Source organism: Pseudomonas sp. 1D4 (assembly GCF_001728925.1).
Taxonomy (GTDB): domain Bacteria; phylum Pseudomonadota; class Gammaproteobacteria; order Pseudomonadales; family Pseudomonadaceae; genus Metapseudomonas; species Metapseudomonas otitidis.
The window spans coordinates 1-112,242 of sequence record NZ_LXJQ01000010.1 but is presented as its reverse complement, the minus strand read 5'-3'; the positions used below and the strand labels follow the sequence as shown (position 1 = coordinate 112,242).

Here is a 112,242-nt window from a genome sequence, read left to right as displayed (position 1 = left end):
CCTGATGATGGCGCGCGAGCGCCATCCGGGGCAGCGCAACAACCTCGACGCCCTGTGCAAGCGCTACGACGTCGACAACTCCGGCCGTGACCTCCACGGCGCACTGCTCGACGCCGAGATCCTCGCTGACGTCTACCTGGCGATGACCGGTGGTCAGACCAACCTGTCCCTGGCGGGCGAGGGCGGTGACGAGGGCGGTCGGCCCCAGGCCTCGCCCATCCGCCGCATTCAGGGCCGTGCGCCCGGCCGCGTTCTGCGGGCCAGCGAAGCGGAGCTGGCAGCTCACCTGGAGCGGCTGGCGGTGATCGAGAAGGCCTCCGGCGGCCCGGCCCTGTGGGCCAAGCTGGAGGCACCGACTACGCCCGAGGCGTGAGCAGCGCCGATTTCACCGGCGCGACCTTTTCTTACAGGTGCTAGCGCCGGGGGTTACGCGACTCCCGGCGAGCTTCTACCCTGGCGTCCTGGGCGGGATGGACCCGCCGTACCGGGACGTCCTCATGTACAAAGACCTGAAGTTCCCCATCCTCATCGTCCACCGCGATATCAAGGCCGATACCGTCGCGGGGGAGCGCGTGCGCGGCATCGCCCACGAACTGGAGCGGGACGGTTTCGTTATCCTCTCCACCGCCAGTTCCGCCGAGGGGCGTATCGTCGCCTCCACCCATCATGGGCTGGCCTGCATCCTGGTGGCCGCGGAGGGCGCCGGGGAGAACCAGCGCCTGCTGCATGACGTGGTCGAGCTGATCCGCGTCGCCCGGGTGCGAGCGCCGCAATTGCCGATCTTCGCCCTGGGTGAACAGGTCACCATCGAGAACGCCCCCGCCGAAGCGATGGCCGACCTCAACCAGCTGCGCGGCTTGCTGTACCTGTTCGAAGACACCGTGCCGTTCCTCGCGCGCCAGGTGGCGCGGGCTGCGCGCACCTACCTGGAGGGGTTGCTGCCGCCGTTCTTCCGCGCGCTGGTGGAGCACACCGCGCAGTCCAACTATTCCTGGCACACGCCCGGCCACGGCGGTGGCGTTGCTTACCGCAAGAGCCCGGTGGGGCAGGCCTTCCACCAGTTCTTCGGCGAAAACACCCTGCGTTCCGACCTCTCGGTGTCGGTGCCCGAGCTGGGTTCGCTGCTGGACCACACCGGACCGCTTGCCGAGGCAGAGGCGCGGGCGGCGCGGAACTTCGGCGCGGACCACACCTTCTTTGTCATCAACGGCACCTCCACCGCCAACAAGATCGTCTGGCACTCCATGGTCGGTCGCGATGACCTGGTGCTGGTAGACCGCAACTGCCACAAGTCGATCCTCCATTCGATCATCATGACCGGCGCGATCCCGCTGTACCTGATGCCGGAGCGCAACGAGCTGGGCATCATCGGACCAATACCCCTGAGCGAATTCAGTCGCGAATCGATCCAGGCGAAGATCGACGCCAGCCCGCTGGCCCGCGGACGGGAGCCGAGGGTGCGCCTGGCGGTGGTGACCAACTCCACCTACGACGGGCTCTGCTATAACGCCGAGCTGATCAAGCAGACCCTGCGCGACAGCGTCGAGGTGCTGCACTTCGACGAGGCCTGGTACGCCTACGCGGCCTTCCACGAGTTCTACGCCGGCCGCTACGGCATGGGCACCGCGCGAGGGGCGGGCGGCCCGCTGGTGTTCACCACCCACTCCACCCATAAACTGCTGGCGGCCTTCAGCCAGGCCTCGATGATCCATGTGCAGGACGGCGAGACCCGCCAGTTGGACCGTGATCGCTTCAACGAAGCGTTCATGATGCACATCTCCACCTCACCCCAGTACGGGATCATCGCTTCGCTGGACGTTGCCTCCGCCATGATGGAGGGCCCCGCCGGGCGCTCGCTGATCCAGGAAACCTTCGACGAGGCCCTGAGTTTCCGACGTGCCCTGGCCAACGTCGGGCAGAACCTGGCCGAGGACGACTGGTGGTTCAGCATCTGGCAGCCGCCGAAGGTGGAAGGGCGCGACCAGGTCAGCACCCCCGATTGGCTGTTGCAGCCCCAGGCTGACTGGCACGGCTTCGGCGAGGTGGCCGACGACTACGTGCTGCTCGACCCGATCAAGGTCACCCTGGTGATGCCGGGCCTGACTGCCGACGGACGTTTGGGCGAACGCGGCATTCCGGCGGCGGTGGTCGGCAAGTTTCTCTGGGAGCGCGGGCTGGTGGTGGAGAAGACCGGCCTGTATTCCTTCCTGGTGCTGTTCTCCATGGGCATCACCAAGGGCAAGTGGAGCACCTTGCTCACCGAACTGCTGGAGTTCAAGCGGCTCTACGACGCCAATGCGCCGCTGATCACCGCCTTGCCGTCCATCGCCCGTGCCGGTGGTGCCCGCTACCAGGGGCTCGGCCTGCGTGACCTGTGCGACGAACTCCACGGCTGTTACCGCGACAACGGCACCGCGCGGGCGATGCGGCGCATGTACACCACCCTGCCGGTCGCCGCCATGAAACCGGCGGACGCCTACGACAAGCTGGTGCGCGGCGACGTAGAGGCGGTGCCGCTGGATGCGCTGCAAGGGCGCATCGCGGCGGTGATGCTGGTGCCCTACCCGCCGGGTATCCCGCTGATCATGCCGGGGGAGCGCTTCACTGAAGAGACCCGTTCGATCATCGACTACCTGGCCTTCGCTCGGACGTTCGACGAGTCCTTCCCCGGTTTCGACTCCGATGTGCACGGCCTGCAGCAGCAGGACACCCCGCAGGGCCACTGCTATACCGTTGATTGCATCAAGGAGTGACTCGGCCTGGGGGCGCGATGAGCGACGAGCGAACGGCGGTGAGGCGGGGCGGTGGCATGGGGTTCTGGACCTGCACTGCCCTGGTGGTGGGGAACATGATCGGGTCGGGCGTTTTCCTGCTGCCCTCCAGCCTGGCGGCCTATGGCGGGCTCAGCCTGTTCGGCTGGCTGATCTCCAGCACCGGTGCGGTCATCCTCGCGCTCATCTTCGCCCGGCTGGCGCGGCTCGCGCCCGGGGCGGGTGGCCCCTACGCCTACACCCGTGATGGCTTTGGTCCGTTCGCCGGCTACCTTTGCGCCTGGACCTATTGGAAGGCGGCCTGGATCGGCAACGCGGCCATCGCCGTGACCCTGGTGGGCTACCTGCAGGTGTTCTTCCCGGCCTTGCGCGACCCGGTGCTCACTGTGTTGGTGGCCATCGGTGCCATCTGGCTGTGCACCCTGATCAACCTGCGGGGCATCGGCGCCTTCGGTGTGGCACAGAACATCCTCACCGCGCTTAAGCTGATCCCGCTGCTGCTGGTGGGCATTCTCGGCTGGTTCTCGTTTCATCCCGAGTACCTGCGCATCCCCACACCGGAGGAGCTGCCGCCGGGAACCGGGGGCTACGCCAAGGCGATCGCCACCACGGCGGCGCTGACGCTGTGGTCCTTTATCGGCCTGGAGTCCGCCACCGTACCGGCGGACGATGTCCGCGATCCGCGCCGCACCATTCCCCGTGCCACGGTGTTCGGCACCCTGGTGGCGGCGGCCGTCTACATCCTCTCCATCACTGCCGTGCAGGGCACGTTGCCGCCTGAAGAGTTGGCTCGCTCCAGCGCACCGTTTGCCGATGCGGCGCGGGTGCTGGTGGGGGAGTGGGGCTACCACCTGGTCGCGGCCGGGGCGGTGATCGCCTGCCTGGGGGCGCTCAATGGCTGGGTGCTGCTGCAGGGGCAGATCCCCATGGCCACCGCCCGCGACGGGCTGCTGCCCCATTCGCTCGGCCAGACCAACCGCTGGGGGGCGCCGGCCAACGGGCTGCTGGTCTCGGCAGTGCTAGTGACCGCCTTGGTGTTCGTCGATGGTCAGGGCGAGCTGGTGGACGTGTTCAACGTCATCATCCTGCTCGGCACCATGACCGGCGTCGTGCCCTACGCCTTCTGCACCGCCGCGCTGCTGCAGTGGCTGGCAGTCAAGCCCGAGGCATTCAGCGAGTGTGAGCGCGGTTGGGCCCTGCTGTTGGGGTCACTGGGCTTCGTGTACGCCATCTGGGCGCTCTACGGCACCGGCGAGCAGGCGATCTTCTGGGGCTTCCTGGTACTGATGGCCGGTATCCCGCTATACAGCTGGCGGCAGTGGCGAAACCGTGTGGAAGGCGCAAGGACAAGTGGTTGAAGGTCGATGGCGTGGCCTGCTTCACAGAGGCCACCTTCGACTTTCGGTGTCCGCTTGTTATAGTTGCCGGGTTTGGAATTCCGCACTTTTCATAGGCCAGCAGCAGAACTGGCGAGGATAACTTTCGTGCCCGACTACAAAGCCTTTCGCGTAGAGCTGACGGACAAGATCGCCCACGTGGAGATCAACCGCCCCGAGAAGATCAACGCGATGAACGCCGATTTCTGGGCCGAGATCGTCGAGATCTTCCGCTGGATCGATGAAACGGACGAGGTCCGGGTCGCTGTCCTCAGTGGTGCCGGCAAGCACTTCTCCTCCGGTATCGACTTGATGCTGCTGGCCTCCGTCGGTGCGCAGCTGGGCAAGGACGTGGGCCGCAATGCCCTGGTGCTGCGGCGCAAGATCCTCGAGCTGCAAGCCTCGTTCAATGCTGTCGACCTGTGCAGCAAACCGGTGATCGCTGCGATCCAGGGCTACTGCCTGGGAGGCGCGATCGACCTGGTGTCCGCCTGCGACATGCGCTATTCCACTGTCGATGCTCAGTTCTCCATCAAGGAGATCGACATCGGCATGGCCGCTGACGTGGGTACCCTGCAGCGGCTGCCGCGCATCATCGGCGACGGCATGATGCGCGAGCTGGCCTACACCGGCCGCACCGTTGATGGTGAAGAGGCGCGCAGCATCGGGCTGGTCAATCGCACCTACGCTGACCGCGATGCACTGATGGAAGGCGTATTCGCCCTGGCGCGGGACATCGCAGCCAAGTCGCCGGTGGCGATCCGTGGCACCAAGGAAATGATCCGCTACATGCGCGACCACCGCGTAGACGATGGCCTTGAGTACATCGCCACCTGGAACGCCGCCATGCTCCAGTCCAACGACCTGCGTGTGGCCATGGCCGCCCACATGAACAAACAGAAACCGGAATTCGCCGACTGATGCCGTACCAGTATTTCGCGCGGGAGGCGCGCTAGACCCATGGTCACCGGAGCCACTTCCCTCAGCCTGGTGCGCGACGAGCTGTTCGCCACGATCGAGCAGGCCGAACAGAGCCTCGAACAGTTCATCGTCGACCGCCACAACGGCAGCCTGCTGCAACAGGCGGTCGAAAGCCTGCAGCAGGTGCGCGGCACCCTCAACCTCATCGAACTGACCGGCGCCGAGCTGCTGGCGCAGGAGATCCTCCAGCAGGCCACCGACATCCCGGCCGGCGTGGGGGAGGAGCGTGACAACCAGTTGGCTGCCCTGAGCAACGCGCTCTACGTGCTGCGCCGCTACTTGGAAAACGTCGACGCTCACCGGCAGGAAATGCCCGAGCTGTTGCTGCCGGCGATCAACGAGTTGCGTCAGTCCGCCGGGCAACAGCCGCTGCCGGAGAGCTTCTTCTTCAGCGTGCGTCTGGACCAGGCTCGCGTGCCGTCTGCCTCCAGCCTGCCTGAGGTCAGCGCCCAGTACCTGATGGCGCGCCGCCTGCGGCAGATGTACCAGGTGGGCCTGCTGGGCTTCATCCGCGAGCAGAGCCCCCAGCCCAGCCTGAAGCTCATGGGCCGTGCGTTGGCACGCCTGGACAGCCTCTACGCCATCGACCCGCGTGCGCGCTTGTGCTGGATCGGCGCTGCGGCGCTGGAGGCGATGGTGGATGGGCAGTTGATCGCGCGTAAGTCGCGCAAACAGCTGTTCGCCCGCATCGACCGCGAACTCAAGCAGCTGCTGGCCAACGAGCACTACGAAGCGCCGCGCAGCCTGCAGAAGGAGCTGCTCTATCTGGTAGCCCTGGCGGACAGCCAGGGCCCGCGTGCCACCGAGGTCCGCAGCGTGTTCGGGATGACGGCGATGCCGTTCACCGATCACCTGCTGGAAGAGGAATACCAGCGCCTGGCCGGCCCCGGCCAGGCCGTCATGCGCTCGCTGTCCTCGGCGATCCGCGAGGAGCTGGCCAGCGTGAAGGACGTGCTCGACCTGATCGAGCGCGGCACCGCTCAGCCCGAAAGCCTCGGCAGCCTGCACGCCCTGCTGGGCAAGCTGGCCAAGACCCTTGGCATGGTGGGCCTGACCTCCGCCGCCAATGCGCTGCAGGCACAACTGCCCGCCGTCGGCAGCTGGGCCGAAGGCGAAGCGGTATCGCCGGAGTCGCTCAACCGGCTCGCCGACGCCGTGCTGTATGTCGAGAGCATGGTGGCGGACCTGGAGCGCGGCGAGCGCCGTGATACCCGCCAGGCGGCCACCCCGGTGATGACCGAGGCTGAGTCCTTCGCCCAGCACCAACTGACCGAGGCGCGCATCGTGGTCATCGACGAGGCCCAGGGCGGCCTGGCGATGGCCAAGCGCGCCATCACCGCCTACCTCGAGTCCAACGGCGACAAGCTGCACCTGGCCAACGTGCCCAGCACCCTGCAGGCCGTGCGCGGTGGCCTGTGGTTCCTTGGGCAGGAGCGTGCCGGCAACCTGGTGGGCGCCTGTGGCGAGTTCATCCAGAAGCAGATGCTGGAGGCCGTGCAGATGCCCTCCGAGCAGATGTTGGAGACCCTGGCCGATGCCCTGACCAGCCTCGAGTACTACCTTGAGGGCGGCGCGGTGCTGCGCCCTGAGGCCCATCCTGATGTGCTCGATCTCGCGGCCGACAGCGTGCGGGCACTGGGTTTGCAGGTGGCGGCCTGAGATGGCCGACCCGCGCTGGCGTTCGAGCTTTCTGGATGCGGCTCGGCCTGGCGGCTGGGCGCTGGCGCACTGCCGCCAGACTTTCCTGGCGGACAGCAATGGTGTGCTGTTCCCCCGTGACTGGCTGAAGCGCCAGGACCTGCCCATCCTTGCCGAGCATGGCATCGGCCACTTCGGTGACGATGAAGTCTTCCTCCTCGAACTGGCGCGCCCCGCCGACGTGCCAGGCGCGGCCTGGGTCGGCCTGCGCCAGTTGATGATGCAGGGTGACGCCGAGACCTTCCGCATGCTGGGTTTTGCCACCCAGATCGGGACCTGGGCCGATCACCACCGCTTCTGCGGCAGCTGCGGTGCACGCATGGTCCAGGTAGCCAGCGAGCGGGCGATGCATTGCGAGAGCTGCGGCGTTCATCACTATCCGCGGCTGTCGCCCAGCATGATCGTGCTGGTGACCCGTGGTGATGAGCTGCTGCTGGCGCGCTCGCCGCGCTTTGTCAGCGGCGTCTACAGCACGCTGGCGGGCTTCGTCGAGCCCGGCGAGACGGTGGAGGAGTGTGTAGCCCGGGAAGTGTGCGAGGAAGTGGGGGTCGAGATCGCTGAGCCTCGCTACATTGCCAGCCAGAACTGGCCGTTCCCGCACTCGTTGATGCTGGGCTACCACGCCGAATACCGCTCCGGTGAGATCGTCCCTCAACCGGGCGAAATCGAGGACGCGCGCTGGTTCTCCATCCATGCGCTGCCGCCACTGCCGGCCAGCAAGTCCATTGCCCGCTATCTCATCGAGCTCTACGTGGCGCGCCGCCTGGGGTTGTCAGAACCAGTGCTGCCAGGCTAGTCGCGCAGTCAGCGCCAGCACCACGCAGATGAACACCGGGCGGATCAGCTTCGCCCCACCGCTGATGGCAGTGCGGGCGCCGAAGAAGGCGCCGGCCATCAGCGCCAACCCCATGCTGATGCCCAGTACCCAGGCCACCTGGCCGCCGATGATGAACACCGCCAGTGCCACGCCGTTGCTGACGAAGTTCATGGTGCGCGCCACGCCGCTGGCCCGCACCAGGTCGAGTGGGTAGAGCAGCAGGCTGCTCACCGTCCAGAAGGCCCCTGTGCCGGGACCGGCAACGCCGTCGTAGAAGCCCAGTCCCAGTCCCTGGGGCCATTGCCGGCCACGGGGGATGGCTGCGTCAGCGGCGTGCTGCACGTCGGGGGTGCGGCCGAACAAGAGGTACAGGCCACAGCCGAATACCACGGCCGGCAGCATCTGGTTGAGCCAATGTGCCGGCATCCAATGGGCGATGATCGCGCCAAGGGCAGCGCCCACAGCAGTGCCCAGCAGGGCGTTCTTCCAGCGGCGCGGCTCGAACAGCTTGCGTCTGTAGAAGGTGTAGCTGGCGGTGGCAGAGCCGAAGGTGGCGCAAAGCTTGTTGGTACCCAGTACCAGGTGGGGCGGCAGCCCGGCCGTGAGCAGCGCCGGGATGGTCAGCAGGCCGCCGCCGCCCGCGATGGCGTCGATGAAGCCGGCCAGGAACGCGACGCCGGCGAGCACCAGCAGGGTGACCGGATCAACTGCGAGTTCGATGGGGAAAGGCATAAATGCTCGATCTGTGGCGGACTGCGCAGCGTGGCAACTGGTCGCTGCGTCGGGAGGTGCGCATAATGCCGGCTCTTTTGTGGAGAAGGAAAGGGTTCCATGCAGTATGACGGCCTGGCCTGGGGCATCGCCCTGCTGGCCCTGCTCGCGGTCGTGGTGGCCGCACGCATCCTGTTCGACCGTAGCTGGTTCCTCGGCTGGTTGCGCGGCACCGTGGGTCTTGCATTCGTGGCCCTGGCTACTCTGGTCGGGACAGTTGCCTGGGACCTGACCCGCTACGACCACCTGGACACCGGCAAGCCTATCGTGACACTCAGCTTCAAGGCGCTCGGGTCCCAGCGCTACGAGGTGATGCTGTTGGAAGGCGGTCGTGAACGTAGCGTGCTGCTGGATGGCGATCTTTGGCAACTGGATGCTCGGCTGCTTCACCTGAAGGGGTTGGCACGGCTGATCGGCCTGCAGTCCGGCTACCGCCTGGAGAAACTGTCGGGCCGCTTCCTCGCCATCGAGGACCAGGAACTGGCGCAGCACCCCGAGGCGACGCTGGCCAGTAGCCCCTATGGCATCGATCTGTGGCGCTGGCTGAGGGTGGGGCAGCATGACCTGTTCCTGTTCGATGCCCAGGCTCAGCGCGTCACCTTCCTGCCGATGGCGGATGGGGCGGTCTACGCGGTCAACCTTTCACCCACTGGGCTTCTGGCGCAGCCCATGAATCAGGCGGCCACCCAGGCGCTCAAGGACTGGCGCTGACCTCCCTTAAGCTAACCGCGCATCACCGAGCCCCCGCATCTGCGGGGGTTTTCATATGTGCTTGAAATATTGAACAGGTGATGAGTATTTTGGGCGCGCCGCCATTCGCAGCGGTCCATGTCTGACAAGGAAAACAACATGAACACGGCAATCCCGGCCGAGCTGGCAGAGCACTTGGCTGGAGTCGATGAGATCGAGTGCGTGACGCCTGACCTGAATGGTGTGATGCGGGGCAAGGTGATGACCGGCGAGGGTTTCCTCTCCGGACGGCGCTTGCAGTTGGCGCGTGGCGTGCTGCTGCAGTGCATCATGGGCGGCTATCCGCCGGCGCGCTTTTACGGCAGTGATGACGGTGACCTGGCGTTGGTGGCAGACCCCGGGCAGGTCCATCGCCTGCCGTGGAGTGACACGCCGCGTGCCCTGGCGATCTGCGATGCCCATGAGCTGGATGGCCGCGCGTCGGGTCTGTCCACCCGTGGCTTGCTGCGCCGTGTTCTGGATCGCTATGCCGAGCGCGGCTGGTCGCCGGTGGTGGCCACCGAGCTGGAGTTTTTCGTGTTCGCGCCCAATCCCGATCCCCATCAGCCGTTCCAGCCACCGGTTGGGCTGGATGGTCGCCGCGAGGACGGTTGTTCGGCGTTCAGCGTGAGCTCCAACAGCGGCCTGCGCCCCTTCTTCGAAGAGGTTTACCGTTGCATGGCGCTGCTGGGGATGCCGCGTGACACCTTCATGCACGAGATGGGTGTCAGCCAGTTCGAGATCAATCTCCTGCATGGCGATGCGATGCTGCTGGCCGACCAGACCTTCCTGTTTAAGCACCTGCTCAAGGAGGTCGCCCTCAAGCACGGGCTGACCGTGGTGTGCATGGCCAAGCCGCTAGCGCATACGCCGGGTAGCTCGATGCACATCCATCAGAGTGTGGTGTGCTGCGCGGATGGGCGGAACATCTTTTCCGAGGCAAATGGCGAACCGTCGCAGGCGTTCTACCACTTCATCGGAGGGCAGCAGGCGGCGATGGCGGAGTTGACCGCCCTGTTCGCACCCAACGTGAACTCCTACCAGCGCTTGTGCCACCCCTACGCGTCGCCGAACAATGCGTGCTGGTCCCACGACAACCGTGCCGCCGGGCTGCGTATCCCGGCCAGTGCGCCCATTGCGCGACGGGTGGAGAATCGCTTGCCGGGGGCGGACACCAACCCCTACCTGGCGATTGCCGCCAGCCTGGCGGCGGGGCTTCATGGCCTGGAACAGGGGATCGAGCCGAGCCCGCTGATCCAGGGGGAGTTCGAGGTGCCGGATTCTCTGTCGTTGCCCTGTACCTTGCATGCGGCCCTGGAGCGTCTGAAGCGCAGCGACCTGGCACGGGAACTGTTCGGGGAGGAGTTCATCGAAGGCTACATCGCCACCAAGACGATGGAGCTGGCGAGCTTTTTCGATCAGATCACGCCCTGGGAGCGTCGTGTTCTGGCAGCCCTGGCTTGATCCGGCAATGTAGAGTTCCAGCGTTCGACGGCCTTTCTGCCAGGCCCTAGCATTACCCCTCATCGCGGGCCGCACTCAAGCGGCCCGCCCTTGCTCAAGGAGCGCATGGAAAGCCGATGGGTCGAGTCCTGAAGTCCTTCCGGGCCCTGTATTTCGCAACGTTGCTCATGCTGATCGGCTCCGGCCTGCTCAGTACCTACCTCGGCCTGCGCCTGGCGGCGGACAAGGTCGACGGCCTGTGGGTCGGTGCGCTGATGGCGGCCAACTACCTGGGCCTCATCATCGGGGGCAAGCTGGGGCACCGGCTGATCGCACGAGTCGGGCACATCCGTGCGTATGTCGCCTGTGCGGGGCTGGTCACCGCCGCCGTACTGGGACACGGCCTGTTGAGCTGGGTACCTGGTTGGCTGTTCCTGCGGTTGCTGGTTGGCCTGGGGATGATGTGCCAGTACATGGTGATCGAGAGCTGGTTGACGGAGCAGGCTGAGCCTGGCCAGCGCGGCAAGGTGTTCGCCGGCTACATGTTGGCCTCTTACCTCGGCCTGGTGCTGGGTCAACTGGTGCTGGTGTTGCACCCCGGCCTTGGCCCGGAACTGCTGATGCTGGTGGCGATGTGCTTCGCGTTGTGTCTGGTGCCGGTGGCGGTGACTCGCAAGATCCACCCGGCGCCTTTGCACCCGGCGCCGCTGGAGCCGCGCTTCTTCATCCGGCGGGTGCCGCAGTCGATGACGACGGTGCTGGTGTCGGGCCTGATGCTGGGGTCGTTCTACGGTCTGGCGCCCCTCTACGCCACGCGGCAGGGGCTGACTACCGAGCAGGTCGGCCTGTTCATGGGCTGCTGCATCCTTGCAGGTTTGCTGGTGCAGTGGCCGCTGGGCTGGCTGTCGGACCGTAACGACCGCGCCATGCTGATCCGCAGTGCATCGGTGCTGCTGGTGCTGGCGGCCCTGCCGTTGGCGCTGATGCCCAGTGTGCCGATGGAGATGCTGTTCCCCATGGGGTTTCTGGTTTGCATGCTGCAGTTCACGCTCTACCCGCTGGCGGTGGCCTTTTCCAATGACCACATCGAGGCGGAGCGTCGGGTGTCGCTGACGGCGATGTTGCTGATCACCTTCGGTGTGGGCGCGAGTATTGGCCCGCTGCTGACGGGGGCGCTGATGAAGCTGCTGGGGCCGAACATGTTCTATGCCTTCGTCAGCGTTTGTGCGCTGATTCTGGTGGTGCGGGTGCGTCCCGATAAGGTCACGGGTCTGCACCGGGTGGACGAGGCTCCGCTGCAGCACGTTGCGACACCAGAGGTGAGTTCGCCTTTGGTGGCGGCGCTCGACCCGCGCGTGGATGAGCAGATGGTGCAGGAGCAGATGGCAGGGGAGGCTTTCACGCAGCCTCCAGCTCCCGAGGAGCCGGAGGCGCCTCACCCGAGCTGAAGGCTCGGGTGAGGAGGGCGCTAGAAGAGATCGTCTTTGTCGAAGCGGCGGGCTTCGCGTTGGAGTTGGTAGACGAAACGCTCCACGAGGCGTTGCTCGGGGCCGTTCATGCGGTGGAAGCGCACGCCCGCCAGGGTGATGTTCAGCTTGTCGTTGTAGCTGAGGTGGCGTAGTTCAATGGGGGTGAGCAAGGTGCCGAATGGCAGGCGAGCGCTGAAGCGCTCGTAGACCTGGCCTGTCTGCAGCTGTTGGGTGGCGTCACCAGCGAAGCGCAACTTGCAGCCGGTGGCGGAGATATCCAGCATCTCGCCGCTGATCCCCATGGGTAGCCGGTCTCCGGCCAGTTCGATGGGGACGGGCTGCCCCTTCAGCAAGGGTGCGCGGAAGGCGTTGCGGCGTTGGTGGTAAGTGACTTCTTCGGGTAGGGGGCACCAGTAGCAGGGAGCTCCCTGATGTTCGCCTACCTGGACGGGCTGGCGGCATTCCCAGGCGATTCTGACGCCATCATGGAAGCCTTCCACACGAAAGCACTCCCCCGCGCGAATGAACCGCTCGCCGTCGTTGGGAACTATCTCATCAAGCGCGACGCGTTGACGGTCCTTGTCGACCTCCACCAGGAAGCTCTGGAAGCGCTGGCTGCGCTCATGGAAGGTAACGACTAGAGGGTCATGGCTTTGCAGCAAGAGGCGAAGATTGGCCTGGATTTCCACGGGTGCCTTCAACACCTTGGGGGGTTGTGGGCCATCATCTTCGTTGAATGCGTTGGACACGGTCCAGGTCTCTCCAAACACATGGGGCTCGGTGCGCCAGCATACTGGCAATGTGCCCCGATGTCCTGGCGCTTCTTATTGTTTCAGGCCTGGCTGAGCGGGCGCTGTCGAGGGATTTTAGCGGCGCTTCCCCGGCTGTCATAGAGGCTGGGAGTCTCCTGGCCGCGCAGGATGGCCAGAGTGTTGTCCACGCTGGTCTGGCTGGCGCGGATCAGTCGCCCATTGCGCAGGTTGCCCGCCTGGCACTGCTCCAGCACGTCGTTCAGTGCTGCGCTGCGCGCCTGCAAATCGGCGCCGATTGGGGAGCGCTCGACCAGGGCGGTCAGTCCGGCGCGGTCTGCGCTTAGCCCGAGCGCTTGCAGTGCCTCGGCGCGAAGACGGCCATGCTGGTCAAGGAGGGCGAGCAAGGGCTGCTTGTCCGAGAGAATCTGCTCGAGTTGCGGCAGGTCGCGTTCGGTCAGTGCCTTGAATTCGTTATCGATCAGCTCAAGCAGTTGCTGGGCGTGGTCGATATCGTGGTTGAGCAGGTCGAGCAGTTCGGTGTCTTGCATTTCGGGCTCTGGGGATCGGGCGTCCAATATCCCCAGCGCTGCCCTTGGACTAGCGCTGGGATTCGAAGTCGAGCAACTTGCTTGCCACGCGCTGGCTGTCTACCTGGTAGGTGCCGTTGGCGATGGCTTGCTTGATCTTGTCGACCCGCTCCCGGTCGACGGTGGGCAGGTCGCGTAGCTTGTCGGTGACCTTCTGCAGTTGCTGGGCATCGCTGCTCAGTTGCACGCTCTCACCACTGCGCGGGGAAGTGGCAGCCGGCTCGTTGGTGGTCTGGCTGGCGCTGGTCGGGGTGGCGGTAACGCCTTCGTTCTTTCCGGCGTTGCCGGTACGTCCCGCGTTGGCGGGCGTGTTGGCATTGTTGAGCCGGTTGAAGTCGATGACCATGATGCAGAACCTCTGGGTGTTTTGGACGCTTACCGACCTTATCGACCAGGCCCGAACTAACTTTAGGGCAACTTCCGAAAAAAATCCCGGACGTGGTGTGGCGCTGGAAAACCGGCACTCTACACGAAATGACATCAAGCCATACAAGAGTCGTGCCTACATGGCGACCTCCACTTGCCCTGGTCCGGTTACCCGGGCTTTGACGACGCGTTTGGAGTTGAGATTGCGGACGCGTATCTGCTCCCCTACTGCGCCTGCGGAAAGCGCTTCGCCCGGCATCTTTACCTGGATGGTGGAGTTCCCGGCACTGATCACCACCTGGTCACCCTTGCGAACCACCTCAGCCATTTCCACATGCGTTGGCGTCAGGATCTGGTCGGCCAGAACAGGGCGCGTGAGCTTGTGACCTTCTGCTTGAGAAGGTGCTGTGAGATAGCCTTGAGAGAGCAGTCCTACGTCACGCTCGACCAGGTTGTAGTCACGGGAGGACAGTTCTTCCCCTTTGCGCATCGGGCGTGCGGCGACTATTACATTGCGGAAGAGACGAACCTGAGCAGGCACGAAGACAGACCACGGGGCGCCCCCTTCGCAGCGAATCTTCACCGTGACACGGCCAACCGGTTGTGCGGGACTTTCCAGGCTCACTGTCAAATCCCTGTCGCAGGTAGCGAGACGTAGCCGCGGGTCGAGTCGATTCACCTGGATTTCGTAGCGTCCTTCGATGCCGCTATTCTGGAGATATTCCTCTACCTTGAACTCAAGAAACCCTTCGGTGGAGCCGATAAGGACTTCGGGCGGCGTGAGTCCTTCTGCCGAAGCGCCGTTATGGCTCAGGCAGAATAAAACGGGTAAAAAGGCCCATGACCGGTGACGGCGATGTGCTATCAGGTGTCGGAAAAGCGTCGTTGTCGGGTTCATGCAATTCAAAAAAGCAAGGCTCGTGCCGCCTGCTAATCTATGGCGAAGCGTCCTGAAGCTCAAAAGGGGAGAGTCCTGGCATGGCCGGTGTATTGGATTCGGTTAACCAGCGTACGCAACTGGTAGGGCAGAACCGCCTGGAGTTGCTGTTGTTCCGGCTGGATGGACCCCAGCTCTACGGGATCAACGTGTTCAAGGTGAAGGAGGTGCTTCAATGCCCCAAGCTCACCATCATGCCCAAGTCCAGCCCGGTGGTTCGAGGGGTGGCGAATATCCGCGGAGGGACCATCCCCATCCTCGACCTGTCCATGGCGACAGGGCGCAGGCCGTTGAGTGATCTCAAGAACAGCTTCGTGATCATTACGGAGTACAACAGCAAGGTTCAGGGATTTCTGGTGCGCTCCGTGGAGCGCATCATCAACATGAACTGGGAAGAGATCCATCCGCCACCCAAGGGAACCGGGCGTGAGCATTACCTGACCGCGGTCACGCGTGTCGACAAGAACCTGGTCGAGATCATTGACGTGGAGAAGATCCTCGCCGAAGTCGCGCCGACCTCGGAGGCCATCTCCGAGGGCGTTATCGATCACGAGACCCAGGCCAGCGCCGTTACCAAACGCGTGCTGATCGTCGACGACTCTTCCGTGGCGCGCAAGCAGCTGATCCGCTGCCTGGAGACGGTCGGGGTGGAGGTGGTCTCGCTGAACGATGGCCGCCAGGCGTACAACTACCTGCATGACCTGGTCGAGCAGGGCAAGGCGCCGGATAAAGAACTCCTGATGATCATTTCCGACATCGAGATGCCGGAGATGGATGGCTACACCCTGACTGCGGAAATACGTGGTGATCCGAGAATGCAGAAGCTGCACATCCTCCTGCATACTTCGCTCTCCGGCGTTTTCAACCAGGCGATGGTGAAGAAAGTTGGCGCGGATGACTTCCTCGCCAAGTTCCGACCCGACGAGCTTGCCGCGAGGGTGATCGAGCGGATCAGGATTGCGGACGGGGCGTGAAGGGGATTCGTTCCCCAGGTACAGATGATGAATGAGGCGGCCCTAGTGTCTTCAGGTAACTTGGATTTCGAGCAGTTCCGGACTTTCCTGGAAAAAACCTGCGGCATATTGCTGGGAAGCAATAAGCAGTACCTGGTTTCCAGCCGTCTGAACAAATTGATGGAGCAGAACGGCATCAAGACGTTGAGCGAGCTGGTGCAGAAGATCCAGAACGCACCCCGTAGCGGCCTGCGAGAGCAGGTGGTGGATGCCATGACCACCAACGAAACGCTCTGGTTTCGGGATACCTACCCCTTTGAAGTGCTCAAGAGTCGCATCCTGCCCGAGCTGATCAAGGCCAATCCGAACCAGCCCTTGCGGATCTGGTCGGCGGCCAGCTCCTCCGGGCAGGAGCCGTTCTCCATCTCCATGGCCATCGACGAGTTCGAGCGGACCAATCTGGGGCAACTCAAGGCCGGTGTTCGGATCGTCGCCACCGACCTGTCCACGGCCATGCTTGCGGCCTGCCGTGCTGGCGAATACGACAGCCTCGCCATGGGGCGTGGTCTGTCCCAGGAGCGGCTCACCCGATTCTTTGATCCGAAAGGGCCGGGGCGCTGGGTGGTCAAGCCAGCCATTCGCAATCGCGTGGAGTTTCGCGCCTTGAACCTGCTGGACAGCTACGCCTCTCTCGGCAAGTTCGACATCGTGTTCTGCCGCAACGTGCTGATCTACTTCTCCGCCGATGTGAAGAAGGACATCCTTACTCGTATCCACGCAACCCTGAAGCCTGGTGGCTACCTGTTTCTCGGGGCCTCCGAGGCTCTGAACGGCTTGCCGGATCTCTATCAGATGGTCCAGTGCAACCCGGGCATCATCTACAAGGTGAAGTAATCGGTGGTGATCCTGAAAGGAGGCGCAAGCCTCCTTTTTTGTGCCTGTCATTCGGCCGTGCCGCCCTTTGCCGTTCGGCGGCAATGCCCGTTGCCGCCTTGCCGCCCAGTCTGCGGCAAAGCGGCAAAGCCTTACCGTTCAGCCCTTGATTGTCGTCTGAAAATTCCTCAACTATTTGTTTTAAAAGGATATTTAAAATTGGCACAGCCTTTGCTGAATGTCCGGCAGACAAACCGTCATTGCCGCCTGGCAAAGGTTGGAAGACATGAGCATCAGTTTCGAAAGCGCCCTTGGCATCCACGAGTCCGCCCTGCGGTTCCGCACTCAGCGTGCCGAGGTCCTGGCCAATAACATCGCCAACGCCGATACCCCCCACTTCAAGGCGCGTGACCTGGATTTCTCCTCCGTGCTCGCCGAGCAGGCGGAGAAGGCCTCCAAGGGCACTTTCCAGGCAACGCTGACCAACGCGCGGCACATCGCAGCCGAGGGCACCGGCATGCTGGATGAGTCCCTCAAGTACCGCATCCCGTTCCAGCCCTCCATCGACCAGAACACTGTCGACCTGCAGCAGGAACAGGCCAGCTACACCGAGAACTCCGTGCAATTCCAGGCCAGCTTCACCCTGCTCAACAGCAAGTTCAAAGGGCTCGTCAACGCACTGCGTGGCGAGTAAGGAGAACGACCATGTCCCTGACCAGCGTCTTCAACATTGCCGGCACCGGCATGAGTGCTCAGAGCACCCGACTGAACACCGTCTCCAGCAACATCGCCAACGCCGAGACCGTGTCCTCCAGCATCGACAAGACCTACCGCGCCCGCCATCCGGTGTTCGCCACCATGTACCAGAGCCAGCTCAACGGCCAGGGCAGCGACCAGGGTTCCCTGTTCGCGCCTGAAGACGAGTCCGGTCGTGGCGTCCAGGTGCTGGGTGTGGTCGAGGACCAGAGCGCGCTGGTGCCGCGCTATGAACCGAACCATCCCGCCGCCAATGCGGACGGCTACGTGTACTACCCCAACGTCAACGTGGTCGAGGAAATGGCGGACATGATCTCCGCCAGCCGAGCCTTCCAGACCAACGTCGAAATGATGAACACCGCCAAGCAGATGATGCAGCGCGTGCTGACCCTGGGTCAGTGAGTGCGTGAGGGAGTGACAAGATGAGCGTTGACGTAGGCGCCACCACCAGTTCTTCGGTACTGGACCAATACAAGCTCAAGGAAACCACCAAGCCGAAGGAACTGGGCAAAGACCAGTTCCTCCAGTTGCTGGTGGCGCAGATGAACAACCAGAACCCGCTGGACCCGCAGACCAACAGCGAGTTCGTGGCGCAGCTTGCCCAGTTCAGTACCGTCGAAGGCCTGGACAACCTGAACAAGAGCGTCAACACCATCCTCTCCAGCACCCAGTCCTCTCAGGCACTGCAGGCATCATCCCTGGTGGGGCGCAAGGTCATGGTCCCCTCCAGCAAGGCCATGGTCGATCCCGCCGAAGGGCTCACCGGCACCGTCAGCCTCACCAGCTCCACGTCCAACCTCTACGTCAACGTACTGGACGACAAGGGCAACACGGTCAGTCGCGTCAACCTGGGTGCGCAGAAGGCCGGTGCGGTCAGTTTCACCTGGGACGGCAAGGACTCCAGTGGCAATGCTGTCGCCAAGGGGGTCTACACCTTCAAGGCCGAGGCTGGCGTCGATGGCAAGACCGTTGCCATGGGCACCGTCCTCCCGGCCAACGTCGACAGCGTCACCCTGGGCCAGAACGGAAGAGAGATGACGCTCAACCTCGCAGGGCTCGGCAGCATCGCGCTTTCCAAGGTCCAGGTCATCGGTAAGTAATCGTCGACGCTGTCGGCGCAACAGGAGCATCCCATGTCGTTCAACATCGGCCTCAGCGGCATCCGCGCCGCCTCCAGTGACCTCAACATCACTGGCAACAACATCGCCAACGCAGGGACCGTGGGCTTCAAACAGTCCCGTGGCGAGTTCCAGGACCTGTACTCGGCGTCCGTACTGGGCTCCGGCAGCAAGACCATCGGCAGCGGCGTGCTGCTGGCCAACGTCGCCCAGCTCTACAACCAGGGCACCATCGACTACACCGAAAACGCCCTCGACCTGGCCATCAACGGCAACGGCTTCTTCGTCACCAGCAACAACGGCGCTGTCAGCTACACCCGTGCCGGTTACTTCGGCACCGACAAGGACGGCTTCATCGTCGACAACAACGGCTACCGCCTCCAGGGTTACACGGTGGATGCCAGTGGTGCGCTGCAAAGCGGTGTGGTCGGTGACCTCACCATCAAGACCAACAACCAGCAGCCCAAGGCCACCACCACCATCACCCAGCCGTTCAACCTGAACTCCAGCAACACCCCTCCGACGGTGTCGCCGTTCAACCCGGCCGACCCGAAGAGCTACAACTCCTCCACGTCGGTCAACATCTATGACGCCCAGGGCAACCCCCATGTCATGACCCAGTACTTCGTCAAATCGGCCACGCCGGCGAACACCTGGACCATGAACGTGCTGATCGACGGTCGTAACCCTACCAATCCGGCCTCCACCACCCCCATGAGTACCCCGGTGGGCTTCACCGCCTCCGGCCAGTTGGACACCTCCACCTTCGCCAACACCGGTGGCTTTGCCGTTAACGCCGACGGCACCCTGGGCATCAATGGCTGGGTGCCGGCCGTATCCGACGGCGCCACCCCGCCGGTATGGAGCGCCAACGGTGCCGCAGCCGCCCCGAGCATCACCTTCGATATCCGTGGCTCCACCCAGTTCTCCAGCGCCTTCGCTGTTGCCAGCGTCGCCCAGGATGGCTACACCACCGGGCAACTGGCCGGCCTGCAGATCGATGACAAGGGCATGATCTTCGCCCGCTATACCAACGGTCAGACCCAGCTCCAGGGTCAGGTCGTCCTGGCGAACTTCGCCAACGTCCAGGGCTTGACTCCGGTGGGCAAGACCTCCTGGGTCGAATCCTCCGAATCCGGTGAGCCGGTGATCGGCACTCCGCGTGCCGGCACCCTGGGGGCTCTGCAGTCCGGCGCTCTGGAGTCCTCCAACGTGGATATTTCAACCGAGCTGGTCGACCTGATCGTTGCGCAGCGCAACTACCAGGCCAACGCCAAGACCATCGAGACCGAGAATGCGGTGACCCAGACCATCATCAACCTGCGTTGAGTGAGTGGCCGTCGCCCGTCAAAAGGGTGGCGGCGACCTTGCCGCTGGCGGCATCCCCTCGCCGCCACGGCATTCCAGGGCCTCCATGTGAGGCCTTTTTCTTTTCAGTTTCTCCTTGTTTATCAATGGCGTGTCTCTATTTGAAGAGCTTGGCACAGCAATTGCTGTAGACCCTGCAAAGCAATGCGGGCGTCAAAAGCCCACCTTGGAGACCTCCATGGACAAGATGCTCTACATCTCCATGACCGGTGCCAGCCAGAACACCCTGGCCCAGCGCGCTCATGCCAACAACCTGGCGAACGTATCCACCACCGGGTTCCGTCGCGACTTCGAGCAGGCGCGTTCCATGCCCGTGTTCGGCGACACCTTCCCGGCGCGCGTGTTCGCCATGAGCGAACGCCCCGGGACCGACTTCACCCCAGGTGCCCTGCAGGAAACCGGGCGCGACATGGACATCGCCATCGGTGGTGAGGGCTGGATCGCCGTGCAGGCGCCGGACGGCAGCGAAGGCTACGTGCGCACCGCCAGCCTCCAGGTGGACGCCAACGGCCAGTTGCGTGCCGGCAATGGCTTGCCGGTAATCGGCAACGCCGGGCCGATCGCCATCCCGCCGGAGCAGAAGGTGGAGATCGGCTCCGACGGCACCATCAGCATCCGCGCCCTGGGCGAGGCCCCCAACGTGATGGCCGAGGTGGACCGCATCAAGCTCGTCAACCCCGATCCCAAGCAACTGGAGAAGGGCCTCGATGGCCTGATCCATACCAAGAACAAACAGCCAGCGGACGTGGATGGCACGGTCAAGCTCACCTCGGGTTTCCTTGAAGCGAGCAACGTCAACGCCGTCGAGGAGATGACCGCGATCCTCTCCCTGTCCCGTCAATTCGAACTGCACGTGAAGATGATGCGCACCGCCGAGGACGACGCCGCGGCGATGGCACGGGTCATGCAGCTCAGCTAACAACCAGTACGCGGCGCCATGACTTCGGCGCCCGAGGAGAATGACGATGATTCCGGCACTTTGGGTCAGCAAGACGGGTTTGGCGGCACAGGACATGAACCTGACCACCATCTCCAACAACCTGGCCAACGTCTCCACCACCGGCTTCAAGCGCGACCGCGCCGAATTCCAGGACCTGCTCTACCAGATCCGCCGCCAGCCCGGCGCCCAGAGCACTCAGGACAGCCAACTGCCCAGCGGCCTGCAGCTGGGTACCGGTGTGCGCATCGCCGGCACCCAGAAGATCTTCACCCAGGGCAGCCTGCAGACCACCGAGCAGCCGCTCGACCTCGCCATCAACGGGCGCGGCTTCTTCCAGATACTCCTGCCGGACGGCACTGTCTCCTACACCCGCGACGGCAGCTTCCACCTGAACTCCGACGGGCAGATCGTCACCAGCCAGGGCTACCCCCTGGAGCCGGCCATCGTCCTGCCCGCCCAGGTCCAGACCTTCACCGTTGGCGAGGATGGCACCGCCTCGGTGACCACCTTCGGCAACCCCGCGCCCCAGGTGATCGGCAACATCCAGACCGCCGACTTCGTCAACTACGGCGGCCTGCAGGCCATCGGCAACAACCTGTTCCTGGAGACCGCCGCCAGTGGTGCGCCGCAGGTTGGCACCCCGGGCCTCACCGGACTCGGCAACGTCCTGCAGAACACCCTGGAGAACTCCAACGTTAGCGTGGTGGAGGAACTGGTGGACATGATCACCACCCAGCGTGCCTACGAGATGAACTCCAAGGTCATCTCCACCGCCGACTCCATGCTCGGCTACATCTCGCAGAACCTGTAACGCCCCCGAGGTAAGTTGTCATGAACCGGCTGCTCATCATCGCCCCGTTGCTCGCCACCCAGCTTCTCGCCGGGTGCGTCGCGCCGCCGCCCAAGCCGAACGACCCGTACTACGCACCGGTGTTGCCCCGCACCCCGCTGCCGGCCGCGCAGAACAACGGCGCCATCTACCAGCCCGGGTTCGAGACCAACCTCTACAACGACCGCAAGGCCTACCGTGTGGGTGACATCATCACCATCACCCTCAACGAGCGGACCCAGGCCAGCAAGAACGCCAACTCGCAGATCCAGAAGAACAGCACTGCCAACCTTGGCTTGACTTCCCTGTTCGGCGGTGGCGTCTCGATCAGCAACCCCAGCTCCAAGCTGAACCCCCTGGAGGCCGAGGACCTCACGCTGTCCGCCGGTTACTCGGGTAGTCGTGATGCCAACGGCACCTCGAAGGTGGGGCAGAGCAACAGCCTGACCGGTTCAATCACCGTTACCGTCTCCGAAGTGATGCCCAATGGCATCCTTGCCGTGCGTGGCGAGAAATGGCTGACCCTGAACACCGGCGACGAGCTGGTGCGCATTGCCGGCCTGGTGCGTGCGGACGACATCGGCACCGACAACACCGTGTCCTCCACTCGCGTGGCGGACGCCCGCATCACCTACTCGGGCACCGGCGCCTTCGCCGACGCCAGCCAGCCGGGCTGGTTCGACCGCTTCTTCATGAGCCCGCTGTGGCCGTTCTGAGCAGGTAGCGCGACATGAAACGATTCATCGCAGCCCTTTGCCTGTTGCTCGCCGGTACTTTCGCTCATGCCGAGCGCCTGAAGGACCTGGCCAGCATTCAGGGCGTGCGTAACAACCAGTTGATCGGCTACGGCCTGGTGGTGGGGCTCAACGGCACCGGCGACCAGACCACCCAGACGCCCTTCACCCTGCAGACCTTCAACAACATGCTGGCGCAGTTCGGCATCAAGGTCCCGGAGGGCTCGGGCAACGTGCAGTTGAAGAACGTCGCCGCCGTCTCCATCCACGCCGACCTGCCGCCCTTCGCCAAGCCCGGCCAGACCCTGGACGTGACCATCTCCTCCATCGGCAACGCCAAGAGCCTGCGCGGCGGCAGCCTGCTGATGACCCCGCTGAAGGGCATCGACGGCAACGTCTACGCCATCGCCCAGGGCAACCTGGTGGTGGGCGGCTTCGACGCCCAGGGCAGCGACGGCTCCAAGATCACCGTCAATGTCCCGTCCTCCGGCCGGATTCCCGCAGGTGCCACCGTCGAGCGCCCGGTGCCGAGCGGCTTCGACCAGGGCAATACCCTGACCCTGAACCTCAACCGCCCGGACTTCACCACCGCCAAGAACATCGTCGACAAGCTCAATGAGATGCTCGGCCCAGGTGTCGCCCAGGCCATCGACGGTGGTTCGGTGCGGGTCAGTGCCCCGCTGGACCCGAACCAGCGCGTCGACTACCTCTCGGTGATCGAGAACCTGGAGATCGAGTCCGGCAAGGCCGTGGCCAAGGTCATCATCAATTCACGCACCGGCACCATCGTCATCGGCCAGGACGTGCGCGTGCAGCCGGCCGCCGTCACCCACGGCAGCCTCACCGTCACCATCACCGAAGACCCCATCGTCAGTCAGCCGGGCGCACTGTCCGGCGGGCAGACGGCTGTCGTACCGCGTTCCAAGGTCAAGGCCGACCAGGAGGCGAAGCCGATGTTCAAGTTCGCTCCCGGTACCTCGCTGGACGAGATCGTCCGCGCGGTCAACCAGGTGGGGGCGTCTCCTTCCGACCTGATGGCCATCCTCGAGGCGCTCAAGCAAGCCGGCGCCCTCCAGGCTGACCTGATCGTGATCTGAGGTAGCGATCATGGACTCCAGGCTCACTACAGGCCTCGCCACGCGCGGGGCCATCGACTCCGGTGCCTTCACCGACCTGAACCGCATGGCCCAGTTCAAGGTGGGCAAGGGGCGTGACGGCGAGGAAAACGTCAAGAAGGTCGCCCAGGAGTTCGAGTCGCTGTTCGTCAACGAGATGCTCAAGTCCATGCGTGCCGCCGGCGACGTCTTCGCCGAAGGCAACTTCCTCAACAGCAACGAGAGCAAGACCTACCGCGACATGTACGACCAGCAGCTCGCGGTCACCATCTCCAAGGGCCACGGCATCGGCCTGGCCGATGTGCTGACCCGCCAGTTGAGCAAGACCAAGTCCACCGGCAAGGCCAACCCCTTCGCCCAGGTGGCCGAGACCGCCGGAGCCCAGTGGCCGCAGAAGGGCAGCAGCCCCGCGGCCGCGCCGGAAGGGGGGCGTGACGATTCCAAACTGCTGGCCCAGCGCCGCATCAGCCTGCCCAGTCGCTTCACCGACCGCCTGCTGGCCGGCATCGTGCCGCCTGCCGGAGTCGCAGACGGCAAGCAGGCCTTGGCTGGTTCCGATTGGCTGCCAGCCAAGTCCTATGGCGCACCCGAGCGGGGCGTGGCCTCGGTGGATGGCGACAGCGCCGTGATCGGCCGGCGCATCGCCCAGCCGCCGCTGGCACCGGGCAAGCCCGCTTTCAGTTCACCCCAGGAATTCATCGACACCATGATGCCCATGGCCCAGGAAGCGGCGAAGAGCATCGGCGTCGACCCACGCTACCTGGTGGCCCAGGCAGCACTGGAGACCGGTTGGGGCAAATCCATCATTCGCCAGCAGGACGGCAGCAGCAGCCACAACCTGTTCGGCATCAAATCCCACGGCTGGGGCGGTCAGTCCGCCCGCGCCGTGACCACCGAATACAAGGGCGGCGAAGCCGTCAAGGAAGCGGCCTCGTTCCGCGCCTACGACTCGTACCGGCAGAGCTTCCGTGACTACGTGAGCTTCCTGCAGGGGAATGACCGATACCAGGACGCACTGGCAGTGACCGACAAACCCGAGCGCTTCGTCCGCGAACTGCAACAGGCCGGCTACGCCACCGACCCGCAGTACGCGCGCAAGGTCACGCAGATCGCGCGCCAGATGCAGACCTACCAGGCCGTCGCATCGGTCGGTTCGGTGCCCAACTCATGAGGATGAGCAATGGCTGACCTTCTCTACATCGGCCTGTCCGGCCTGCGCAGCACGCAGACCTCGCTGACCACCACCGGGCACAACATCAGCAACGTCAACACGCCCGGTTTTTCGCGTCAGCAGACCGTTCAGCAGACCAACCTCCCGCAGTTCACCGGCGGCGGCTACATCGGCTCCGGCAGCCAGGTGACGGATGTGCGCCGCCTGGCCAGCGAGTTCCTCACCTCGCAGTTGCGCACGGCCACCAGCCAGAACAGCGAACTGCAGGCATTCAAGAGCCAGATCGAACAGCTCGACTCGCTGCTGTCCAGCACCACCACCGGCATCAGCCCGGCGCTGAAGAGCTTCTTCACCTCGCTGCAGACCGCTTCCCAGGACCCGGCGTCCCTGGCCGGGCGCGAGGCCGTGCTGTCCCAGGCCAAGAGCCTCTCGGACACCTTCAACACGCTCTACGGCCAGTTCGACAAGCAGAACGAGCAGATCAACAGTCAGCTCGATGCGCTGACCACCCAGATCAACTCCCTGGCTGCCAACGTCGCCTCCTACAACGACGCCATCGCCAAAGCGCGTGCCAACGGCGCCGAGCCCAACGACCTGCTGGACGCCCGCGAAGAGGCGATCCGGCAGATATCCGAGATGGTCGGCGTGAAGACCCTGGAGCAGAAGGACGGCACCCTCAGCCTGTTCATCGGTACCGGTCAGCCGCTGGTGGTGGGCAGCTCCGCCTCCACCCTGAAAGCCTCGCCGGGCGTCAACGATCCGTCGCGCTACCAGATCGAGCTCATCACCGGCGGCGTCTCGCAGATCGTCACCGATCAGGTGACCGGTGGCGAGATGGGCGGCCTGATCGCCTACCGAGACACCGCGCTGGACCAGTCCTACAACGCCCTGGGCCAGCTCGCCATCACCATCAGCGACACGGTCAACAAGCAACTGGGCCAGGGCCTGGATTTGGTCGGTCGGGCCGGCAGCCCGCTCTTCGCCGACATCAACTCGGCCCAGGCTGCATCCCTGCGCGTACTCGCGGCCACCACCAACACCGGTACGGCCAGCGGTGTCCTCAACATCACCAACACCAGCCAGATGACCTCCAGCGACTACCGGCTGGACTTCGACGGCACCAACTTCACCGCGCTGCGCCTGTCCGACAACGCCAGCATGACCGTCACGGTCACCGGCACCGGCCCCTACACCCTGAGCTTCGCCGACGCCTCGGGCGTCAACCAGGGCTTCCAGGTGCAGTTGAACGCACTGCCGGCCGCCGGTGACCGTTTCACCCTGCAACCGACCCGTCGCGGCGCTGCCGACTTCGGCGCGACCTTGCAGTCCGCCGACCAGTTGGCGTTCGCCGGTTCGGCCCGTGCCGAAGCCACCACCAACAACCGGGGTACCGGCGCCATCGGGCAGCCGGCGCTGGTCAACGGCCCATCGCCCATCGACCTCACCGACCTGCAGGACCTGTTCGGCACCACCGGTCGCACGCTGACGTTCGACTCGACCACCAACACCCTGACCGGCGCCCTGCCGCCTGGCGCGACCCTGAGCTATGTCTCACCCTCGACCACGGCGCTGACCCCGGGGCAGACCAACACTCTGAGGTTGAACTACACCGACCCCTCCACCAACAACAGCTATACCTACGAGTTCACCGTCTCGGGCATTCCCCAGGGCGGCGACAGCTTCACCCTGGCCTTCAACACCAAGGGCACGGCGGACAACCGCAACGGCCTCGCCCTGGTCGGGCTGCAGACCAAGCAGACGGTCAACATCGGTGCCACCAGTGCCACCTACAACGACTCCTACAGCGCCCTGGTGGAGAAGGTCGGTGCGCTGACCTCCCAGGTGCGGATCAACGCGGCCGCTGCCGAGGCGGTGCAGGCCCAGGCCCAGGACAGCCGTGACTCCCTGTCGGCTGTGAGCCTGGACGAGGAGGCCGCCAGCCTCATCCGGTTCCAGCAGTACTACAATGCCAATGCCCAGGTCATTCAAGTTGCGCGGGCGCTGTTCGATACCCTGATCGGCGCCTTCAACTGAGGCTGATGCGATATGAGAATCTCCACCATCCAGGCCTTCAACAACCAGGTTGCCGGCCTGCAGCGAAACTACTCCAACGTCACCCGCACCCAGGAACAGATCAGCACCGGCAAGCGCCTCCTCACGCCGGCTGACGACCCGGTGGCCTCCGTGCGCCTCCTGCAACTCAGCCAGGAGGAGTCGCTGAACGGCCAGTACAAGTCGAACATCACCGCCGCCAAGAACAGCCTCAACGCCGAGGAAGCGGTGCTGAACTCGGTGGGCAACGTGCTGCAGCGCATCCGCGAGATTGCCGTACAGGCAGGTGACGGTGGCCAGGACTCCACTGACAAGGCAGCCCTGGGCACCGAGCTGCAGCAGCGCGAGGACGAGTTGCTCAGCCTGCTCAACAGTCGTGACTCCAGCGGCAAGTACCTGTTCGGCGGCTCCCAGGCCGATACCGCGCCGTTCGTCCGTAATGCCGACGGCACCTACAGCTACCTGGGCGACGAGGGCCGGCGCGAGGTGCAGGTGGCCAGCAGCACCTTCCTCGCCCTGGGTGACAACGGCAAGGCGCTGTTCGAGGACGTGTTCAACGCCAACCGCGTGACCACCTCCCAGGGGAGCGTCGGTACCGGCAGTACCGCGCGCATCGCCCAGGGCCTGGTGATAGACAAGGTCGATTACGACACCATCTTCCCCGCCAGCAACCCGCCAGTGGCCACCGATGCCATCGGCATCCATTTCCTCGACTCCCAGAACTATGTGGTCTACAACCCGGCCACCCTGCCGCCGGCTTACGACTGGACCACCTACAACCCCGCGACGCCGCCGACTGGGCAGTTGGCTACCGGAGCGTTCGATACCAACACGGCCACCCCTAACTTCGTCACCTATGGCGGCGTCAAGGTGCAGATCGACGGCAATCCCGCCACTGGCGACGACTTCAGCATCAACCGCAACCCATCCCAGGAGAAGCGCGGGCTGTTGAACGTGGTCTCCGACCTGCGCAAAGCCCTTCAGTCCTCCTCCGACGGCCCGGTGGGGAATCTGCAGACTCGCGACTCGGTGGCGGTGGCGCTGTCCAACCTTGAAGCGGTGAACACCAAGGTGCTTGCCGTGCAGGGCTCCATCGGCGCGCGCCTCAACACCCTGGAGACCACCGAAGGGTTCGTCGACGACGTCAGCCTGGTGAACAAGGCCGTGCAATCCGAGCTGGAGGACCTGGACTACGCCGAGGCCATCTCGCGTCTCACCCTGCAGTCCACCATCCTGCAGGCGGCCCAGCAGAGCTTCGTCAAGATCAACGGCCTGAGCCTGTTCAACTTCCTCAACTGATCGGCCTTCTGCGCACTGCTGGCGACGCCCTGTCCCTGGGACACGGCGTCGCCTTGCATTCCGGTGGGTTGGCACCATGCTTGCTTCGTGACCTGAAAACCGAATAGAACGCCATAATTCCGTCAGCACGACAGGCGCAGGGCCGTCGGCGAAGCCGGTGGCGGCAGGGCAGGGGAGAACACGCATGTTCGATGGCAAGTCCGTATTCGTATCCGGAGGTACCGGCTCGTTCGGTCGCTCCTTCATCCGCAGCCTGCTCCAGCGCTACCAGCCCAAGCGCGTGGTGGTGTTCTCGCGGGACGAACTCAAACAGTACGAAATGCAGCAGGAGTTCAACGCCCCCTGCATGCGCTACTTCCTCGGCGACGTGCGCGACGCCGACCGCGTCCAGCAGGCCCTGCGTGGCATCGACCTGGTGGTGCACGCCGCAGCCCTCAAGCAGGTACCGGCTGCCGAATACAACCCCACCGAATGCATCCGCACCAACGTCGGCGGCGCCGAGAACATCATCAACGGCGCCATCGCCAACGGCGTGCAGAAAGTGGTGGCGCTCTCCACCGACAAGGCCTCCAGCCCCATCAACCTCTACGGCGCCACCAAGCTGCTGAGCGACAAGCTGTTCGTTGCCGCCAACAACATCACCGGCGACCACCAGACCCGCTTCGCCGTCGTCCGCTACGGCAATGTGGTCGGCTCGCGGGGCTCGGTGCTGCCGTTCTTCCGCAAGCTGCTGGCCGACGGTGCCCGCGAGCTGCCGATCACCGATGCGCGCATGACCCGCTTCTGGATCACCCTCGACCAGGGCGTCGACTTCGTCATGCGCAGCTTCGAGCGCATGCAGGGCGGCGAGCTGTTCGTGCCGAAGATCCCCTCCGCACGCATCACCGATCTGGCCGAGGCCCTGGCGCCGGGCCTGCCCCATCGTCTGGTGGGCATCCGCCCCGGCGAGAAGCTGCACGAAATGATGATTTCCCGCGATGACAGCTCCCACACCTGGGAATTCGACAGCCACTTCGTCATCGCCCCTTCCATCAACTTCAACATGCAGTACGACTACGCCCGCGACGGCCTGGGGGGGATCGGCCGCGCGGTGGAGGAGGGCTTCGAGTACGTCTCCGACAGCAATCCCCACTACCTAAGCGTCGCCGAACTGCGCGAGCTGGCCGAGGCCTGGTCCTGAGCATGATTCCCTACGGACGTCAGAGCATTTCCCAGGCCGACATCGACGCCGTCGTCGAGACCCTCAACTCCGACTGGCTGACCCAGGGGCCGGCCATCGAGCGTTTCGAGGTCGCCTTCGCTGCCCGCTGCGAAGCTGCCCACGGCATCGCCGTCAGCAACGCCACGGCAGCCCTGCACATCGCCTGCCTGGCCCTCGACCTGGGCCCGGGGGACTGGCTCTGGACCAGCCCCAACACCTTCGTCGCCAGCGCCAATTGCGCGCTCTACTGCGGCGCCCAGGTGGACTTCGTCGACATCGACCCACGCACCTTCAACCTCGACGTGGACCTGCTGGAGGTTCGTCTCGCCCAGGCCGAGCAGCGCGGCCGGTTGCCCAAGGTGCTGGTGCCGGTGGCCTTCGCCGGGCAGAGCTGCGACATGGCGCGCATCGCCGCACTGGCCCGGCGCTACGGCTTCCGCGTGATCGAGGACGCCTCCCACGCCGTCGGCGCCGCCTACCTCGGGCGCCCGGTGGGCTGCGGCGCCCATGCCGACATCAGCGTGTTCAGCTTCCACCCGGTGAAGATCATCACCACCGGCGAAGGCGGCATGCTCACCACCCAGGACCCGCACCTGGCGGAGCGCCTGCGGCGCCTGCGCAGCCACGGCATCACCCGTGACCCGGCCGCCATGACCGAAGCCAGCCACGGCCCCTGGTACTACCAGCAGCTGGAACTGGGCTTCAACTACCGCATGACCGATCTGCAGGCCGCCCTCGGCTTTTCCCAGTTGCAGCGTTTGGAGGCCTTCGTCACCCGTCGCCGGGCCCTGGCCGACCGCTACGACGAGCTGCTCGCCGATCTGCCGCTGCGCCTGCCGGGGCGCCAGGAGGGGGCCGACTCGGCCTGGCACCTCTACCCGGTGCGCCTGCGCCTGAACGCCATCCGCCGCAGCCACCGCGAGGTGTTCGAGGGGCTGCGGGCCGCCGGCATCGGCGTCAACCTGCACTACATCCCGGTGCACCTGCAGCCTCACTACCAGCGGCTGGGCTTTGCCCCGGGCGACTTCCCCGAGGCCGAGCGCTACTACGCCGAGGCCCTGAGCCTGCCGCTCTTCCACGGCATGACCGATGACCAGCAGGAGCGGGTGGTGCAGGCACTGACCGCCCTCCTGCGCTGACAGGAGACGCGCCATGCGCGAACTGACCGAGCAGGAACGTTTCTGGCAGGGCGAGTTCGGTGACGACTACGTCGACCGCAACGACGGCGAGCGCCACGTAGCCAGCGCCACCGCCTTCTTCGCCCAGGCCCTGCGCCGTGCCGGGCGCCTCGACAGCCTGCTGGAGCTGGGCACCAACCGCGGGCTCAACCTCCAGGCGCTGCATCGGCTGCTGCCGGACGCCGCCCTGCATGGCGTCGAGCTGAATGCCAAGGCCCACGCCATCGCCCAGTCACTGGGGATCGCCGAGGTCTGGCACGGCTCGCTGTTCGACTACCCGGTGCACGAGCCGGTGGATCTGGCGTTCACCCGTGGCGTGCTCATCCACCTGCCGCCCGAGCTGCTGCCTAATGCCTACGCCAAGCTGTACGAAGCCAGCCGGCGCTATGTGCTCGTCGCCGAGTACTACAACCCCTCGCCGGTGGAAGTCAGCTACCGGGGGCACACGGGCAAGCTGTTCAAGCGCGACTTCGCCGGCGAGCTGCTCGATCGCTACGAGGGCCTGCGCCTGGTGGACTACGGCTTTATCTATCGGCGTGATGTGAACTTCCCGGCCGATGATATGAACTGGTTCCTGTTGGAGAAGCGCCCATGAGCCGCGTCGCCATCATCCCCGCCAGAGGCGGCAGCAAGCGCATCCCGCGCAAGAACCTCAAGCTCTTCCAGGGCCAGCCGATGATCGCCTACCCGATCCGCGCGGCCTTGCTGTCCGGGCTGTTCGACCGCGTCATCGTCAGCACCGACGACGAGGAGATCGCCAGCGTGGCCCGCGAACTGGGGGCCGAGGTGCCCTTCATGCGTCCGGCGGCCCTGGCCGATGATCATGCCGGCACGGTCGAGGTCATCCAGCATGCGCTCCGTGAGTTGGCTGCCGTTGGCGACCACCCCGACTACACCTGCTGCCTCTACGCCACCGCCCCTCTGGTATTGCCGGAGAAGCTCAGTGAGGGCTTCGAACTGTTGGCGGCACATCCGGAGAAGGATTTCGCCTTCACCGTCACCGATTTCGCCTCGCCGGTGCAGCGTGCCCTGCGGGTTGCCGCCGATGGCGGCGTCGAGTCGCTCTATCCCGAGTTCTACGAAACCCGTTCCCAGGACTTGGAGCGCGCCTACCATGACGCCGGTCAGTTCTACTGGGGGCGTACAAGTGCCTGGCTCGCAGGCAAGGCGGTACACGCGCCGCATTCTCTGCCGCTGATCCTGCCGCGCTACCTGGTGCAGGACATCGACGGTCCCGACGACTGGCACCGTGCCGAGCTGATGTACGCCGCCCTGCTGCTGGAGGGGGATATCTGAGATGCAGGTGCTGTTTCGTGTGGATGCATCGCCCGTCATGGGTAGCGGCCACCTGATGCGCTGCCTGACGCTCGCCCGTGAATTGTACGAGCAGGGTGCCGGATTGACCTTTGCCTGCCGTGACCTGCCCGCTGCGCCCCTTGCGCTGGTGCCGAGCGACTACGCGCTGCTGAGGCTGCCCGCGAGCGCTGCTGACGAGACGGCGGCCTGTACCGCCGAAGCGCGGATCGATAACCGCGCCGATGCCGAGGCGTTGCATGGATTGCTGGGCGAACGCCATTTCGACTGGTGCGTCGTCGACCACTACGGGCTGGACGCCGAGTGGCATGGCCTTGCACGTCGTCATGCGTCGCGCGTCATGGTGCTGGACGACCTGGCCAACCGCCCCTTGGACTGCGACCTGCTGCTGGACCCGGGCCTGCATGCCGAACCGCATGCACGCTACGCCAGCCATCTGACCTGCTCTGCAACGACGCTGTTCGGTCCGTCCTACGCCCTGCTGCGCGAGGAGTTCCTGCGTGCCCGTGAAGGAATCGCACCGCGCGCCGGTGAGCTGAAGCGTCTGCTGGTGTTCTTCACTGGTGGCGACGACCAGGGCGAGACCCTCAAGGCCCTGCAGGCGCTGGCAGATTGGCGGCCGCAACTGCAGGTGGATGTGGTCATCGGCCTTGGGCACGGTGATCACAAGGTGCTGGAGCGCCTCTGTACCGCCCAGGGCTGGCACCTGCACTGCCAGATCGATTACATGGCCCGGCTGATGGCCGTGGCGGACCTGGCCATCGGCGCCGCTGGCTCGTCTTCCTGGGAGCGCTGTGCTCTTGGGCTGCCGGCTCTGGTGGTGGTGCTGGCGGAAAACCAGCGTGAGCTGGCCCGGGGGCTGGACGGGCTCGGCCTTGCCATCGACCTGGGTGAGCACGCCGACGTGTCATCCGCCGACTACCGGCGCGTGCTGGAGGGCCTCGACGCCGAGCGACTGCGCGGCATGTCCCGGCGGGCCTGGGACCAGGTCGATGGCCTCGGCGTCGCCCGTGTCGGGCGCGCACTCATGGACGCAATGGCCGGCTCCTGAGCCGGTCGTGGAGGATGCAAGCATGTCGACACGTCATTTCCAGATCGCCGGGCGCCCCATCGGCCCCGAGCAGAAGCCCTATTGCATCGCCGAGGTGGGGATCAACCACAACGGCGAGCTCGACCTGGCCCTGAGGATGATCGAGGTCGCCCGCGAGGCAGGGGCCGATGCGGTCAAGTTCCAGACCTTCAAGGCCGAGGAGTTCTGCGGCGACCCGCAGCAGATGTTCACCTACCAGTCCCAGGGGCGCAGCGTCACCGAGTCCATGCTGGCGATGTTCCAGCGCTACGAGTTCAGTGAGGTGCAGTGGCGTGCGGTCAAGGCGCATTGCGCCAAGGTCGGCATCACCTTCTTCTCCTCGCCGCAGAATCGCAGCGACCTCGACTTGCTGCAGCGGATCGGCGTGCCGGCGATCAAGGTCGGCTCCGATGACTTCAGCAACCTGCCGCTGCTGCGTCATTACGCCGGTGCGGGCCTGCCGCTGATCCTGTCCTGTGGCATGAGCGACCTGGCCGAGGTGCACCAGGCGTTGGAGACCGTGGGCTGGTTCGAGGGAGCCCAGGTGGCGCTGTTGCTGTGCACTTCGCAGTACCCGACGCCTGACGAGGACGTGAACCTGGCCAAGTTGGGCACCTTGCAACAAGCCTTCCCGGGACTGCTGACCGGCTTCTCCGACCACACCCAGGGGCCGCTGGCTGCTTCCCTGGCCGTGGCACGTGGGGCGCGCCTGTTCGAGAAACACTTCACCCTCGATCACGACCTGCCCGGGCCGGACCACTGGTTCTCCGAGAACCCCGAGGGCTTGGCCGAGTGGATCGGCAGCATTCACCGCGCTGACGTCATCATCGGTTCGCCCTACCTGCGCCCGACCCGCGCCGAAGAGGACATGCGAATGCTCGCTCGACGCAGCCTCGTAGCCTTGCGCCCCATCGCGGCTGGCGAGTTGCTAGGGGAGGGCAACATCGGCTTGCGCAGGCCCGGCACCGGGCTGTCTCCGGCCTATTTCGACCTGGCTCTGGGCTGTCGTGCGAGCAGGGACATCGGGGCGGGCGAATGGCTTGCTCTCGGGGACTTCCAGAAGGGGGATGCATCATGAGGGGTCTTGGTTTCAGTCGGAAGGACTTCAGTCTGCGCCCACTTACCGAGGGTGACTCGGCGGCCATCCTGCGCTGGCGCAATGAGGAATCAATCCGCTCTTGCATGTACAACAACCGTGTCATCGCTTGGGAAGAGCACCAGGAGTGGCTGCATTACGAGTTGCAGAACCCAGACGCCCGTCACTTGATCTTTCTGTATCGCGGGAAGCCAGCCGGCTACGTAGCCGTCTCTCTGATCGAGCGCCGACACCAGCGTTGCTGTTGGGCCTTCAACCTCTCCGACGAGCGCGATGGCTTGCCCAAGGGTATTGGTGCCGTCATGGAGTATCTGGCGCTGGAATACATCTTCGACGAACTGGGTATCCGTAAGCTCTGCTGCGAGGTGCTGTCCTTCAATGAGCGGGTGACCAAGCTGCACAAGCGCTTCGGCTTCTCAGAGGAGGGCCTGTTACGCCAGCATGTGCAGCGTGATGATGGCCTCTTCGATGTTGTGGTGTTGGCGTTATTCGCGGACCACTGGCACGCCTGTCGCGACCAGATTGCAGAGGGGCTCTTCGGTGGAGACTAACCCTTTGCGGATCGCCATCCACCAGCCAGCCTACCTGCCGTGGCTGGGCTATTTCGACCGCATCGCCCGGGTCGATCGCTTCGTCTTCCTCGACACGGTGCAGTTCGAGAAGAACAGCTTCATCAACCGCAACCGCATCAAAACCCCCCAGGGCGCGCAGTGGCTGACCATACCGGTGCTCAGCCGTGGCCACCTGGCCAGCACTCTGCGCGAGACACGCATCGATGAAAGCCGTGATTGGCGCCGTGACCACCTCAAGGCGGTGGCCATGAACTACCGCCGGGCGCCACGCTTCGCCGAGCGCTACGCGCAGTTGGAGCAGCTCTATGGCGAGCGGCAGGACAACCTCGCCGAACTCTGCTGGCGTCAGTTGGGCTTCTGGCTGGACCAGTTGGGTATCGACACGCCCGTGGTGCGGGCCAGCGAGCTGGACGTCGACAGCCGCAAGTCGCAGTTGGTTCTGGACATCTGCCTGGACCTCGGGGCCGACGCCTACCTCTCAGGCGCCCTCGGTCGCGACTACCTCGACGAGGCCGCCTTTGCCGAGCAGGGCATTGCCGTGCAGTACCAGGCCTTCACGCCGCCCACCTATCCCCAGCTCTGGGGCACGTTCGTGCCCGGTCTTGGTGTGCTGGACTGGTGGATGAATTGCGGCGACAGCCGCGCTGGATTCAGGGAGCTGACATGAGTTTTTCCATCGAGTGGGAACAGCGCTACGCCGCCAGCACTCACCTTTCCATCTGGCCCTGGTCTGATGTGGTCAGTCTGACCAAGCGCCACTGCCGCGATCTGGGCCCTGGGAAGCGAGTGCTGGAGCTGGGTTGCGGCGCGGGCGCCAATATTCCGTTCTTCCAGTCCCTGGGGGTGGATTACCACGCGGTGGAGGGCAGCCCGACCATCGTTGGTCAGCTGCATCAGCGCTTCACAGGGCTGAATGGGTGCATCGTTAACGGGGATTTCACTCAGGCGTTGCCATTCCCGGTCGGCTTCGACCTGGTGCTGGATCGCGCCTCGCTCACCTGCAACGGCGAGTCGGCGATTCGTCGCTGCCTGTCCCTGGTGTTGGAATCGTTGCGTCCGGGCGGGCTGTTCATCGGCATCGACTGGTACTCCTCGCAGCACTCTGATGCGCAACTGGGGGACATGGCCGAGGACGGCCGCACCCGTACCAACATCACCCAAGGCTCCTTCGCCGGTACGGGGCGTGTGCATTTCTCCGACGAGGCCCACCTGCGGGAACTTTTCGCCGGCTTCGAGCTGGTGTTCCTGGAGGAGAAGCAGGCGCTTCGACATGAGCCGGCTGATTGCCATCGCTTCGCCTCGTGGAATCTGGTGGCACGCAAGCCGGGAGAGCAGCCATGACCGCACAGCGTCCGGTCGTCGTGGTGGGGGGCGGTATCGCCGGTTTGCTGGCGGCGGCCTGGGCTCAGGCCTGCGGCTTGCCCGTGACGTTGCTGGAGCGCGCGCCTGCTTGCGGTGGCCTGTTGCGCTCGTTTCGTGATGCCAGCGGGCAGGTCTTCGACATCGGCACGCACATCCCGGCAATGACGGGCGATGCGGTCGTCGATGGCCTGCTGTTCGAGGTGCCTGGGCTTGCCTGGCATGAGGTGCCGGTGCTGCAGGTGGGCAATGCGTTTGCCGGTGTGCTCGACACCCGCAGCCAGTTCATCGATATCACCCGGCTGCCCGAGGCCGCCTACCAGGCGTGCCTGGCGGGGCTGCTCAATACCCTGTCCAGCGACCAGGGGGCGCCTGACCTCGAAGCAGCCCTGCGCCGGCATTTCGGGGATGCACTGGCGGAAACGGTGTTCTTTCCGCTGCTGCGGCGCCTCTATCAGGCGCCGTTCAACGAGCTGAGCGCCAACAGTCACCGTTTCCTCGGGTATGGCCGTGTGATCGTTGGCTCGGCCGAGGTGTGCCGTGAGCTGAAGCGCTCGCCGCTCTACGACCGCAAGGTGGCGTTCCGCGACTACCTGGAAGGGCGCAGTGCGGTGCGGCACCGCTATCCAGCCGAAGGGGGCATGGGGGCATGGATCGACGCGCTGTGCCGCCGTTTCGAGGCCCGAGGCGGACGCCTGCTGACCGGCGCCCAGGTGGAGCGTATGGAGGTGGATGCTCGTTCGTTGCGCCTGGCCGACGGGCAGGACATTCCCTTCGAGCACCTGATCTGGAGCGCGCCGCTGGCTCACCTGGCTCGCGCGATGGGGGAGCGGGTGGACGGAGCACCGCCGCGCTTCCTGCCGTTGCGACTGTTCCACTTCGTGCTGGACCAGCCGCCGGCCTGCGACTGCCACTACCTCTACTTGAACGATGCCGATGTCAAGACGTTCCGCATCACGCTTTACGAGAACTTCTTGCCTGCACAGGGCAGCAGCCGGCGCATGACGGTGGAGGCCGTGGATACCGTAGGCGTGGAACCCGAGCAGCAGGCTCGCGCCATCCTCGATGAGCTGCGTCGCTGCGGGGTGCTGGGGGCGGGCTGTCAGGCCCGGTTGGTCCTTGAGCAACCGGTGGCCAACGGTTTTCCGGAGATCACCGTGGCGCAGGAGGCCGCCAGCCGCGAGCTGCGCGAGCGTCTGCTACGCCGCTTCCCGGCCTTGTTGCTGTGCGGACGCAATGCGGCGGAGACCTTTTTCACCACTGATACGTTGCTGGATACCGCGGTGCAGTTGGCGTCGCGTTTCGGCCGGCCGGACCTTGAGCAGGGAGGCATCCATGGGAACTGAGCGGGTTCTGGTGATAGCGGCCCACCCGGATGACGAGGTGCTGGGCTGCGGCGGCAGCATCGCGCGGCATGTGGCGCGGGGCGATGAGGTGCATGTGGCGATCATGGCTCAGGGACTTTTCAGCCGCGGTACGCCGGAAGAGGCGGAGCAGCAGGCCCTGCGCGATGCCTGTGCCCAGGCCAACCGTCACCTTGGCGTAGTCGGGCTGGAGTGCTTCGACCTGCCGGACAACCGCCTGGACGGGCTCGATCGGCTGGACGTCATCAAGCCCGTCGAAGCACTGGTCGACCGTATCCAGCCCGGCATCGTCTACACCCACTGGAGCGGCGATGTGAACATCGATCACCGACGCCTGCACGAGGCGGTGGTGACAGCATGCCGTCCGCAACCCGGTCACCCGGTCCATACCCTGCTGTTCTTCGAAATCCCTTCATCCACCGAGTGGCAGGTGAGCCAGAGTGCTCCGCAGTTCTGGCCGACCTGGTTCAACGACATCGAGGACACCCTGGAGGCAAAACTCCAGGCGCTGGACATCTATGCCATGGAGATGCGTGCCTGGCCGCATCCTCGTTCGCTGCGTGCGGTGGAGCACCTGGCACGCTGGCGTGGCGCCAGTGTCGGCATGCAGGCGGCCGAGGCATTCGTCCTCGGCCGTCGACTCAATTCCTTCTGAGGGCGCCTGGCGCCGAGACGATTCCATGAGCGATCAAACCCATCACATGCAGGACTGGACAAGTACCGACCTGCGTCGGTCCAGCGGCGGGCAGCTTTTTGATAACGCGGGTGTACGTCGCTTGCGCGCGGCCGTGGAAGAGGACTTCGCCGCCCGGCAGCTCGCGTCTGGCGGGCTGCGTTTGTTCGGTGCGTTTTCCGAAGCGGAGGGGCTGGATGACCTGCTGGCGAAGCACGCCAGCGCGCTGGCTGAGGGCCAGCGCCTGGTGCTGGGCATGCGTTCCGTCGCCCATTGGCAAGCCGCATCGGGCGACGGCGCCAGGCTGGCGGACGTGCCGGCGGAACGGGGCACTGCAGCCTGTGAACCGGCCGATCTGGCTGCACTTGCGTCGCGCCATGGTCTTTCCCTGGTTGCGCTCGAACCCTATGGAGGCCTCTGGGACAACGCATTCCTCCTTGCCAGCCTGCCGCACCCGTTCAAGTGGCTGCGCCTGCTTTCCTGGCTGGAGACGGACGGTTCGTTGCTGCGCCTGGCGCTGTTGCTGGAGCAGCAGGTCGTGTCCCGGCTGGATTGCCAGGCGACGGGGCGCTACCTGGTGGCCTTGGAGAAGAGTGCGCCGGTAGAGGCGTCACCGGAGTGGAGCTTGCGCCAGCAGCAGGCGCGGCAGATGCGGGCGAGTGACGGCCTGGATGGCTTGCAGGATGTGCTGCAGACCTCCCCCGAAGTGTTCGCCGCCGCCCTGGAGAGCGACTCCACACGCCTCAGGGCGCGCCACCTGCTGTTCATCCTGGTGCGTGCGCTGCGCCTTGCCCGGCCGGCTTTCCAGGTCGGACCGTGGCTCCCGGATGCCGTTGCTGCGCAGCTGGATGCCTGGTTCCGTGCCGAGGCCATCGACACCCGCAACATGGCCCTGGTCCATGGCTGGGTCGCGCCCGGCGCGCCGGAGCGCATGCGCCAGGGCGTGGATATGGTCTCCGGGCTGGAATACCACCTGTCCGCCGCGCTGCTGCGCGATTACTTCAAGACCCACAGCGGAGTCAGTTCGTGAAGTCACCTGCGATCGTCAGCTTTCTCTGGGAGTCGCAGCTGGGTGTGCTGCGTGCCTTCTTCAACCGCCATGGGCCAATGACGGTGGTGACTCTGTCGCCCTACGTCACCGACACCCTGACTACGATAATCGAGCAATCGGGCAGCCGGCTCTTTGTGGTGGACCATGAGCTGGGCGACACTGGCGCCTTGGCGGTGCAGGCCGAATACGAGCCGCTGCGTGAGCGCCTCGACGGCCTGCTGCGTGCGCTTCCGGAGGCACTGGCGGGGGAGCGTGTGGAGGAAGTGGCGCCGGTCATCCGTGCGCGACTGGATGCTGAGCTGCCCTTGCTGACCACGCTGTTGCATGGACTGGAGCTCGCTCAGCGCGAGTTCCAGCTAAGCCTGATGATCGGCAGCGAGGATGTCCTGCCCGCCGCCAAGGTGGCGATGCACTGGGCACGGACCCAGGGCATTCCGTCATTGCACCTGTCCCACGCCCTGGCGTTGAACGATCCGCATACGGTGCATGCGCAACTGGTGGCGGACATCCATGCGGTCTACGGCCAGCGGGGCCTGGAGGGCTACCTGGATTACGGCATCCCCGCTGAGCGCATGCGGGTCACCGGCAACCCGGCCTGGGACCGCCTGGTGCCGCTGCGCGGCGAGCGAGCGCGGCATGAGCAGAGCCTTCGCCAGCGTCATCACCTACGCGAGGGCGGGCCGATCGTGGTGTTCGGCACCACCTGGACCAGCAGCCTCACCGCCCATGGCGATGAGGGCATCTTCGGACAGACCCTGGGCGCCTTCATTGCCGCTTGTGAGGCGGTGCGGCGCAGCGGCCTGGCGATCAACCCGGTGATCAAGGACCGGCCTCCGAACTATCACTTTGGTGAGCGACGGTTCCGCGAGCTGTTGCTCGAGCACGGTGCTGATCCGGCGAGCTATCTCTACACGGTGGAAGACGCGCAGCTCTGGGCTGCCGCGTCGGATGTACTGATTGCGGTGGACTCCAACTATTGCGTCGAGGCCCTGCTGTGCGGGACCCCGGCGATCAACCTGCAGCATCCGGCCAACACCCTGTTCGGCCCTTGCTACGGTGCAGATGCCGGCGTGCTGGATGTGGAGATGGATGAGCTGGCCGAGGCACTGCTGCGCCTGCTGAGCGATGCTGACTTCCGCGAGTCCCTGCACGCGAAGGCGGAGCAGGGCTTGCCCTACCTGAACCTGGGGGTTGATGGCCTGGCCACCGAGCGGGTGGTCGAGCTGATGGGCGAGATGGCCAGGGGCCTGGTGCCGAAGCTGGTGGCGTGGCTGGAAGCCCGCCTGCCCAGCGAGGCTGAGCGCTCGCTGATCGAGGCGAAGATACGGGCCGTGGGAGTGGCTGGCCCTCTGCTGGACATCCATGTACTGGGCTCGGAGCAACCTGATGCGTTGGCCGCGACCCTGGCCAGCCTGGAACAGGCATTGTCGGCGCCGTTCCGGGTACGGGTCTATGACACCGAGCCCGTTGCCGGGGTCGAAACGTTCTGCGTTGAGGGGCCGCAGCGTCTGGACGTGCTGAACGAGCAGTTGTTGAGTGCACCGGATGCCAGTCCCTGGCAACTGGTGGTGGAGGCCGGTGTTGAGTTCACCCGGGCCGGCCCCTTGCTGCTGTGCCTGGAGTTGGCCGAGGCCCTTCGCGCGGAAGCGGAGGAGGGGGTGATGGCACACGCCTGCTACGCGGATGAGTTGCAGCGAGCACCTTCCGGCGCCCTGGGGCCGTTGTTCAAGCCGGATTTCAATCTGGACCTGCTGCTTGGCTTCCCGGCGCTCGTCGGTCGGCATTGGGTGTTTCGTCAGCGCAGTGTCGTGGAATTGGGGGGGCTGGATACGGTATTCGGCTCTTCGTCCCTGCTGGATCTGGCATTGCGCCTGGTCCATGGCAGCGGAGGCAATGGCGTGCTGCATATGCCGGAAGTTCTGCTGGCGGCGGATGCTCCGGTCATGGAGGTCGCACCTGCGGAGCAGGTTGCCATCGAGCGTCATCTTGCGGCGCGGGGCTACGATGCCGCGCGGGTCCAGGCTTTCCTGCCAAGGCGTTACTACATCGACTACGGTCATCCGGAGGCGCCCCAGGTCGCCATCGTGGTGGCGGTGCAGGACAACCTGGGTCTGGTGCAGCGGTGCGTCGAGAGTCTGCTGGAATACACCACCTACTCCAACTACCAATTGCTGCTGGTGGACTGCGGCAGCGTCGAGTCCGCCACCCAGGACTGGCTGCAGGGCGTCGATGCGCTGCAGAGCGAGCAGGTGAAGGTCTGGAACTTCGACGGGCCGTTCAATCAGGCCGCGATGGTGAATGCCGTCGCGATGACGGTGGAGGCGGAGTACCTCCTTCTGCTGAGTCATGACGTGCGCATCATTCAGCCGGAATGGCTGGAGCAGCTGCTCAACCATGCCCAGCGGCCGGAGGTCGGTGCGGTGGGGGCCAAGGTACTGGACGCTGAGGGCGGCATCGAGCAGGCCGGCATGGTGCTGGGGCTGCATGAATGTGCAGGACGCACCTTTGTTGGGGAACCTGGCGATGCTCCGGGGTACATGAGCCGCTTGCAGGTCGCGCAGAATTACACGGCGTTGGGGCTCGCCTGCATGATGGTGCGTCGCGCGTCCTTCATCGAGGTGGGCGGCTTCGACGCCGACAGTATCAATGCCTTCTATGCCGATACCGACCTCTGCCTGCGCTTGCGGGCTGCCGGCCTGCTGAATGTGTGGACGCCGCATTGTGTCGTGCAGCGCGAGGGCCTGGATTTGTCGGTACTGGCCATCCCTGGGGCGCTGGAGCGGCAGGCGGCGTTCCGTGGGGAGCGCCAGGAGATGCTGCGGCGATGGCTGCCGGTGCTGGCTCGGGACCCTGCCTACAATCCGAATCTGTCGTTGAAGGGAAGCGGTTTCAGCTTCGAGTACCCGACTCGTCGCGTGCACCACCCGCTGCTGCCCCAGGTGGTCTGTTACCCCGCCGATATCACCGGTTGCGGTCACTACCGCGTCCGACAGCCTTTCGCGGCCTTGCGGCAGGTTGGCATGGTCGATGGGCTGATCAGCGGTGTGCATCTGCCCGTGGTGGAACTGGAGCGGGCGGGGGCCACGAGCCTCATCCTGCAGCGGCAGATCATGGAGCCGCAGATCGAGGGCATCCGTGAAGTGAAGGCGTTGTCCGGTGTGTTCAAGGTCTACGAGCTGGACGACTACCTGCCCAATCTGCCGCTGAAGAGCGTACACCGCGACACCATGCCGAAGGACATCCTGCGCTCGCTGCGCCAGGCGGTGGCACTGACCGATCGCTTCGTTGTCTCCACCGAGCCGCTGGCCGAGGCCTTGCGCGACCTGCACGGGGACATTCGGGTGGTGCCCAACTTCCTCCCCGAACACTGGTGGGGCAATCTGCGCAGCCAACGCCGTCGAGGCCGCAAACCGCGTGTCGGCTGGGCCGGAGGGAGCAGCCATCTGGGCGACCTGGAGCTGATCACCGACCTGGTCAAGGCGCTGAAGGACGAGGTGGAGTGGGTCTTCTTCGGCATGTGCCCGGAGCGTATCCGTCCCTACATCCATGAGTTCCACGGCGGCGTACCCATCGAGCAGTACCCGGCGCTGCTGGCGAGCCTGGACCTGGACCTGGCGCTGGCGCCACTGGAGCCGAACCTGTTCAACGAGTGCAAGAGCAACCTGCGCCTGCTGGAATATGGCGCGTGCGGTTTCCCGGTGATCTGTACCGATGCGGTCTGCTACCGAGGCGACCTGCCGGTGACCCGGGTGAAGAACCGCTTCAAGGACTGGCTGGACGCAGTGCGCATGCACCTGGATGACCTGGACGCCACTGCTCGGCAGGGCGATGCGCTGCGCGAGCGTGTACTCGGCGAGTGGATGCTGAAGGGCGAGAATCTGCAGCGCTGGCGTTCGGCGTGGCTGCCGGACTGAGTTTCTCAGGAGCCGACGAACGGTATGGCGAAATCCTAAAGCTTCGTCATACCCGCCGATAACCCCGGTACGGACACAGTTCGTGCTTGTTGAGCAAGCCCCGGGAGAAAAAATTTCAAATCTCCCCTAAAGGTCCAACGACAAGCGCCGATAAACAGTTCGAATGCGAATTCTAGGGGCACCTGAGCAGCAGGTCCTGAAGGTCGCAGGCTCAGGCAAATACTAGGTACTTCGGGAGACGCCACCATGGCACTTACAGTCAACACAAACATCGCTTCGCTCAACACTCAGCGTAACCTGAACGCATCGTCCAACTCGCTGAACACCTCGCTGCAGCGTCTCTCCACTGGTGCCCGCATCAACAGCGCCAAGGACGATGCCGCCGGCCTGCAGATCTCCAACCGTCTGACCAACCAGATCAGCGGCCTGAACCAGGCAACCCGTAACGCCAACGACGGCATCTCCCTGGCGCAAACCGCTGAAGGTGCCCTGCAGCAGTCCACCGCGATCCTGCAACGTATCCGTGACCTGTCCATCCAGGCCGCCACTGGCTCCAACAGTGCTGACGACCGTGCCGCCCTGCAGAAAGAAGTGACTGCCCAGCAGGCCGAACTGTCCCGTATCGCCGAAACCACCACCTTCGGTGGTCGCAAGTTGCTGGACGGCTCCTTCGGCACCACCAGCTTCCAGGTGGGTTCCAAGGCCTACGAGACCATCGACGTGACCCTGCGCGATGCCTCCTCCAGCAAACTGGGTTCCTACCAGGTCGGCGGCGGCGCCTCTACCAATACCGCTGGTGCTTCCGCGGCCGCCACCACCAAGACCGGTACCCTGATCACCGGTAGCGGCGGCGCCTTCGGCTCCGGCACCGTAACCGTGGTGGGTAATGGCCAGACCAAGGACATCGCCATCACCGCGACTGACAGCGCGAAGAGCATCGCCCAGAAGTTCGACGGCTCCATCTCTGGTCTGTCCGCCACTGCCCGTACCGTGGTTCAGGCCGACGTGAACTTCACCTCCGGTGCCGCTACCTTCAACATCACCGTGGGCAGCAATACCGTGCAGATGGTAGGTGTGACCTCCAACGAGGACCTGACCAACCAGATCAACTCCAACGCCGGCAAGTTGGGTCTGACTGCCAACTACGACAAGCAGAGCGACAAGATCACCATCACCTCGTCTACCGGTGAGACCATCCAGTTCGGCACTGCGACTGGTTCTTCGGCAGGCACTATTGATGTGGCTGTACAAGGTAACGATGGGACCTTCGGGGCTGCAGCAGATGTCAAGGCTGCCGGCGGCAAGGCCTTCGGTTACGTGCAGCTGGACTCCCCGACCTCCTTCGCGGTGACCGGCGCTACCACCGAGGTGTTCTCGCAGAGCTCTTCGACCCTGAACACCGTGGCCAACGTCGACATCTCCACGGCTGATGGTGCCCAGCGCGCAATTGCGGTAATCGATAGCGCCCTGGCGGCGATCGACTCCCAGCGTGCCGACCTCGGTGCTGTGCAGAACCGCTTCGACAACACCATCTCCAACCTGCAGAACATCTCCGAGAACGCTTCCGCCGCTCGGAGCCGGATCAAGGACACTGACTTCGCGGCCGAAACCGCTACGCTGTCCAAGAACCAAGTTCTGCAACAGGCTGGCACGGCGATCCTGGCCCAGGCCAACCAGCTGCCGCAGTCGGTCCTCAGCTTGCTGAGGTAAGTGAGGCAGAGCGCCTAGTCACTGATGGGAGGAAGGGACTTACCCTTCCTCCCATTTGGCCATTGTGAGGTATGTAAAAAATGGATATCTCAAGCATTTCGTCGGTCAGCGCCATCCCTCGGTTGGTGAAGGACTCCAACGGAGCGACGCCTGCCCAGGGCGTTGTCACCCCGAATACGCCCACCACGGTCCCGGTGGCCAGCGGCGCGGCTACACAAGACGACAAGGATGCACGGAAAGGTCAGGGCGCCGACCTGGAGTCGGCTGTGTCTGATATCCAGTCGTTCGTTCAGGCCGTCAAGCGCGGGCTGGAGTTCAGCGTTGATGACTCGACTGGCGATGTGGTGGTGAAGGTCATCGATACCGACTCGGGCAAGCTGATACGCCAGATTCCGTCGGAGGAGCTGCTCAAGCTTGCCGAACGTCTCGACGACATCCGCAGTCTGATGTTCGAAGCCAAGGCCTGAGTTGGCGCGATTCTTGTTTGCTTAGCTGCCAATCCTTCCAGGAAGGGGATTCGGGACGTTTTTTTGACGGAGGTGTGAAATGGCCACAACGATCGGCACAGTCGGTTCGGGACTGATCGACATCGATACGACAGTCAAGACGCTGGTGAACAACGCCAGGGCGCCTAAGCAGAACCAACTGGACGCGCTTGAGTCCAAGACCACCACCAAGCTCACTGCCTTGGGCAGCCTCAAGAGTGCCGTCAGCGATTTCCAGACTGCAATGGCCCTGCTCAACAGCCCGAGCAGCTTCCTGTCGCGTAGCGTGGTCTCCTCCAATACCGCCGCACTGAACGCAACCGGTACCGCAAGTGCCATAGCGGGCACCTACAGCATCAACGTCACCCAGCTTGCCCAGGGCAGCAAGATTGCGTCTGCGGCTTTCGCCGATGGTTCGACGACTGCATTCAATTCAGGAACCCTGGATATCAAGATCGGCGGTGAGGATGCTCTCAACCTCTCCATCGACAGCACCAACAACACACTCACCGGCATCCGTGACGCCATCAACAAACAGGGTGCGGCCAAGGGGCTGAGTGCCACCATCGTCACCGATAGCCAGGGCTCCCGCCTCGTCCTGAGCAGCAGCAAGATGGGCGATGGCAAGGACATCACCATGACCGGTACCAGCACCTCGGGTAGCGCCACCGACCTGAGCAAGCTGACTTTCCCTGGCGCAGCCCTGAATGCGTCTGACTTTGCTACACCTGCCGAGTACGACGCTGCTGTGGCCGCTGCCGGAAAGACCTTGAATACGGCGCAAAGCGCCAAGCTGACCGTTGACGGATTGAATGTGGTCAGCGATTCCAACAGCGTGTCCACGGCTATCGAAGGGCTTACCCTGAATCTCACCGCCGCGACCGAGGCCGGCAAGCCGCTGACGCTCACGGTGTCCCAAAACAACAGTGCTGTGAAAACCAACGTCCAGAACTTCGTCACGGCCTATAACAAGATGGTGTCCACCATCAACAGCCTGACCAAGGTCACAGCAGTGGAGGGCAGCAAGCCCGTTGTAGCGGCCCTTGCTGGTGACTCCTCCGCTCGCAGTCTGCTGGCAAACTTGCGCACCGAACTGGTTACCCAGAGCGGCGATGGTGGGACCGTCAAGGCCCTGGCTACCTTGGGCATTGCGACCAAGACCGATGGCACCCTCGAACTGGACAACGCCAAGCTCGACAAGGCAATAGCGTCGGATGTCCAGGGTATTTCCGACTTCTTCACCGGCGACAACGGCTTGGCCAATCGTCTGACCAACCGCGCCAAGCCCTTCACCTCGTCGGGCGGTGTGATCGAGCAGCGCAGTTCGGTCCTGCGCGACACCATCAAAAGTGTCGACAAGCAGCAGGAAGCGTTGGATGCGCGGATGACGGTGCTCCAGGCTCGCCTCTTCAAGCAGTTCACCACCCTGGACAGCCTGCTGAGCCAGATGCAGAGCACCAGCTCCAATCTGACTTCCCAACTCAAGAATCTCCCGGGTGTTGCCAGCAGCAGTTGATCTGGAGTTTGAAGCGCAAGCCTCCTGATAGCGAAAAAAGATGGACGGAGGCTTAAGCTCTTGCAGGACCGGCCGATAAGATGAACATCGACGAAACACCGGTTCACAAGGAGTTGCGCAAATGAACGCGATGATGGCCATGCAGCAGTATCAGCGGGTCAATGTCCAGGCCCAGGTTGCCGAAGCCAGTCCCCACCGCCTTATCCAGATGCTCATGGAAGGTGGTCTGGAGCGCATGGCGCAGGCCCAGGGCGCGATGATGCGCGACCAGGCGTCGCTCAAGGGCGAGCTGATCAGCAAGTCCATCGCCATCATCGGCGGGCTGCGCGAAGCGCTTGACCCTGCTCAGGGCGGTGAGATTGCCAGCAACCTTGATCGCCTCTACGAATACATGATTGCTCGCCTGATCGAGGCCAATAAGGCCAACGACCCTGCGCTCGTCAACGAAGTGGCAGGGCTGCTGCGCGAAGTGAAATCCGGCTGGGACGCCATCGCGCCCGTTTGAGGAGTGCATCATGAGCCAGACCATGCTCAAGCAGATCGAAGAGACCCGTGAGGCACTCGTCTCGGCGTTCGAAAGCCAGGACTGGGAGGCTGTCGGGCGTCTGGACCTCCAGTGCCGGGAGCAGGTGAACGTGGCGATGCTGGACTGCAGCGACATCGAGGAGGGGCTACGTGCCCAGCTCGAAGCGCTGATCGAGGTCTATCGTCAGTTGACCGAATCCTGTGCGCGCCAACGCGACGAGGTGGCGGCGGAGCTCAGCCAGATTGTCCGTGCCAGCCAGGGTGCCAAGGTGTACCAACTCTTCGGTTGAGTGAACCAGGGCTGCATCGATGCCCCTCGGTGCAGCTTTCGTGGCCTTTCGCGAGGCTATCGGGGCTCCCGAAAAATACACGCCATAAATTTGACTCGGTCGGCGTTTTTGACTTTACTACTGGCCAATTGCCGGCGGAACCCCTTGAGGTACGTCGGTTTTTCTTGCCGCGTTCCAGTGGCGCCCGCTTTCGAGTAAGAACAGACCGATGTGGCGTGAAACCAAGATTCTGCTGATCGACGACAACGCTGATCGGCGTCGAGACCTGACAGTCATTCTGAACTTCCTCGGCGAAGACCACCTGGCCTGCGGCAGCGCCGACTGGCGTGCCCTGGCGGATGCCAGCAGTGCCAGCCGCGACGTGCTCTGTGTGCTGCTTGGCGAGGTTCAGTCCAAGGGTGGAGTGCTGGAGCTGCTCAAGCAGATCGGCAGCTGGGACGAGTTTCTGCCTGTGTTGCTGATCGACCAGGTGGCCCCGGTCGAGTGGTCGGAAGATATCCGCCGCCGCGTGCTGGCCTCCCTGGAGATGCCGCCCAGCTACAACAAGCTCCTCGATTCGCTGCACCGCGCCCAGGTTTACCGCGAGATGTACGACCAGGCCCGCGAGCGTGGCCGCCAGCGCGAGCCGAACCTGTTCCGCAGCCTGGTAGGCACGAGTCGTGCGATTCAGCAGGTGCGGCAGATGATGCAGCAGGTCGCCGATACCGATGCCAGCGTTCTCATCCTCGGCGAGTCCGGCACCGGCAAGGAAGTGGTGGCGCGCAACCTTCACTACCATTCCAAGCGCCGCGAAGCGCCCTTCGTGCCGGTCAACTGCGGTGCGATTCCTGCCGAGTTGCTCGAGAGCGAGCTCTTCGGTCACGAGAAGGGTGCCTTCACCGGTGCCATCACCAGCCGTGCTGGTCGTTTCGAACTGGCCAACGGCGGCACGTTGTTCCTCGACGAGATCGGCGACATGCCGCTGCCCATGCAGGTCAAGTTGCTGCGTGTGCTACAGGAACGTACTTTCGAGCGGGTTGGCAGCAACAAGACCCAGAATGTCGATGTGCGCATCATTGCTGCGACTCACAAGAACCTCGAGCAGATGATCGAGACCGGCAGCTTCCGCGAGGACCTTTACTACCGCCTCAACGTCTTCCCCATCGAGATGGCCCCGCTGCGTGAGCGCGTGGAGGACATCCCGTTGCTGATGAACGAGCTCATCTCCCGCATGGAGCACGAAAAGCGCGGCTCCATCCGCTTCAACTCCGCCGCCATCATGTCGCTGTGCAACCACGACTGGCCGGGCAACGTCCGTGAGCTGGCCAACCTGGTGGAGCGCATGGCGATCATGCATCCCTACGGCGTCATCGGCGTCAGCGAGCTGCCGAAGAAGTTCCGCCATGTGGATGACGAGGACGAGCAGCTCGCCGCCAGCCTGCGCGAAGAGTTGGAGGAGCGTTCCGCCATCGGCGCCGGCCTGCCCGGCGTCAGTGCTCCGGCGATGTTGCCGCCCGAAGGCCTGGACCTGAAGGATTACCTGGGCAACCTCGAACAGGAGCTGATCCAGCAGGCGCTGGACGATGCGGCTGGTGTGGTGGCCCGTGCCGCCGAACGCCTGCGCATCCGCCGCACCACCCTGGTGGAGAAGATGCGCAAGTACGGCATGAGCCGTCGCGACGAAGATATGGCGGAAGATTGACGTACTTTTGCTAACTTGCTGATTTAAAAGGATTAATTTTTAGGCACGGGTATTGCTAAGTCTCTTGTGAAACGACCGTTGGATGACGGTTTGCCGAGCGAGAGACCGAAATGACCGCAAGAGCCAACCCCGCACAGCAAGACGACGAGAACACCCAGGTGAATGTCGAAGAGGCCGGCCGCGCCAGCCTCGAAAAGACCTTCGCCATGTTCAACCAGATGTCGTCTCAGCTCAGTGAGTCGTACAACGTGCTCGAAGCGCGTGTCACTGAGCTCAAAGGGCAGTTGGCACTGGTCAGCGCTCAACGCATGCAGGAACTGGCGGAAAAGGAACGCCTGGCCCAGCGCCTGCAGAGTCTGTTGGACCTGCTGCCTGGTGGCGTCATCGTCCTCGACGGACAGGGTGTCGTCCGCGAGGCCAACCCGGTGGCCTGTAGCCTGCTCGGGCGCCCCCTGGTCGGTATGCTCTGGCGCGAGGTCATCGCGCGCAATTTCGCTCCCCGCAAGGACGACGGCCATGAGATTTCCCTCAAGGATGGCCGTCGCGTCTCCATCGCCACCCGATCCCTCGATGGTGAGCCTGGTCAGTTGGTGCTGCTGGCCGACCTGACGGAAACCCGCCGCTTGCAGGACGAACTGGCCCGCCATGAGCGCCTGTCCTCGCTGGGTCGCATGGTCGCCTCCCTGGCTCATCAGATCCGCACGCCGCTGTCCGCCGCCTTGCTCTATGCCAGCCATTTGGCCGAGCAGGTACTGCCCACCGAACAGCAACAACGCTTTGCCAGTCGCCTCAAGGAGCGCCTCCATGAGCTGGAGCACCAGGTGCGTGACATGCTGGTCTTCGCCCGGGGCGACCTGCCGTTGCCGGATCGCCTCGCGCCGGTGATGCTGTTCGCCGCGTTGCGCTCGGCCGCCGAACCCCACCTCGCCGGCGCCCAGGTGCGTTGGCAGTGCGACATCAGTGGGGGTGAGGTGCTGTGCAACCGCGACACCCTCGTCGGTGCACTGTTGAACCTGATCGAAAACGCCACCCAGGCCGCCGGCTCGCGGCTGCGTCTGAAGGTGCATATCTTTGCCCGTGGCAACGCCCTGCACCTGTCCGTCAGCGATAACGGCCCCGGCATCGAGCCCGCCACCCTGGCACGTCTAGGCGAGCCTTTCTTCACCACCAAGACCACCGGAACCGGCCTCGGCCTGGCCGTGGTCAAGGCCGTGGCACGTGCCCACCAGGGCGAGCTGACGTTGCGCTCGCGCGTGGGGCTGGGCACCTGCGCCACCCTGGTTCTGCCGCTGCTGGCGGCACAGCCGGCTAAACAGGAGTGATTCCATGACCGTCAAGATCCTGCTGGTCGAAGACGACCGCGCCCTGCGCGAAGCCCTGGCCGATACCTTGGCCCTCGGCGGCTACGCCTACCGTGAGGCCGATTGCGCCGAGGCCGCCCTGGTGGCCCTGGGCGAGGAGCCCTTCAGCATGGTCATCAGCGACGTGAACATGCCGGGCATGGACGGGCACCAGTTGCTGGCCCTGATCCGCCCCCGTTATCCGCAGCTCCCTGTCCTGCTGATGACTGCCTACGGCGCTGTCGAGCGTGCCGTGGATGCGATCCGCCAGGGCGCGGCGGATTACCTGGTCAAGCCCTTCGAGCCTCGCGTGCTGCTTGATCTGGTCGGGCGCCATGCCCTGGGCCATGTCGCCCGTGGCGAAGCTGAAGGCCCCATCGCCGAGGACCCGGCCAGCCGCCAGTTGCTTGAGCTGGCGGCGCGGGTCGCCCGCAGCGATTCCACGGTGCTGATCTCCGGCGAGTCCGGCACCGGCAAGGAGGTCCTGGCGCGCTACATCCATCTGCAGTCGTCCCGTGCGGACAAGCCCTTCATCGCCATCAACTGTGCGGCCATCCCGGACAACATGCTGGAAGCCACGCTCTTCGGTCACGAGAAAGGGGCATTCACCGGCGCCATCGCTGCCCAGCCCGGCAAGTTCGAGCTGGCCAACGGCGGCACCATCCTGCTGGACGAGATTTCCGAGATGCCGCTGGCGCTGCAGGCCAAGCTCCTGCGGGTGCTGCAGGAGCGTGAGGTGGAGCGCGTCGGCGCGCGCAAGCCCATCGACCTGGATATTCGCGTGCTCGCTACCACTAACCGTGACCTGGCAGGGGAGGTGGCGGCCGGGCGTTTCCGTGAAGACCTCTACTACCGGCTCTCGGTTTTCCCCCTGGCCTGGCGCGCCTTGCGCGAGCGCCCGGCGGACATTCTGCCCTTGGCCGAGCGCCTGCTGGCCAAGCACGTACGCAAGATGAACCACGCCCCTGTCAGCCTCTCCCGCGAGGCGCGCGATGCCTTGTTGCACCATCCCTGGCCGGGCAATGTGCGGGAGCTGGACAACGCCATCCAGCGGGCGCTGATTCTCCAGCAGGGCGGCATCGTCCAGCCCCATGACCTGTGCCTGGATGCCCCTATCGGCATGGGTGTCGGTTCTTTGGCGCTGCAGCCGGTGCCCGTGTCCTCCGCATTGCCAGTGCCTACTCCGCCGGCGGCGGCCGACGCTGCCAGCGCGCTGGGTGAGGACCTGCGCCGCCACGAGTTCCAGATGATCATCGAGACGCTGCGCCTGGAGCGGGGTCGCCGGAAGGAGGCGGCCGAGCGGCTTGGCATCAGCCCCCGCACCCTGCGTTACAAGCTGGCGCAGATGCGCGATGCCGGCATGGACGTCGAGGCCTACCTCTACGCCAGCTGACAAGGGCCACGCGCCTGTCTAACCACTGATGACGGGGTTGGCCAGCCTGCCCAGGCTGCGCTAACTCCTTGTTCTGCCTGCGTTTCAGCTCCCTCCGAAACGTCTTCGCCAGTTCTGGCACCCTTGTTGCAAATACCCCTTCAAAGGCCGCTCCTGCGTCAAAAATCTGCGGCCGCGGAGGAATGTGATGAGCCAGGGTGTCGAATTCAATCGCCTGATGCTGGAAATGCGCTCCATGCAAATGGAGGCGATGGCACGACCCAAACCCACCACCCAAGCTGCGCCCGAGGCTGCTGCTGTGCCGAGCTTTTCCGAGATGCTCGGTCAGGCCGTCAACAAGGTGAGCGAGGTTCAGCAGGCGTCCAGCCAGTTGGCCACCGCCTTCGAGATGGGCAAGAGCGGCGTCGACATCACTGACGTGATGATCGCCTCGCAGAAGGCCAGCGTTTCCTTCCAGGCTTTGACCCAGGTGCGCAACAAGCTGGTCCAGGCCTACCAAGACATCATGCAGATGCCGGTTTAAGGGGTGAGGTGAGAAATGGCAGACGCAGCGACCGCCAACGTACCGGCACCCTCCACCGAGCCGGGTGAGAAGAAGCCCCTGTTCGGGCTGGCCTTCCTGGAAAACCTGTCGCAGATGTCCATGCTGCGCCAGATCGGCCTCATGGTCGGCCTGGCTGCCAGCGTTGCTATCGGCTTCGCCGTGGTGCTTTGGTCCCAGCAGCCGGATTACCGCCCGCTGTATGGCAGCCTCACCGGCATGGATGCGAACCAGGTGATGGAGACGCTGAACGGCGCCGACATTCCCTACAAGATCGAGCCCAACTCCGGCGCGCTGCTGGTCAAGGCAGATGACGTGGCGCGTGCCCGCATCAAGCTCGCTGGCGCCGGCCTTGCCCCCAGCGACGGCAACGTGGGCTTCGAGATCCTCGACAAGGACCAGGGCCTGGGCACCAGCCAGTTCATGGAGGCCACTCGCTACCGCCGGGGCCTTGAGGGCGAACTGGCTCGCACCATCTCCAGCCTGAACAACGTCAAGGGCGCGCGCGTCCACCTGGCCATCCCGAAAAGCTCGGTATTCGTCCGTGATGAGCGCAAGCCCAGCGCCTCCGTGCTGGTTGAGCTGTACCCGGGCCGCAATCTCGAGCCGAGCCAGGTGATGGCCATCGTCAACCTGGTGGCTACCAGCGTTCCCGAACTGGAGAAAGGGCAAGTCACCGTGGTCGACCAGAAGGGCACCCTGCTGTCCGACCAGCAGGAGCTGTCCGAACTGACCATGGCGGGCAAGCAGTACGACTACACCCGCCGGATGGAGAGCCTGTTCACCCAGCGCGTGCACAGCATCCTGCAGCCGGTGCTGGGCAGCGGCCGCTACAAGGCCGAAGTGTCGGCAGACGTCGACTTCAGCGCCGTCGAATCCACCTCCGAAATGTTCAACCCCGACCAGCCGGCCCTGCGCAGCGAGCAGAAGCTCGCCGAGGAGCGCCAGGCGGGCTCCGGGCCCCAGGGCGTACCCGGTGCGCTGTCCAACCAGCCGCCCGGCCCGGCCAATGCCCCGCAACAGGCCACCGCCGCTGCAGCCCCTGGCGTGCAGCCTGGCCAGCCGATCCTCGACGACAACGGCCAGCAGATCATCGACCAGGCCACCGGCAAGCCGCTGCTGGCGCCGTACCCGACCGACAAGCGCGACCAGAGCACCCGCAACTACGAGCTGGACCGTTCGGTGAGCTACACCAAGCAGCAGCAAGGCCGCCTGCGCCGCCTGTCCGTGGCCGTGGTGCTGGACGACCAGGTCAAGGTCAACGCCCAGGGCGAGACCACCCACGTACCCTGGACCGCTGACGAGCTCGCCCGCTTCACTCGCCTGGTGCAGGACGCGGTGGGCTTCGATGCCAGTCGTGGCGACAGCGTCAGCGTGATCAACACGCCGTTCCATGGCGGCCAGGATGATGTGATCGAACTGCCGTGGTACGAGCAGGTCTGGTTCCAGATGCTGATGTCTGCGCTGAAGCAACTGTTCCCGGCGCTGCTGATCCTGATTCTGGTGTGGTTCGTGCTGCGTCCGGTGCTGAACAACATCTCCGGCGCCAAGGACAGGGAGCGCGAGGCAGCCCTGGCGGCCGATCGCGAGCTTGGCGAGCTGGGTGGTGGGCTGTCCGGTGAGCTGGCCGACGATCGGGTCAGTCTCGGCGGACCGCAGAGCATCCTCCTGCCCAGCCCGAGCGAGGGGTATGATGCGCAACTGAACGCGATCAAGAGCCTGGTGGCTGAAGACCCGGGTCGCGTGGCTTTGGTAGTCAAAGAGTGGATCAACTCCGATGAGTGACAATCGCCCCCCAGCCAAGCTGACCAAGGTAGACAAGGCAGCCATCCTGCTCCTGTCCCTTGGCGAGACCGATGCCGCACAGGTGCTGCGCCACATGGGCCCGAAGGAGGTCCAGAAGGTCGGCGTGGCCATGGCGCAAATGCGCAACGTCCACCGCGAGCAGGTGGAGCAGGTGATGGGCGAGTTCGTCGAGATCGTCGGCGACCAGACCAGCCTGGGCGTCGGTGCCGACGGCTACATCCGCAAAATGCTCACCCAGGCTCTGGGCGAGGACAAGGCGAACAACCTCATCGACCGTATCCTGCTGGGTGGCAGCACCAGCGGCCTGGACAGCCTGAAGTGGATGGAGCCACGCGCCGTGGCCGACGTGATCCGCTACGAGCACCCGCAGATCCAGGCCATCGTCGTCGCCTACCTTGACCCCGATCAGGCCGGTGAGGTGCTCAGCCACTTCGACCACAAGGTCCGCCTCGACATCATCCTGCGGGTGTCGTCGCTCAACACCGTGCAGCCGTCCGCGTTGAAGGAGCTGAACCAGATCCTCGAGAAGCAGTTCGCCGGCAACGCCAGCTCGACCCGCACCACCATGGGCGGCGTCAAGCGTGCGGCAGACATCATGAACTACCTCGACAGCTCGGTCGAAGGCGCGCTGATGGACTCCATCCGCGAAGTGGATGCCGACCTGTCCGGACAGATCGAAGACCTCATGTTCGTCTTCGACAACCTGGCCGACGTGGACGATCGGGGCATTCAGGCGCTTATGCGTGAGGTGTCCTCCGAGGTGTTGGTGGTGGCGCTCAAGGGCGCCGACGACGCGATCAAGGAGAAAGTCTTCAAGAACATGTCCAAGCGTGCCGCCGAACTGCTGCGCGACGACCTCGAGGCCAAGGGCCCGGTGCGCGTCAGCGACGTGGAAGCCGCGCAGAAGGAAATCCTCACCATCGCCCGCCGGATGGCCGAAGCCGGGGAGATCGTCCTCGGTGGCAAGGGCGGCGAAGAAATGATCTGAGGCGCATTCCATGGCCAACAAGGATGCGCAGAGCGAGCTGATCCGCGCCAAGGATGTCAACGCCTTCGACCGCTGGTCGCTGCCCAGCTTCGACCCCGAGGTGCCGGCCCCGGAGGTCGAGCCGGAGCCGCTGCCGAGCGAGGAGCCGGCAGCGGCGATCGACGAGGCGCAGCCGGAACCAGGGCTGGAGACGATCGAAGAAGTCCCGCCGGAAGACGTCAAACCACTGACGCTGGAAGAGCTGGAGGCCATCCGCCAGGACGCCTACAACGAAGGCTTCGCCACCGGCGAGAAGGACGGTTTCCACGCTGGCCAGCTCAAGGCCAAGCAGGAAGCGGACGTCGCACTCAATGCCCGCCTCGACGCGCTGGAGCAGTTGATGGGCCAACTGATGGACCCCATCGCCGAGCAGGACCAGCAACTGGAAGAGGCCGTCATTCACCTGGTGGGGCACATGGCCCGACAGGTGGTACAGCGCGAGCTGTCCACCGACTCCTCCCAGTTGCGCCACATCCTGCGGGAAGCCCTCAAGTTGCTGCCCATGGGTGCGAGCAACGTGCGCATCCACGTCAACCCACAGGACTTCGAATTGGTGAAGGCCCTGCGCGAACGCCATGAGGAGTCCTGGCGCATCCTCGAGGACGACGGCCTGCTGCCCGGCGGGTGCCGGATCGAAACCGAGCACAGCCGCATCGATGCCAGCGTGGAGACGCGCCTGGCCCAGGCCCTCAAGCAGCTCTTCGACCAGCAGCGGGACCAGAAGGTGCACCCACCGGCTGCCGACCTTTCCATCGACCTCGAGGACGGCCATGCGTCTTGATCGGGTCAGCTTTGCCCGCCGCCTGGCCGGGTATGCCGACGCGGTCAGCCTGCCCAACCAGCCCGTGGTGGAAGGTCGCCTGCTGCGCATGGTCGGCCTGACCCTGGAGGCCGAGGGCCTGCGTGCGGCCATCGGCAGCCGCTGCCTGGTGATCAACGACGACAGCTACCACCCCGTGCAGGTCGAGGCGGAAGTCATGGGCTTCGCCAGCGGCAAGCTGTACCTGATGCCGGTCGGCAGCCTGGCCGGCATCGCACCCGGTGCGCGGGTCGTGCCTCTGCCGGATACCGGTCGTCTGCCCATGGGCATGTCCATGCTTGGTCGGGTGCTCGATGGCGCCGGCCGTGCGTTGGATGGCAAGGGCGGGATGAAGGCCGAGGACTGGGTGGCGATGGACGGTCCGGTGATCAACCCGCTGAACCGTGACCCCATTTCCGTTCCCCTGGATGTCGGCATCCGTTCCATCAATGGCCTGCTCACCGTCGGTCGTGGCCAGCGCCTGGGCCTTTTCGCCGGCACCGGCGTCGGTAAGTCGGTGCTGTTGGGCATGATGACCCGCTTCACCGAGGCGGAGATCATCGTGGTCGGCCTGATCGGTGAACGGGGCCGCGAGGTGAAGGAGTTCATCGAGCACATCCTCGGCGAGGAGGGGCTCAAGCGCTCTGTGGTGGTGGCATCACCTGCCGACGATGCACCGTTGATGCGCCTGCGGGCGGCCATGTACTGCACCCGCATCGCCGAATACTTCCGTGACAAGGGCAAGAACGTCCTGCTGCTGATGGACTCCCTGACCCGTTTCGCTCAGGCCCAGCGGGAGATCGCCCTGGCCATCGGTGAGCCGCCGGCGACCAAGGGCTATCCGCCGTCGGTCTTTGCCAAACTGCCCAAGCTGGTGGAGCGTGCTGGCAATGGCGAGAAGGGTGGCGGTTCGATCACCGCCTTCTACACCGTGCTCTCCGAGGGCGACGACCAGCAGGACCCCATCGCCGACTCGGCGCGGGGCGTGCTCGACGGGCACTTCGTGCTGTCACGTCGACTGGCGGAGGAGGGGCATTACCCGGCCATCGACATCGAGGCGTCCATCAGCCGGGTGATGCCCCAGGTGGTGAGCCCCGAGCACCTCAAGATGGCCCAGCGCTTCAAGCAGTTGTGGTCGCGCTACCAGCAGAGTCGCGACCTCATCAGCGTCGGCGCCTACGTTGCCGGTGGTGACCCGGACACCGACCTGGCCATTGCCCGCCAGCCGTCCATGGCCGCTTTCCTGCAACAGGGGTTGGACGAGAGCGAGCCGCTGGCCGGCAGTGTCATGCGCCTGGGGGGCGTATTGGCCAACGGCAACGCGGGTTGATGAGTCATGGCCAATGACCGGGCGGCGCGCCTCGCGCCAGTGGTGGAGATGGCCCAGAAGGCCGAGCGCGAAGCCGCGCGGCTGATGGGCCAGTGCCAGGCCCAACTGGCCCAGGCCGAGGGCAAGCTCGGCGACCTCGAACGCTACCGGGGCGATTACCAGCAGCAGTGGATCACCCAGGGCAGCCAGGGCGTCAGCGGCCAGTGGCTGACCAACTACCAGCGCTTCCTCTCGCAATTGGAGGCGGCGGTGAGCCAGCAGAGCCAGAGCGTGGCCTGGCACCGGGAGAACCTGAACCGTGCGCGGGACACCTGGCAGCAGCGCTACGCACGGCTGGAAGGCCTGAGAAAGCTGGTGCAGCGCTACCGTGACGAGGCACGGTTGGCAGAGGACAAGCGTGAGCAGCGCCTGCTGGATGAGCTCTCCCAGCGTCTGAATCGTCCCGTGCAGGAGTGAGGCGCGGGTTGCCGAGGTCTCGGGCGGGTGCTACATCTTCTCAGCACGCGCCTTTTAATCTGACCAAGGAGTCTTGCATGGCCATCACCTCGATGCCTTCGAGCGACGGGCAAGAGTTGACCATCGTCATTCAGGGACGTTTCGACTTCGGGGCCCACCAGGAATTTCGCGACGCCTACGAGCGCGTCAGCATTTCTCCCCAGCGCTATGTCGTCGACCTGAAGGGCACCACCTACCTCGACAGCTCCGCCCTCGGAATGCTCTTGCTGTTGCGTGACCATGCGGGAGGCGACAGCGCCCAGATCCGCCTGGCCAACTGCAACCCGGACGTCCGCAAGATCCTCGCCATTTCCAACTTCGAGCAACTGTTCCAGATTGCCTGAGGTGCCTGTGCCTGGCCGTCTGTCGATCCTCATCGCCGAGGACAACGCGGCCGACCGCATGCTGCTGTCCACCATTGTCAGCCGCCAGGGGCATCGCGCCCTGACTGCCGGCAACGGCGTGGAGGCGGTGGTGCTGTTCCAGCAGGAGCGGCCGAACCTGGTGCTGATGGATGCGCTGATGCCGGAGATGGACGGCTTCGAAGCCGCGCGGCGCATCAAGCAATTGGCGGGGGAGGAACTGGTTCCGATCATCTTCCTCACCTCCCTGACCGAGAACGAGGCCCTGGTGCGTTGCCTGGAGGCCGGCGGCGACGACTTTCTCGCCAAGCCCTACAACCGGGTCATCCTCGAAGCCAAGATCAACGCCATGGACCGCCTGCGCCGCCTGCAGGAGACGGTGCTGCACCAGCGCGACCTGATCGCGCGGCACCATGAACACCTGCTGAACGAGCAGCGGGTGGCCAAGGCGGTGTTCGACAAGGTGGCCCACTCCGGCTGCCTCAAGGCCAAGAACATCCGCTACCTGCAGTCGCCCTATGCGCTGTTCAACGGCGATCTGCTGCTGGCCGCCTTCAAGCCCTCGGGCGGCATGCATGTGCTGCTGGGTGACTTCACCGGCCACGGCTTGCCGGCGGCCATCGGGGCGATGCCCCTCGCCGAAGTGTTCTACGGCATGACAGCCAAGGGCTATGCCATGTCCGACATCCTCCGCGAGATGAACGCCAAGCTGAAGCGCATCCTGCCGGTGGGCGTGTTCTGCTGCGCCACATTGCTGAACCTCAGTTTCCAGCAGCGGGTCCTGGAGGTGTGGAACGGTGGCTTGCCGGAGGGCTACCTGCATCGCAGCGCCGATGGCAGCGTGGTGCCGTTGGTGTCCCGGCACCTGCCGCTGGGCGTACTGGAGCCGGCAGCATTCGATGCGGCCTATGAGGTCTACCCCGTGGAACCGGGGGATCGCATCTTCCTCTGGTCCGACGGCGTGCTGGAGACGCGTAACGAGGCCGGTGAGCTGTACGGCGACGAGCGGTTGAAGGGGGTGTTCGCCCGTTGCCGACGCTCCGAGCACCTGTTCGATGCCATCCAGCAGTCCCTGACAGCGTTCAGTGGTGAGGCCCAGGACGACGTCAGCATGATCGAAGTCGGCGTGGTGGACGGCCTGGAACAATGGCCGCAACTGGACTTCACCGACAGTGGCCAGCTCAGCCCCCTGGAGTGGTCGGCCAGCTTCGAATTCCGCGCCCAGACGCTCAAACGCTTCAATCCGTTGCCGTTCCTGTTGCAACTGCTACTGGAAGTGCAGGGGCTCAGGGAGCAGGGCGGCGCGCTGTACACCGTGCTGGCGGAGCTGTATTCCAATGCCCTGGAGCACGGCGTGCTGGGGTTGGACTCCGCCCTCAAGCGTGATGCCAAGGGGTTCGCCGAGTACTACCGCGAGCGCAGCGCCCGCCTGGAGCGGTTGGAGGAGGGGCATGTGCGCATCCACCTAGCATTGATGCCAGAGGGAGAGGGCGGTCGCCTGCGCATCCAGGTGGAGGACAGCGGCAAGGGATTCGACGCACGGCAATTGCCTGCCGCTCAGGGCGGCAAGGTGCTGCTCAGCGGGCGCGGCCTGAATCTCGTCAGGCAGCTTGCCGCACGCTGCGACTTGCCGGAGGATGGCAAGGGCATTCGCGTGGAGTTCGTCTGGCCGCGCCCATCCTGATGTTCACTGTGTTCTACCGGGGGTAACCGGGTTGTCTGATCTGCATATCGATACCACTGTGCTCGCTGCCTTGCAGGAGGTCATGGAGGACGAGTATCCCGTCTTGCTGGATACCTTCCTGGTGGACTCCGAGGAGCGACTGCGCCTGCTGCACCAGGCCTGCGACCAGGGTGACGCCCAGGGGCTGCGCCTGGCGGCTCACAGCTTCAAGGGCAGCTGCAGCAACATGGGGGCGCCCTTGCTGTCGTCGCTGTGCAAGCAATTGGAAGAAGCTGGGCGTCGTGAGCAACTCGACGAAGTGCCCTCGCTGGTGGAGCAGATCGAACGTGAATTCGCCATCGTGCGCATCCTCATGCGCTCCGAGCGGCAGCGGTACCGTCTCTGACGGCGGACTTGGCCCGCCACTTGCAAATGCCCAGGCACGAATCCAACCCCCAGCGGAGAGTGCCCATGCCCGTTGCCCCCGATATGCTTCTGCAGGCCAAGCCTGAGGTGAAGCCGAACTTTCAGGCGGCAAAGTCCCAGGTGAGGACGCCCGAGCCCAGCAACGGCGGGGCTCCCAGCTTCGCCCAGATGTATGCGAAGGAACGGCAAGCCAAGCCTGCAGAACGAAGTGAACCCGCGCCCAAGCAGGCACGGGACAAGCCCGTCGACAACCGCAAGAATGAAGAGCCAGCCGACAAACCGGCTGCCGCACCGGCAGACAAGCCGACCACCGTTGCCGATAGCGGCAACGCCTTGCCGTCGGATGCAGCCGTCACCACCGCCAGCGACGATTCGACGGATACCACGTCCAGCGACGGCAGTTCGACGCTCGATCCGCTGCTGCTGATGGCCATGAACGGCCAGACGCCGCCAGTGCCCGCCGAGCCGCAGGTACAGCCGGCCGAGGTGCAGCCCGAAGTGCCGGCGCTGGTGGTGACCACGCCGCTTGCGACGGCCCAGGCCCAGGCAGTCCAGTCCGCGGCAGAGGAAGCCGACCCGCTCCAGGGGGTTGTCGGCCTGCCTCAGACACTGCAGGCCAGCACTGAGGGCGACCCGGTCCAGGCGGCCACCACTGCCACAGTGAACAGCCAGAATTCCGCCAGCGGCAGCCATAATTTCGCCAGCGCCATGGCAGCCTTCTCCGAGAAGGATGCCGAGGTGAGCGAGACGCTGCCCGAGGCCGAGCTGCCAGCCGGTGAGCTCTCCGAACAATTGGCTAAGGGGCTCGGCGAGAACAAGGCGGAGATCCGCAGTGAGGTGCTGGACAGCCGCCTGAATGCCCTCAACCAGGCCGTGACCCAGCAATCGGCCATGGCCCAGCGAGCCCCGGCCGTGGTGCCCGGCCAACCGGTGGCCATCAACCAGAACGGCTGGAGCGAAGCCGTAGTGGATCGGGTGATGTGGCTGTCCAGCCAGAATCTGAAGTCCGCCGAGATCCAGCTCGACCCGCAGGAGCTGGGGCGGCTGGAGGTGCGCATCCATGTGAACCAGGACCAGACCCAGGTCACCTTCGCCAGCCCCAACGCCGGCGTGCGGGATGCGCTGGAAGGGCAGATGCACCGCCTGCGCGACATGTTCAACCAGCAGGGCATGACCCAGCTTGACGTCAACGTCTCCGACCAGTCCCTGGCACGCAGTTGGCAGGGCCAGCAGGGTGGCGAGGGTGAGCGGCGTGGCGGCGGCAATGGCAATGGCGGCTTGCTGGGCGGTTCCGGCGATGACGAAACGCTGGCAGGCGTCAGCGAACTGCGACCTGCTGCGGTCGGCGTCGCCCGGGGGCTGGTGGACTACTACGCCTGATCCGTCGGGCCGACGCCGTCCTGTTCTAGACTTAGAGCGCCCGGTACGAGAACGTACCGGGCGCTTTTTCTTGGATGACAGGCGCGGGCGACACTGGTATACCCAGCGCGATTGTTGAGAGCCTGGCATAGCACTTGCTCACAACCCATTGAATGCGGACGGAAAGCCGCTCAGCGACGGAATATTGGCATGGCGAAGAAAGAAGCAGCGGCCGGGGAAGAGAAGCCGGCGGGCAAGAGCAAGCTCAAACTGATCATCCTGATCGTGGTGGCGCTGTTGCTGGCGATCGGGCTTTCCGTCGGAGCCACCTGGTTCTTCCTCAGCAAGGGCGGGGACAAGAAGGACGAGGGCAAGAAGGAGGAGGCGGCCGCCGAGCAAGCTGCTCCGGTCAAGAAAATGGCCATCTACGAGCCGCTGGCCCCCGCCTTCGTGGTCAACTTCAACCAGAACGGCCGGCAGCGTTACATGCAGGTCAGCGTGGCGCTGATGGCCCGCGACAAGGGTGAGATGGACGCTCTGAAAGTTCACATGCCGGTGCTGCGCAACAAGCTCGTCATGCTCTTTTCCGGCCAGAACTTCGACAGCCTGGTGACTGCCGTGGGCAAGGAAATGCTGCGCCAGCAGGCCACCGCGACCGTCCAGGAACTTGCCAAGCAGGAAACCGGGAAGGTCGTGATCGAGCAGGTCCTGTTCACCAATTTCGTATTGCAGTAGGCGGGTTCAACCATGGCTGTACAAGACCTCCTTTCCCAGGACGAGATCGATGCCCTGTTGCACGGCGTCGACGATGGCCTCGTCGAGACCGAGAGCGACGCCGAGCCTGGCAGTGTCAAAAGCTATGACCTGACCAGCCAGGACCGAATCGTTCGCGGGCGCATGCCCACCCTCGAAATGATCAACGAGCGCTTCGCCCGTTACACCCGTATCAGCATGTTCAACCTGCTGCGCCGCTCCGCCGACGTTGCCGTGGGCGGCGTGCAGGTGATGAAGTTCGGCGAGTACGTTCACTCCTTGTACGTCCCCACCAGCCTCAACCTGGTGAAGATGAAGCCGTTGCGTGGCACCGGGCTGTTCATCCTCGACGCCAAGCTGGTGTTCAAGCTGGTGGACAACTTCTTCGGCGGCGATGGCCGCCACGCAAAGATCGAAGGCCGCGAATTCACCCCGACTGAACTGCGGGTCGTGCGCATGGTCATCGACCAGGCCTTCGTCGACCTGAAGGAGGCCTGGCATGCGGTGATGGACGTGCACTTCGAGTACATCAACTCCGAGGTGAATCCGGCACTCGCCAATATCGTCAGTCCCAGCGAAGTGGTGGTGGTGTCCACCTTCCACATCGAGCTGGACGGCGGCGGCGGTGACCTGCACATCACCATGCCCTATTCGATGATCGAGCCGATCCGCGAGATGCTCGATGCCGGCTTCCAGTCCGACGTCGACGATCAGGACGAGCGCTGGATCAAGGCCCTGCGCGAAGACATCCTCGATGTCAGCGTGCCGGTGGCCGCCACCGTGGTGCGCCGTCAGTTGCGCCTGCGGGACATCCTGCACATGCAGCCGGGGGACGTGATCCCGGTGGACATGCCCGAGTACATGATCATGCGCGCCAACGGCGTGCCGGCCTTCAAGGCCAAGCTGGGGGCCCACAAGGGCAACCTGTCGCTGCAGATACTGGATCCTATCGACCGTCCCCGCTGACGGACGGTCGCTCTCATTACGTAAGCCCAAGAGGTCGAGATGGCAGACGAAGAAGAAAACACCACGCCCGAGGAACAGGCGCTTGCCGACGAGTGGGCAGCCGCGCTGGAGGAGGCCGGCGAAAGCCCCGGCCAGGACGATATCGACGCACTGATGAACCAGGGCGCCGCCCCGGAGGCCCCTGCTGCCAACCCCCGTGCGCCCATGGAGGAGTTCGGCAGCGTGCCGCGTTCCAACGCGCCGGTGAGCCTGGATGGCCCGAACCTGGATGTGATCCTCGATATTCCCGTATCCATCTCCATGGAAGTGGGCAATACCGACATCACCATCCGCAACCTGCTGCAGTTGAACCAGGGCTCGGTGATCGAGCTGGACCGTCTGGCCGGTGAGCCGCTGGACGTGCTGGTCAACGGCACCCTGATCGCTCACGGCGAGGTGGTGGTGGTGAACGAGAAGTTCGGCATCCGCCTGACCGACGTGATCAGCCCCAGCGAACGCATCAAGAAACTGCGCTGACCATGGGCCGCCTACTGCTCGCTCTCATCTTCGCGCCGACGGTCGCTTTGGCCGCCGAGCCGGCAGCGGTCGTCCAGGTGCCTGCTGCGGCCAGTGCCACGGTCGCGTCTGCGGTGACCGGCGGCAGCGGTGTGGCCGCTCAGCTCGGCCAGCTCACTCTGGGCTTGCTGCTGGTAGTGGGCGTGATCTTCCTGCTCGCCTGGTTGTTGCGCCGGGTGCAGCAGATGGGGCCGCGCGGCAGTAACCGGGCGATCCGCCTGATCGCCAGCCAGGCCCTCAGCCCGCGGGATCGGCTGGTGCTGGTCCAGGTAGGCAACGAGCAGGTTCTGCTCGGGCTCACGCCGGGCCGTATCACCCCGCTCCATGTGCTCAAGGAGCCGGTGCATCTGCCTGACTCGCAACCTGCCCAGCCCGAATTCGCCCAGCGCTTGATGGAGTTGTTGGGCAAGGACAAGGACAAGCACTGATGGCCTTCTGGCGCATCCTCCTCGCCCTGCTGCTGGCGGTGGCAGCCCCCTTTGCGCTGGGCGCCGACGACCCGTTGTCGGTCTCTGCCATCACCCTGACCACCGACGCCCAGGGTCAGCAGGAGTACTCGGTCAGCCTGCAGATCCTGCTGATCATGACGGCGCTGAGTTTCATTCCGGCGTTCGTCATGCTGATGACCAGCTTCACCCGGATCATCATCGTCTTCTCCATCCTTCGCCAGGCGCTGGGTCTGCAGCAGACCCCGTCGAACCAGATCCTCACGGGGATGGCGCTGTTCCTGACGATGTTCATCATGGCGCCGGTGTTCGATCAGGTGAACCGCGATGCCTTGCAGCCTTACCTGAATGGGCAACTGCCGGCCCAAGAGGCGATCAAGCGGGCCGAAGTACCGGTGAAGAACTTCATGCTGGCGCAAACCCGCTCCAGTGACCTGGAGCTGTTCGTGCGGCTGTCCAAGCGCACCGACATCCCCAGCGCCGACGCCACGCCGTTGACCATTCTGGTGCCGGCTTTCGTCACGTCCGAGCTGAAGACCGCGTTCCAGATCGGCTTCATGATCTTCATTCCGTTCCTGATCATCGACCTGGTGGTGGCGAGCGTGTTGATGGCGATGGGCATGATGATGCTCTCGCCGCTGATCATCTCGTTGCCGTTCAAGATCATGCTGTTCGTGCTGGTGGATGGCTGGGCGCTGATCATCGGCACCCTGGCCGGAAGCTTCGGAGGCGTCTAGCGATGACACCCGAGATTGCCGTCGACCTGTTCCGCGAGGCGCTGTGGCTGACCTGCGTCATCGTCGGAATCCTGGTGGTGCCGAGCCTGGTGGTGGGCCTGATCGTGGCGATGTTCCAGGCCGCGACCCAGATCAACGAACAGACTCTGAGCTTCCTGCCGCGCCTGCTGGTGATGCTGTTGACGTTGATGGTGGCCGGCCCTTGGCTGACCCGTGAGCTGATGGAGTACATCACCACGCTCTACCACAACATCCCCATGCTGATCGGCTGAGATGCTGGAGCTTACCTCCTCACAGATCGGTGGCTGGGTCGCCAGCCTGGTGCTGCCGCTGTTCCGCATCGCTTCCTTGTTGATGACCATGCCGCTGTTCGGGACCCAGTTGGTGCCGAATCGCGTGCGGCTCTACCTCGCCCTCGCCATCACCGTGGTGCTGGCACCCAACCTGCCGCCGATGCCCGAGTTGGATGCCATAAGCCTGCGGGCCTTCCTGTTGGTACTGGAGCAAGTACTGATCGGGGCTGTGATGGGCTTTGCCCTGCAGTTGTTCTTCCACGCCTTCGTGGTGGCCGGCCAGATCCTGGCGGTACAGATGGGGCTGGGCTTTGCTTCCATGGTCGACCCCACCAACGGGGTGTCGGTGCCGGTCATCGGCCAGTTCTTCACCATGCTGGTGACGCTGCTGTTCCTGGCCATGAACGGCCATCTGGTGGTATTCGAGGTGCTGGCCGAGAGCTTCGTGACCCTGCCGGTGGGTGGGGGGCTGATGACCGCACACTTCTGGGAGCTGGCCACGCGGTTGGGCTGGGTGCTGGGGGCTGGCCTTCTGCTGGCATTGCCGGCGATCACGGCGCTGCTGGTGGTGAACATCGCCTTCGGCGTGATGACCCGCGCCGCGCCGCAGTTGAACATCTTCTCCATCGGTTTCCCGCTCACTGTGGCCATGGGCCTGGTGATCATCTGGATCGGCATGGCCGACATCCTGTCCCAGTACCAGGTGCTGGCTACCGACGCACTGCAACTGCTGCGCGAGCTGGTGAGGGCGCGCTGATGCTCCCTCAACCCACTACCCGTCCCGGTCGGTCAACCGGGCCTGCTGCCGAGGTGCGCCATGGCGGAGAGTGAGAGCGGGGCGGACAAGAGCGAAGAACCCACAGCGAAACGCCAGCAGGAGGCACGCGAGAAGGGGCAGATCGCTCGATCCCGGGAGCTGAACACCCTGGCCATTACCCTGGGTGGGGCAGGGGGGCTGCTGGCCACCGGTGGGGGGCTGGCGGACATGATGATGAAGATGATGCGCAGCAGCTTCGACTTCTCCCGCGAGGTGTTGCTGGACGAGCGCAGCATGGGCATGTTCCTCTTGCATGCCGGGCAGATGGCGCTCTCAGCGACGATGCCGCTGATGGTGACTCTGCTGATCATCTCCCTCGCAGCACCGACGGCACTTGGGGGCTGGCTGTTCTCCCTGGAGGCGATGGCGCCCAAGTTCAGCCGGATGAACCCGTTGTCCGGTCTCAAGCGCATGTTTTCCACTCACGCGCTGGTGGAGTTGCTCAAGGCCCTGGGCAAGTTCGCGCTGGTGCTGATAGTGGCGCTCATGGTGCTCTCTGCCGATGCCGACGATCTGCTGGCAATCGCCCATGAGCCGCTGGACCAGGCCATCCTGCACAGCGTTTACGTGGTGGGCTGGAGTGCGGTCTGGCTGGCCTGCGGGTTGATCCTCATCGCTGGGATCGACGTGCCTTTCCAGCTCTGGGACAACAAGCAGAAGCTGATGATGACCAAGCAGGAGGTCCGCGACGAATACAAGGACTCCGAGGGTAAGCCCGAGGTAAAGGCGCGCATCCGCCGCATGCAGCGGGAGATGGCCGAGCGCCGCATGATGGCGGCTGTGCCCCAGGCCGACGTGGTCATCACCAACCCGACCCACTTCGCCGTGGCGCTCAAGTACGACCCCGCCAAGGGCACCGCGCCGGTATTGCTGGCCAAGGGCAACGATTTCACCGCGCTGAAGATTCGCGAGATCGCCCAGGAGCACAAGGTCACCGTCCTGGAATCGCCGGCGCTGGCTCGGGCGGTGTTCTATTCCACCGAGCTGGACCACGAGATTCCGGCAGGTCTCTACCTGGCGGTTGCCCAGGTACTGGCATACGTCTACCAGCTCAAGCAGTTCCGGGCCGGCAAGGCCAAGCGACCGCCGCCGCTGTCCGAGCCCCCCATCCCTGCCGATCTGCGGCGCGACGAATAGGTCGCGAACCTGTCCGCGTCGTCATAACGCGCTGTTCTGCCAGGGTTTCACGAAGTTGGAAGGGTTCTTGCACCAGTGCTTGTGCGCGGCTTCGCGCGTCAAGATTTTGAATGGCTGGGCAGGCTTGCCCGCCAGTGCTCGAGGACCTCGATGTGGATCGCACGCAACTGATGGGCAACCTGCGCGGCAACGTCGCCAGCCTCTCCCGGGGCAACCTGGGGGTGCCGCTGCTGGTGCTGGTGATGCTGGGGATGATGACCCTGCCGGTGCCGCCCTTCCTGCTGGACGTGTTCTTCACGTTCAACATCGCGCTGTCCATCGTCGTCCTGCTGGTCAGTGTCTATGCGCTGCGCCCGCTGGACTTCGCGGTCTTCCCCACCATCCTGCTGGTTGCCACCTTGTTGCGCCTGGCGCTCAACGTGGCCTCCAGTCGTGTGGTGCTGCTGCACGGTCAGGAGGGGCATGACGCGGCGGGCAAGGTGATCCAGGCCTTCGGTGAGGTGGTGATCGGCGGCAACTACGTGGTTGGTGCGGTGATCTTCGCGATCTTGATGATCATCAACTTCGTGGTGGTCACCAAGGGTGCCGGGCGCATCTCCGAAGTGAGCGCGCGCTTCACCCTGGACGCGATGCCGGGCAAGCAGATGGCCATCGACGCTGACCTCAACGCCGGCCTGATCGACCAGAACGAGGCCAAGAAGCGCCGTGCCGAGGTGTCTCAGGAGGCGGATTTCTACGGCTCCATGGACGGTGCCAGCAAGTTCGTGCGTGGCGACGCCATTGCCGGGCTGCTGATCCTGTTCATCAACCTCATCGGCGGAATGGCCATCGGTATCGTCCAGCATGGGCTGACCTTCGGCGAGGCCGGGCGCATCTACTCGCTGCTGACCATCGGTGACGGCCTGGTGGCGCAGATCCCCTCGCTGCTGCTCTCTACTGCTGCGGCGATCATGGTGACCCGCGTGTCCAGCTCCGAAGACATGGGCCAGCAGGTCAATCGCCAGATGTTCACCTCGCCCAAGGCGCTGGCCGTTTCCGCAGCCATCCTTGTTGCGATGGGCTTGGTGCCGGGTATGCCGCATGTCTCGTTCATCGGTCTGGGGGCGATTTGTGCCGGCGGTGCCTGGTGGATCTGGCACAAGTCGAAAAAGGCCCAGGAAGCGGCGGCCCAGGAGGTTCAGCGTCAGCAGGAGCTGCTGCCGGCCCAGCGTCCTCAGGAAACCAAGGAGCTGGGTTGGGACGACGTCACCCCGGTGGACATGGTGGGGCTGGAGGTTGGCTACCGGCTGATCCCGCTGGTGGACCGCAACCAGGGCGGCCAGTTGCTGGCGCGGATCAAGGGTGTGCGCAAGAAGCTCTCCCAGGAGATGGGCTTCCTCATGCCGTCGGTGCACATCCGCGACAACCTCGACCTGCTGCCCAACGCCTATCGGCTGACGCTGATGGGCGTGAGCGTGGCGGAAGCGGAGGTCTACCCGGATCGCGAGTTGGCGATCAATCCTGGCCAGGTATTCGGCACGCTCAACGGCATTGCCGCCAAGGATCCGGCGTTTGGCCTGGAGGCCGTCTGGATCGATGCCAGCCAGCGCGACCAGGCGCAATCCCTGGGTTACACGGTAGTGGATGCGAGCACGGTGGTGGCCACCCACCTCAACCAGATCCTGCACAAGCATGCCCACGAGCTGCTGGGGCACGAAGAGGTCCAGCAGCTCATGCAACTGCTGGCCAAGAGCTCGCCGAAGCTGGCTGAGGAGCTGGTGCCGGGCCTGGTATCCCTGTCGACGCTGCTCAAGGTGCTGCAGAACCTGCTGCAGGAACAGGTGCCGGTACGCGACATCCGCACCATTGCCGAAGCCATCGCGAACGTGGCGCCGAAGAGTCAAGATCCCGCCGCTATGGTGGCAGCGGTTCGCGTCGCACTTTCTCGCGCAATCGTCCAAGGCATTGTGGGACTAGAGCCGGAGCTGCCTGTGATCACCCTGGAGCCCAGGTTGGAACAGATTTTGCTGAACAGTATGCAGAAGGCCGGTCAGGGCGCGGAGGATGGCATCCTCCTCGAACCGGGCATGGCCGAGAAGCTGCAACGTTCCCTGGTGGACGCGGCGCAGCGCCAGGAGATGCTCGGCAAGCCGGCGATCCTCCTGGTGGCAGGCCCGATCCGATCCATGATGTCGCGCTTCGCCCGGCTGGCTGTACCCACCATGAGCGTACTGGCCTACCAGGAAATACCGGACAACAAGCAGGTCACCATAGTTGCGACTGTGGGGCAGAACTAACCGAGGTCACAGGCCATGCAGGTCAAACGCTTCTTCGCTGCGGATATGCGCCAGGCCATGAAACTGGTGCGGGACGAACTGGGCGCCGATGCTTCCATCATCGGTACCCGGCGCGTGGCCGGTGGTGTCGAGATCACGGCTGCGCTCGACTACCCCATGCCTGCACCGGCCCCCAGCAAGCCGAACCCGGCCCTGGAAGCGGAGCTGCGCCGCACTCAGGCACGCATTGCCGAGGCCCATGCCGAGCTGTCCAATCGTGCCGCTCGCGCGGATTCGGGGCGCAACCGGCAACTGGTCCCGGATCGCTCCGAGCCCTCACCCGAGGCCCTTGAGGCCGCCATGCGTCCGACTCGTCCTGCCGTGGCACCGGCAGCCGTCGCAGCCGTTCCGGTCACCCCGGCTGCTGCGCCAGTGGCCGACCAGCGCGCGCTGGATGCCATGCGTTTCGAACTCAACGGGCTGCGCGAGCTGATCGAAGTCCAGCTCGGCTCCATCGCCTGGAGCCAGATGCAGAACCGCCGCCCGCAGCAGGCCAACCTGTGGCGCCGCCTGCAGCGGATGGGGCTGCCGGTCGAACTGTCCCGCGCGTTGCTGGAGCGCGTCAGCAGCGTCAAGGATCCGCGCCAGGCCTGGCGCATGGTGCTGGCTCATCTGGCCCACGCCATCCGCACCCCTGTCGAGGAACCGTTGGAAGAGGGCGGCGTGATCGCCTTGGTCGGCCCTGCCGGCATGGGCAAGACCACCACCCTGGCCAAACTGGCCGCCCGCTATGTGCTTAAGTACGGTGCCCAGCAGATTGCTCTCGTGAGCATGGACAGCTACCGGATCGGTGCCCAGGAACAGTTGAAGACCCTGGGTCGCATCCTCGGTGTGTCCGTCACTCACGTCGATCCGGGCCAGTCGCTGACCCAGGCCCTCGCCCCCCTTGAACGCAAACGAGTGGTGTTGATTGATACGGCGGGGCTGCCGGCGAACGATCCGGCGCTTAAAATGCAGCTCGAGACATTGGCCAGTCGCAGCGTGAAAGCGCGCAATTTCCTCGTTTTGGCTGCAACCAGTCAAAGCCAGGTGCTGAAAGCGGCCTACCATAGTTACAAGCGGTGTGGCCTTTCGGGCTGCATCCTGACCAAGCTCGATGAAGCCGCGAGCCTGGGCGAAGTGTTGGGACTGGCTATCGGCCAGCATCTGCCGGTAGCCTATCTCGCTGATGGGCCTCGGATTCCGGATGACCTCCAGCTTCCGCGCAGCCACCAACTGGTGAGCCGTGCAGTGAGCCTTCAGGCGCCGGAGGACCCCAGCGAGGAAGCCATGGCCGACCTGTTCGCAGGTTTGTACCAGGCGCCTACTCGCCAGGTTGGATAGAAACCCGAAGCCGCCCGGGACGGGTGGCGTGAATGCGCCAAGTGGCCCAGTCGACGTGAACAAGGTGTGTGATAAATGGGTAGTTTGCATCCCGTACAGGTGATTGCTGTAACCGGTGGCAAGGGCGGTGTCGGCAAGACCAACGTGTCCGTGAACCTCTCGCTGGCGCTGGCCGACCTGGGGCGCCGCGTGATGCTGCTGGACGCCGACCTCGGCCTGGCCAACGTCGATGTGCTGCTCGGGCTGACGCCGAAGCGTACCCTGGCGGACGTGATCGCAGGCGAGTGCGATCTGCGTGACGTGCTGCTGCAGGGGCCGGGGGGGGTCCGCATCGTGCCGGCGGCGTCCGGTACGCAAAGCATGGTCCAGCTCTCGCCCATGCAGCACGCCGGCCTGATTCAGGCTTTCAGCGAGATCAGCGACAACCTGGACGTGCTGGTGATCGATACCGCCGCCGGCATCGGCGATGCGGTGGTCAGCTTCGTTCGTGCAGCGCAGGAAGTGATCGTGGTCGTTTGCGACGAGCCCACGTCCATCACCGACGCCTACGCGCTGATCAAGCTGCTCAATCGCGACTTCGGCATGAGCCGTTTCCGGGTGCTGGCCAATATGGCCCACAGCCCGCAGGAAGGTCGCAACCTCTTTGCTAAGCTGACCAAGGTGACCGATCGTTTCCTCGATGTTGCCCTGCAGTACGTCGGTGCCGTGCCCTACGACGAGTCCGTGCGCAAGGCGGTGCAGAAGCAGCGAGCGGTTTACGAAGCGTTTCCGCGTTCGAAATGTGCCCTTGCTTTCAAGGCGATTGCTCAGAAGGTCGACAGTTGGCCGTTACCGGCGAATCCACGCGGCCATCTTGAGTTCTTCGTCGAGCGACTGGTGCAGCAACCCATCGCGGATTCGACCGTATGACACCACCCGCAAGTGGACTTCGCATGTACAACAAGGCTCAGGCTGGGGACTCCCAGCACCAGCTGATCGAGCGCTACGCGCCTCTGGTCAAGCGGATTGCCTACCACCTGCTGGCGCGCCTACCGGCGAACGTGCAGGTTGAAGACCTCATGCAGGCAGGGATGATCGGCCTGCTGGAAGCGTCGAAGAAGTATGACTCCAGCAAAGGCGCAAGTTTCGAGACCTACGCCGGCATCCGTATCCGCGGTGCGATGCTGGATGAGGTCCGCAAGGGTGACTGGGCGCCGCGCTCGGTCCACCGCAACACCCGGATGGTCAGCGACGCCATCCGCAAAGTCGAGGCAAGAACCGGACGTGACGCTAAAGATCAGGAGGTTGCGGCCGAACTTGGATTGAGTCTCGAAGATTACTACGGCATCCTGAGCGACACTTTGGGCAGCCGGCTGTTCAGCTTCGACGACCTTCTGGAAGGCGGGGAGCATGGCACGGCGCACGAAGACACCGGAGTCACCCATCTCGAACCTTCGAATGACCTGGAAGACGAGCGCTTCCAGGCGGCGCTGGCCGATGCCATCGCCAATCTGCCGGAACGAGAGCGCCTGGTGCTGGCGCTGTATTACGACGAAGAGCTGAATTTGAAGGAAATCGGTGAAGTGCTGGGAGTCAGTGAATCCCGAGTCAGTCAGTTGCACAGCCAGTGCGCCGCGCGTTTGCGGGCCCGGCTGGGTGAGTGGCGTGCCTGAAGCACACCGGTTTTTCGATTTAACGACGCCCCCGTGACCCGGGGGCGTTCAGGACTGTACGGAGGTCGATTTGGACAAGAACATGAAAATCCTCATCGTGGACGATTTCTCTACGATGAGACGCATCATCAAGAACCTCCTGCGTGATTTGGGCTTCACCAACACCGCAGAGGCCGACGACGGCACGACCGCCTTGCCGATGCTGCATAGCGGTAACTTCGATTTTCTGGTTACCGACTGGAACATGCCCGGCATGACCGGCATCGACCTGCTGCGTGCCGTGCGTGCCGACGAGCGCCTGAAGCATCTGCCGGTGCTGATGGTGACCGCCGAGGCCAAGCGCGATCAGATCATCGAAGCCGCCCAGGCCGGCGTGAACGGGTACGTGGTCAAGCCGTTCACGGCCCAGGTGCTCAAAGAGAAGATTGAAAAGATCTTCGAGCGGGTCAACGGCTGATGCCAGTCGCGAGGACGCCATGGATAAAGATTCCCAGTCGGGAGACCTCGAGTCGACCCTGAAAAATCATGCACGCGAGCTGGTGGAAACCCTTGAACGGGGCAACTTCGGCGATGCGGTGCAACTGATCCACGAACTGAACAAGGTCCGCGATCGCGGCTTGTACCAGGAAGTCGGCAAGCTCACCCGCGAGCTGCACAACGCGATCGTCAACTTCCAGATCGATCCGCACCTGCCGCACGCCAAGGAAATGTCCCAGATCGCGGATGCGACGGATCGCCTCTCCTACGTCGTGCACATGACGGAGAAGGCGGCCAACCGCACCATGGATCTGGTGGAGGAGAGTGCACCGCTGCTCAACGGCCTGGGCGATGAAGCTCAGAGTCTTTCCGAGGAGTGGGGTCGTTTCATGCGGCGTGAGATCGGAGCGGATGCGTTCCGGGAGCTTGCCAAGCGCATCGAATCGTTCCTGGCGCGCAGCCAGCGCGATACCGAGCAGCTATCCTCCCATATGAACGACATCCTGCTGGCACAGGACTATCAGGACCTGACCGGGCAAGTGATCAAGCGTGTCACGCAGTTGGTGACCGAAGTTGAGCACAATCTGGTGAAACTGGTGCTGATGGCCAGTGACGTGGACCGTTTCGCAGGCATCCAGCATGACCGCGAAGCAATGGCTGTCGAGAAAGAAAAACTAAAAGATCCATCTAGGGGTGAAGGTCCGCAGATCAATGCCGATAAGCGTGATGACGTCGTGGCCGACCAGGTCGACGTCGATGATCTGTTATCCAGCCTTGGTTTCTAGGGGAGCCGCCTAATGAGCTTCGACGCCGATGAAGAAATCCTCCAGGACTTCCTGGTAGAGGCCGGCGAAATACTGGAGCAATTGTCCGAACAGCTCGTTGAGCTGGAGAGCCGCCCGGACGATATGGATCTGCTCAATGCCATTTTCCGGGGTTTCCACACGGTCAAGGGCGGAGCTGGTTTCCTCCAGCTAAACGCCCTTGTGGAATGCTGCCACATCGCCGAAAACGTGTTCGACATCCTCCGCAAGGGTGCGCGTCGAGTCGATGCCGAGCTGATGGATGTGGTGCTCCAGGCGCTGGATACCGTTAACGAGATGTTCAGCCAGGTGCGCGAGCGCTCCGAGCCGACGCCCGCCACGCCTGAACTGCTGGCGGCATTGTCTCGTCTGGCCGAGCCCGCAGGAGCTGAAGCGCCCGAGCCTGAGCCTGAGCCTGAGCCGGTTGCCGAGGCCTTCGAACCCGAACCCGAACCCGAACCCGAGCCAGAAGCGGAAGCACCTGTCGTTCAGGCATCGGGTGACATTACCGATAGCGAGTTCGAGCAACTGTTGACGGCACTGGACGAGCCTGCCGGTTCGGCTGCCGAAGCTGCTGCCAATGGCGGAGTCGCCTCGTCGGATGACATCACCGATGACGAGTTCGAGGCTCTTCTGGATCAGCTCCACGGCAAGGGCAAGTTCGTCGGGGATGCTGAACCGACTGCCAGTGCGTCCAAGGCTCCCGAGCCGGTTGCCCCACCCTCTGCTCCGACAGGCGGGGACGACATCACCGATGACGAATTCGAGGCCCTGCTGGACCAGCTTCATGGCAAGGGCAAGTTTGTCGCGCCTGCTGTGGAGGCCGTAGCACCGGCTGTCGCAGTGCCCGAGCCTGAGGCATCGGCACCGGCCGCACCGGGTGGTGACAACATCACCGATGACGAGTTCGAGGCTTTGCTGGATCAGCTTCATGGCAAGGGCAAGTTCGTTGCAGAAGCGCCAGCCGCTTCGCCTGCTCCGGCCAACAAGCCTGCAGCGCCTGCCAAGCCCGCTGCTGCAGCTGCCAAGCCTGCGGCCGCAGCGACTGCGAAAGCACCCGAGCCGGCCAAGCCCGCAGCCAAGCCCGAACCTGCCAAACCCGCCGTTGCAGCTGCCCGTCCTGTTGCGCCGGCGGCTACCGGGGACAAGGCTGCGCCTGCCGCAGCCAGCGAGGCCGAGACCACCGTACGGGTGGACACCGCTCGCCTCGACGAGATCATGAACATGGTGGGCGAGCTGGTACTGGTGCGTAACCGCCTGGTGCGCCTCGGTGCCAACAGTGGTGACGAGACCATGGCCAAGGCCGTGTCGAACCTCGACGTGGTGACCGCTGACCTGCAAACAGCGGTCATGAAGACCCGCATGCAGCCCATCAAGAAGGTCTTCGGGCGTTTCCCGCGTCTTGTTCGTGATCTGGCTCGCAACCTGAAGAAAGAGATCAACCTCGAACTGGTGGGTGAAGAAACCGACCTCGACAAGAACCTCGTCGAGGCGCTCGCCGACCCGTTGGTCCACCTGGTGCGCAACGCCGTGGACCATGGCATCGAAACGCCCGAGGAGCGCGAGGCCGCCGGCAAGGCGCGTACCGGTCGTGTCGTGTTGTCCGCCGAGCAGGAAGGTGACCACATCCTCCTGATGATTACCGACGACGGCAAGGGCATGGACGCGAACATCCTTCGTGCCAAAGCCGTCGAGAAGGGCCTGCTGGACAAGGATGCTGCCGACCGCCTGACCGAACTGGAGTGCTACAACCTGATCTTCGCTCCGGGCTTCTCGACCAAGACCGAGATCTCCGACGTATCCGGCCGTGGTGTCGGCATGGACGTGGTGAAGACCAAGATTTCCCAGCTCAACGGCACGGTTAACGTGTTCTCGCAGAAAGGGCAAGGCTCCAAGATCGTCATCAAGGTGCCACTGACCCTGGCAATCATGCCTACGCTGATGGTGATGCTGGGCAATCAGGCCTTCGCCTTCCCGCTGGTCAACGTCAACGAGATCTTCCACCTCGACCTGTCCCGCACCAATGTCGTGGATGGCCAGGAAGTGGTGATCGTCCGCGACAAGGCCCTGCCGCTGTTCTACCTCAAGCGCTGGCTGGTTCGTGGTGCTTCATACGAGGAGCAGGGCGAAGGACATGTGGTGATCCTTTCCGTGGGGACCCAGCGCATCGGCTTCGTGGTGGACCAATTGGTCGGCCAGGAAGAGGTGGTGATCAAGCCGCTTGGCAAGATGTTGCAGGGGACGCCCGGCATGTCCGGTGCCACCATTACCGGCGATGGACGAATCGCCCTCATCCTCGACGTACCGAGCATGCTCAAGCGCTACGCGCGCCGCGGTTGATCGTTTAGGCGGCCCGTTGGGGGCCGCCTGTTAGGAGTGTTTATGGCAGTCAAGGTTCTGGTGGTTGATGACTCCGGCTTCTTCCGTCGTCGCGTTTCGGAGATTCTGTCCGCCGACACCAACATTCAGGTAGTAGGGACCGCCACGAACGGTCGGGAGGCCATCGACCAGGCGTTGGCGCTCAAGCCCGACGTCATCACCATGGATTATGAAATGCCCATGATGGACGGCATCACCGCCGTGCGACACATCATGCAGCGCTGCCCGACTCCGGTCCTGATGTTCTCCTCCCTGACTCACGAAGGCGCCCGGGTAACCCTCGATGCGCTGGATGCCGGCGCGGTCGACTTCCTGCCGAAGAACTTCGAGGACATCTCCCGCAATCCGGAGAAGGTCAAGCAACTGCTCTGCGAGAAGGTGCACAGCATCGCGCGGAGCAACCGCCGCTATAGCAGCTACACCCCGCCGCCTGCCGCGCCGACTCCCAGCAGTTCCGGGCCGTCGAGCCTGTCTCGTCCAGCGGCTGCGCCCGCCCCAGCGCCGACTTCCTCTTCCAGCGCGAGCTCCAGCAGCGGGCCTGCGCCCAAGCGCAAGTCCTATCGTCTGGTGGCCATTGGTACCTCGACGGGTGGTCCCGTCGCGCTGCAGCGTGTGTTGACCCAGTTGCCCGCCAATTTTCCGGCGCCGTTGGTGCTGATCCAGCATATGCCGGCGGCGTTCACCAAGGCATTCGCCGAGCGCCTGGACAAGCTCTGCCGAATTTCCGTCAAGGAAGCCGAGGACGGTGACCAGCTTCGCCCTGGTCTTGCCTTGCTGGCACCGGGCGGCAAGCAGATGATGGTGGACCCGCGCGGCACCGTGCGTATTCTCCCCGGCGATGAGCGCCTCAACTACAAGCCCTGCGTGGACATCACCTTCGGCTCTGCTGCCAAGGCCTTCAACGACAAGGTTTTGGCCGTGGTGCTGACTGGCATGGGCGCCGATGGGCGCGAAGGCGCACGCCTGCTCAAGCAGAGCGGTAGCCAGGTGTGGGCGCAGGATGAGGCCAGTTGCGTGATCTACGGCATGCCGATGGCGATCGTGAAGGCCAACTTGGCGGACGCGGTCTACGGTCTCGATGACATTGGCAGGCACATCGCCGAAGCGTGCCTGTGATGGGAGTAGTGCGGTAAATGGATGCGTTGAGCATCGTAGGGATCATCCTTGCACTGGTCGCCATCGTTGGAGGCAATTACCTCGAAGGAGGGCATGCCGGTGCCCTTCTGAATGGCCCGGCTGCCCTGATCGTCATCGGCGGTACTGTGGGTGCCGCTTTGCTCCAGACGCCCATGAATGTGCTCAAGCGGGCTATGGCGATCCTCCGCTGGATCATCTTCCCGCCCAGAATCGACCTTAACGGTGGCATCAGCAGTGTGGTGGGTTGGAGCATGGCTGCACGCAAGGAAGGGCTTCTGGGCCTGGAGCCCATTGCCGACGCTGAGCCAGACCCCTATGCCCGCAAGGGTTTGCAGCTTTTGGTCGACGGCGCTGAGCCGGAGTCCATCCGCAGCATTCTCGAAGTGGATCTCTACACCCAGGAAGCCCGCGATCTGCAGGCTGCCAAGGTGTTCGAGAGCATGGGTGGCTATGCCCCCACCATCGGCATCATCGGTGCGGTGATGGGGCTGATCCACGTCATGGGCAACCTGGCCGATCCCAGTCAGTTAGGGGGCGGCATTGCGGTTGCCTTTGTTGCCACCATCTACGGTGTGAGTTTCGCCAACCTGCTCCTGTTGCCAGTGAGCAGCAAGCTGAAGGCCATCGCCATGCGCCAGTCGCGTTATCGGGAAATGCTGCTGGAGGGTATCCTCTCCATCGGCGAGGGTGAGAACCCCCGCTCCATCGAATTGAAGCTGCAAGGCTTCGTGGATTGATGGAGGTATGGCATGGCTCGCAGGCGTCAGCACGAAGAGCATGAGAACCACGAGCGTTGGCTCGTTTCATACGCTGATTTCATTACGCTGCTGTTCGCGTTCTTCGTGGTCATGTACTCGATCTCCTCGATCAACGAGGGCAAGTACAAGATTCTCTCGGATACCCTGACCGGCGTATTCAATCAGCCGGAACGCTCCATCAAGCCGATCCCGATCGGTGAAGAGCGGCCTCGTACCACCGAGGCAGAGCTGACGTCTGCAGAGCAGGGCGGGCCTGGCGATGCCCAGGCCGACCCCCTGCAAAGCATCACCGAAAGCATGCAGGCAGCGTTTGGCGACCTGATTTCCAACGAACAGATGACGGTTCGCGGCAACGAGCTCTGGGTGGAGATCGAGTTGAACTCCAGCCTGCTGTTCCCCAGTGGCGATGCCATTCCCACCAACGAGGCGTTCACCATCATCGAGAAGGTGGCGAAGATCCTCGCCCCCTACGAAAACCCCGTGCACGTCGAAGGCTTCACCGATAACCTGCCCATCAGCACCGCCGCCTATCCTTCCAACTGGGAGCTTTCCGCCTCCCGTGCATCCAGCATCGTGAGGATGCTCTCCATGGATGGGGTCAATCCGGCGCGCCTCGCCGCGGTGGGGTACGGCGAATTCCAGCCGGTGGCGGACAACTCGACGGCGGAAGGGCGCGCACGCAACCGCCGTGTGGTATTGGTTGTTTCGCGAAACCTCGACGTGCGGCGAGCGGTGAGTGGGGTAGGGGCGGGCAAAGCCAAGGCGGACGACGCATTGCGGCGTGCTGGCACGCAAACTGCACCAGCGCCTGCACCGGGGCCCTCCGCAGCGGGGGCCGTCAATTCCCCGTCGCCCGCGCCAGCGGGTGGACAATGATCCTCGGCAAGGCTGTGGTTTCGCCGGGAGGACGAAGAGCATGAGAGTTTGGGCGGTAGCCAATCAGAAGGGTGGTGTCGGCAAGACCACCACCTCCATCGCACTGGCAGGCTTGCTGGCCGACGCCGGCAAGCGCGTCGTGGTCGTGGACCTCGATCCCCACGGTTCCATGACCAGCTATTTCGGCCACGACCCCGATACCCTGGAGCACAGCTCCTTCGACCTGTTCCTCCACCAGGGGGGCGTGCCGGAAGGGCTTCCCCGGCAACTGCTGCTGCAGACCAGCCACGAGCGCATGTCGCTGCTGCCTTCCAGCACCGCCCTGGCCACCCTGGAGCGCCAGTCGCCCGGGCAGAATGGGCTCGGGCTGGTGATCGCCAAGAGCCTGGCGCAGCTGTGGCAGGACTTCGACCACGCGATCATCGACAGTCCACCGCTGCTGGGCGTGTTGATGGTCAACGCGCTGGCCGCCAGCCAGCAACTGGTCATCCCTGTGCAGACCGAGTTCCTGGCGGTTAAGGGCCTGGAGCGCATGGTCAGCACCCTCAACATGGTCAACCGCTCGCGCAAGCAGGCGCTGCCTTACACCATCGTGCCGACCCTGTTCGACCGTCGCACCCAGGCGTCCCTGAATACTCTGCGTGTGCTGCGCAATACCTACCCAGAGCACCTCTGGCCGGCCTATATCCCCGTGGACACCCGCCTGCGGGATGCCAGTCGTGCCGGTGTGACCCCGTCGCAGTACGACGGCAACAGCCGGGGCGTGATTGCCTATCGTGCGCTGCTCAAGCACCTGCTGAGTCAGCAGCTCGCCGCACAGGTCGCCTGAGATGAGCGTCTATGCTGAGCTACAGGTGCCCTCAAGTCCGGCACGCCCAGTGCCGATAGACTGTCGAGCCCAACGTCGCAGGTCCCACCCATGAGCCGTACCCTCGCCACCACCACCCGACCGCAACTGGCGTTGCAGTCCTACCTGGACTCACTCCTGCAGGAAGCGGCCATCGAACTTGCCGACAGCGTGAGCCTGGAGGAGTTCGAGGCGGCCGTGCTCGAGGAGCAGGTGCGCGATGCACGGCTGAACCAGGCGCGCCCGGTGCTGGTCGCGGCGCAGGAGGCGGCTCCGCGCGTGGTGCGCGCTGCCCCTGTGGCGGTCCAGTTGGAGGAGCACCCGGTGCGACAGCTTGCGCCGGTGATCGCTGAGCCCGTGCTGGTGCCGGCGATCCCGGAGCCAGAGCTGGAGCCCGCACTGGTGGAGCCGGTTGCCCAGTTGCAGGTCGCAAGCCACGAGCCCCGTGAACCCTCGCCACCCAGCTTTGAGGGGCGCCCTCAATGGGCCGAAGAGCCCTTTGAATGCCTGCTGTTCGACGTTGCCGGGCTGACCCTGGCTGTACCCCTGGTTTGCCTGGGCTCCATCTACCCGCTTACCGGCCAGGAGCTGACGCCCCTGTTTGGCCAGCCAGAATGGTTCCTCGGTATCCTGCCGTGCCAGGCAGGCAACCTGAAGGTGCTGGATACGGCACGATGGGTAATGCCGGACCGTTACCGCGATGATTTCCGCGAGGGGCTGCAGTACGTTATTTCCGTCCAGGGCTACGAATGGGGCCTTGCCGTGCACCAGGTGAGCCGTTCCATCCGCCTGGACCCGAACGAGATCAAGTGGCGCAGCCAGCGCAGTCAGCGTCCCTGGTTGGCCGGCACGGTGATCGAGCACATGTGTGCGCTGCTGGACGTCGCCGCGCTGGCCGAATTGATTGCCAGTGGCGCTGTCAAGAACATGTCGCTTAACTGAACAATGAAAAGGCAGGCCCTGCACGCCGGGGCGCCGGATTCGCAACAAGGCGGTCAACCCGCATTCGCCGCCCCGCGCGGTACAAGAAGAGGCTAGGGAACATGAAGAAATCGTCAGGGCAAGGTTCCGAAGATCCCATCCTGCAGTGGGTGACTTTCCGCCTGGACAATGAAACCTACGGCATCAACGTGATGCAGGTGCAGGAAGTCCTGCGCTACACCGAGATCGCGCCGGTGCCGGGGGCTCCCAGCTACGTTCTGGGCATCATCAACCTGCGTGGCAACGTGGTGACGGTGATCGATACCCGCCAGCGCTTCGGCCTGGATTCCGCGCCGGTCACCGACAACACCCGCATCGTCATCATCGAGGCGGACAAGCAGGTGGTGGGCATTCTCGTCGACAGCGTCGCCGAAGTGGTCTATCTGCGTCAGTCCGAGGTCGAGACCGCGCCCAACGTGGGCAACGAAGAGTCGGCCAAGTTCATCCAGGGCGTCTGCAACAAGAACGGCGAGCTGCTGATTCTGGTCGAGCTGGACAAGATGATGAGCGAAGAAGAGTGGTCGGAGCTGGAGAGCATCTGACGTGCTGATCGAGATCGCGCTGCTGGTCCTGGCGGTCGCCTGTGCGGCGCTCGCCTTCGCCTGCGTGCGATTGCGCCGGCAGCAGCTGGAGCTCGCCGAGGAACAGGCCAAGCGCGAGGCGGCTCGAGACCAGCGGCTGAAGGAACTGGCTCGTCGTCTCGACGCCTACCTCAGCGGCAGTATCCGCATGGGGGAGGAGTTGCACGAGCTGCGCCGGGTGGTGGCGCCGTTGCCCGACAAGGTCAGCCAGATCGAGCAGCGCGACCCCAGCAGTATCTCGTTCACCCAGGCCGCGCGTCTGGCAGGCATGGGGGCGAGCGTCGACGACCTCACCCATTCCTGTGGGCTCAGCAAGGCCGAGGCGGAGCTGGTCAGCAAGCTCCAGTTGGCACGCAAGCAGGCCCAGAGCTGACGCGCGCCCGGTTCTAAGCCCCGCCTGCCATCTAACCAATCACTCCAAGTCGGCATTCCCTCCCGGACTAGGCTCTAATCAGGCCCACCGAGCGGAGTTGCCCATGCGCCTGGCTCCCCTGTTGCTCTTGTTCCTGTTGCCGTTGGCTCAGGCTGAAGAGGCGCCCCTGCACGTAGCCGGGGCCACGACCGTCAATGTGCTGCAGGCCAAACGCTTGTTCGACTACGGCGCCTTGTTCATCGATGTCCGGCCGGACCGGGAGTGGAGCTGGGGGCATGTGCACGGCGCTGTGCACCTGGACCTGACCGACCGATTCGCCGGCCTGGCCATGCCCCAGTGGCCGCGGCATGTGCCGCTGGTGATCTACTGCGACAGCGACGTCTGCCCGCGCAGTGCGCTGGCGGCGCAGTTGGCGGTGAGGTGGGGGTATCGCCAGGTCTTCTACTTCCGTGACGGCTATTTCGCCTGGCAGTTGCTGGATTTCCCCCAGGGCAAAGGCATGGAGGGTGAGGTGCTGGCGCTCAACCCCTAGGGCCTTCCAGTAATGGCAGGTCGGGCGTCACGTCCCGAGTAGCGTCGGGGGCGAAGCCCGCTGGGCACTTGCCCTTCAGGTACCACGCAAAGGCGATGATCTCGGCCAGCGTGCGATACAGCGCCTCGGGGATGGCCTCGCCCAGTTCCATCCGCGCCAGCAGGCGGACCAGCTCCGCGTTCTCGTAGATCGGCACCTCGTACTCGCGGGCGATGGCGAGGATCGCCTCGGCCAGCTCGTCGTCACCCTTGGCGGTCAGGTTCGGTGCGCTGACCCCGTCATAGGACAGGGCAATCGCCTGGCGGCGTTCGGTCTGTTTCATGCCGTCTCATCCACCCAGCGTTGCTGCAGGGTTGTGCGTGGGCCTTGTGGTGGAGTGCCTTGCTGGCAGGCCAGTTCACCCACTTCCAGGCCCGCGGCTACCAGCCGCTCCCGCAGATTGCCCAGTTCACTGTCGATGAACCGCGCCGTGGCGGCTCGCTCTGCCCATAGCTGGCTGGAGATAGCGCCGCGCAGCAACTGCGCCTGGACCTGCAGCGGGCCCAGAGGGGCGATGTCGAACGCCAGTTCGATACGCCAGAGGTTTTCCTTCTGCTCGTCCTTGCGGCGCTGCTGGGCCTGGCGCTCCTCCTGCTGGATCTTGATCTGCAGCGGGACGATTTCCTGCTGGTTGCGCATCGGCAGCTCCAATTGCCAGGTGGTAAGCAGGTTTCCATCCGGGGTCATCTGCGATTGCGCCAGGCTGGAGAGCTGGTGGGTCTGCAGGCGCGAGACCGCTGCTGCCGCCAGCTTCAGCAGGGTTTCCAGGTCCCCTTCCTCCTCTGCGGCCTGAGCCAGGCGGGAGGGGAGGGGGAAACTCAGTGCCTGCAGGCGCGAGCTGGCCTGACCGAGGGAGCCGAGTGCGCTGCGGATGAAGGCCGGCAGGGCCTGTGCCATGGCGTTGCTGGCGCCTGCGGTGGGTAGCGCCGCAGGTGCGTTGGGTAGATCGGGCAACAACTGGGCGATCAGGCGCAGCAGATTGCCCTTCAGGTCCTGACCGGTTGCGACGCCATGACCGGCCAGCAGGCGCGCCTCCAGCAGTGCACCGCTGTTCTCCATGGCCTTTGCGAGCTGCTTGGCGTCGCTCAGTTGAGCAGGGTCTGGCAGCGAGCCCAGCAGTCGCTCCACGGCATTGCGCAGGTTCGGCGGAAGGTTCGGATCGAGTTCGGCGAGGGCGCCGAACAAACCCTCCAGAGAGCCCTGGCGCGACACCTGGCTGTTCAACTGCTGGCTGAGGACCAACTGGTCCAGGCGATTGCTCAGTGGAATGAAGCGCAGAGACTGGTCGCCCTGGACCTGGGCACTGAGCAGGCTGCCGATCGGCAGCGGTTGCGGGCTGTCGACAGCCATTTGGCGGCCTGCCAGCGGCGTGTTGATCAGGTTGATCAGGGTGCGATAGACGGTCGCCTTCGCCTCGGCGAGCTGCTCACTGGCGACCACCTTGCCCTGGATCAGCGTCCCGACCGGCACCTGCTCCAGGTCCAGGCTGTTCAGCGGCAGGGCGCCGGGCGGCTGCACGGCCACCATCAGACGGCTGTCCGAAAGGGCCGTGACGTTCACCAGTGAACCCTGGCTCAGGGGGCGCGTGCTGGTGGCCTCCAGTGTTGCCTGCTGGCCGCTGCCCAGGCTCAAGCGCAGCATCACCTGGAAACTGTTCTGCGCGGTTTCCTTGACGCTGACCACCTCGGCCTCGGCGCTGTCGCCGGCCGCCAGCAGGCCGTTTGCAGGCTGCAGCAGCTTCAGCGCGGCATCCGCCACGGTCTGCGCCGCACGATTGGTGGTGGGCGCAGAAGCGACGGGGCGCGAAGTGCTGATCTCGGTCATCAAAGGGTTACAACCTGTTGAAAAAGCCCCCTTCGGGGCTGGGGATGACATGTATAATGCCGCCCCGTCCGGGCTGGCGGTGGAGCGCGTTTCCAGTATAGCGGCCGGCGACCCCATCACTTGAGTTCCCCGCAGGGTATCCGCTGACGTGACCAGTCCCTACCTCCAGACCCTCCATCTCGCCTGCGAGCGTGATTGGCGGATGCTCTTCGAAGGGCTGGACCTGGCGCTCGAACCCGGGGAAATGCTGCAGATCAGCGGACCCAACGGCAGCGGCAAGACCAGCCTGCTGCGCCTGCTCTGCGGCCTGATGCAACCCACCTCCGGTGAGATCCTGCTGAAGGGCGTCGCCCTTGGCCAGCAACGTGCCGAACTGGCCCGCGAGCTGCTGTGGATCGGCCATGCCGCCGGCATCAAGGGCCTGCTTACCCCGGAAGAGAACCTGACCTGGCTCTGCGCCCTGCACCAGAGCGCCGAGCGCGAGGCGATCTGGGAGGCGCTGGCCGCCGTCGGGTTGCGCGGTTTCGAGGACGTTCCCAGTCACACCCTCTCTGCCGGTCAGCAGCGCCGCGTCGCCCTGGCACGGCTCTACCTCGATCCGCCGCCGCTGTGGATTCTTGACGAACCCTATACCGCCCTCGACAAGCAGGGCGTCGCCCAACTCGAGGCACACCTGGCCGGGCACTGCGAGCGTGGCGGCCTGGTGGTGTTCACCACCCACCACAGCCCTACCCAACTGCCGGCGGGCTACCGTGAACTGGATCTGGGACGACGTGCGGCATGAGATCGGTCTTCACCCTGGTCATGGCCCGCGAAGCGCGCCTGCTGTTCCGTCGCCCTGCCGAGCTGGCCAACCCCCTGGTGTTCTTCGCCATCGTGATTGCCCTGTTCCCCCTGGCGGTCGGTCCCGAGAGCCAATTGTTGCAAACCCTTTCACCGGGGCTGGTCTGGGTAGCGGCCCTGCTGGCCGTCCTGCTCTCGCTGGACGGGCTTTTTCGCAGTGATTTCGAGGACGGCTCGCTGGAACAGTGGGTCGTTTCGCCGCACCCCCTGCCGCTTCTGGTCCTGGCCAAGGTGCTGGCACACTGGCTCTTCTCCGGATTGGCGCTGGTCCTGCTGGCGCCGCTGCTGGCGCTGATGCTGGGCCTGCCCGCCCGCTGCCTGCCGGTGCTGCTCGGCTCCCTGCTGCTGGGTACGCCGGTGTTGAGCCTGCTGGGGGCGGTGGGCGCCGCGCTGACCGTTGGTCTCAAGCGTGGTGGCCTGCTTCTCGCGCTGCTGATACTGCCGCTTTACATCCCCGTGCTGATTCTCGGCAGCGGGGCCCTGCAAGCGGCCCTGCAAGGATTGCCGGCTGTCGGCCACCTGTTGTGGCTGGGCTGCCTCACCGCCCTGGCGGTGACCCTGACTCCCTTTGCCATAGCCGCTGGCCTGACCATCAGCGTCGGCGAATAACGAACAAGAGTTGCCTTGATGAGAGAACTGCCGATGTCCGCACAGGCCGCCGTGCCCAGCAGGTGGGCCCGATGAACTGGACCTGGTTCCACAAGCTGGGTTCGCCGAAATGGTTCTACGAGATCAGCGGTCGCTGGCTCCCCTGGTTCGCCATCGGTGCCGGCTTGCTGCTTACCGTCGGCACCATCTGGGGCCTGGCCTTCGCGCCGCCGGACTACCAGCAGGGCAACAGCTTCCGGATCATCTACATCCATGTACCGGCCGCCTTCCTGGCCCAGTCCTGCTACGTCATGCTCGCCGTGTGCGGCGTGGTCGGGCTGGTCTGGAAGATGAAGCTGGCCGACGTTGCCCTGCAGGCCGCCGCGCCGGTGGGCGCCTGGATGACCTTCATCGCCCTGCTCACCGGCGCCATCTGGGGCAAACCCACCTGGGGCGCCTGGTGGGTGTGGGATGCCCGACTGACGTCGATGCTCATCCTCCTGTTCCTGTACTTCGGTGTGATTGCGCTGGGCCAGGCCATCAGCAATCGTGACAGCGCCGCCAAGGCCTGCGCGGTGCTGGCCATCGTCGGGGTGATCAACATCCCGATCATCAAGTACTCCGTGGAGTGGTGGAACACCCTGCACCAGCCGGCCACCTTCACCGTCACCGAGAAGCCGGCCATGCCCGCCGAGATGTGGGTGCCGCTGCTGCTGATGGTGCTGGGCTTCTACTGCTTCTTCGGCGCCGTGGTGCTGATGCGCATGCGCCTCGAAGTCCTGCGTCGCGAGGCTCGCGCCTCCTGGGTGCGCAACGAGGTGAAGGCCCTGGTGGAGAAGGCATCGTGAGTTTTGCATCGTTCGGCGAGTTCCTCGCCATGGGCCACCACGGCCTCTACGTCTGGAGCGCCTACGGCATCAGCCTGCTGGTCCTGGCGCTCAATGTCGCGCTGCCGGTCGCAGCCCGGCGTCGCTACCTGAAAGAAGAGGCGCGCCGTCTGCGCCGGGAGGAAGGCAAGTGAATCCGATCCGCAAGAAGCGCCTGTTCATCATCCTGGCCATCCTCGCCGGGGTGGGGATCGCCGTGGCGCTGGCGTTGTCGGCGTTGCAGCAGAACATCAACCTGTTCTACACCCCCACCCAGATCGCCAACGGCGAAGCCCCCCAGGACACCCGCATCCGCGCCGGCGGCATGGTGGCCGAAGGCTCCGTCAAGCGCACCGGCGACTCCCTCGACGTGGAGTTCGTGGTCACCGACTTCGCCAAGAGCGTCACCATCCGCTATCACGGCATCCTCCCCGACCTGTTCCGCGAAGGGCAGGGCATCGTCGCCCTGGGCAAGCTGGACGCACAGGGCGTGCTGGTGGCTGACGAGGTGCTGGCCAAGCACGACGAGAAGTACATGCCGCCGGAGGTCACCAAGGCCCTCAAGGAAAGCGGCAACCTGCCTGAGAAGAAAGAGGGCTGATCGATGATTCCCGAACTCGGCCACCTGGCCCTGATCCTCGCCCTGTGCATGGCTGCCGTGCAGGCCACCCTGCCGATGATTGGCGCCTGGCGCGGCGACCGGCAGTGGATGAGCCTGGCGCAACCGGCTGCCTGGGGGCAGTTCGCCTTCCTGGCGTTCTCCTTCGGCTGCCTCACCTGGGCTTTCATGAGCGACGATTTCTCGGTCGCCTACGTCGCCAGCAACTCCAACAGCGCACTGCCCTGGTACTACAAATTCAGCGCTGTGTGGGGCGCCCACGAGGGCTCGCTGCTGCTCTGGGCGCTGATTCTCGGCGGCTGGACCTTCGCCGTCTCGGTGTTCTCCCGGCAACTGCCGGAAGTGATGCTGGCCCGCGTCCTGGGCGTGATGGGCATGATCAGCATCGGCTTCCTGTCGTTCCTGATCATCACCTCCAACCCCTTCAAGCGCCTGCTGCCGAACATGCCCGCCGACGGCAACGACCTCAACCCGCTGCTGCAGGACTTCGGGCTGATCGTCCATCCGCCGATGCTCTACATGGGCTACGTCGGCTTCTCGGTGGCCTTCGCCTTCGCCATTGCCGCGCTGCTCGGCGGCCGCCTGGATGCCGCCTGGGCGCGCTGGTCGCGGCCGTGGACCATCATCGCCTGGGCCTTCCTCACCGTCGGTATCGTGCTTGGCTCCTGGTGGGCCTACTACGAACTCGGCTGGGGTGGCTGGTGGTTCTGGGACCCGGTGGAGAACGCCTCCTTCATGCCCTGGCTGGTGGGCACCGCGTTGATCCACTCCCTGGCCGTCACCGAGAAACGCGGCGTGTTCAAGAGCTGGACCGTGCTGCTGGCCATCGCCGCCTTCTCCCTCAGCCTGCTGGGCACCTTCCTGGTCCGTTCCGGTGTGCTCACTTCGGTGCACGCCTTTGCCGCCGACCCGGAGCGGGGCGTGTTCATCCTCGGTTTCCTGCTGGCCGTGGTGGGCAGTTCGCTGACCCTGTTCGCCATCCGCGCACCGGTGGTCAAGAGCCAGGTGGGCTTCGCCCTCTGGTCCCGCGAGACGCTGCTGCTGGTCAACAACCTGGTGCTGATTGTGGCTGCCGCCATGATCCTGCTCGGCACCCTCTACCCGCTGGTGCTCGACGCGCTGTCCGGCGCCAAGCTCTCCGTCGGCCCGCCGTACTTCAACGCCCTGTTCCTGCCGCTCATGGCCCTGTTGATGGTGGTGATTGCCGTGGGTGTGCTGGTGCGCTGGAAGGACACCCCGGTGAAATGGCTGATGGGTATGCTCGGCCCGGTGCTGATCGGCAGCCTGGTGCTGGGCGTGCTCGCTGCGTTCGTCCTGGGTGACTTCCACTGGGCGGTGCTGGCGGTTGGCTGCCTGTCCGCCTGGGTGCTGCTGGCCGGCGTCCGCGACCTGCTCGACAAGACTCGTCACAAGGGTCTGTTCAAGGGTGCCCGCAGCCTGACCCGCAGCTACTGGGGCATGCAGCTAGCCCATGCCGGCATCGCCGTGTGTGCCCTCGGCGTCGTGCTTTCCAGCCAGTACAGCGCCGAGCGCGACCTGCGCCTGGCCCCGGGCGAATCCGTCGAACTGGGGGGCTATCGCTTCGTGTTCGAGGGCGCTGCCCACCACGAAGGCCCCAACTTCACCTCTGACAAAGGCACTGTCCGCGTCATCGACGGTGACCGCCAGATCGCCGTGCTGCACCCGGAAAAGCGCCTGTACACCGTGCAGCAGTCGATGATGACCGAGGCCGGCATCGACGCCGGCTTCACCCGCGACCTCTACGTCGCCCTCGGTGAGCCCCTGGGGGATGGCGCCTGGGCCGTGCGTGTGCACGTCAAGCCGTTCGTCCGCTGGATCTGGCTCGGCGGCCTGCTGATGGGCCTGGGCGGCGTTCTGGCTGCATTCGACCCGCGCTACCGGGTCAAGGTGAAGACCCGGGTGCGTGACGCCCTGGGCCTGGCTGGAGCTCAAGCATGAAGCGCCTGATCCTGTTGCTGCCGCTGGCGATCTTCCTCGGCGTGGCCGTGTTTCTCTACCGCGGGTTGTTCCTCGACCCCGCCGAGCTGCCCTCGGCGCTGATCGGCAAGCCCTTCCCCGCGTTCAGCCTGCCGGCCGTGGATGGCTCGCGTACCCTCAGCGAGGCCGACCTCAAGGGCAAGCCCGCGCTGGTCAATGTCTGGGGCACCTGGTGCATCTCCTGCCGGGTCGAGCACCCGGTGCTGAACAAGCTGTCGCAGATGGGCGTGACCATCTACGGCGTCAACTACAAGGACGACAACGCCGCCGCCCTCAAATGGCTGAAGGAGTTCCACAACCCCTACCGGCTGGATATCCGTGACGAGCAGGGCAGCCTCGGTCTGGACCTGGGCGTCTACGGCGCCCCCGAGACCTTCCTGATCGACAAGGACGGCGTCATCCGCCACAAGTTCGTCGGCGTGATCGACGAGGTCGTCTGGCGCGAGCAACTGGCGCCGCTCTACCAGTCCCTGGTCGACGAGGCCGGCCAATGAAGCGCCTGCTCGCCACCCTGGCCCTCGGCCTTGCCCTCACCGGCGTCGCCCGCGCGGCCATCGACACCTACGAGTTCCGTGACGAAGCCGAGCGCGAGCGCTTCCGCGTGCTCACCGAAGAACTGCGCTGCCCCAAGTGCCAGAACCAGAACATCGCCGACTCCAACGCCCCCATCGCCACCGACCTGCGCCGCGAGATCTACCGCATGCTCGAAGCGGGCAAAAGCAATGACGAGATCGTCGACTTCCTGGTGGCCCGCTACGGCGACTTCGTGCGCTACAAGCCCCCGGTGAACGGCCGCACGCTGCTGCTCTGGTACGGCCCGGCGGGCCTGCTGGCCGGTGGCCTGCTGGTGCTCGGGGTGATCGTGCTGCGCCGTCGTCGCGTCGAGAACGCGCCGGGTGATGCACTGCTTTCCAGCGATGAGCGCGCCCGTCTGGATGCGCTGCTCAATCAAGAGACTCAGGACAAGAACCGCTGATGATCGATTTCTGGCTCGCCGCCGGCCTGCTGCTGCTGGTCGCCCTGGCATTTCTGCTGATCCCCGTGCTGCGTGGCCGCAAGGCCCAGGCCGAGGAAGACCGAACCGCCCTCAACGTCGCCTTGTACCAGGAGCGCCTGGCCGAACTGCAGGCCCAGCACGAGGCAGGCACCCTCACCGAGGCCCAGCTCGAGGCCGGTCGTGCCGAAGCGGCCCGCGAACTGCTGGCCGACACCGAGGGCGCCGCCGCCGACCGCAGTGCCCGTCTGGGCCGCGCCTTGCCGCTGCTCGCCGCGCTGCTGGTGCCGGCCGTCGGCCTTGGCCTGTATGCCCACTGGGGTTCCAGCGACAAGGTCCAACTGGCCCGCGAAATGCGCGAGCAGCCACGCACCATCGAGGAGATGACCGCACGCCTGGAAAAGGCCGTGCAAGCCCAGCCGGACTCCGCCGAAGGCTGGTACTTCCTCGGTCGCACCTACATGGCCCAGGAGCGCCCGGCCGATGCCGCCAAGGCTTACGAGCGCGCGGTGCAGATCGCCGGTCGTCAGCCCGAGCTGCTCGGCCAGTGGGCCCAGGCGCTGTACTTCGCCAGCCAGAAGCGCTTCACCCCTGAAGTCCAGGCGCTGACCAAGGACGCCCTCAAGGCGGACCCCAACGAGGTCACCAGCCTGGGCCTGCTGGGCATCGCCGGTTTCGAGGAAGGCCGCTTCAAGGACGCCATCGGCTACTGGGAGCGCCTGATCGCCGTGCTGCCCCAGGACGACCCGTCCCGCGCCGCCCTGCAAGGCGGGATCGACCGGGCCCGCGAGCGGCTGGCCGAGAACGGCGAAACCCTGCCCGAGCGCGAGACGCTCACCAAGTCCATGCCGCAGCTGAAGGTCCGCGTCGACCTGGCCGCTGCACTGAAGGACAAGGTGCAGCCGGGTGACACGGTGTTCATCTTCGCCCGCGCTGCCGAAGGCCCGCCCATGCCGCTGGCCGTCAAGCGCCTGACGGTGAAGGACCTGCCGGCCGAGGTGGTGCTCAGCGACGCCGACGCGATGATGCCGCAGTTGAAGATATCCAGCTTTCCGCAGGTGCAACTGGTCGCCCGTGTGTCGCGCGAAGGCAATGCCAAGAGCGGCGAGTGGATCGGGCGCGGCCCGGCGTTGTCCAGTGCTACCGAAGATCCGCAGCAGTTGACCATCGACAGCCCGGATCAGCCCTGATAACCCCATCGGAGCCGGCGGCCATGCACGCGACCCTTCGACTGTCCCTGGCCTGCCTGCTCGTCACCCTGGCCGGCTGCACCCTCCGGCCTTCCGCCCCGGCAGGCCAGCCGCCTGCCCAGGGGCCCGCGGCAACACCGCCGCGCGTCACCCCGGCCCCTGCGCCGACCCCGCGGGTGACCCGCATGAAGACCCACCCCCGCTACGCCCCGCCGCCCGGCGCGGCCTCCTACTGGGACACCACCCTCGGGGTGTACGTGCTGGAAGGGCGGGGCGAGCTCTACTACCGCGAGCGCACCTACTACCGTTGGGATGGCGGCTGGAGCTGGTCCAACGGTGCCTACGGCCCCTGGCAGCCTACCGATGCGTCCGGCGTGCCCGCCGGGTTGGGTCGTCGACATCCGTGATCTGCATCACAAATGACGGTCTTCGGGGTCATGGACAGCATCAGGGCGCTTAGGTAATTTGCTGGCGTTTTGATGTCGCCATGGAGCACATGGATGTACGCTCGCACCTGCCTGGCCTTCCTGGCCCTCGTTCTCTCCCTCTCTTCCAGCGCTGAGGTCTACCAATGGCGCGATGAGCAGGGTCATGTCCATTTCACCGATACGCCCCCGCCAGAGAGTCGTAACGTCCAGGAAGAGAAGCTGCAGGTGAACACCATGCAGAGCCTTGACGACAGCGAGCTGACGTCCTCTTCGCACTCCATCAAGGGGCTGGAACTGGACAGCGAGGAGCTCAACCCTGGCCAGTTGCATCAGAAGGGCGTCATACAGTGCTCCACTGCCATCGCCCGTATGCCTTCGCTGATTCGTGAGGCCCAGCAACTGGGGCGCGAGCGGGTGCGGCAGAAGCGCATCACCCAGGCCCAGCTCGACGAGGCCATGTACAAGTTCGACTCTGCCTACAAGGTGCTCAAGCGCAACGAACGCGCCTGCGTTGCCGACTATGTGAAGGGTGGCAAGGGGCGTATCACCATGGACTGCATGGCCGACACCAAGGACGTGATGGGTTTCGGCCTGTGCATGCAGTTCGCCCAATGGTCAGAGGCTTTCAACTGAGGCCTCGTCCGCACGGGGCCTAGGGGTTCTCCGGGTCGTGCCCCAGGGCCTGGATGAACAGCGAGAACAGCTCCGGCTGGGAGGAGATGTCCAGCTTGGCGTAGAGGTGCCGGCGGTGGACCTTCACCGTGTCCGGCGAGATGGCCAGCCGCTCCGCCATCGCCTTGCTCGAATAGCCCCGCAGGATCAGCCGGGCGATCTCCAGTTCCCGCTCCGACAACACCCCCGCGCCGAACTGGCTGAGGGCATCGCGTACCTGCGAGGCCACCTGGTCCTGGCTGGCCGGGCCACGAGCCTGCAGGCGCTGGCGCCAGTGCTGCTGCATCAGCGCCAGCACCCAGGGTGCCACCAGGGCCGCGAGGCCGCATTCCGCCGCATCGAATCGCTTTTGCATACCCAGCGACAGGGACAGGCTGCCCTCGCCGGGGAGCTGCGCGATGAACTGCACTTCGTCGTCCAGTACGTTGTCGTGGAAGTAGCTGAGGTAGTACTCGCTCTGCCGGAAGTGGTCCGGCGCCACTTCCTCCAGGCGGTAGAAGCCGCTGGGCAGCCCTTCCCGGCACGCCTGGTAGAAGGGGTCGAGCAGGTAGGGGCCGCTGAGGTAGGCCGGCATGGCAGTGGGCGTGCCTTCCGGCTCGGCGTCGTACTCCTCCAGGGGCTGCGGTGCGCCCTGGGCGGGGTAATAGGCCGCCAGCGCATTGTCGAACGGAAGCCACTGGTGCAGCAGCAGGATCAGCTGCTTCCAGAACCGCTCGCCGCCGAGGTGTTCGACGGTGCGGCCCAGGCCGGTATGCAGGCCGACCTCCCTGAACAGGCTGTCCATGCGGTGCTCCAGATCGAAAGAGGGGAGGCCAGCTTGTCCGATCCGCTGCCCCGGCCTCAAGGGGGGTTACGCCAATAGGGTGATTGGCGCACGGCCGGGCCCCGCCCAGAATCGGCCCACCAACGGCGCTGCAAGAAGCGCCACTGCGTACTGCTTGATGTCTGCCTCAATCCCAATAACAACCAGAGGATCAGGATATGAGCGCTTCCACGCCTGCGGGCGGCCGTCTCAAACCCCGTCTCGGCACCGCCGATGTTGTCGCCATCACCGTCTCCGGGGTCACCCCCGCCAGTTCCATCTTCGTGATCGCCCCCTTCGCCATTCAGCAGGCTGGCAGCGGCGCCTTCATGGCCTTCGCCCTGGCCGGCGTGCTGGCCCTGATGTTCGCCTGCTGCTACGCCGAACTGGGCCGCGCCCACCGTTCGGCCGGCGGCGAGTACGTTTATGCCAAACGCATCTTTGGTGGGCTGGCCGGCTACGCCACCTTCCTCACGGTGCTGGCCATGCTGCTGTTCATCCCGCCGGTGCTGGCCACCGGGGCCGCCACCTACCTCAATCGCGCGTTGGGCACGGCGTTCGACAGCCAGACGGTGGCGCTGGCCATCGTCATCGCCAGCTACGCGCTGGGCATTCTCAACATCAAGGTCAACGCCTGGGTCACCGGCCTCTGCCTGTTGCTGGAGGTGGCCGCCCTGCTGGTGATCGTCGGCCTGGGTTTCGGCAACCCCAGCCAGCCGGCCAGCGTGCTGCTGCACCCGCAGATCCTTGATGGCGGCGTGCTCCAGGCGGCGCCCCTGGCACTGGTGCTGGGTGCGGTGGGCACGGCGCTGTTCTCCTACAACGGCTACGGCAGCGCAGTGCTGATGGCCGAAGACATGAGGTGCGGCGGCCGAGGGGTACACAAGGCCGTGCTGTGGTCCCTGGTGCTGGTGGTGGTGATCGAGCTGGTGCCGCTCACGGCATTGATCATCGGTGCGCCCTCGCTGGAGACCCTGATCGCCAGCCCTGATCCCATCGGCTACCTGCTCGCCAGCCTGGGCAACGAGACGCTGTCGCGCTGGGTCAGCGCCGGCATCTTCCTCTCGGTGTTCAACGCCATCGTCGCCATCGTCATCCAGATCGGCCGGGTCATCTTCAGCAGCGGCCGCGATGAACTGTGGATGCCGCCCCTGAACCGCACCTTCACCCGCATCCACCCGCGCTGGGAGTCGCCCTGGCTGGCCACGCTGTTCCTCGCAGTGCCTTCGGCGCTGCTCAGCTTCAGCTCCAACCTGGCCGAACTGACTTCGTTCACGGTGCTGCTGATCGTCCTGGTCTACCTGGTGGTGGGGTTGTGCGGCCTGTTCAGCCGGGTGCTGCGGCGTGACCTTGAACACAGCTACCGCATGCCGTTCTGGCCGCTGCCGGCCCTGTTGGCCGCCGGAGGTGCTGCGGCGCTGCTGGTCAACCTGGGCCTGGCGGCCTCCAGCCGGGACCTGCTCATCATCCTCGGGCTGCTGGCCGTCTCGGTGATCTTCTACTGCACCTATGGCAAGTTCAGCCCGGCCTTCCAGAAGCTTTGAACCACAAGGAGTCGCCATGCGCGCGCGTCAATTGGGAATCCGCATCGGCCTGGGTACGCCCGGCCCGCTCAACGCCATCACCGATGTGCCCGGGGTCCGGGTCGGCCACAGCACACTGGAGGAGGTGCGCGATGGCAAGCCGGTGCGCACCGGGGTGACCCTGGTGCAGCCCCGCGAGGGTTCGGCCCGCCAACAACCCTGCTTCGCCGGCTGCCATGTGCTCAATGGCAACGGTGACGCCACCGGCCTGGAGTGGGTCCGCGAGGCGGGCCTGCTGACCACGCCGCTGGCCATCACCAACACCCATAGCGTCGGCGTGGTGCGCGATGCCCTGGTGGCGGCCGAGCGGGAGCAGGCCGGGCAGGCGGTGTACTGGTGCATGCCGGTGGTGATGGAGACCTACGACGGTCTGCTCAACGACATCTGGGGCCAGCACGTCGGCCCCGAGCAGGTGCGCCAGGCCCTGGCTGAAGCCCGCAGCGGCGCCGTGGAGGAGGGGGCCGTGGGCGGTGGCACCGGGATGATCTGCCACGAGTTCAAGGGCGGGATCGGCACCGCCTCCCGGCAGTTGTCGGCGGAGCAGGGCGGCTGGGCGGTGGGGGCGCTGGTGCAGGCCAACCATGGCGTGCGCCGCGAGCTGCGGGTGGACGGCTACCCGGTGGGGCGTGTGCTGACCGAGATCGAGTCGCCCTTCGCCGAGCGCGACACCCCCGGCATGGGCTCGATCGTGGTGATCATCGCCACCGACGCGCCGCTGCTGCCGCACCAGTGCCAGCGCCTGGCCCAGCGCGCCTCCATCGGCATCGCCCGGACCGGCGGCGGCACCGAGGACTCCAGCGGTGACATCTTTCTGGCCTTCGCCACCGGCAACCGCAACCTGCCGCCGGCGGACTACGCGCGCAAGGATTTGCCGTTCAGCACACCGCTGGCAATGGTCAACAACGACCACATCTCCCCGCTGTTCTCGGCGGCGGCGGAGGCGGTGGAGGAGGCCATCGTCAATGCGTTGCTGGCCGGGCGGGCGATGGTCACGGCGGATGGGCGCCGGGTACCGGCGCTGGAAGGGGATGTGTTGCTGGAGGCGCTGTGCGCCCAGGGTTGGCGCGGCTGAAATGACAGGGCCCGGTGCTTGCCGGGCCCTGTCGGGGTCACTGGGCGGTATAGACCTGGTCGAACACGCCGCCGTCCTGGAAGTGGGTCTTCTGCACGTCACGCCAGTTGCCGAAGGTTTTCTCCACGGAGAAGAAGTCCACCTTCGGGAAGCGGTCGGAGAACTTGGCGAGGATCTCCGGGTTGCGCGGGCGCAGGTAGTTGTTGGCGGCGATGGTCTGGCCCTCGTCGCTCCACAGGTACTTCAGGTAGGCCTCGGCGGTTTCGCGGGTGCCTTTCTTGTCCACCACCTTGTCGACTACGGCCACCGGCGGCTCGGCCTCGGCGGAGACGCCGGGGTAGACCACCTCGAAGCCACCGCGGCCGAATTCACGGGCGATCATCTCGGCTTCGTTCTCGAAGGTCACCAGCACGTCGCCGATCTGGTTCTGCATGAAGGTGGTGGTAGCGGCACGGCCACCGGTATCCAGCACCGGCACATGCTTGAACAGCTGGCCGACGAAGGCCTTGGCCTTCTCTTCATCACCCCCGTTCTTCAGCACGTAGCCCCAGGCGGAAAGGTAGGTGTAGCGGCCGTTGCCGGAGGTCTTGGGGTTGGGCACCACCACCTCGACGCCGTCTTTGACCAGGTCCGGCCAGTCCTTCAGGCCCTTGGGGTTGCCCTTGCGCACGATGAACACGGTGGCGGAGGTGAACGGCGCGCTGTTGTTCGGCAGGCGCTCGGCCCAGTTCTTCGGCACCAGGCCTCCGTTGTCGGCGAGGGCGTCGATGTCGGTGGCCTGGTTCATGGTGATGACGTCAGCCGGCAGGCCATCGATCACGGCGCGGGCCTGCTTGCTGGAGCCGCCGTGGGACATCTGCAGGGTGACGTTCTCGCCCTTTTCCGCTTTCCAGTGCTTCTGGAAGGCCGCGTTGTAGTCCTTGTAGAAGTCGCGCATCACGTCATAGGAGACGTTGAGCAGCGGCGGTGCGGCATGGGCGGCACCGGCCAGGGCGAGACCTGCGGCGAGGAGCGAGGCGGAGAACAGTCGTTTCACTGTGCGTTCCTTCTTGGAGGAGTGAGGAGCGGGACTATAGCGGCTGACTGTATATGCTTTAAAAGACTGAAAAGTAATTTACTTATTCTTTTTCGAGGTTAAGCAGGGCCCGCTGCAGGTTCTGCCGGGCCGGCTGCTCCCAGCGTTCGGCCAGCGGGGCGTTGTGATAGAGCGCCGGGTGCGCCAGGAGCTGCTTCAGGAGCTTGCTGCGCCCGGCCCGGAACAGCGGCTCCGGCACCCAGTGGTACTCCTGGCGGATGGCGGTTTCGTAGGCGTCGTACAGCGGCGGCGGAGCCGCGAGGATGGACAGGTCGAGGTCGACCACCAGCCCGGCGTCGGCGCCTTGCGGCGGTGCCTGGTGGCAGGTGGCGAGAATGAGCGCGCGAACGGCCTCGCCGTGGTGCCCGAGTCCGGCGGCCTCCAGCCAGGCCACTGCCTGCTCGGCGCTGGCGGCTTCGTTGTCCTGGCGGCGGGTGTCATAGACCAGGTCGTGGGTCCAGAGCGCCAGTTCGACGAGGTGCGGGTGCTCGGCCAGGTGCTGCCAGGTGTCGAAGTGCGCCAGGCAGGCCGCGATGTGGGCATCGCTGTGGTAGGCGCGGTCCGGTGCGGAATAGGCCGCCAGCAGGTGCCCGAAGCTATCGGCGGGGGCTGTGGCACCCAGCTGCTGCCAGAGTTGGTTCCAGCGGGTCGGGTCGAGTCGGCTCATGGTGGGCCCGGTTGCGGTGGCAGGGAGGCTCACGATGCCCGGCCGGCGGCCGTCGTGCAATGTTCTGAGCCTCTCTGAGGATGGTATTTCAGAGCCGGCGGGCGCGACGCAGCGCATGGGCGTTGCCGGCAGTGCGCCGGGCGCTGTCCCACAGCAGGCGCCCGCCGGCCAGCACCAGCCAGCAGGCGAGGATGAAGGGTGCGGTCATGGCCGGCAGCCCCAGGGCGGCGAAGCCGGGTTGCAGCAGCAGGCCCAGCCCCACCCCCAGCAGCACCCGGGGCAGGCTGCGCACACCCTGGCCGAGGGCGATGGCGATGAGCACGCCGTTGAGGCCGAACAGCCCGCTCATCACGGCCGTGTGCGGCAGCGCCAGGGCCATGCCCAGCAGCAGCGCCGAGCCGGCGCCCAGCAGGGCCCAGGCCGCCACGCGCCAGTTGGCGAGGGCCAGGGCAGCGAGGACGCAGGCCCCGGCAGCGGGGCTGTCGAGGAAAATCACCTGGCCGAAGCTGCGCAACAGGGCGAGGCCACCGTCCGCCAGGGTCATCTGGGGCCAGGGTGTATCGTCCGGCAGGGGCGGCGGCAGCAGGCCGGCCAGCCAAAGGCTGATCCAGCCCAGCGCCACGAAGGGGCTGGTGTACACCGGCAGGCCCTCATGGCGGCGCGAGGCACGCAGCAGAGGGCGCATCACCAGGCTGGAAAGCCCGGCTGCGGCGATGACGAACAGCGGCAACAGCGCCTCTCCCTCCAGGCGCAACCCGAGCAGCAGGCCCAGCAGGCAGCCGTTGTAGCCGTAGAGGCCGGCGTCGAGGTCGTCAGGGGCTGCGCCCAGGCAGCGGGCGATGAACCAGGCACTCCAGGTACCCAGCACGGCGTAGGGCAGCAGGCTGGGCGCTCCGAGGAAGATGGCGAGCAGCAGCAGGGCGCCGCAGCCCGGATGACGTTGCAGGAATACCTGGCTCACCCCGTTGAGGGGGCCGATGAACCAGCCCCGAACGGTTGGATGTGGGCTTCGCATGGTGGCAGTCGAAAGAACGCGTGGGACGGCTCGTGGGCACGTCAGGCGCGGCTCGCTGCATGGGCGGGCCGCGCCGGGGCTGGGAGGCGGTGGGCCGATACGTGCCGGCCCGCTTCACCTCAGGACAGTTGTTCGATACGCAGCAGGTTGGTGGAGCCGGGCGTGCCGAGGGGGACGCCGGCGGTGATCACCAGGGTGTCTCCCGTGCGGGCCATGTTCTGGCCACGGGCGATCTCCAGGGCGGTGCCGGTGATCTCCTCGACGCGGTGCAGGCGGGCGTTGACCACCGAGTAGACGCCCCAGGCCAGGGTCAGGCGCCGCGCCGTGGCCAGGTTCGGCGTCAGGCTGAGGATCGGCGCCTTGGGCCGCTCGCGGGAGGCGCGCAGACTGGAGGCGCCGGACTCGGTGTAGTTCACCAGCACGGCCACCGGCAGGATGCTGCTGATGCGGCGGATGGCGCAGCTGATGGCATCGGAGGCCGTGGCTTCGGCCTGGGGGCGGGCCACGTCGAGCTGGCTCTGGAAGTCCGGGCCGTTCTCCACCTGGCGGATGATCTTGCTCATCATCTGCACCGTTTCCAGCGGGTAGTCGCCGGAGGCGGTCTCGGCCGACAGCATCACGGTGTCGGCGCCTTCGGCCACGGCGTGGGCCACGTCGGTGACTTCGGCGCGGGTCGGCGCCGGGGAGAAGCGCATGGACTCGAGCATCTGGGTCGCCACCACCACCGGCCGGCCGAGCTGGCGACAGGTGCGGATGATGTCCTTCTGGATGCGCGGCACGTTTTCGGCCGGCACTTCGACCCCCAGGTCGCCACGGGCCACCATGATGGCGTCGCACAGGCGGGCGATGGCCTCCAGGTGCTGCACGGCGGAGGGCTTCTCGATCTTGGCCATCAGCGCGGCGCGGCCCTGGATCAGCTCGCGGGCTTCGACGATGTCCTCGGGGCGCTGGACGAACGACAGCGCCACCCAATCCACACCCAGCTCCAGGCCGAAGTCCAGGTCACGGCGGTCCTTGGCGGTCAGGGGGGAGAGCTGCAGTACCGCCTCGGGCACGTTCACGCCCTTGCGGTCGGACAGCTCGCCGCCGGCGATTACACGGGTTTCCACTGCATCGGCATGCTTGGCGGTCACCTGCAGGCGCAGGCGGCCGTCGTCCAGCAGCAGGCTCATGCCCGGCTCCAGGGCCTGGATGATCTCCGGGTGGGGCAGGTTCACCCGCTGGTTGTCGCCGGGGCTGGCATCGAGGTCGAGGCGGAAGGCCTGGTCGCGCTCCAGTTGGACCTTGCCTTCGGCGAAGCGGCCGACCCGCAGCTTGGGCCCCTGCAGGTCCATGAGGATGCCGATGGGGTGGCCCAACTCGCGCTCCACCTCGCGCACCCACTGGTAGCGCTGGGCGTGGTCGGCGTGCTCGCCGTGGCTGAAGTTCAGGCGGAACAGGTTGACGCCGGCCTTCACCAGGTCGCGGATGTCGTCGATGCCTTTGATCGCCGGCCCGAGGGTGGCGAGGATCTTCACTTTCTTGTCAGGCGTCATGTGCAGGGCTCTCAAGAATCAGAATGGCGCGGAAGTCGTTGACGTTGGTACGGGTCGGGCCGGTCACGATCAGCCCGTCGAGGGCGGCGAAGTAGCCGTAGCCGTCGTTGTCGTCCAGGGCGTCGCGGGAGGACAGGCCGAGCGTCTGGGCGTGGGCGTGGCTCTCTGGGGTCATCAGGGCGCCGGCATTGTCCTCGGAACCGTCGATGCCGTCGGTGTCGCCGGCCAGGGCGTAGATGCCCGGGTGGCCCTTGAGGTCGTGGGCCAGGCTGAGGAGGAACTCGGCGTTGCGCCCGCCACGGCCGTTGCCGCGCACGGTGACGGTGGTCTCGCCGCCGGAGAGGATCACGCACGGCGGCTTGATCGGCTGGCCGTGGCGGGCGATCTGCCGGGCGATGCCGGCGTGGACCTTGGCCACCTCGCGGGATTCGCCCTCCAGGTCGCCGAGGATCAGCGGCGTCAGGCCGGCGGCGCGGACCTTGTCAGCGGCGGCGTCGAGGGATTGCTGGGGCGTGGCAATGAGCTGGAAGTGGCTGCGGGACAGGCACGGGTCACCGGGCTTGACCGTCTCCGAGCGCGGGTCCTGCAGCCAGGCGCGGACGTGGGCGGGCACCTCGATCTGGTAGCGGGCGAGGATGGCCAGGGCGTCGGCGGAGGTGGTCGGGTCGGCCACGGTGGGGCCGGAGGCGATCACCGTGGCTTCGTCACCGGGCACGTCGGAGATGGCGTAGGTGTAGACGGTGGCCGGCCAGCAGGCCTTGGCCAGTCGGCCGCCCTTGATGGCCGAGAGGTGCTTGCGCACGCAGTTCATCTCGGAGATGGAGGCGCCGGACCGGAGCAGGGCCTTGTTGACCTGCTGCTTGTCCTGGAGGGTGAGCCCTTCGGCCGGCAGGGCCAGCAGGGAGGAGCCGCCGCCGGAGAGCAGGAAGATCACCCGGTCCGCTTCGCTGAGGCCGCTGACCAGGTCCAGTACGCGCCGGGCGGTTTCCAGGCCGGCGGCATCCGGCACCGGGTGGGCGGCTTCGACCACTTCGATGCGTCGGCAGTCCGCACCGTGGCCGTAGCGAGTGACCACCAGGCCAGCGATCTCGCCCTGCCATTCGCGCTCGATCACCTCGGCCATGGCGGCGGCGGCCTTGCCGGCACCGATGACGATGACGCGGCCGGAGCGGTCGGTGGGCAGGTGGTCGGCGAGGACCTGGCGGGGATGGGCGGCGGCGATGGCGGTGGCGAACAGGTCGCGCAGCAGGGCTTCGGGATTGAGCGGCATGAGGGGGCTCCAGGGCAGGGCAGTGGTTCGGGGGCTGCCGTCGGCCTGGGGCGTCGGGCGGGCCGATCCCAGTCCCCAGCGGCCGGGGTACGGGGCCGCTCGGGGCTGGTATCGACCACCCTGGCCTCCGGCGCCGTGTCACCTCGGGCCAGGGCAGTCGATTGGGGTTCGCCGAGGATAAACCGTTCCGTGGACCGGCTCATGCACCCGGCGGCAAACGCCTTACTCCTTGCGGATGGAGAAGTTGGCCATGTGCTCCAGGCCCTTGATCAGCGCGGAGTGGTCCCAGCCGCTGCCGCCCAGGGCGGCGCAGGTGCTGAACACCTGCTGGGCGTTGGCGGTGTTGGGCAGGTTGAGGCCCAGTTCGCGGGCGCCGGAGAGGGCCAGGTTGAGGTCCTTCTGGTGCAGGTTGATGCGGAAGCCCGGGTCGAAGGTGCCCTTGATCATGCGTTCGCCGTGCACTTCGAGGATCTTCGAGCCGGCGAAGCCGCCCATCAGCGCCTCACGCACCTTGGCCGGGTCGGCACCGTTGCGGGCGGCGAACAGGAGGGCTTCGGCAACGGCCTGGATGTTCAGCGCGACGATGATCTGGTTGGCCACCTTGGCGGTCTGGCCGTCACCGCTGCCGCCGACGCGGGTGATGTTCTTGCCCATGGCCTGGAACAGCGGCAGGGCGCGTTCGAAGGCATTCGGGCAGCCGCCGACCATGATGCTCAGGGTCGCGGCCTTGGCGCCGACTTCACCGCCGGAGACGGGGGCGTCGAGGTAGGTGGCGCCGGTGGCCTTGATCTTCTCGGCGAAGGCCTTGGTGGCGGTGGGGGAGATGGAGCTCATGTCGATCACCACCTTGTTCGGGCCCACGCCTTCGGCGATGCCGTCCTTGCGGAACAGCACGTCTTCGACCTGCGGGGTGTCCGGCACCATGACGATGATGAACTCGGCTTCCTGGGCCACTTCGCGCGGGTTGGCCAGGGCGATGGCGCCGGCCTCGACGAGGGCGGCAGGGGCCTTGTCATGGTGGTTGGAGAGGAACAGTTGGTGGCCGGCTTTCTGCAGGTTCTGCGCCATGGGCAGGCCCATGATGCCGGTGCCGATGAATCCGATCTTGGCCATGTGGAATACCTCGTTATTAGATGGCGTTGTGGGTTTTCAGCCAGCCCAGGCCGGCGGCGGTCGTGGTGGCGGGCTTGTACTCGCAGCCGATCCAGCCCTGGTAGCCGATGCGGTCGAGGTGCTGGAAGAGGAAGCGGTAGTTGATCTCGCCGGTGCCCGGTTCGTGGCGGCCGGGGTTGTCGGCCAACTGCACGTGGTGGATGGCGGGGAGGTTGCGTTCGAGGGTACGGGCCAGGTCTCCCTCCATGATTTGCATGTGGTAGATGTCGTACTGCAGGAACAGGTTGGGGCTGCCCACCTTCTCGCGGACATCCAGCGCCTGGCGGGTGGTCTGCAGGTAGAAGCCGGGGATGTCGAGGGTGTTGATCATCTCCATCACCAGCGTGATGCCGGCGGCTTCGAGGCGCTCGGCGGCGTATTCGAGGTTGTTGAGGAAGGTGTTCTCGATCACCTCGCAGCTGTGGCCCTGCGGGCGGATGCCGGCCAGGCAGTTGACCTGTTTGTTGCCCAGGACCTTGGCGTAGGCGATGGCCTTGTCGACGCCGGCGCGGAACTCCTCGACGCGATCGGGGTGGCAGGCGATGCCGCGCTCACCCTTGGCCCAGTCGCCGGCGGGCAGGTTGAACAGCACCTGCTCCAGGCCGTTGGCGTCCAGGCGGGCCTTGAGCTCCTCGGCCGGGTAGTCATAGGGGAAGAGGTACTCGACGCCGCTGAAGCCGGCTTCGGCGGCGGCGGCGAAACGGTCCAGGAAGTCCACTTCGGTGAACAGCATGGACAGGTTGGCAGCGAAACGGGGCATGAAGATTCTCCTTGGTAGACGCCCCTCGCCCGCCACGAACGGGAGAGGGGATGTGGCTCGTCAGTCCAGCAGCGAGATGGCGGTGGGGGCGTCGGCGCCGCTCAGGGCCAGCTCTTCGAACTCGTTGACGGCATTGATCTCGGTGCCCATGGAGATGTTGGTGACACGCTCCAGGATGACCTCCACCACCACCGGTACGCGGAACTCCGCCATCAGCTTGCGGGCCTGGGCGAAGGCGGCCTGCAGGTCGTTGGCGTCGAACACGCGGATGGCCTTGCAGCCCAGGCCCTCGACCACCGCGACGTGGTCCACGCCGTAGCCGTTCAGCTCCGGTGCGTTGACGTTCTCGAAGGACAGTTGCACGCAGTAGTCGATCTCGAAGCCACGCTGCGCCTGGCGGATCAGGCCCAGGTAGGAGTTGTTCACCAGCACGTGGATGTAGGGCAGGTTGAACTGCGCGCCGGCGGCCAGTTCCTCGATCATGAACTGGAAGTCGTAGTCGCCGGAGAGGGCGACCACCTGGCGCTGCGGATCGGCCTTGACCACGCCGAGGGCGGCGGGGATGGTCCAGCCCAGCGGGCCGGCCTGGCCGCAGTTGATCCAGTGGCGTGGCTTGTAGACGTGCAGGAACTGCGCGCCGGCGATCTGCGACAGGCCGATGGTGCTGACGTAGCAGGTGTCCTTGCCGAAGAACTCGTTCATCTCCTCGTACACGCGCTGGGGTTTCACCGGCACGTTGTCGAAGTGGGTCTTGCGCAGCAGGGTGCGCTTGCGCTCGCGGCAGGATTCGACCCAGGCGCTGCGGTCCTTCAGCTTGCCGGCGGCCTTCCATTCGCGGGCGACTTCGAGGAAGACGTCCAGGGCGGCTGCGGCGTCGGAGACGATGCCCAGGTCGGGAGTGAACACGCGGCCGATCTGGGTCGGTTCGATGTCCACGTGGATGAAGCGGCGGCCCTGGGTGTAGACGTCCACGGAGCCGGTGTGGCGGTTGGCCCAGCGGTTGCCGATGCCGAACACCAGGTCGGACTCCAGCAGGGTGGCGTTGCCGTAGCGGTGGGAGGTCTGCAGGCCGCACATGCCGGCCATCAGCGGGTGGTCGTCGGGGATGGTGCCCCAGCCCATCAGGGTCGGGATGACCGGCACGCCGGTCAGCTCGGCGAACTCCACCAGGCGCTCGGAGGCGTCGGCGTTGATGATGCCGCCACCGGCCACCAGCACCGGACGCTCGGCGTCGTTGAGCATCGCCAGGGCCTTCTCGGCCTGGATGCGGCTGGCGCTGGGCTTGTTCACGGCCAGCGGCTGGTAGGCCTCGATGTCGAATTCGATCTCGGCCATCTGCACGTCGAACGGCAGGTCGATCAGCACCGGGCCGGGGCGACCGCTGCGCATTTCGAAGAAGGCCTTCTGGAAGGCGTAGGGCACCTGGCCCGGCTCGAGGACGGTGGTCGCCCACTTGGTCACCGGCTTGACGATGCTGGTGATGTCGACGGCCTGGAAGTCTTCCTTGTGCAGACGGGCGCGAGGTGCCTGGCCGGTGATGCAGAGGATCGGGATGGAGTCGGCGGAGGCGGAGTACAGGCCGGTGACCATGTCTGTGCCTGCCGGGCCGGAGGTGCCGATGCACACGCCGATGTTGCCCGGGTTGGTGCGGGTGTAACCCTCGGCCATGTGGGAGGCGCCTTCGACATGGCGGGCCAGTACATGGTCAACGCCGCCGATCTTGTTCAGGGCGGCGTACAGCGGGTTGATCGCGGCGCCGGGTACGCCGAACGCAGTGTCGACGCCTTCACGGCGCATCACCAGAACGGCAGCCTCGATTGCTCTCATTTTGGCCATGTTTTGTGCCTCGTTTATTGTGAAAATTGTATACAAGTATTGTTGGCTGATTCTATTCAGCCGTTCGAGAGCGGGTCAAGAAGATTTCCAGGGGAGATGGCTGAAGGGTGCGCTTTCTTTAAAACGCCCGTTTGATGCGGGGTTCAGGCTGGTGATCAGCTACCGCTCATCTTGTTTGTATACAAAAAATGCATTCATTGTATTTTTGTGTTGATTTTTTTGTATTGCCTGATTTACTCCGGCGAATGCCTCCAGCAGCGCCTGACGAGTAGGGCCTGATGCCCCTTGGGTGCGCTTCGGAGCGACCGGACCATCATCTGACCGAGGAAGCCTCGCCATGAGCACCCTGTCCCTGGAAACCGCCATGAGCATCACCCTCCACGCGCTGGAGGCCGGTCGCGCCCTGCGTGCCGCGCCGCTGACCATTGCCGTGCTCGACGCCGGCGGACACCTGATCGCCCTGCAGCGTGAGGACGGTGCCAGCATGCTTCGACCGCAGATTGCCATTGGCAAGGCCTGGGGCGCGGTGGCCCTGGGCAAGGGCTCCCGGCTGATCGCTGCGGACGCCCAGCAGCGCCCGGCTTTCATCGGTGCTGTCAACCACCTGGCCGACGGCAACCTGGTGCCAGCTCCGGGGGGCGTGCTGATCCGCGACCCGGCGGGGGAGGTGATCGGGGCGGTGGGCATCAGCGGCGACACCTCCGACATCGACGAGCAGTGCGCCGTCTCGGGCGTGGAGGCGGTCGGGCTGAGGGCCGACGCCGGCGTGCCGGCCTGACTTCCGGCGCGCCGGGGCTTGCGGCAACGTCGTCGCAAGCCTAGGATGCGCGCCGTCCCTTCTGCTGCTGACGGACATGCTGCATCGCCCTGATCGGGCGGTGCCTGTTTTCGTCCATCGAAAAAGCAGCGTCATGAACAAGACCCCTTTCAAGCGGATCCAGCAGAAGCTGGCCCGCAGCGGCGTGGCCATCAGCCGCGTCAACGGCAATACCCTTTCGATCGCTTCCCTGAACCGCGCCGGCCTCGACGCGCGCATCCTGCTGCCCGAATCCCTGCCCATCGAGGAAAAGGCGGTGCAGCAACTGCTCGATTTCGCAGGCGTCCGCCACCCGCTGGGTGGCGAGGTGCGTTGTGCCTGTGCAACGCCGGACTTCCATGCCGGCACCAGCATCCCGGTTGGTGCGGTGATCGTCACCAGCCCGGACATGGTGATCCCGCAGAGCATCGGCACCGACATCAACTGCGGCATGCGCCTGCACCGGCTGGGCCTCGACTACGAGCGCTTCCTGTCACGCAAGGCCGATTGGGTGGAGCGCGTCCGCGGCGACCTGCTGGACGGCACCCGCAACATTCCCACGGCGCCGGGCGACATGACGGCGCTGTTCGCCGGCGGGCTGGGTGACTTCTGGGCGTCGCTGCGCCAGCGGGGCGAGCGCGAGGGGCTGTTCGGACACCTCGACTACGCCCAGGTGATGGCGGAGCTGGCGCAGTTGCACCCGTCGTCGTTCGAGCGCGGCGAAGCCCGCCATGCGCCCGCCGCCCTGCAGGACCCGGCCCGCCCGCGCTTGCGCGATCCGGGCCTGGGCACGGTGGGTGGCGGCAACCACTTCGTCGAGGTGCAGGTAGTGACCGAACTGGTGGACCGCCGTGCCTGCTTCGAGCGCGGCCTGTCGGTGGGGCAGGTTGTGCTGATGATCCACACCGGCTCCCGCGACGTGGGTTTCCATGTCGGGCGGCGCTGGATGGACAAGGCTCGCGAGCTGTGGCCGAAGGGCATCCGCCACCCCGGGTCGCGGGTGTTCGCCCTGCTCGGGCCCATGGCCGACGAGTACCTGGCGGCGATGCATGCGGCCGCCCATTACGCCGATGCCAATCGCGCGCTGATCGCCGAGATAGTGCGCCAGCGCACCCGCGAGGTGTTCGGCGCGGACATCGAGGCGCCGCTGCTGGTGGACGTGCCGCATAACATCGTGCTGCGGGAGTCGGTGGGCAACGTCCATCGCAAGGGCGCGACGCCAGCCTATGCCGGGCAGGACCTGCTGATTCCCGGCAGCATGGGGCATGACTCCTACCTGCTCAGGGGGCTGGGCAATGCGCAGTGGCTGCGTTCGGCCAGCCACGGGGCGGGGCGTTCGATGTCCCGCAGCGAGGTCCGCCTGCAGGCGCGTCGCGCACCGGATGGGCTGGGGTTGGACCGGGTGCAGTGCATCACCCGGCGCGAGGAGCGGCTGATCGAGGAGGCACCCGGTGCCTACAAGGAGATCGGCGAGGTGGTGCGTGCTCAGGTGGAGGAGGAGACGGTGGCGGTGATCGCCCGCTTCAGCCCCATCCTCACCTTCAAGGCGTGAGGGTTGGTCAGGCGCTCTGCCGCTCGGGCGCCGGCTTTACGTCGCAACCATTGAGCACCAGGCGGATGATGGTGTCGGCAGCGGCGTCGTAGTCGGCGTCGCTGAGGCTGGCCTTGCCGGTGACGACGGAGATCTGCCAGTCGAAGTCGGCGTAGGTCTGGGTCGCGGCCCAGATGCTGAACATCAGGTGGTTGGGATCGACGGGGGCCATCAGGCCCTGGTCGATCCAGCCCTGGATGCAGGCGATGTTGTGGCGGGCCTGCTCGTTGAGTTGCGCGGTGCGTTCGGCGGACAGGTGCGGTGCGCCGTGCATGATCTCGCTGGCGAACACCTTGGAGGCGTGGGGCAGGTCACGGGAGATGCGGATCTTGGAGCGGATGTAGGCCCGCAGGACCTGGTCCGGGTGGCCGCCTTCGTTGAAGGGGTGGGAGGCTGCCAGCAGGGGCTCGACGATGCTCTCGAGCACTTCCCGGTAGAGGTTTTCCTTGGACTTGAAGTAGTAGTAGACGTTGGGCTTGGGCAAGCCTGCCTTGGCGGCGATGTCACTGGTCTTGGTCGCGGCGAATCCCTTGTCGGCGAACTCCTCGCTGGCCGCGCTCAGGATCAGCTCTCTATTGCGCTCGCGAATACTGCTCACATCTGCTCCTTGGTTCACTCGCCGAGGGCCCTCACGGTCGGCTGGCGAGCGGGCGGGCATGGTAGCACCGGCTTTCCCGCGCTCTCAAGCAAGCTACGGGCAGCCTTTTGGCGGGTTCCGCCCTCGCATTCCTGTATACAAAAAGTGTTTTTTCTGCTCTTATCTGCCGATCCGTCCATGCCGCCGGGTCCCGACCGGCGCGTGCTGCGGCAGGCTTCAAGATGTCAGACCACACCTTGCGCGACCCCTTCGGTCGCTCCATCACCTACCTGCGTCTTTCGGTCACCGACCGGTGCGATTTCCGTTGCACCTACTGCATGAGCGAAGACATGGTCTTCGCGCCGCGCGCTCAGATCCTCAGCCTCGAAGAGCTGTACACCGTCGCCGATGCCTTCATTGGCCTGGGTGTGAAGCGCATCCGCGTCACTGGCGGCGAGCCGCTGGTGCGCAAGGGCCTCACCGGGTTGCTTGGCCGCCTGGGCCAGCGTCGCGAGCTCGACGACCTGGCCATCACCACCAACGGTTCGCAGTTGGCGCACATGGCCGCCGACCTGCGCGGTGCCGGCGTCACTCGGCTGAACGTGAGCCTCGATTCCCTGCGGCGCGAACGCTTTGCCGCCTTTACCCGGCGTGATCGGCTCGACCAGGTGCTGGCGGGCATCGATGCGGCGCGTGTGGCCGGCTTCCGGCGCATCAAGCTCAACAGCGTGGTGCAGAAGGGCCGCAACGATGACGAGGTGGAGGACCTGGTGGCCTTCGCCGTCGAGCGCGGCCTGGACATCAGCTTCATCGAGGAGATGCCCCTGGGCAGCATCTCCAGCCATGAGCGCAAGGTCACCTTGTGCACCTCGGACGAGGTGCGCGAGCGGGTGGCGCAACGTTTCGAGCTGCTGCCCAGCAGCCACCGCACCGGCGGCCCGTCGCGCTACTACCAGGTGGTCGGCAGCGACACCCACGTCGGCTTCATCTCACCCCACAGCCGCAACTTCTGCGGTGATTGCAACCGGGTGCGGGTCACCGCCGAGGGCAAGCTGGTGCTGTGCCTGGGCAGTGACGGCGCGCTCGACCTGAAGGCATTGATCCGTCGCCACCCCGGCGATTCGGACAGGCTGCGCTCGGCTCTGGTGGAGGCGCTCCGGCTCAAGCCGGAACGGCACCACTTCGAAGCCGACCAGCAAGTGCAGGTGGTCCGCTTCATGAACGCCACCGGCGGCTGATCGAGACGCCGGACCGCTTTCCGCATTCCCCCTGAACCGCTGAGTGCCCTGTCGGGCGCTGGGTTGGGCTGCGGCCGGCCTTTCGATTCGCCGACTGACCATTCCCTGAACAACAAGATCGCCCACGAGGGCGGAGGAGAGTACGCATGGGCAAGACATTGCTGGTGAAGAACGCTGACCTGCTGGTCACCATGGACGGCGAGCGCCGCGAGATCCGGCAGGGCGGCCTGTTCATCGAGGACAACGTCATCCGCCAGGTGGGACCGAGCGCCGAACTGCCCCAGAGCGCCGACGAGGTGCTGGACATGACCGGCAAGGTGGTGATCCCCGGCTTGGTCAACACCCACCACCACATGTACCAGAGCCTCACCCGTGTGGTGCCCGCTGCCCAGGATGGCGAGCTGTTCAACTGGCTGACCAACCTCTACCCCATCTGGGCGCGGCTGACGCCGGAGATGATCGGGGTGTCCACCCAGACGGCCATGGCCGAGCTGATCCTCTCCGGCTGCACCACTTCCAGCGACCACCTCTACATCTACCCCAATGGCTGCAAGCTGGATGACAGCATCCACGCCGCCCGCGAGATCGGCATGCGCTTCCACGCCGCCCGCGGCAGCATGAGCGTCGGTCGCAGCCAGGGCGGTCTGCCGCCGGATTCGGTGGTGGAGAAGGAGGCGGACATCCTCAAGGAGTCCCAGCGCCTGATCGAGGACTACCACGACGCTTCCCACGGTTCGATGCTGCGGGTCGTGGTGGCGCCGTGCTCGCCGTTCTCGGTGAGCCGCAACCTGATGCGCGAGGCCGCCGTGCTGGCCCGCCAGTACGGTGTCTCCCTGCACACGCACCTGGCAGAGAACGTCAACGACATCGCTTACAGCCGCGAGAAGTTCGGCATGACCCCCGCCGAGTACGCCGAGGACCTGGGCTGGGTCGGCCATGACGTGTGGCACGCCCACTGCGTGCAACTGGACCAGCATGGCATCGACCTGTTCGCCCGCACCGGTACCGGTGTCGCCCATTGCCCATGCTCGAACATGCGCCTGGCCTCGGGCATCGCACCGATCCGCCGCATGCGTGATGCGGGCGTGCCGGTGGGCCTCGGTGTGGACGGCTCGGCCTCCAACGACGGCGCCAGCATGATCGGCGAGGTGCGCCAGGCGCTGCTGCTGCAGCGGGTCGGCTTCGGTCCGGACGCCATGACCGCCCGCGAGGCGCTGGAAATCGCCACCCTGGGCGGTGCCAAGGTGCTCAACCGCGATGACATCGGTGCCCTGGCACCGGGCATGGCGGCAGACTTCGTGGCCTTCGACCTGGGGCACGTGGCTTATGCCGGGGCCCATCACGACCCGCTGGCTGCGTTGGTCTTCTGCACGCCGACCCAGGTCTCCACCAGCGTGATCAACGGTCGGGTGGTGGTGCGGGATGGCCAGTTGCTGACGGTCGACCTGCCCGTGGTGCTTGAGCGCCACAACCGCCTGGCCCGCCAGTTGGTGACCGGTGAATGAGGCGCCGCAGGTCGATTCCCGGCAGGCTCGCTGGTGCGGGCTTGCTGGTGGGCTTGCTGCCGCTGGCGGTGCAGGCCCAGGGCTATGTGGTGGGTGTCGAGAACCTGGCCTTCCAGCCTCACTACCAGCTCGATGAGAGCGGGCAGTACCGCGGCTTCGGCCGCGACCTGCTGGACCTGTTCGCCCGCAGCGAGGGCCTGCAGCTGGAGTACCGGCCATTACCGGTCAACGAGCTGGCGCAGCGGGCGGCGGCGGGGGATGTGGACCTGCGCTACCCGGACAACCCCGAGTGGGCCGGTGCGGCGGCGCCCGGGTATGCACCCACCTAAAGTGCGCCGGTGGTGGCCTACGTGGATGGCGTGCTGGTGGACCCGCGACATGCTGGCCAGGGGCTCGACGGCATTCGCCGGCTGGCCCTGGTGAAGGGCTGGACGCCCCGGGGCTACCAGTCGCGCATCGAGGCGGGGCAGGTCCAGCCGGTTGAGGCCCGTGACTTGCGGCAGATGATCAACCAGACCCTGCGGCGGGATACGGATGGTGCCTACTTCAATGTGGTGGTCGCCACCTATTACCTGGACAACGTCCGGGCCCGCCCGGGTGCGCTGGTGTTCGACCCTTCGCTGCCCCACACCCGCAGCCATTTCTACCTGTCGTCCGTACGCCACCCCGAACTGGTGCAGCGCTTCGATCGCTTCCTGGGCGAACACGCACAGGAGGTGGCGGCATTGAAGGCTCGCTATCGCGTGGAGGCCAACCTGGATTCGGCCTACATGGGCATGGAGCAGTGGAAGGTGGACTTCCTCGAACGGCAGAAGCGCAAGGAGGCGCAAGGGCAGTAACGCCGGTGGGCGAAAAGCTTGAACCGTCCCTTGGTTCGCCCGGTCCACCATCAGGAAGGCCGGGCGACCACCGGCCGCCCGTCAACCGGAAAGAGGACTGCACGATGAACAACGAGCACGCCATTGATGCGCTGAACGAACTGATCGAAATCAGCAAGGACGGTGAGAAAGGCTTCCTCGAATGCGCCGAGCACGTAAAGACCCCGCAGCTCAAGGCCACCCTGACCGAGCGCTCGCGGGAGTGCGGCCGTGCCGCCGCCGAGCTGCAACAGATGGTGCGCAGCCTGGGGGGCGAGCCCGAGTCATCCTCCAGCGTGGCGGGTGCCCTGCATCGCCGCTGGGTGGACCTCAAGGCGCTGGTGACCGGCAAGAGCGAGGAGGCCATCCTCAACGAGTGCGAGCGTGGCGAGGATGTGGCGCTCAAGCATTACCGCGAGGCGCTGGGCAAGGAGCTGCCGACCGAGGCACGCACTTTGGTCGAGCGGCAGCTGCTGGGCGTCCAGCGCAACCATGACCAGATCAAGGCGCTGCGCAACCTGGCTCGCGCCAGCTGATCGAAGCGGTTTCAAGCGAGGGGACGGCGCGCAGGCGTCGTCCCCTTTTTCATGGCGCGATCAGAAGTGCACTTTGACCAGCAGGCTGGCGGTGTTCTGGTCGGTGCCGCCGAGGATCGTGTCACCCAGGAA

At 65.2% G+C, this 112,242-nt stretch carries 110 protein-coding genes and 2 pseudogenes (1 of these 112 only partly in view); 95 read left to right on the top strand and 17 right to left on the bottom strand.

The window, feature by feature from the left end:
* The 6 genes and pseudogenes from dnaQ to nudC all read left to right on the top strand — a co-directional run.
* Positions 1–373: the 3' portion of a DNA polymerase III subunit epsilon gene (gene dnaQ / locus A7D27_RS07945; protein WP_069560316.1), read on the top strand. Its footprint begins 365 nt before the window's first position; only the last 373 of its 738 coding nucleotides appear in the window; the start codon falls outside the window, past its left edge; the stop codon is at positions 371–373.
* Between the two features lie 124 nt (positions 374–497).
* On the top strand, positions 498–2,753 hold the full coding sequence (locus A7D27_RS07940; RefSeq protein WP_069564558.1) for an arginine/lysine/ornithine decarboxylase: 2,256 nt from the start codon (positions 498–500) through the stop codon (positions 2,751–2,753).
* Positions 2,737–4,129: pseudogene (locus A7D27_RS07935) on the top strand (amino acid permease). The gene A7D27_RS07940 and the pseudogene A7D27_RS07935 overlap by 17 nt, the downstream one beginning before the upstream one ends.
* 126 nt (positions 4,130–4,255) lie before the next feature.
* Positions 4,256–5,068 carry a crotonase/enoyl-CoA hydratase family protein gene (locus A7D27_RS07930; RefSeq protein ID WP_069564556.1) on the top strand — a complete coding sequence of 271 codons (813 nt, stop codon included), beginning with the start codon at positions 4,256–4,258 and terminating at the stop codon, positions 5,066–5,068.
* Between the two features lie 39 nt (positions 5,069–5,107).
* Entirely contained in the window at positions 5,108–6,787 is a 1,680-nt protein-coding gene (locus tag A7D27_RS07925; protein WP_069564555.1) for a ferrous iron transporter B, read from the top strand.
* 1 nt (position 6,788) lies between these two features.
* Positions 6,789–7,622 (top strand): NAD(+) diphosphatase, encoded by an 834-nt coding sequence (gene nudC / locus A7D27_RS07920; RefSeq protein WP_069564554.1) that lies wholly within the window; start codon positions 6,789–6,791, stop codon positions 7,620–7,622.
* Here the strand turns inward: nudC and A7D27_RS07915 are convergent.
* A complete protein-coding gene (locus A7D27_RS07915) occupies positions 7,599–8,375 on the bottom strand; it encodes a TSUP family transporter (protein WP_069564553.1) in 777 nt (258 codons plus the stop codon). The genes nudC and A7D27_RS07915 overlap by 24 nt on opposite strands.
* 99 nt (positions 8,376–8,474) lie before the next feature.
* Between A7D27_RS07915 and A7D27_RS07910 the strand changes: the two genes are divergently transcribed.
* The 3 genes from A7D27_RS07910 (at position 8,475) to A7D27_RS07900 (ending at position 12,034) form a co-directional block, all read left to right on the top strand.
* A complete protein-coding gene (locus tag A7D27_RS07910; protein WP_069560323.1) occupies positions 8,475–9,125 on the top strand; it encodes a hypothetical protein in 651 nt (216 codons plus the stop codon).
* Between the two features lie 240 nt (positions 9,126–9,365).
* On the top strand, positions 9,366–10,607 hold the full coding sequence (locus tag A7D27_RS07905) for a glutamine synthetase family protein (protein WP_170832281.1): 1,242 nt from the start codon (positions 9,366–9,368) through the stop codon (positions 10,605–10,607).
* A 116-nt stretch (positions 10,608–10,723) separates the two neighbouring features.
* Positions 10,724–12,034, top strand: a complete 1,311-nt coding sequence (locus A7D27_RS07900) for an MFS transporter (protein WP_069564551.1) — start codon at positions 10,724–10,726, stop codon at positions 12,032–12,034.
* A gap of 20 nt (positions 12,035–12,054) precedes the next feature.
* Here A7D27_RS07900 and A7D27_RS07895 read toward each other — a convergent pair whose 3' ends face one another.
* The 4 genes from A7D27_RS07895 to flgA form a co-directional block, all read right to left on the bottom strand.
* Entirely contained in the window at positions 12,055–12,804 is a 750-nt protein-coding gene (locus A7D27_RS07895) for a flagellar brake protein (protein WP_069564550.1), read from the bottom strand.
* Between the two features lie 83 nt (positions 12,805–12,887).
* Positions 12,888–13,355, bottom strand: a complete 468-nt coding sequence (locus A7D27_RS07890; protein WP_069564549.1) for a flagella synthesis protein FlgN — start codon at positions 13,353–13,355, stop codon at positions 12,888–12,890.
* Between the two features lie 49 nt (positions 13,356–13,404).
* Positions 13,405–13,740 carry a flagellar biosynthesis anti-sigma factor FlgM gene (flgM, locus tag A7D27_RS07885; RefSeq protein WP_069564548.1) on the bottom strand — a complete coding sequence of 112 codons (336 nt, stop codon included), beginning with the start codon at positions 13,738–13,740 and terminating at the stop codon, positions 13,405–13,407.
* Between the two features lie 156 nt (positions 13,741–13,896).
* On the bottom strand, positions 13,897–14,658 hold the full coding sequence (flgA, locus tag A7D27_RS27020; RefSeq protein WP_083265560.1) for a flagellar basal body P-ring formation chaperone FlgA: 762 nt from the start codon (positions 14,656–14,658) through the stop codon (positions 13,897–13,899).
* 80 nt (positions 14,659–14,738) lie between these two features.
* Between flgA and A7D27_RS07875 the strand changes: the two genes are divergently transcribed.
* The 67 genes from A7D27_RS07875 to A7D27_RS07545 all read left to right on the top strand — a co-directional run bounded on the left by A7D27_RS07875 (position 14,739) and on the right by A7D27_RS07545 (position 82,182).
* Complete coding sequence (locus A7D27_RS07875) at positions 14,739–15,671, top strand: chemotaxis protein CheV (protein WP_069564546.1); 933 nt, start codon at positions 14,739–14,741, stop codon at positions 15,669–15,671.
* Between the two features lie 45 nt (positions 15,672–15,716).
* Complete coding sequence (gene cheR, locus A7D27_RS07870; protein ID WP_069560331.1) at positions 15,717–16,544, top strand: protein-glutamate O-methyltransferase CheR; 828 nt, start codon at positions 15,717–15,719, stop codon at positions 16,542–16,544.
* Positions 16,545–16,809: 265 nt separating this feature from the next.
* Positions 16,810–17,217 carry a flagellar basal body rod protein FlgB gene (flgB, locus tag A7D27_RS07865; protein ID WP_069560332.1) on the top strand — a complete coding sequence of 136 codons (408 nt, stop codon included), beginning with the start codon at positions 16,810–16,812 and terminating at the stop codon, positions 17,215–17,217.
* A gap of 11 nt (positions 17,218–17,228) precedes the next feature.
* The gene (gene flgC / locus A7D27_RS07860; RefSeq protein ID WP_069560333.1) at positions 17,229–17,681 is read left to right on the top strand and encodes a flagellar basal body rod protein FlgC; all 453 of its coding nucleotides are present in this window, start codon (positions 17,229–17,231) and stop codon (positions 17,679–17,681) included.
* A 20-nt stretch (positions 17,682–17,701) separates the two neighbouring features.
* Positions 17,702–18,379 (top strand): flagellar hook assembly protein FlgD, encoded by a 678-nt coding sequence (flgD, locus tag A7D27_RS07855; protein WP_069564545.1) that lies wholly within the window; start codon positions 17,702–17,704, stop codon positions 18,377–18,379.
* Positions 18,380–18,412: 33 nt separating this feature from the next.
* A complete protein-coding gene (gene flgE / locus A7D27_RS07850) occupies positions 18,413–19,726 on the top strand; it encodes a flagellar hook protein FlgE (protein WP_069560335.1) in 1,314 nt (437 codons plus the stop codon).
* A 217-nt stretch (positions 19,727–19,943) separates the two neighbouring features.
* Positions 19,944–20,684, top strand: coding sequence for a flagellar basal body rod protein FlgF (locus A7D27_RS07845; RefSeq protein ID WP_069560336.1), 741 nt, complete (start codon positions 19,944–19,946; stop codon positions 20,682–20,684).
* 46 nt (positions 20,685–20,730) lie between these two features.
* Positions 20,731–21,516: a flagellar basal-body rod protein FlgG gene (gene flgG, locus A7D27_RS07840; RefSeq protein ID WP_069564544.1), complete on the top strand. Its 786-nt coding sequence runs from the start codon at positions 20,731–20,733 to the stop codon at positions 21,514–21,516.
* A 20-nt stretch (positions 21,517–21,536) separates the two neighbouring features.
* Entirely contained in the window at positions 21,537–22,250 is a 714-nt protein-coding gene (flgH, locus tag A7D27_RS07835) for a flagellar basal body L-ring protein FlgH (RefSeq protein WP_069560338.1), read from the top strand.
* A 14-nt stretch (positions 22,251–22,264) separates the two neighbouring features.
* Positions 22,265–23,365 carry a flagellar basal body P-ring protein FlgI gene (locus A7D27_RS07830; protein ID WP_069560339.1) on the top strand — a complete coding sequence of 367 codons (1,101 nt, stop codon included), beginning with the start codon at positions 22,265–22,267 and terminating at the stop codon, positions 23,363–23,365.
* Positions 23,366–23,375: 10 nt separating this feature from the next.
* Positions 23,376–24,554, top strand: a complete 1,179-nt coding sequence (flgJ, locus tag A7D27_RS07825) for a flagellar assembly peptidoglycan hydrolase FlgJ (protein WP_069560340.1) — start codon at positions 23,376–23,378, stop codon at positions 24,552–24,554.
* Between the two features lie 9 nt (positions 24,555–24,563).
* Positions 24,564–26,588 carry a flagellar hook-associated protein FlgK gene (gene flgK / locus A7D27_RS07820; RefSeq protein WP_069560341.1) on the top strand — a complete coding sequence of 675 codons (2,025 nt, stop codon included), beginning with the start codon at positions 24,564–24,566 and terminating at the stop codon, positions 26,586–26,588.
* A 12-nt stretch (positions 26,589–26,600) separates the two neighbouring features.
* Positions 26,601–27,905 (top strand): flagellar hook-associated protein FlgL, encoded by a 1,305-nt coding sequence (gene flgL, locus A7D27_RS07815; RefSeq protein ID WP_069560342.1) that lies wholly within the window; start codon positions 26,601–26,603, stop codon positions 27,903–27,905.
* 184 nt (positions 27,906–28,089) lie between these two features.
* Positions 28,090–29,085, top strand: coding sequence for a UDP-N-acetylglucosamine 4,6-dehydratase (inverting) (gene pseB / locus A7D27_RS07810; protein ID WP_069564543.1), 996 nt, complete (start codon positions 28,090–28,092; stop codon positions 29,083–29,085).
* Positions 29,086–29,087: 2 nt separating this feature from the next.
* The gene (gene pseC, locus A7D27_RS07805; RefSeq protein WP_069564542.1) at positions 29,088–30,245 is read left to right on the top strand and encodes a UDP-4-amino-4,6-dideoxy-N-acetyl-beta-L-altrosamine transaminase; all 1,158 of its coding nucleotides are present in this window, start codon (positions 29,088–29,090) and stop codon (positions 30,243–30,245) included.
* A gap of 13 nt (positions 30,246–30,258) precedes the next feature.
* Positions 30,259–30,879, top strand: coding sequence for a pseudaminic acid biosynthesis-associated methylase (locus tag A7D27_RS07800; protein ID WP_069564541.1), 621 nt, complete (start codon positions 30,259–30,261; stop codon positions 30,877–30,879).
* Entirely contained in the window at positions 30,876–31,580 is a 705-nt protein-coding gene (gene pseF / locus A7D27_RS07795) for a pseudaminic acid cytidylyltransferase (protein WP_069560346.1), read from the top strand. Before A7D27_RS07800 ends, pseF begins: the two co-directional genes overlap by 4 nt.
* 1 nt (position 31,581) lies before the next feature.
* Positions 31,582–32,649, top strand: a complete 1,068-nt coding sequence (gene pseG, locus A7D27_RS07790) for a UDP-2,4-diacetamido-2,4,6-trideoxy-beta-L-altropyranose hydrolase (protein ID WP_069564540.1) — start codon at positions 31,582–31,584, stop codon at positions 32,647–32,649.
* A gap of 22 nt (positions 32,650–32,671) precedes the next feature.
* Positions 32,672–33,745 carry an N-acetylneuraminate synthase family protein gene (locus tag A7D27_RS07785; protein WP_069564539.1) on the top strand — a complete coding sequence of 358 codons (1,074 nt, stop codon included), beginning with the start codon at positions 32,672–32,674 and terminating at the stop codon, positions 33,743–33,745.
* Positions 33,703–34,314, top strand: a complete 612-nt coding sequence (gene pseH / locus A7D27_RS07780; protein ID WP_083265558.1) for a UDP-4-amino-4,6-dideoxy-N-acetyl-beta-L-altrosamine N-acetyltransferase — start codon at positions 33,703–33,705, stop codon at positions 34,312–34,314. The genes A7D27_RS07785 and pseH overlap by 43 nt, the downstream gene beginning before the upstream one ends.
* Entirely contained in the window at positions 34,304–35,002 is a 699-nt protein-coding gene (locus A7D27_RS07775; RefSeq protein ID WP_170832280.1) for a WbqC family protein, read from the top strand. The genes pseH and A7D27_RS07775 overlap by 11 nt, the downstream gene beginning before the upstream one ends.
* Positions 34,999–35,676: a class I SAM-dependent methyltransferase gene (locus tag A7D27_RS07770; RefSeq protein WP_069564536.1), complete on the top strand. Its 678-nt coding sequence runs from the start codon at positions 34,999–35,001 to the stop codon at positions 35,674–35,676. Before A7D27_RS07775 ends, A7D27_RS07770 begins: the two co-directional genes overlap by 4 nt.
* Positions 35,673–37,040, top strand: coding sequence for an FAD-dependent oxidoreductase (locus tag A7D27_RS07765; RefSeq protein WP_069564535.1), 1,368 nt, complete (start codon positions 35,673–35,675; stop codon positions 37,038–37,040). The genes A7D27_RS07770 and A7D27_RS07765 overlap by 4 nt, the downstream gene beginning before the upstream one ends.
* On the top strand, positions 37,030–37,713 hold the full coding sequence (locus A7D27_RS07760) for a PIG-L deacetylase family protein (protein ID WP_069564534.1): 684 nt from the start codon (positions 37,030–37,032) through the stop codon (positions 37,711–37,713). Before A7D27_RS07765 ends, A7D27_RS07760 begins: the two co-directional genes overlap by 11 nt.
* Before the next feature lie 25 nt (positions 37,714–37,738).
* Positions 37,739–38,761, top strand: coding sequence for a hypothetical protein (locus A7D27_RS07755; protein WP_139134063.1), 1,023 nt, complete (start codon positions 37,739–37,741; stop codon positions 38,759–38,761).
* Complete coding sequence (locus tag A7D27_RS07750) at positions 38,758–42,696, top strand: glycosyltransferase (RefSeq protein ID WP_069564532.1); 3,939 nt, start codon at positions 38,758–38,760, stop codon at positions 42,694–42,696. Before A7D27_RS07755 ends, A7D27_RS07750 begins: the two co-directional genes overlap by 4 nt.
* A 246-nt stretch (positions 42,697–42,942) precedes the next feature.
* A complete protein-coding gene (locus tag A7D27_RS07745) occupies positions 42,943–44,406 on the top strand; it encodes a flagellin (protein WP_069564531.1) in 1,464 nt (487 codons plus the stop codon).
* An 80-nt stretch (positions 44,407–44,486) separates the two neighbouring features.
* Positions 44,487–44,873, top strand: a complete 387-nt coding sequence (locus tag A7D27_RS07740) for a flagellar protein FlaG (protein WP_083265556.1) — start codon at positions 44,487–44,489, stop codon at positions 44,871–44,873.
* 79 nt (positions 44,874–44,952) lie between these two features.
* On the top strand, positions 44,953–46,407 hold the full coding sequence (gene fliD, locus A7D27_RS07735) for a flagellar filament capping protein FliD (protein ID WP_069560357.1): 1,455 nt from the start codon (positions 44,953–44,955) through the stop codon (positions 46,405–46,407).
* 121 nt (positions 46,408–46,528) lie between these two features.
* Positions 46,529–46,912, top strand: coding sequence for a flagellar export chaperone FliS (gene fliS / locus A7D27_RS07730; protein WP_069564530.1), 384 nt, complete (start codon positions 46,529–46,531; stop codon positions 46,910–46,912).
* Positions 46,913–46,922: 10 nt separating this feature from the next.
* A complete protein-coding gene (locus A7D27_RS07725) occupies positions 46,923–47,222 on the top strand; it encodes a flagellar assembly protein FliT (RefSeq protein ID WP_069564529.1) in 300 nt (99 codons plus the stop codon).
* 208 nt (positions 47,223–47,430) lie between these two features.
* Positions 47,431–48,903 carry a sigma-54 dependent transcriptional regulator gene (locus A7D27_RS07720; protein WP_069560360.1) on the top strand — a complete coding sequence of 491 codons (1,473 nt, stop codon included), beginning with the start codon at positions 47,431–47,433 and terminating at the stop codon, positions 48,901–48,903.
* Between the two features lie 110 nt (positions 48,904–49,013).
* Positions 49,014–50,225 carry a PAS domain-containing sensor histidine kinase gene (locus tag A7D27_RS07715; RefSeq protein ID WP_069560361.1) on the top strand — a complete coding sequence of 404 codons (1,212 nt, stop codon included), beginning with the start codon at positions 49,014–49,016 and terminating at the stop codon, positions 50,223–50,225.
* 4 nt (positions 50,226–50,229) lie between these two features.
* Positions 50,230–51,636 carry a sigma-54 dependent transcriptional regulator gene (locus A7D27_RS07710; protein WP_069564528.1) on the top strand — a complete coding sequence of 469 codons (1,407 nt, stop codon included), beginning with the start codon at positions 50,230–50,232 and terminating at the stop codon, positions 51,634–51,636.
* Positions 51,637–51,823: 187 nt separating this feature from the next.
* Positions 51,824–52,159, top strand: a complete 336-nt coding sequence (gene fliE / locus A7D27_RS07705) for a flagellar hook-basal body complex protein FliE (protein WP_069560363.1) — start codon at positions 51,824–51,826, stop codon at positions 52,157–52,159.
* A 15-nt stretch (positions 52,160–52,174) separates the two neighbouring features.
* Entirely contained in the window at positions 52,175–53,962 is a 1,788-nt protein-coding gene (fliF, locus tag A7D27_RS07700; protein ID WP_069560364.1) for a flagellar basal-body MS-ring/collar protein FliF, read from the top strand.
* Complete coding sequence (fliG, locus tag A7D27_RS07695) at positions 53,955–54,971, top strand: flagellar motor switch protein FliG (RefSeq protein WP_069560365.1); 1,017 nt, start codon at positions 53,955–53,957, stop codon at positions 54,969–54,971. Before fliF ends, fliG begins: the two co-directional genes overlap by 8 nt.
* A 10-nt stretch (positions 54,972–54,981) precedes the next feature.
* A complete protein-coding gene (fliH, locus tag A7D27_RS07690; RefSeq protein WP_069564527.1) occupies positions 54,982–55,791 on the top strand; it encodes a flagellar assembly protein FliH in 810 nt (269 codons plus the stop codon).
* Positions 55,781–57,139 carry a flagellar protein export ATPase FliI gene (gene fliI, locus A7D27_RS07685; protein WP_069560367.1) on the top strand — a complete coding sequence of 453 codons (1,359 nt, stop codon included), beginning with the start codon at positions 55,781–55,783 and terminating at the stop codon, positions 57,137–57,139. Before fliH ends, fliI begins: the two co-directional genes overlap by 11 nt.
* Before the next feature lie 6 nt (positions 57,140–57,145).
* Positions 57,146–57,595 carry a flagellar export protein FliJ gene (gene fliJ / locus A7D27_RS07680; RefSeq protein WP_069560368.1) on the top strand — a complete coding sequence of 150 codons (450 nt, stop codon included), beginning with the start codon at positions 57,146–57,148 and terminating at the stop codon, positions 57,593–57,595.
* A gap of 77 nt (positions 57,596–57,672) precedes the next feature.
* The gene (locus A7D27_RS07675; RefSeq protein ID WP_069560369.1) at positions 57,673–57,978 is read left to right on the top strand and encodes an STAS domain-containing protein; all 306 of its coding nucleotides are present in this window, start codon (positions 57,673–57,675) and stop codon (positions 57,976–57,978) included.
* A 7-nt stretch (positions 57,979–57,985) separates the two neighbouring features.
* On the top strand, positions 57,986–59,680 hold the full coding sequence (locus A7D27_RS07670) for a fused response regulator/phosphatase (protein WP_139131099.1): 1,695 nt from the start codon (positions 57,986–57,988) through the stop codon (positions 59,678–59,680).
* A 31-nt stretch (positions 59,681–59,711) separates the two neighbouring features.
* Complete coding sequence (locus A7D27_RS07665) at positions 59,712–60,065, top strand: Hpt domain-containing protein (protein WP_069560370.1); 354 nt, start codon at positions 59,712–59,714, stop codon at positions 60,063–60,065.
* A 65-nt stretch (positions 60,066–60,130) separates the two neighbouring features.
* Complete coding sequence (locus A7D27_RS07660) at positions 60,131–61,465, top strand: flagellar hook-length control protein FliK (RefSeq protein WP_069560371.1); 1,335 nt, start codon at positions 60,131–60,133, stop codon at positions 61,463–61,465.
* A 189-nt stretch (positions 61,466–61,654) separates the two neighbouring features.
* Positions 61,655–62,179, top strand: a complete 525-nt coding sequence (gene fliL / locus A7D27_RS07655; RefSeq protein ID WP_069564526.1) for a flagellar basal body-associated protein FliL — start codon at positions 61,655–61,657, stop codon at positions 62,177–62,179.
* A 12-nt stretch (positions 62,180–62,191) separates the two neighbouring features.
* Positions 62,192–63,163, top strand: coding sequence for a flagellar motor switch protein FliM (gene fliM, locus A7D27_RS07650; protein WP_069560373.1), 972 nt, complete (start codon positions 62,192–62,194; stop codon positions 63,161–63,163).
* Positions 63,164–63,202: 39 nt separating this feature from the next.
* Positions 63,203–63,679: a flagellar motor switch protein FliN gene (fliN, locus tag A7D27_RS07645; RefSeq protein ID WP_069560374.1), complete on the top strand. Its 477-nt coding sequence runs from the start codon at positions 63,203–63,205 to the stop codon at positions 63,677–63,679.
* A 2-nt stretch (positions 63,680–63,681) separates the two neighbouring features.
* Positions 63,682–64,146: a flagellar biosynthetic protein FliO gene (gene fliO / locus A7D27_RS07640; RefSeq protein WP_069564525.1), complete on the top strand. Its 465-nt coding sequence runs from the start codon at positions 63,682–63,684 to the stop codon at positions 64,144–64,146.
* Positions 64,146–64,901 carry a flagellar type III secretion system pore protein FliP gene (gene fliP, locus A7D27_RS07635; RefSeq protein WP_069560376.1) on the top strand — a complete coding sequence of 252 codons (756 nt, stop codon included), beginning with the start codon at positions 64,146–64,148 and terminating at the stop codon, positions 64,899–64,901. The genes fliO and fliP overlap by 1 nt, the downstream gene beginning before the upstream one ends.
* A gap of 2 nt (positions 64,902–64,903) precedes the next feature.
* A complete protein-coding gene (gene fliQ / locus A7D27_RS07630) occupies positions 64,904–65,173 on the top strand; it encodes a flagellar biosynthesis protein FliQ (RefSeq protein WP_069560377.1) in 270 nt (89 codons plus the stop codon).
* A 1-nt stretch (position 65,174) separates the two neighbouring features.
* Positions 65,175–65,951: a flagellar biosynthetic protein FliR gene (fliR, locus tag A7D27_RS07625; protein WP_069560378.1), complete on the top strand. Its 777-nt coding sequence runs from the start codon at positions 65,175–65,177 to the stop codon at positions 65,949–65,951.
* Between the two features lie 60 nt (positions 65,952–66,011).
* On the top strand, positions 66,012–67,148 hold the full coding sequence (flhB, locus tag A7D27_RS07620) for a flagellar biosynthesis protein FlhB (RefSeq protein ID WP_069564524.1): 1,137 nt from the start codon (positions 66,012–66,014) through the stop codon (positions 67,146–67,148).
* Between the two features lie 152 nt (positions 67,149–67,300).
* Entirely contained in the window at positions 67,301–69,424 is a 2,124-nt protein-coding gene (flhA, locus tag A7D27_RS07615) for a flagellar biosynthesis protein FlhA (RefSeq protein ID WP_069560420.1), read from the top strand.
* Positions 69,425–69,439: 15 nt separating this feature from the next.
* Positions 69,440–70,786, top strand: a complete 1,347-nt coding sequence (gene flhF, locus A7D27_RS07610; RefSeq protein WP_069564523.1) for a flagellar biosynthesis protein FlhF — start codon at positions 69,440–69,442, stop codon at positions 70,784–70,786.
* A gap of 75 nt (positions 70,787–70,861) precedes the next feature.
* A complete protein-coding gene (gene fleN, locus A7D27_RS07605; RefSeq protein WP_069560381.1) occupies positions 70,862–71,695 on the top strand; it encodes a flagellar synthesis regulator FleN in 834 nt (277 codons plus the stop codon).
* Positions 71,692–72,438 (top strand): RNA polymerase sigma factor FliA, encoded by a 747-nt coding sequence (fliA, locus tag A7D27_RS07600; RefSeq protein ID WP_044408109.1) that lies wholly within the window; start codon positions 71,692–71,694, stop codon positions 72,436–72,438. The genes fleN and fliA overlap by 4 nt, the downstream gene beginning before the upstream one ends.
* Positions 72,439–72,520: 82 nt before the next feature.
* Entirely contained in the window at positions 72,521–72,895 is a 375-nt protein-coding gene (locus A7D27_RS07595; RefSeq protein ID WP_003083073.1) for a chemotaxis response regulator CheY, read from the top strand.
* Between the two features lie 19 nt (positions 72,896–72,914).
* A complete protein-coding gene (locus A7D27_RS07590; protein ID WP_069560382.1) occupies positions 72,915–73,700 on the top strand; it encodes a protein phosphatase CheZ in 786 nt (261 codons plus the stop codon).
* A gap of 12 nt (positions 73,701–73,712) precedes the next feature.
* Positions 73,713–76,058: a chemotaxis protein CheA gene (locus A7D27_RS07585; RefSeq protein WP_069564522.1), complete on the top strand. Its 2,346-nt coding sequence runs from the start codon at positions 73,713–73,715 to the stop codon at positions 76,056–76,058.
* A gap of 42 nt (positions 76,059–76,100) precedes the next feature.
* Positions 76,101–77,213 (top strand): chemotaxis response regulator protein-glutamate methylesterase, encoded by a 1,113-nt coding sequence (locus A7D27_RS07580; RefSeq protein WP_069564521.1) that lies wholly within the window; start codon positions 76,101–76,103, stop codon positions 77,211–77,213.
* A gap of 17 nt (positions 77,214–77,230) precedes the next feature.
* On the top strand, positions 77,231–77,971 hold the full coding sequence (locus A7D27_RS07575; protein WP_069560385.1) for a flagellar motor protein: 741 nt from the start codon (positions 77,231–77,233) through the stop codon (positions 77,969–77,971).
* A 12-nt stretch (positions 77,972–77,983) separates the two neighbouring features.
* Positions 77,984–78,868, top strand: coding sequence for a flagellar motor protein MotD (motD, locus tag A7D27_RS07570; protein WP_069564520.1), 885 nt, complete (start codon positions 77,984–77,986; stop codon positions 78,866–78,868).
* Between the two features lie 40 nt (positions 78,869–78,908).
* Positions 78,909–79,697 carry a ParA family protein gene (locus tag A7D27_RS07565; RefSeq protein ID WP_069560387.1) on the top strand — a complete coding sequence of 263 codons (789 nt, stop codon included), beginning with the start codon at positions 78,909–78,911 and terminating at the stop codon, positions 79,695–79,697.
* A gap of 90 nt (positions 79,698–79,787) precedes the next feature.
* Positions 79,788–80,657, top strand: coding sequence for a CheW domain-containing protein (locus A7D27_RS07560; RefSeq protein ID WP_069564519.1), 870 nt, complete (start codon positions 79,788–79,790; stop codon positions 80,655–80,657).
* 101 nt (positions 80,658–80,758) lie between these two features.
* Positions 80,759–81,238, top strand: coding sequence for a chemotaxis protein CheW (locus A7D27_RS07555; protein WP_044408061.1), 480 nt, complete (start codon positions 80,759–80,761; stop codon positions 81,236–81,238).
* 4 nt (positions 81,239–81,242) lie between these two features.
* Complete coding sequence (locus A7D27_RS07550) at positions 81,243–81,650, top strand: DUF2802 domain-containing protein (RefSeq protein WP_083265561.1); 408 nt, start codon at positions 81,243–81,245, stop codon at positions 81,648–81,650.
* A 103-nt stretch (positions 81,651–81,753) separates the two neighbouring features.
* A complete protein-coding gene (locus tag A7D27_RS07545) occupies positions 81,754–82,182 on the top strand; it encodes a rhodanese-like domain-containing protein (protein ID WP_069560390.1) in 429 nt (142 codons plus the stop codon).
* On the opposite strand, the gene A7D27_RS07540 is transcribed toward A7D27_RS07545, so the two are convergent.
* Both A7D27_RS07540 and A7D27_RS07535 read right to left on the bottom strand, forming a co-directional pair.
* Positions 82,172–82,504, bottom strand: coding sequence for an EscU/YscU/HrcU family type III secretion system export apparatus switch protein (locus tag A7D27_RS07540; protein ID WP_069560391.1), 333 nt, complete (start codon positions 82,502–82,504; stop codon positions 82,172–82,174). The two genes, A7D27_RS07545 and A7D27_RS07540, sit on opposite strands and share 11 nt — an antisense overlap.
* A complete protein-coding gene (locus tag A7D27_RS07535; RefSeq protein WP_069560392.1) occupies positions 82,501–84,045 on the bottom strand; it encodes a flagellar hook-length control protein FliK in 1,545 nt (514 codons plus the stop codon). The genes A7D27_RS07540 and A7D27_RS07535 overlap by 4 nt, the downstream gene beginning before the upstream one ends.
* A 148-nt stretch (positions 84,046–84,193) precedes the next feature.
* Between A7D27_RS07535 and ccmA the strand changes: the two genes are divergently transcribed.
* From ccmA to A7D27_RS07480, 11 genes are all read left to right on the top strand, one after another.
* Positions 84,194–84,829, top strand: coding sequence for a cytochrome c biogenesis heme-transporting ATPase CcmA (gene ccmA / locus A7D27_RS07530; protein ID WP_069560393.1), 636 nt, complete (start codon positions 84,194–84,196; stop codon positions 84,827–84,829).
* Positions 84,826–85,497 (top strand): heme exporter protein CcmB, encoded by a 672-nt coding sequence (ccmB, locus tag A7D27_RS07525; RefSeq protein ID WP_044408044.1) that lies wholly within the window; start codon positions 84,826–84,828, stop codon positions 85,495–85,497. The genes ccmA and ccmB overlap by 4 nt, the downstream gene beginning before the upstream one ends.
* 71 nt (positions 85,498–85,568) lie before the next feature.
* Positions 85,569–86,324 (top strand): heme ABC transporter permease, encoded by a 756-nt coding sequence (locus A7D27_RS07520; protein WP_069560394.1) that lies wholly within the window; start codon positions 85,569–85,571, stop codon positions 86,322–86,324.
* The gene (gene ccmD / locus A7D27_RS07515) at positions 86,321–86,497 is read left to right on the top strand and encodes a heme exporter protein CcmD (RefSeq protein ID WP_044408038.1); all 177 of its coding nucleotides are present in this window, start codon (positions 86,321–86,323) and stop codon (positions 86,495–86,497) included. Before A7D27_RS07520 ends, ccmD begins: the two co-directional genes overlap by 4 nt.
* Entirely contained in the window at positions 86,494–86,943 is a 450-nt protein-coding gene (gene ccmE / locus A7D27_RS07510) for a cytochrome c maturation protein CcmE (protein WP_069564518.1), read from the top strand. The genes ccmD and ccmE overlap by 4 nt, the downstream gene beginning before the upstream one ends.
* A 3-nt stretch (positions 86,944–86,946) precedes the next feature.
* On the top strand, positions 86,947–88,920 hold the full coding sequence (locus tag A7D27_RS07505; protein ID WP_069560395.1) for a heme lyase CcmF/NrfE family subunit: 1,974 nt from the start codon (positions 86,947–86,949) through the stop codon (positions 88,918–88,920).
* Complete coding sequence (locus A7D27_RS07500) at positions 88,917–89,453, top strand: DsbE family thiol:disulfide interchange protein (RefSeq protein WP_069560396.1); 537 nt, start codon at positions 88,917–88,919, stop codon at positions 89,451–89,453. Before A7D27_RS07505 ends, A7D27_RS07500 begins: the two co-directional genes overlap by 4 nt.
* The gene (locus tag A7D27_RS07495) at positions 89,450–89,935 is read left to right on the top strand and encodes a cytochrome c-type biogenesis protein (RefSeq protein ID WP_044408026.1); all 486 of its coding nucleotides are present in this window, start codon (positions 89,450–89,452) and stop codon (positions 89,933–89,935) included. The genes A7D27_RS07500 and A7D27_RS07495 overlap by 4 nt, the downstream gene beginning before the upstream one ends.
* Positions 89,935–91,143: a c-type cytochrome biogenesis protein CcmI gene (gene ccmI / locus A7D27_RS07490; RefSeq protein ID WP_069564517.1), complete on the top strand. Its 1,209-nt coding sequence runs from the start codon at positions 89,935–89,937 to the stop codon at positions 91,141–91,143. The genes A7D27_RS07495 and ccmI overlap by 1 nt, the downstream gene beginning before the upstream one ends.
* 23 nt (positions 91,144–91,166) lie before the next feature.
* On the top strand, positions 91,167–91,550 hold the full coding sequence (locus tag A7D27_RS07485) for a hypothetical protein (protein ID WP_069564516.1): 384 nt from the start codon (positions 91,167–91,169) through the stop codon (positions 91,548–91,550).
* 93 nt (positions 91,551–91,643) lie between these two features.
* A complete protein-coding gene (locus A7D27_RS07480; RefSeq protein ID WP_069560399.1) occupies positions 91,644–92,204 on the top strand; it encodes a DUF4124 domain-containing protein in 561 nt (186 codons plus the stop codon).
* A gap of 19 nt (positions 92,205–92,223) precedes the next feature.
* On the opposite strand, the gene A7D27_RS07475 is transcribed toward A7D27_RS07480, so the two are convergent.
* A complete protein-coding gene (locus tag A7D27_RS07475; protein WP_069560400.1) occupies positions 92,224–93,027 on the bottom strand; it encodes a helix-turn-helix transcriptional regulator in 804 nt (267 codons plus the stop codon).
* Positions 93,028–93,224: 197 nt separating this feature from the next.
* Here A7D27_RS07475 and A7D27_RS07470 point away from each other — a divergent pair, with 197 nt between their 5' ends.
* Together A7D27_RS07470 and A7D27_RS07465 are read left to right on the top strand one after the other, a co-directional pair.
* Complete coding sequence (locus A7D27_RS07470; protein WP_069560401.1) at positions 93,225–94,589, top strand: APC family permease; 1,365 nt, start codon at positions 93,225–93,227, stop codon at positions 94,587–94,589.
* A 16-nt stretch (positions 94,590–94,605) separates the two neighbouring features.
* Positions 94,606–95,700 (top strand): P1 family peptidase, encoded by a 1,095-nt coding sequence (locus tag A7D27_RS07465; RefSeq protein WP_069564515.1) that lies wholly within the window; start codon positions 94,606–94,608, stop codon positions 95,698–95,700.
* Positions 95,701–95,737: 37 nt separating this feature from the next.
* Here the strand turns inward: A7D27_RS07465 and A7D27_RS07460 are convergent, their stop codons facing one another.
* From A7D27_RS07460 to gcl, 8 genes are all read right to left on the bottom strand, one after another.
* The gene (locus A7D27_RS07460) at positions 95,738–96,736 is read right to left on the bottom strand and encodes a sulfate ABC transporter substrate-binding protein (RefSeq protein WP_069564514.1); all 999 of its coding nucleotides are present in this window, start codon (positions 96,734–96,736) and stop codon (positions 95,738–95,740) included.
* 82 nt (positions 96,737–96,818) lie between these two features.
* The gene (locus A7D27_RS07455) at positions 96,819–97,442 is read right to left on the bottom strand and encodes a hypothetical protein (protein WP_069564567.1); all 624 of its coding nucleotides are present in this window, start codon (positions 97,440–97,442) and stop codon (positions 96,819–96,821) included.
* A gap of 88 nt (positions 97,443–97,530) precedes the next feature.
* Complete coding sequence (locus A7D27_RS07450; RefSeq protein ID WP_069564513.1) at positions 97,531–98,457, bottom strand: urea transporter; 927 nt, start codon at positions 98,455–98,457, stop codon at positions 97,531–97,533.
* A 119-nt stretch (positions 98,458–98,576) separates the two neighbouring features.
* Positions 98,577–99,992, bottom strand: coding sequence for a pyruvate kinase (gene pyk / locus A7D27_RS07445; protein WP_069564512.1), 1,416 nt, complete (start codon positions 99,990–99,992; stop codon positions 98,577–98,579).
* The gene (locus A7D27_RS07440) at positions 99,982–101,262 is read right to left on the bottom strand and encodes a glycerate kinase (protein ID WP_069564511.1); all 1,281 of its coding nucleotides are present in this window, start codon (positions 101,260–101,262) and stop codon (positions 99,982–99,984) included. Before A7D27_RS07440 ends, pyk begins: the two co-directional genes overlap by 11 nt.
* Positions 101,263–101,484: 222 nt before the next feature.
* A complete protein-coding gene (locus tag A7D27_RS07435) occupies positions 101,485–102,375 on the bottom strand; it encodes a 2-hydroxy-3-oxopropionate reductase (RefSeq protein WP_069564510.1) in 891 nt (296 codons plus the stop codon).
* A 16-nt stretch (positions 102,376–102,391) separates the two neighbouring features.
* Positions 102,392–103,174, bottom strand: coding sequence for a hydroxypyruvate isomerase (gene hyi, locus A7D27_RS07430; protein ID WP_069564509.1), 783 nt, complete (start codon positions 103,172–103,174; stop codon positions 102,392–102,394).
* 60 nt (positions 103,175–103,234) lie between these two features.
* Entirely contained in the window at positions 103,235–105,010 is a 1,776-nt protein-coding gene (gcl, locus tag A7D27_RS07425; RefSeq protein ID WP_069564508.1) for a glyoxylate carboligase, read from the bottom strand.
* A 337-nt stretch (positions 105,011–105,347) separates the two neighbouring features.
* Here gcl and A7D27_RS07420 point away from each other — a divergent pair, with 337 nt between their 5' ends.
* The gene (locus A7D27_RS07420; protein ID WP_069564507.1) at positions 105,348–105,788 is read left to right on the top strand and encodes a heme-binding protein; all 441 of its coding nucleotides are present in this window, start codon (positions 105,348–105,350) and stop codon (positions 105,786–105,788) included.
* Between the two features lie 133 nt (positions 105,789–105,921).
* Positions 105,922–107,358, top strand: coding sequence for an RtcB family protein (locus A7D27_RS07415; protein ID WP_069564506.1), 1,437 nt, complete (start codon positions 105,922–105,924; stop codon positions 107,356–107,358).
* 7 nt (positions 107,359–107,365) lie between these two features.
* Here A7D27_RS07415 and A7D27_RS07410 read toward each other — a convergent pair whose 3' ends face one another.
* A complete protein-coding gene (locus tag A7D27_RS07410; RefSeq protein WP_069560412.1) occupies positions 107,366–107,995 on the bottom strand; it encodes a TetR/AcrR family transcriptional regulator in 630 nt (209 codons plus the stop codon).
* A gap of 221 nt (positions 107,996–108,216) precedes the next feature.
* On the opposite strand from A7D27_RS07410, the gene moaA reads away from it, so the two are divergent.
* The 4 genes and pseudogenes from moaA to A7D27_RS07390 all read left to right on the top strand — a co-directional run bounded on the left by moaA (position 108,217) and on the right by A7D27_RS07390 (position 112,110).
* Positions 108,217–109,212 (top strand): GTP 3',8-cyclase MoaA, encoded by a 996-nt coding sequence (moaA, locus tag A7D27_RS07405; protein ID WP_069560413.1) that lies wholly within the window; start codon positions 108,217–108,219, stop codon positions 109,210–109,212.
* Between the two features lie 146 nt (positions 109,213–109,358).
* Positions 109,359–110,717: an 8-oxoguanine deaminase gene (locus A7D27_RS07400; protein WP_069564505.1), complete on the top strand. Its 1,359-nt coding sequence runs from the start codon at positions 109,359–109,361 to the stop codon at positions 110,715–110,717.
* Positions 110,714–111,556, top strand: a pseudogene (locus A7D27_RS07395) (hypothetical protein). Before A7D27_RS07400 ends, A7D27_RS07395 begins: the two are co-directional and overlap by 4 nt.
* Positions 111,557–111,660: 104 nt before the next feature.
* Positions 111,661–112,110: a PA2169 family four-helix-bundle protein gene (locus tag A7D27_RS07390; RefSeq protein ID WP_069564504.1), complete on the top strand. Its 450-nt coding sequence runs from the start codon at positions 111,661–111,663 to the stop codon at positions 112,108–112,110.
* Positions 112,111–112,242 lie beyond the last annotated feature (132 nt).

What these genes read in the sequence shown, in the direction of transcription:
- A7D27_RS07940 (WP_069564558.1), top strand. Translation starts at nt 498, where the DNA reads ATGTACAAAGACCTGAAGTTCCCCATCCTCATCGTCCACCGCGATATC.
- A7D27_RS07925 (WP_069564555.1), top strand. Translation starts at nt 5,108, where the DNA reads ATGGTCACCGGAGCCACTTCCCTCAGCCTGGTGCGCGACGAGCTGTTC.
- nudC (WP_069564554.1), top strand. Translation starts at nt 6,789, where the DNA reads ATGGCCGACCCGCGCTGGCGTTCGAGCTTTCTGGATGCGGCTCGGCCT.
- A7D27_RS07915 (WP_069564553.1), bottom strand. Translation starts at nt 8,375, where the DNA reads ATGCCTTTCCCCATCGAACTCGCAGTTGATCCGGTCACCCTGCTGGTG.
- A7D27_RS07910 (WP_069560323.1), top strand. Translation starts at nt 8,475, where the DNA reads ATGCAGTATGACGGCCTGGCCTGGGGCATCGCCCTGCTGGCCCTGCTC.
- A7D27_RS07905 (WP_170832281.1), top strand. Translation starts at nt 9,366, where the DNA reads ATGACCGGCGAGGGTTTCCTCTCCGGACGGCGCTTGCAGTTGGCGCGT.
- A7D27_RS07900 (WP_069564551.1), top strand. Translation starts at nt 10,724, where the DNA reads ATGGGTCGAGTCCTGAAGTCCTTCCGGGCCCTGTATTTCGCAACGTTG.
- A7D27_RS07890 (WP_069564549.1), bottom strand. Translation starts at nt 13,355, where the DNA reads ATGCAAGACACCGAACTGCTCGACCTGCTCAACCACGATATCGACCAC.
- flgM (WP_069564548.1), bottom strand. Translation starts at nt 13,740, where the DNA reads ATGGTCATCGACTTCAACCGGCTCAACAATGCCAACACGCCCGCCAAC.
- flgA (WP_083265560.1), bottom strand. Translation starts at nt 14,658, where the DNA reads ATGAACCCGACAACGACGCTTTTCCGACACCTGATAGCACATCGCCGT.
- A7D27_RS07875 (WP_069564546.1), top strand. Translation starts at nt 14,739, where the DNA reads ATGGCCGGTGTATTGGATTCGGTTAACCAGCGTACGCAACTGGTAGGG.
- flgB (WP_069560332.1), top strand. Translation starts at nt 16,810, where the DNA reads ATGAGCATCAGTTTCGAAAGCGCCCTTGGCATCCACGAGTCCGCCCTG.
- flgC (WP_069560333.1), top strand. Translation starts at nt 17,229, where the DNA reads ATGTCCCTGACCAGCGTCTTCAACATTGCCGGCACCGGCATGAGTGCT.
- flgD (WP_069564545.1), top strand. Translation starts at nt 17,702, where the DNA reads ATGAGCGTTGACGTAGGCGCCACCACCAGTTCTTCGGTACTGGACCAA.
- flgE (WP_069560335.1), top strand. Translation starts at nt 18,413, where the DNA reads ATGTCGTTCAACATCGGCCTCAGCGGCATCCGCGCCGCCTCCAGTGAC.
- A7D27_RS07845 (WP_069560336.1), top strand. Translation starts at nt 19,944, where the DNA reads ATGGACAAGATGCTCTACATCTCCATGACCGGTGCCAGCCAGAACACC.
- flgG (WP_069564544.1), top strand. Translation starts at nt 20,731, where the DNA reads ATGATTCCGGCACTTTGGGTCAGCAAGACGGGTTTGGCGGCACAGGAC.
- flgH (WP_069560338.1), top strand. Translation starts at nt 21,537, where the DNA reads ATGAACCGGCTGCTCATCATCGCCCCGTTGCTCGCCACCCAGCTTCTC.
- A7D27_RS07830 (WP_069560339.1), top strand. Translation starts at nt 22,265, where the DNA reads ATGAAACGATTCATCGCAGCCCTTTGCCTGTTGCTCGCCGGTACTTTC.
- flgJ (WP_069560340.1), top strand. Translation starts at nt 23,376, where the DNA reads ATGGACTCCAGGCTCACTACAGGCCTCGCCACGCGCGGGGCCATCGAC.
- flgK (WP_069560341.1), top strand. Translation starts at nt 24,564, where the DNA reads ATGGCTGACCTTCTCTACATCGGCCTGTCCGGCCTGCGCAGCACGCAG.
- flgL (WP_069560342.1), top strand. Translation starts at nt 26,601, where the DNA reads ATGAGAATCTCCACCATCCAGGCCTTCAACAACCAGGTTGCCGGCCTG.
- pseB (WP_069564543.1), top strand. Translation starts at nt 28,090, where the DNA reads ATGTTCGATGGCAAGTCCGTATTCGTATCCGGAGGTACCGGCTCGTTC.
- pseC (WP_069564542.1), top strand. Translation starts at nt 29,088, where the DNA reads ATGATTCCCTACGGACGTCAGAGCATTTCCCAGGCCGACATCGACGCC.
- A7D27_RS07800 (WP_069564541.1), top strand. Translation starts at nt 30,259, where the DNA reads ATGCGCGAACTGACCGAGCAGGAACGTTTCTGGCAGGGCGAGTTCGGT.
- pseF (WP_069560346.1), top strand. Translation starts at nt 30,876, where the DNA reads ATGAGCCGCGTCGCCATCATCCCCGCCAGAGGCGGCAGCAAGCGCATC.
- pseG (WP_069564540.1), top strand. Translation starts at nt 31,582, where the DNA reads ATGCAGGTGCTGTTTCGTGTGGATGCATCGCCCGTCATGGGTAGCGGC.
- A7D27_RS07785 (WP_069564539.1), top strand. Translation starts at nt 32,672, where the DNA reads ATGTCGACACGTCATTTCCAGATCGCCGGGCGCCCCATCGGCCCCGAG.
- pseH (WP_083265558.1), top strand. Translation starts at nt 33,703, where the DNA reads ATGGCTTGCTCTCGGGGACTTCCAGAAGGGGGATGCATCATGAGGGGT.
- A7D27_RS07770 (WP_069564536.1), top strand. Translation starts at nt 34,999, where the DNA reads ATGAGTTTTTCCATCGAGTGGGAACAGCGCTACGCCGCCAGCACTCAC.
- A7D27_RS07765 (WP_069564535.1), top strand. Translation starts at nt 35,673, where the DNA reads ATGACCGCACAGCGTCCGGTCGTCGTGGTGGGGGGCGGTATCGCCGGT.
- A7D27_RS07760 (WP_069564534.1), top strand. Translation starts at nt 37,030, where the DNA reads ATGGGAACTGAGCGGGTTCTGGTGATAGCGGCCCACCCGGATGACGAG.
- A7D27_RS07755 (WP_139134063.1), top strand. Translation starts at nt 37,739, where the DNA reads ATGAGCGATCAAACCCATCACATGCAGGACTGGACAAGTACCGACCTG.
- A7D27_RS07745 (WP_069564531.1), top strand. Translation starts at nt 42,943, where the DNA reads ATGGCACTTACAGTCAACACAAACATCGCTTCGCTCAACACTCAGCGT.
- A7D27_RS07740 (WP_083265556.1), top strand. Translation starts at nt 44,487, where the DNA reads ATGGATATCTCAAGCATTTCGTCGGTCAGCGCCATCCCTCGGTTGGTG.
- fliD (WP_069560357.1), top strand. Translation starts at nt 44,953, where the DNA reads ATGGCCACAACGATCGGCACAGTCGGTTCGGGACTGATCGACATCGAT.
- fliS (WP_069564530.1), top strand. Translation starts at nt 46,529, where the DNA reads ATGAACGCGATGATGGCCATGCAGCAGTATCAGCGGGTCAATGTCCAG.
- A7D27_RS07725 (WP_069564529.1), top strand. Translation starts at nt 46,923, where the DNA reads ATGAGCCAGACCATGCTCAAGCAGATCGAAGAGACCCGTGAGGCACTC.
- A7D27_RS07720 (WP_069560360.1), top strand. Translation starts at nt 47,431, where the DNA reads ATGTGGCGTGAAACCAAGATTCTGCTGATCGACGACAACGCTGATCGG.
- A7D27_RS07715 (WP_069560361.1), top strand. Translation starts at nt 49,014, where the DNA reads ATGACCGCAAGAGCCAACCCCGCACAGCAAGACGACGAGAACACCCAG.
- A7D27_RS07710 (WP_069564528.1), top strand. Translation starts at nt 50,230, where the DNA reads ATGACCGTCAAGATCCTGCTGGTCGAAGACGACCGCGCCCTGCGCGAA.
- fliE (WP_069560363.1), top strand. Translation starts at nt 51,824, where the DNA reads ATGAGCCAGGGTGTCGAATTCAATCGCCTGATGCTGGAAATGCGCTCC.
- fliF (WP_069560364.1), top strand. Translation starts at nt 52,175, where the DNA reads ATGGCAGACGCAGCGACCGCCAACGTACCGGCACCCTCCACCGAGCCG.
- fliG (WP_069560365.1), top strand. Translation starts at nt 53,955, where the DNA reads ATGAGTGACAATCGCCCCCCAGCCAAGCTGACCAAGGTAGACAAGGCA.
- fliH (WP_069564527.1), top strand. Translation starts at nt 54,982, where the DNA reads ATGGCCAACAAGGATGCGCAGAGCGAGCTGATCCGCGCCAAGGATGTC.
- fliI (WP_069560367.1), top strand. Translation starts at nt 55,781, where the DNA reads ATGCGTCTTGATCGGGTCAGCTTTGCCCGCCGCCTGGCCGGGTATGCC.
- fliJ (WP_069560368.1), top strand. Translation starts at nt 57,146, where the DNA reads ATGGCCAATGACCGGGCGGCGCGCCTCGCGCCAGTGGTGGAGATGGCC.
- A7D27_RS07675 (WP_069560369.1), top strand. Translation starts at nt 57,673, where the DNA reads ATGGCCATCACCTCGATGCCTTCGAGCGACGGGCAAGAGTTGACCATC.
- A7D27_RS07660 (WP_069560371.1), top strand. Translation starts at nt 60,131, where the DNA reads ATGCCCGTTGCCCCCGATATGCTTCTGCAGGCCAAGCCTGAGGTGAAG.
- fliL (WP_069564526.1), top strand. Translation starts at nt 61,655, where the DNA reads ATGGCGAAGAAAGAAGCAGCGGCCGGGGAAGAGAAGCCGGCGGGCAAG.
- fliM (WP_069560373.1), top strand. Translation starts at nt 62,192, where the DNA reads ATGGCTGTACAAGACCTCCTTTCCCAGGACGAGATCGATGCCCTGTTG.
- fliN (WP_069560374.1), top strand. Translation starts at nt 63,203, where the DNA reads ATGGCAGACGAAGAAGAAAACACCACGCCCGAGGAACAGGCGCTTGCC.
- fliO (WP_069564525.1), top strand. Translation starts at nt 63,682, where the DNA reads ATGGGCCGCCTACTGCTCGCTCTCATCTTCGCGCCGACGGTCGCTTTG.
- fliP (WP_069560376.1), top strand. Translation starts at nt 64,146, where the DNA reads ATGGCCTTCTGGCGCATCCTCCTCGCCCTGCTGCTGGCGGTGGCAGCC.
- fliQ (WP_069560377.1), top strand. Translation starts at nt 64,904, where the DNA reads ATGACACCCGAGATTGCCGTCGACCTGTTCCGCGAGGCGCTGTGGCTG.
- fliR (WP_069560378.1), top strand. Translation starts at nt 65,175, where the DNA reads ATGCTGGAGCTTACCTCCTCACAGATCGGTGGCTGGGTCGCCAGCCTG.
- flhB (WP_069564524.1), top strand. Translation starts at nt 66,012, where the DNA reads ATGGCGGAGAGTGAGAGCGGGGCGGACAAGAGCGAAGAACCCACAGCG.
- flhF (WP_069564523.1), top strand. Translation starts at nt 69,440, where the DNA reads ATGCAGGTCAAACGCTTCTTCGCTGCGGATATGCGCCAGGCCATGAAA.
- fleN (WP_069560381.1), top strand. Translation starts at nt 70,862, where the DNA reads ATGGGTAGTTTGCATCCCGTACAGGTGATTGCTGTAACCGGTGGCAAG.
- fliA (WP_044408109.1), top strand. Translation starts at nt 71,692, where the DNA reads ATGACACCACCCGCAAGTGGACTTCGCATGTACAACAAGGCTCAGGCT.
- A7D27_RS07595 (WP_003083073.1), top strand. Translation starts at nt 72,521, where the DNA reads ATGAAAATCCTCATCGTGGACGATTTCTCTACGATGAGACGCATCATC.
- A7D27_RS07590 (WP_069560382.1), top strand. Translation starts at nt 72,915, where the DNA reads ATGGATAAAGATTCCCAGTCGGGAGACCTCGAGTCGACCCTGAAAAAT.
- A7D27_RS07585 (WP_069564522.1), top strand. Translation starts at nt 73,713, where the DNA reads ATGAGCTTCGACGCCGATGAAGAAATCCTCCAGGACTTCCTGGTAGAG.
- A7D27_RS07580 (WP_069564521.1), top strand. Translation starts at nt 76,101, where the DNA reads ATGGCAGTCAAGGTTCTGGTGGTTGATGACTCCGGCTTCTTCCGTCGT.
- A7D27_RS07575 (WP_069560385.1), top strand. Translation starts at nt 77,231, where the DNA reads ATGGATGCGTTGAGCATCGTAGGGATCATCCTTGCACTGGTCGCCATC.
- motD (WP_069564520.1), top strand. Translation starts at nt 77,984, where the DNA reads ATGGCTCGCAGGCGTCAGCACGAAGAGCATGAGAACCACGAGCGTTGG.
- A7D27_RS07565 (WP_069560387.1), top strand. Translation starts at nt 78,909, where the DNA reads ATGAGAGTTTGGGCGGTAGCCAATCAGAAGGGTGGTGTCGGCAAGACC.
- A7D27_RS07560 (WP_069564519.1), top strand. Translation starts at nt 79,788, where the DNA reads ATGAGCCGTACCCTCGCCACCACCACCCGACCGCAACTGGCGTTGCAG.
- A7D27_RS07555 (WP_044408061.1), top strand. Translation starts at nt 80,759, where the DNA reads ATGAAGAAATCGTCAGGGCAAGGTTCCGAAGATCCCATCCTGCAGTGG.
- A7D27_RS07545 (WP_069560390.1), top strand. Translation starts at nt 81,754, where the DNA reads ATGCGCCTGGCTCCCCTGTTGCTCTTGTTCCTGTTGCCGTTGGCTCAG.
- A7D27_RS07540 (WP_069560391.1), bottom strand. Translation starts at nt 82,504, where the DNA reads ATGAAACAGACCGAACGCCGCCAGGCGATTGCCCTGTCCTATGACGGG.
- A7D27_RS07535 (WP_069560392.1), bottom strand. Translation starts at nt 84,045, where the DNA reads ATGACCGAGATCAGCACTTCGCGCCCCGTCGCTTCTGCGCCCACCACC.
- ccmB (WP_044408044.1), top strand. Translation starts at nt 84,826, where the DNA reads ATGAGATCGGTCTTCACCCTGGTCATGGCCCGCGAAGCGCGCCTGCTG.
- A7D27_RS07520 (WP_069560394.1), top strand. Translation starts at nt 85,569, where the DNA reads ATGAACTGGACCTGGTTCCACAAGCTGGGTTCGCCGAAATGGTTCTAC.
- A7D27_RS07505 (WP_069560395.1), top strand. Translation starts at nt 86,947, where the DNA reads ATGATTCCCGAACTCGGCCACCTGGCCCTGATCCTCGCCCTGTGCATG.
- A7D27_RS07500 (WP_069560396.1), top strand. Translation starts at nt 88,917, where the DNA reads ATGAAGCGCCTGATCCTGTTGCTGCCGCTGGCGATCTTCCTCGGCGTG.
- A7D27_RS07495 (WP_044408026.1), top strand. Translation starts at nt 89,450, where the DNA reads ATGAAGCGCCTGCTCGCCACCCTGGCCCTCGGCCTTGCCCTCACCGGC.
- ccmI (WP_069564517.1), top strand. Translation starts at nt 89,935, where the DNA reads ATGATCGATTTCTGGCTCGCCGCCGGCCTGCTGCTGCTGGTCGCCCTG.
- A7D27_RS07485 (WP_069564516.1), top strand. Translation starts at nt 91,167, where the DNA reads ATGCACGCGACCCTTCGACTGTCCCTGGCCTGCCTGCTCGTCACCCTG.
- A7D27_RS07480 (WP_069560399.1), top strand. Translation starts at nt 91,644, where the DNA reads ATGTACGCTCGCACCTGCCTGGCCTTCCTGGCCCTCGTTCTCTCCCTC.
- A7D27_RS07475 (WP_069560400.1), bottom strand. Translation starts at nt 93,027, where the DNA reads ATGGACAGCCTGTTCAGGGAGGTCGGCCTGCATACCGGCCTGGGCCGC.
- A7D27_RS07470 (WP_069560401.1), top strand. Translation starts at nt 93,225, where the DNA reads ATGAGCGCTTCCACGCCTGCGGGCGGCCGTCTCAAACCCCGTCTCGGC.
- A7D27_RS07465 (WP_069564515.1), top strand. Translation starts at nt 94,606, where the DNA reads ATGCGCGCGCGTCAATTGGGAATCCGCATCGGCCTGGGTACGCCCGGC.
- A7D27_RS07455 (WP_069564567.1), bottom strand. Translation starts at nt 97,442, where the DNA reads ATGAGCCGACTCGACCCGACCCGCTGGAACCAACTCTGGCAGCAGCTG.
- A7D27_RS07450 (WP_069564513.1), bottom strand. Translation starts at nt 98,457, where the DNA reads ATGCGAAGCCCACATCCAACCGTTCGGGGCTGGTTCATCGGCCCCCTC.
- pyk (WP_069564512.1), bottom strand. Translation starts at nt 99,992, where the DNA reads ATGACGCCTGACAAGAAAGTGAAGATCCTCGCCACCCTCGGGCCGGCG.
- A7D27_RS07440 (WP_069564511.1), bottom strand. Translation starts at nt 101,262, where the DNA reads ATGCCGCTCAATCCCGAAGCCCTGCTGCGCGACCTGTTCGCCACCGCC.
- A7D27_RS07435 (WP_069564510.1), bottom strand. Translation starts at nt 102,375, where the DNA reads ATGGCCAAGATCGGATTCATCGGCACCGGCATCATGGGCCTGCCCATG.
- hyi (WP_069564509.1), bottom strand. Translation starts at nt 103,174, where the DNA reads ATGCCCCGTTTCGCTGCCAACCTGTCCATGCTGTTCACCGAAGTGGAC.
- gcl (WP_069564508.1), bottom strand. Translation starts at nt 105,010, where the DNA reads ATGGCCAAAATGAGAGCAATCGAGGCTGCCGTTCTGGTGATGCGCCGT.
- A7D27_RS07420 (WP_069564507.1), top strand. Translation starts at nt 105,348, where the DNA reads ATGAGCACCCTGTCCCTGGAAACCGCCATGAGCATCACCCTCCACGCG.
- A7D27_RS07415 (WP_069564506.1), top strand. Translation starts at nt 105,922, where the DNA reads ATGAACAAGACCCCTTTCAAGCGGATCCAGCAGAAGCTGGCCCGCAGC.
- moaA (WP_069560413.1), top strand. Translation starts at nt 108,217, where the DNA reads ATGTCAGACCACACCTTGCGCGACCCCTTCGGTCGCTCCATCACCTAC.
- A7D27_RS07400 (WP_069564505.1), top strand. Translation starts at nt 109,359, where the DNA reads ATGGGCAAGACATTGCTGGTGAAGAACGCTGACCTGCTGGTCACCATG.
- A7D27_RS07390 (WP_069564504.1), top strand. Translation starts at nt 111,661, where the DNA reads ATGAACAACGAGCACGCCATTGATGCGCTGAACGAACTGATCGAAATC.